This window comes from Micromonospora sp. NPDC049171 (assembly GCF_040648275.1).
Classification (GTDB): Bacteria; Actinomycetota; Actinomycetes; order Mycobacteriales; family Micromonosporaceae; genus Micromonospora.
The window spans coordinates 403,700-519,042 of sequence record NZ_JBEZDJ010000001.1 but is presented as its reverse complement, the minus strand read 5'-3'; the positions used below and the strand labels follow the sequence as shown (position 1 = coordinate 519,042).

General features: G+C 70.7%; 101 protein-coding genes and 2 pseudogenes (2 of these 103 running past the window's edge). 46 read left to right on the top strand and 57 right to left on the bottom strand.

The annotated features are described in order from the left end of the window. The 3 genes from AB0B14_RS02055 to sthA form a co-directional block, all read left to right on the top strand. Positions 1–123, top strand: the 3' portion of a protein-coding gene (locus tag AB0B14_RS02055) for a response regulator transcription factor (protein WP_357063846.1). Its footprint begins 516 nt before the window's first position; the window shows 123 of its 639 coding nt (coding positions 517–639); its start codon lies beyond the left edge, outside the window; it ends in the stop codon at positions 121–123. A gap of 88 nt (positions 124–211) precedes the next feature. Next, entirely contained in the window at positions 212–1,234 is a 1,023-nt protein-coding gene (locus AB0B14_RS02050; protein WP_357520686.1) for a cellulose binding domain-containing protein, read from the top strand. Positions 1,235–1,287: 53 nt separating this feature from the next. Further along, a complete protein-coding gene (sthA, locus tag AB0B14_RS02045; protein WP_357520684.1) occupies positions 1,288–2,691 on the top strand; it encodes a Si-specific NAD(P)(+) transhydrogenase in 1,404 nt (467 codons plus the stop codon). On the opposite strand, the gene AB0B14_RS02040 is transcribed toward sthA, so the two are convergent. Further along, the gene (locus AB0B14_RS02040; protein ID WP_357520682.1) at positions 2,688–3,077 is read right to left on the bottom strand and encodes a MerR family transcriptional regulator; all 390 of its coding nucleotides are present in this window, start codon (positions 3,075–3,077) and stop codon (positions 2,688–2,690) included. The two genes, sthA and AB0B14_RS02040, sit on opposite strands and share 4 nt — an antisense overlap. 43 nt (positions 3,078–3,120) lie before the next feature. Between AB0B14_RS02040 and AB0B14_RS02035 the strand changes: the two genes are divergently transcribed. Both AB0B14_RS02035 and AB0B14_RS02030 read left to right on the top strand, forming a co-directional pair. Next, complete coding sequence (locus AB0B14_RS02035) at positions 3,121–3,816, top strand: methyltransferase domain-containing protein (RefSeq protein WP_357063856.1); 696 nt, start codon at positions 3,121–3,123, stop codon at positions 3,814–3,816. 100 nt (positions 3,817–3,916) lie between these two features. Further along, positions 3,917–4,360: a hypothetical protein gene (locus AB0B14_RS02030; RefSeq protein ID WP_357063859.1), complete on the top strand. Its 444-nt coding sequence runs from the start codon at positions 3,917–3,919 to the stop codon at positions 4,358–4,360. 144 nt (positions 4,361–4,504) lie between these two features. Here the strand turns inward: AB0B14_RS02030 and AB0B14_RS02025 are convergent, their stop codons facing one another. Together AB0B14_RS02025 and AB0B14_RS02020 are read right to left on the bottom strand one after the other, a co-directional pair. Then, on the bottom strand, positions 4,505–5,827 hold the full coding sequence (locus AB0B14_RS02025) for an endo-1,4-beta-xylanase (protein WP_357064495.1): 1,323 nt from the start codon (positions 5,825–5,827) through the stop codon (positions 4,505–4,507). A 109-nt stretch (positions 5,828–5,936) separates the two neighbouring features. After that, complete coding sequence (locus tag AB0B14_RS02020) at positions 5,937–7,298, bottom strand: PHB depolymerase family esterase (protein ID WP_357520680.1); 1,362 nt, start codon at positions 7,296–7,298, stop codon at positions 5,937–5,939. 317 nt (positions 7,299–7,615) lie between these two features. Here AB0B14_RS02020 and manD point away from each other — a divergent pair, with 317 nt between their 5' ends. After that, positions 7,616–8,824: a D-mannonate dehydratase ManD gene (manD, locus tag AB0B14_RS02015; protein WP_357063864.1), complete on the top strand. Its 1,209-nt coding sequence runs from the start codon at positions 7,616–7,618 to the stop codon at positions 8,822–8,824. 40 nt (positions 8,825–8,864) lie between these two features. On the opposite strand, the gene AB0B14_RS02010 is transcribed toward manD, so the two are convergent. The 7 genes from AB0B14_RS02010 to AB0B14_RS01980 all read right to left on the bottom strand — a co-directional run bounded on the left by AB0B14_RS02010 (position 8,865) and on the right by AB0B14_RS01980 (position 17,991). After that, complete coding sequence (locus AB0B14_RS02010) at positions 8,865–11,003, bottom strand: alpha-glucuronidase (protein WP_357063866.1); 2,139 nt, start codon at positions 11,001–11,003, stop codon at positions 8,865–8,867. Continuing rightward, positions 11,000–11,221 carry a hypothetical protein gene (locus tag AB0B14_RS02005; protein WP_357063868.1) on the bottom strand — a complete coding sequence of 74 codons (222 nt, stop codon included), beginning with the start codon at positions 11,219–11,221 and terminating at the stop codon, positions 11,000–11,002. The genes AB0B14_RS02010 and AB0B14_RS02005 overlap by 4 nt, the downstream gene beginning before the upstream one ends. After that, positions 11,218–11,904, bottom strand: a complete 687-nt coding sequence (locus tag AB0B14_RS02000; RefSeq protein ID WP_357063871.1) for a DUF624 domain-containing protein — start codon at positions 11,902–11,904, stop codon at positions 11,218–11,220. Before AB0B14_RS02000 ends, AB0B14_RS02005 begins: the two co-directional genes overlap by 4 nt. Positions 11,905–12,019: 115 nt before the next feature. Beyond that, positions 12,020–13,657: an extracellular solute-binding protein gene (locus tag AB0B14_RS01995; RefSeq protein ID WP_357520678.1), complete on the bottom strand. Its 1,638-nt coding sequence runs from the start codon at positions 13,655–13,657 to the stop codon at positions 12,020–12,022. Between the two features lie 53 nt (positions 13,658–13,710). Continuing rightward, entirely contained in the window at positions 13,711–14,574 is an 864-nt protein-coding gene (locus AB0B14_RS01990; protein ID WP_357063876.1) for a carbohydrate ABC transporter permease, read from the bottom strand. Between the two features lie 41 nt (positions 14,575–14,615). Further along, a complete protein-coding gene (locus AB0B14_RS01985; protein WP_357063878.1) occupies positions 14,616–15,605 on the bottom strand; it encodes an ABC transporter permease subunit in 990 nt (329 codons plus the stop codon). A gap of 10 nt (positions 15,606–15,615) precedes the next feature. Continuing rightward, entirely contained in the window at positions 15,616–17,991 is a 2,376-nt protein-coding gene (locus tag AB0B14_RS01980) for a glycoside hydrolase family 3 N-terminal domain-containing protein (protein ID WP_357520675.1), read from the bottom strand. Positions 17,992–18,309: 318 nt separating this feature from the next. On the opposite strand from AB0B14_RS01980, the gene AB0B14_RS01975 reads away from it, so the two are divergent. The 5 genes from AB0B14_RS01975 (at position 18,310) to AB0B14_RS01955 (ending at position 23,625) form a co-directional block, all read left to right on the top strand. Then, entirely contained in the window at positions 18,310–19,365 is a 1,056-nt protein-coding gene (locus AB0B14_RS01975; protein WP_357063883.1) for a substrate-binding domain-containing protein, read from the top strand. Positions 19,366–19,386: 21 nt separating this feature from the next. Further along, positions 19,387–20,394, top strand: coding sequence for an acetylxylan esterase (locus AB0B14_RS01970; RefSeq protein ID WP_357063885.1), 1,008 nt, complete (start codon positions 19,387–19,389; stop codon positions 20,392–20,394). A 391-nt stretch (positions 20,395–20,785) separates the two neighbouring features. Then, entirely contained in the window at positions 20,786–21,841 is a 1,056-nt protein-coding gene (locus tag AB0B14_RS01965; protein WP_357520886.1) for a cellulose binding domain-containing protein, read from the top strand. A 171-nt stretch (positions 21,842–22,012) separates the two neighbouring features. Next, positions 22,013–22,399: a YciI family protein gene (locus tag AB0B14_RS01960; protein WP_357063888.1), complete on the top strand. Its 387-nt coding sequence runs from the start codon at positions 22,013–22,015 to the stop codon at positions 22,397–22,399. Continuing rightward, positions 22,399–23,625, top strand: coding sequence for a sigma-70 family RNA polymerase sigma factor (locus AB0B14_RS01955; protein ID WP_357520673.1), 1,227 nt, complete (start codon positions 22,399–22,401; stop codon positions 23,623–23,625). Before AB0B14_RS01960 ends, AB0B14_RS01955 begins: the two co-directional genes overlap by 1 nt. Positions 23,626–23,710: 85 nt before the next feature. Here the strand turns inward: AB0B14_RS01955 and AB0B14_RS01950 are convergent, their stop codons facing one another. From AB0B14_RS01950 to AB0B14_RS01900, 11 genes are all read right to left on the bottom strand, one after another. Next, positions 23,711–25,138 (bottom strand): endo-1,4-beta-xylanase, encoded by a 1,428-nt coding sequence (locus AB0B14_RS01950; RefSeq protein ID WP_357520671.1) that lies wholly within the window; start codon positions 25,136–25,138, stop codon positions 23,711–23,713. Between the two features lie 356 nt (positions 25,139–25,494). Beyond that, complete coding sequence (locus AB0B14_RS01945; RefSeq protein ID WP_357063897.1) at positions 25,495–25,956, bottom strand: MaoC family dehydratase; 462 nt, start codon at positions 25,954–25,956, stop codon at positions 25,495–25,497. A 17-nt stretch (positions 25,957–25,973) separates the two neighbouring features. Next, positions 25,974–27,122, bottom strand: coding sequence for an acyl-CoA dehydrogenase family protein (locus AB0B14_RS01940; protein WP_357063900.1), 1,149 nt, complete (start codon positions 27,120–27,122; stop codon positions 25,974–25,976). 10 nt (positions 27,123–27,132) lie between these two features. After that, on the bottom strand, positions 27,133–29,958 hold the full coding sequence (locus AB0B14_RS01935; RefSeq protein WP_357520669.1) for an AAA family ATPase: 2,826 nt from the start codon (positions 29,956–29,958) through the stop codon (positions 27,133–27,135). A gap of 64 nt (positions 29,959–30,022) precedes the next feature. Continuing rightward, complete coding sequence (locus AB0B14_RS01930) at positions 30,023–30,634, bottom strand: TetR/AcrR family transcriptional regulator (protein WP_357063905.1); 612 nt, start codon at positions 30,632–30,634, stop codon at positions 30,023–30,025. 305 nt (positions 30,635–30,939) lie between these two features. Then, positions 30,940–32,226 carry an ABC transporter substrate-binding protein gene (locus AB0B14_RS01925; RefSeq protein ID WP_357063907.1) on the bottom strand — a complete coding sequence of 429 codons (1,287 nt, stop codon included), beginning with the start codon at positions 32,224–32,226 and terminating at the stop codon, positions 30,940–30,942. A gap of 84 nt (positions 32,227–32,310) precedes the next feature. After that, positions 32,311–33,408, bottom strand: a complete 1,098-nt coding sequence (locus AB0B14_RS01920) for a branched-chain amino acid ABC transporter permease (RefSeq protein WP_357063909.1) — start codon at positions 33,406–33,408, stop codon at positions 32,311–32,313. Next, on the bottom strand, positions 33,405–34,283 hold the full coding sequence (locus tag AB0B14_RS01915) for a branched-chain amino acid ABC transporter permease (RefSeq protein ID WP_357063912.1): 879 nt from the start codon (positions 34,281–34,283) through the stop codon (positions 33,405–33,407). Before AB0B14_RS01915 ends, AB0B14_RS01920 begins: the two co-directional genes overlap by 4 nt. Positions 34,284–34,313: 30 nt before the next feature. Then, positions 34,314–35,036, bottom strand: coding sequence for an ABC transporter ATP-binding protein (locus AB0B14_RS01910; protein WP_357063915.1), 723 nt, complete (start codon positions 35,034–35,036; stop codon positions 34,314–34,316). Beyond that, positions 35,033–35,821, bottom strand: coding sequence for an ATP-binding cassette domain-containing protein (locus tag AB0B14_RS01905; RefSeq protein ID WP_357063918.1), 789 nt, complete (start codon positions 35,819–35,821; stop codon positions 35,033–35,035). The genes AB0B14_RS01910 and AB0B14_RS01905 overlap by 4 nt, the downstream gene beginning before the upstream one ends. A 136-nt stretch (positions 35,822–35,957) precedes the next feature. Next, positions 35,958–36,848 carry an alpha/beta hydrolase gene (locus tag AB0B14_RS01900; RefSeq protein ID WP_357063920.1) on the bottom strand — a complete coding sequence of 297 codons (891 nt, stop codon included), beginning with the start codon at positions 36,846–36,848 and terminating at the stop codon, positions 35,958–35,960. A 183-nt stretch (positions 36,849–37,031) separates the two neighbouring features. Here AB0B14_RS01900 and AB0B14_RS01895 point away from each other — a divergent pair, with 183 nt between their 5' ends. Further along, positions 37,032–39,293: a catalase gene (locus AB0B14_RS01895; protein WP_357520667.1), complete on the top strand. Its 2,262-nt coding sequence runs from the start codon at positions 37,032–37,034 to the stop codon at positions 39,291–39,293. A gap of 84 nt (positions 39,294–39,377) precedes the next feature. On the opposite strand, the gene AB0B14_RS01890 is transcribed toward AB0B14_RS01895, so the two are convergent. After that, the gene (locus AB0B14_RS01890; RefSeq protein WP_357063926.1) at positions 39,378–39,620 is read right to left on the bottom strand and encodes a ricin-type beta-trefoil lectin domain protein; all 243 of its coding nucleotides are present in this window, start codon (positions 39,618–39,620) and stop codon (positions 39,378–39,380) included. A 388-nt stretch (positions 39,621–40,008) separates the two neighbouring features. On the opposite strand from AB0B14_RS01890, the gene AB0B14_RS01885 reads away from it, so the two are divergent. Both AB0B14_RS01885 and AB0B14_RS01880 read left to right on the top strand, forming a co-directional pair. Beyond that, entirely contained in the window at positions 40,009–40,401 is a 393-nt protein-coding gene (locus AB0B14_RS01885) for a hypothetical protein (protein WP_357063929.1), read from the top strand. 177 nt (positions 40,402–40,578) lie between these two features. After that, positions 40,579–40,680: pseudogene (locus tag AB0B14_RS01880) on the top strand (IS5/IS1182 family transposase); the annotation flags it as partial. Between the two features lie 119 nt (positions 40,681–40,799). On the opposite strand, the gene AB0B14_RS01875 reads toward AB0B14_RS01880, so the two are convergent. Next, positions 40,800–41,201: a hypothetical protein gene (locus AB0B14_RS01875; RefSeq protein ID WP_357063932.1), complete on the bottom strand. Its 402-nt coding sequence runs from the start codon at positions 41,199–41,201 to the stop codon at positions 40,800–40,802. Between the two features lie 56 nt (positions 41,202–41,257). Beyond that, positions 41,258–42,130, bottom strand: coding sequence for an LLM class F420-dependent oxidoreductase (locus AB0B14_RS01870; protein WP_357520665.1), 873 nt, complete (start codon positions 42,128–42,130; stop codon positions 41,258–41,260). A 50-nt stretch (positions 42,131–42,180) separates the two neighbouring features. On the opposite strand from AB0B14_RS01870, the gene AB0B14_RS01865 reads away from it, so the two are divergent. Together AB0B14_RS01865 and AB0B14_RS01860 are read left to right on the top strand one after the other, a co-directional pair. Beyond that, entirely contained in the window at positions 42,181–42,501 is a 321-nt protein-coding gene (locus tag AB0B14_RS01865) for a transposase (protein WP_357520663.1), read from the top strand. Then, positions 42,465–42,869 carry a transposase gene (locus tag AB0B14_RS01860; protein ID WP_357520661.1) on the top strand — a complete coding sequence of 135 codons (405 nt, stop codon included), beginning with the start codon at positions 42,465–42,467 and terminating at the stop codon, positions 42,867–42,869. The genes AB0B14_RS01865 and AB0B14_RS01860 overlap by 37 nt, the downstream gene beginning before the upstream one ends. Before the next feature lie 93 nt (positions 42,870–42,962). Here AB0B14_RS01860 and AB0B14_RS01855 read toward each other — a convergent pair whose 3' ends face one another. From AB0B14_RS01855 to AB0B14_RS01845, 3 genes are read right to left on the bottom strand one after another with little or no spacing between them, the layout of a single operon-like run. Continuing rightward, the gene (locus AB0B14_RS01855; protein ID WP_357520659.1) at positions 42,963–43,466 is read right to left on the bottom strand and encodes a hypothetical protein; all 504 of its coding nucleotides are present in this window, start codon (positions 43,464–43,466) and stop codon (positions 42,963–42,965) included. Further along, positions 43,463–44,047, bottom strand: a complete 585-nt coding sequence (locus AB0B14_RS01850) for a sigma-70 family RNA polymerase sigma factor (RefSeq protein ID WP_357063944.1) — start codon at positions 44,045–44,047, stop codon at positions 43,463–43,465. The genes AB0B14_RS01855 and AB0B14_RS01850 overlap by 4 nt, the downstream gene beginning before the upstream one ends. An 11-nt stretch (positions 44,048–44,058) precedes the next feature. Beyond that, complete coding sequence (locus tag AB0B14_RS01845) at positions 44,059–45,201, bottom strand: S8 family serine peptidase (protein WP_357063948.1); 1,143 nt, start codon at positions 45,199–45,201, stop codon at positions 44,059–44,061. Here AB0B14_RS01845 and AB0B14_RS01840 point away from each other — a divergent pair. The 6 genes from AB0B14_RS01840 (at position 45,172) to AB0B14_RS01815 (ending at position 53,693) form a co-directional block, all read left to right on the top strand. Then, positions 45,172–48,087: a CHAT domain-containing protein gene (locus AB0B14_RS01840; protein ID WP_357520657.1), complete on the top strand. Its 2,916-nt coding sequence runs from the start codon at positions 45,172–45,174 to the stop codon at positions 48,085–48,087. The genes AB0B14_RS01845 and AB0B14_RS01840 overlap by 30 nt on opposite strands. A gap of 271 nt (positions 48,088–48,358) precedes the next feature. Beyond that, positions 48,359–49,435, top strand: a complete 1,077-nt coding sequence (locus AB0B14_RS01835) for a hypothetical protein (protein WP_357520656.1) — start codon at positions 48,359–48,361, stop codon at positions 49,433–49,435. Between the two features lie 319 nt (positions 49,436–49,754). Next, positions 49,755–50,363, top strand: coding sequence for a transposase family protein (locus tag AB0B14_RS01830; protein ID WP_357520884.1), 609 nt, complete (start codon positions 49,755–49,757; stop codon positions 50,361–50,363). Beyond that, on the top strand, positions 50,360–51,508 hold the full coding sequence (locus AB0B14_RS01825) for an acyltransferase (protein WP_357520654.1): 1,149 nt from the start codon (positions 50,360–50,362) through the stop codon (positions 51,506–51,508). The genes AB0B14_RS01830 and AB0B14_RS01825 overlap by 4 nt, the downstream gene beginning before the upstream one ends. After that, positions 51,505–52,647 (top strand): alanine racemase, encoded by a 1,143-nt coding sequence (gene alr, locus AB0B14_RS01820; RefSeq protein ID WP_357520652.1) that lies wholly within the window; start codon positions 51,505–51,507, stop codon positions 52,645–52,647. Before AB0B14_RS01825 ends, alr begins: the two co-directional genes overlap by 4 nt. Continuing rightward, positions 52,644–53,693 (top strand): D-alanine--D-alanine ligase family protein, encoded by a 1,050-nt coding sequence (locus tag AB0B14_RS01815; RefSeq protein WP_357063962.1) that lies wholly within the window; start codon positions 52,644–52,646, stop codon positions 53,691–53,693. Before alr ends, AB0B14_RS01815 begins: the two co-directional genes overlap by 4 nt. Here the strand turns inward: AB0B14_RS01815 and AB0B14_RS01810 are convergent. The 4 genes from AB0B14_RS01810 to AB0B14_RS01795 are packed head-to-tail and all read right to left on the bottom strand — an operon-like array spanning position 53,686 to position 57,326. Then, positions 53,686–54,177, bottom strand: a complete 492-nt coding sequence (locus AB0B14_RS01810) for a hypothetical protein (RefSeq protein ID WP_357520650.1) — start codon at positions 54,175–54,177, stop codon at positions 53,686–53,688. The two genes, AB0B14_RS01815 and AB0B14_RS01810, sit on opposite strands and share 8 nt — an antisense overlap. Continuing rightward, complete coding sequence (locus tag AB0B14_RS01805) at positions 54,174–55,625, bottom strand: HAMP domain-containing sensor histidine kinase (RefSeq protein WP_357520648.1); 1,452 nt, start codon at positions 55,623–55,625, stop codon at positions 54,174–54,176. Before AB0B14_RS01805 ends, AB0B14_RS01810 begins: the two co-directional genes overlap by 4 nt. Next, entirely contained in the window at positions 55,622–56,317 is a 696-nt protein-coding gene (locus AB0B14_RS01800) for a response regulator transcription factor (protein ID WP_357063969.1), read from the bottom strand. Before AB0B14_RS01800 ends, AB0B14_RS01805 begins: the two co-directional genes overlap by 4 nt. 16 nt (positions 56,318–56,333) lie before the next feature. Continuing rightward, positions 56,334–57,326, bottom strand: a complete 993-nt coding sequence (locus AB0B14_RS01795; RefSeq protein WP_357520646.1) for a phosphatase PAP2 family protein — start codon at positions 57,324–57,326, stop codon at positions 56,334–56,336. Between the two features lie 251 nt (positions 57,327–57,577). Here AB0B14_RS01795 and AB0B14_RS01790 point away from each other — a divergent pair, with 251 nt between their 5' ends. After that, positions 57,578–58,084: a winged helix-turn-helix domain-containing protein gene (locus tag AB0B14_RS01790; protein ID WP_357063973.1), complete on the top strand. Its 507-nt coding sequence runs from the start codon at positions 57,578–57,580 to the stop codon at positions 58,082–58,084. A 71-nt stretch (positions 58,085–58,155) separates the two neighbouring features. On the opposite strand, the gene AB0B14_RS01785 is transcribed toward AB0B14_RS01790, so the two are convergent. Beyond that, positions 58,156–62,523 (bottom strand): S8 family serine peptidase, encoded by a 4,368-nt coding sequence (locus AB0B14_RS01785; protein WP_357520644.1) that lies wholly within the window; start codon positions 62,521–62,523, stop codon positions 58,156–58,158. A 283-nt stretch (positions 62,524–62,806) separates the two neighbouring features. Between AB0B14_RS01785 and AB0B14_RS01780 the strand changes: the two genes are divergently transcribed. The 3 genes from AB0B14_RS01780 to AB0B14_RS01770 all read left to right on the top strand — a co-directional run bounded on the left by AB0B14_RS01780 (position 62,807) and on the right by AB0B14_RS01770 (position 66,939). Continuing rightward, a complete protein-coding gene (locus tag AB0B14_RS01780) occupies positions 62,807–63,421 on the top strand; it encodes a winged helix-turn-helix domain-containing protein (RefSeq protein ID WP_357520642.1) in 615 nt (204 codons plus the stop codon). A 126-nt stretch (positions 63,422–63,547) separates the two neighbouring features. After that, positions 63,548–66,367, top strand: coding sequence for a BTAD domain-containing putative transcriptional regulator (locus tag AB0B14_RS01775; RefSeq protein WP_357520641.1), 2,820 nt, complete (start codon positions 63,548–63,550; stop codon positions 66,365–66,367). Positions 66,368–66,432: 65 nt separating this feature from the next. After that, positions 66,433–66,939: a VOC family protein gene (locus AB0B14_RS01770; protein WP_357520639.1), complete on the top strand. Its 507-nt coding sequence runs from the start codon at positions 66,433–66,435 to the stop codon at positions 66,937–66,939. 119 nt (positions 66,940–67,058) lie between these two features. On the opposite strand, the gene AB0B14_RS01765 is transcribed toward AB0B14_RS01770, so the two are convergent. From AB0B14_RS01765 to AB0B14_RS01730, 8 genes are all read right to left on the bottom strand, one after another. Beyond that, positions 67,059–68,327, bottom strand: a complete 1,269-nt coding sequence (locus AB0B14_RS01765) for an OFA family MFS transporter (RefSeq protein WP_357520637.1) — start codon at positions 68,325–68,327, stop codon at positions 67,059–67,061. Positions 68,328–68,377: 50 nt separating this feature from the next. Continuing rightward, positions 68,378–69,454, bottom strand: coding sequence for an NrfD/PsrC family molybdoenzyme membrane anchor subunit (gene nrfD, locus AB0B14_RS01760; RefSeq protein ID WP_357063989.1), 1,077 nt, complete (start codon positions 69,452–69,454; stop codon positions 68,378–68,380). Further along, positions 69,451–70,500, bottom strand: a complete 1,050-nt coding sequence (locus AB0B14_RS01755; protein WP_357063992.1) for a 4Fe-4S dicluster domain-containing protein — start codon at positions 70,498–70,500, stop codon at positions 69,451–69,453. The genes nrfD and AB0B14_RS01755 overlap by 4 nt, the downstream gene beginning before the upstream one ends. A 3-nt stretch (positions 70,501–70,503) precedes the next feature. Next, a complete protein-coding gene (gene fdh / locus AB0B14_RS01750) occupies positions 70,504–73,779 on the bottom strand; it encodes a formate dehydrogenase (RefSeq protein WP_357520635.1) in 3,276 nt (1,091 codons plus the stop codon). Positions 73,780–73,921: 142 nt separating this feature from the next. After that, positions 73,922–74,719, bottom strand: coding sequence for a PrsW family intramembrane metalloprotease (locus tag AB0B14_RS01745; RefSeq protein ID WP_357063999.1), 798 nt, complete (start codon positions 74,717–74,719; stop codon positions 73,922–73,924). A 50-nt stretch (positions 74,720–74,769) separates the two neighbouring features. Then, positions 74,770–75,480 carry a hypothetical protein gene (locus AB0B14_RS01740; RefSeq protein WP_357520633.1) on the bottom strand — a complete coding sequence of 237 codons (711 nt, stop codon included), beginning with the start codon at positions 75,478–75,480 and terminating at the stop codon, positions 74,770–74,772. Continuing rightward, on the bottom strand, positions 75,477–76,388 hold the full coding sequence (locus AB0B14_RS01735) for an ATP-binding cassette domain-containing protein (RefSeq protein ID WP_357064005.1): 912 nt from the start codon (positions 76,386–76,388) through the stop codon (positions 75,477–75,479). The genes AB0B14_RS01740 and AB0B14_RS01735 overlap by 4 nt, the downstream gene beginning before the upstream one ends. Next, the gene (locus tag AB0B14_RS01730) at positions 76,385–77,245 is read right to left on the bottom strand and encodes a hypothetical protein (protein ID WP_357064008.1); all 861 of its coding nucleotides are present in this window, start codon (positions 77,243–77,245) and stop codon (positions 76,385–76,387) included. Before AB0B14_RS01730 ends, AB0B14_RS01735 begins: the two co-directional genes overlap by 4 nt. Before the next feature lie 144 nt (positions 77,246–77,389). Here AB0B14_RS01730 and AB0B14_RS01725 point away from each other — a divergent pair, with 144 nt between their 5' ends. Then, on the top strand, positions 77,390–78,574 hold the full coding sequence (locus tag AB0B14_RS01725; RefSeq protein ID WP_357520631.1) for a histidine kinase: 1,185 nt from the start codon (positions 77,390–77,392) through the stop codon (positions 78,572–78,574). Then, positions 78,558–79,217 (top strand): response regulator transcription factor, encoded by a 660-nt coding sequence (locus tag AB0B14_RS01720; protein WP_357064014.1) that lies wholly within the window; start codon positions 78,558–78,560, stop codon positions 79,215–79,217. The genes AB0B14_RS01725 and AB0B14_RS01720 overlap by 17 nt, the downstream gene beginning before the upstream one ends. A gap of 39 nt (positions 79,218–79,256) precedes the next feature. On the opposite strand, the gene AB0B14_RS01715 is transcribed toward AB0B14_RS01720, so the two are convergent. From AB0B14_RS01715 to AB0B14_RS01695, 5 genes and pseudogenes are all read right to left on the bottom strand, one after another. Continuing rightward, positions 79,257–79,781: a hypothetical protein gene (locus AB0B14_RS01715; protein WP_357064017.1), complete on the bottom strand. Its 525-nt coding sequence runs from the start codon at positions 79,779–79,781 to the stop codon at positions 79,257–79,259. Between the two features lie 369 nt (positions 79,782–80,150). Next, on the bottom strand, positions 80,151–80,966 hold the full coding sequence (locus tag AB0B14_RS01710) for an FkbM family methyltransferase (RefSeq protein ID WP_357520629.1): 816 nt from the start codon (positions 80,964–80,966) through the stop codon (positions 80,151–80,153). A 36-nt stretch (positions 80,967–81,002) separates the two neighbouring features. Next, positions 81,003–82,658 (bottom strand): sulfatase, encoded by a 1,656-nt coding sequence (locus AB0B14_RS01705; RefSeq protein ID WP_357520627.1) that lies wholly within the window; start codon positions 82,656–82,658, stop codon positions 81,003–81,005. 187 nt (positions 82,659–82,845) lie between these two features. Beyond that, positions 82,846–83,554: pseudogene (locus AB0B14_RS01700) on the bottom strand (CDP-alcohol phosphatidyltransferase family protein); the annotation flags it as partial. 159 nt (positions 83,555–83,713) lie between these two features. Beyond that, positions 83,714–84,532 (bottom strand): helix-turn-helix transcriptional regulator, encoded by an 819-nt coding sequence (locus AB0B14_RS01695; RefSeq protein WP_357520625.1) that lies wholly within the window; start codon positions 84,530–84,532, stop codon positions 83,714–83,716. 121 nt (positions 84,533–84,653) lie between these two features. On the opposite strand from AB0B14_RS01695, the gene AB0B14_RS01690 reads away from it, so the two are divergent. Beyond that, positions 84,654–84,998 carry a DUF1330 domain-containing protein gene (locus AB0B14_RS01690; protein ID WP_357064027.1) on the top strand — a complete coding sequence of 115 codons (345 nt, stop codon included), beginning with the start codon at positions 84,654–84,656 and terminating at the stop codon, positions 84,996–84,998. 95 nt (positions 84,999–85,093) lie between these two features. On the opposite strand, the gene AB0B14_RS01685 is transcribed toward AB0B14_RS01690, so the two are convergent. Further along, positions 85,094–86,269 carry a beta-propeller fold lactonase family protein gene (locus tag AB0B14_RS01685; protein ID WP_357520624.1) on the bottom strand — a complete coding sequence of 392 codons (1,176 nt, stop codon included), beginning with the start codon at positions 86,267–86,269 and terminating at the stop codon, positions 85,094–85,096. Positions 86,270–86,477: 208 nt separating this feature from the next. Between AB0B14_RS01685 and AB0B14_RS01680 the strand changes: the two genes are divergently transcribed. The 5 genes from AB0B14_RS01680 (at position 86,478) to AB0B14_RS01660 (ending at position 90,291) form a co-directional block, all read left to right on the top strand. After that, positions 86,478–86,873, top strand: a complete 396-nt coding sequence (locus AB0B14_RS01680; protein WP_357520622.1) for a hypothetical protein — start codon at positions 86,478–86,480, stop codon at positions 86,871–86,873. 175 nt (positions 86,874–87,048) lie between these two features. Continuing rightward, on the top strand, positions 87,049–87,975 hold the full coding sequence (locus AB0B14_RS01675; RefSeq protein WP_357064036.1) for a hypothetical protein: 927 nt from the start codon (positions 87,049–87,051) through the stop codon (positions 87,973–87,975). After that, positions 87,972–88,424: an ABA4-like family protein gene (locus AB0B14_RS01670; RefSeq protein ID WP_357520620.1), complete on the top strand. Its 453-nt coding sequence runs from the start codon at positions 87,972–87,974 to the stop codon at positions 88,422–88,424. Before AB0B14_RS01675 ends, AB0B14_RS01670 begins: the two co-directional genes overlap by 4 nt. A gap of 5 nt (positions 88,425–88,429) precedes the next feature. Further along, a complete protein-coding gene (locus AB0B14_RS01665) occupies positions 88,430–89,668 on the top strand; it encodes a histidine kinase (RefSeq protein WP_357520618.1) in 1,239 nt (412 codons plus the stop codon). Continuing rightward, positions 89,665–90,291 carry a response regulator transcription factor gene (locus tag AB0B14_RS01660; RefSeq protein WP_357064046.1) on the top strand — a complete coding sequence of 209 codons (627 nt, stop codon included), beginning with the start codon at positions 89,665–89,667 and terminating at the stop codon, positions 90,289–90,291. The genes AB0B14_RS01665 and AB0B14_RS01660 overlap by 4 nt, the downstream gene beginning before the upstream one ends. Here the strand turns inward: AB0B14_RS01660 and AB0B14_RS01655 are convergent. From AB0B14_RS01655 to AB0B14_RS01640, 4 genes are all read right to left on the bottom strand, one after another. Beyond that, a complete protein-coding gene (locus AB0B14_RS01655; RefSeq protein WP_357520616.1) occupies positions 90,288–92,078 on the bottom strand; it encodes a gamma-glutamyltransferase family protein in 1,791 nt (596 codons plus the stop codon). The genes AB0B14_RS01660 and AB0B14_RS01655 overlap by 4 nt on opposite strands. Positions 92,079–92,131: 53 nt before the next feature. Then, the gene (locus AB0B14_RS01650) at positions 92,132–93,343 is read right to left on the bottom strand and encodes an MFS transporter (RefSeq protein WP_357064052.1); all 1,212 of its coding nucleotides are present in this window, start codon (positions 93,341–93,343) and stop codon (positions 92,132–92,134) included. Between the two features lie 213 nt (positions 93,344–93,556). Continuing rightward, entirely contained in the window at positions 93,557–95,137 is a 1,581-nt protein-coding gene (locus tag AB0B14_RS01645; protein ID WP_357520614.1) for an alkaline phosphatase D family protein, read from the bottom strand. Positions 95,138–95,297: 160 nt separating this feature from the next. Then, complete coding sequence (locus AB0B14_RS01640; RefSeq protein WP_357520612.1) at positions 95,298–95,981, bottom strand: CHAP domain-containing protein; 684 nt, start codon at positions 95,979–95,981, stop codon at positions 95,298–95,300. Positions 95,982–96,349: 368 nt separating this feature from the next. Here AB0B14_RS01640 and AB0B14_RS01635 point away from each other — a divergent pair, with 368 nt between their 5' ends. Next, positions 96,350–97,330 (top strand): RICIN domain-containing protein, encoded by a 981-nt coding sequence (locus AB0B14_RS01635; RefSeq protein WP_357520610.1) that lies wholly within the window; start codon positions 96,350–96,352, stop codon positions 97,328–97,330. Between the two features lie 90 nt (positions 97,331–97,420). Here AB0B14_RS01635 and nhaA read toward each other — a convergent pair whose 3' ends face one another. Continuing rightward, on the bottom strand, positions 97,421–99,355 hold the full coding sequence (gene nhaA / locus AB0B14_RS01630) for a Na+/H+ antiporter NhaA (protein ID WP_357520608.1): 1,935 nt from the start codon (positions 99,353–99,355) through the stop codon (positions 97,421–97,423). 240 nt (positions 99,356–99,595) lie between these two features. On the opposite strand from nhaA, the gene AB0B14_RS01625 reads away from it, so the two are divergent. Genes AB0B14_RS01625 through AB0B14_RS01605 form a run of 5 tightly spaced genes read left to right on the top strand, consistent with a single transcriptional unit; the run spans position 99,596 to position 102,103 of the window. Then, on the top strand, positions 99,596–99,994 hold the full coding sequence (locus tag AB0B14_RS01625; protein WP_357520606.1) for a YbaB/EbfC family DNA-binding protein: 399 nt from the start codon (positions 99,596–99,598) through the stop codon (positions 99,992–99,994). Continuing rightward, the gene (locus AB0B14_RS01620) at positions 99,981–100,301 is read left to right on the top strand and encodes a type VII secretion target (RefSeq protein WP_357520604.1); all 321 of its coding nucleotides are present in this window, start codon (positions 99,981–99,983) and stop codon (positions 100,299–100,301) included. The genes AB0B14_RS01625 and AB0B14_RS01620 overlap by 14 nt, the downstream gene beginning before the upstream one ends. Beyond that, positions 100,298–101,491 (top strand): WXG100 family type VII secretion target, encoded by a 1,194-nt coding sequence (locus tag AB0B14_RS01615; protein ID WP_357520602.1) that lies wholly within the window; start codon positions 100,298–100,300, stop codon positions 101,489–101,491. Before AB0B14_RS01620 ends, AB0B14_RS01615 begins: the two co-directional genes overlap by 4 nt. Continuing rightward, positions 101,491–101,835, top strand: coding sequence for a hypothetical protein (locus AB0B14_RS01610; RefSeq protein WP_357064075.1), 345 nt, complete (start codon positions 101,491–101,493; stop codon positions 101,833–101,835). The genes AB0B14_RS01615 and AB0B14_RS01610 overlap by 1 nt, the downstream gene beginning before the upstream one ends. 37 nt (positions 101,836–101,872) lie before the next feature. Then, positions 101,873–102,103 carry a hypothetical protein gene (locus tag AB0B14_RS01605; RefSeq protein ID WP_357520600.1) on the top strand — a complete coding sequence of 77 codons (231 nt, stop codon included), beginning with the start codon at positions 101,873–101,875 and terminating at the stop codon, positions 102,101–102,103. Positions 102,104–102,117: 14 nt separating this feature from the next. On the opposite strand, the gene AB0B14_RS01600 is transcribed toward AB0B14_RS01605, so the two are convergent. The 3 genes from AB0B14_RS01600 to AB0B14_RS01590 all read right to left on the bottom strand — a co-directional run bounded on the left by AB0B14_RS01600 (position 102,118) and on the right by AB0B14_RS01590 (position 108,731). After that, on the bottom strand, positions 102,118–108,138 hold the full coding sequence (locus AB0B14_RS01600) for a DUF4011 domain-containing protein (RefSeq protein WP_357520598.1): 6,021 nt from the start codon (positions 108,136–108,138) through the stop codon (positions 102,118–102,120). Between the two features lie 84 nt (positions 108,139–108,222). Continuing rightward, positions 108,223–108,474: a hypothetical protein gene (locus AB0B14_RS01595; RefSeq protein ID WP_357520596.1), complete on the bottom strand. Its 252-nt coding sequence runs from the start codon at positions 108,472–108,474 to the stop codon at positions 108,223–108,225. Then, positions 108,471–108,731: a DivIVA domain-containing protein gene (locus AB0B14_RS01590; protein ID WP_357520594.1), complete on the bottom strand. Its 261-nt coding sequence runs from the start codon at positions 108,729–108,731 to the stop codon at positions 108,471–108,473. Before AB0B14_RS01590 ends, AB0B14_RS01595 begins: the two co-directional genes overlap by 4 nt. Positions 108,732–108,999: 268 nt before the next feature. Here AB0B14_RS01590 and AB0B14_RS01585 point away from each other — a divergent pair, with 268 nt between their 5' ends. Together AB0B14_RS01585 and AB0B14_RS01580 are read left to right on the top strand one after the other, a co-directional pair. Beyond that, positions 109,000–109,887, top strand: coding sequence for a helix-turn-helix transcriptional regulator (locus AB0B14_RS01585; RefSeq protein WP_357520592.1), 888 nt, complete (start codon positions 109,000–109,002; stop codon positions 109,885–109,887). After that, a complete protein-coding gene (locus AB0B14_RS01580; protein ID WP_357520590.1) occupies positions 109,880–110,116 on the top strand; it encodes a DUF397 domain-containing protein in 237 nt (78 codons plus the stop codon). Before AB0B14_RS01585 ends, AB0B14_RS01580 begins: the two co-directional genes overlap by 8 nt. Before the next feature lie 554 nt (positions 110,117–110,670). On the opposite strand, the gene AB0B14_RS01575 is transcribed toward AB0B14_RS01580, so the two are convergent. Next, complete coding sequence (locus tag AB0B14_RS01575) at positions 110,671–110,877, bottom strand: hypothetical protein (RefSeq protein ID WP_357520588.1); 207 nt, start codon at positions 110,875–110,877, stop codon at positions 110,671–110,673. Between the two features lie 134 nt (positions 110,878–111,011). Continuing rightward, the gene (locus tag AB0B14_RS01570) at positions 111,012–111,359 is read right to left on the bottom strand and encodes a hypothetical protein (RefSeq protein ID WP_357064096.1); all 348 of its coding nucleotides are present in this window, start codon (positions 111,357–111,359) and stop codon (positions 111,012–111,014) included. Positions 111,360–111,560: 201 nt separating this feature from the next. Between AB0B14_RS01570 and AB0B14_RS01565 the strand changes: the two genes are divergently transcribed. From AB0B14_RS01565 to AB0B14_RS01550, 4 genes are all read left to right on the top strand, one after another. Then, a complete protein-coding gene (locus AB0B14_RS01565) occupies positions 111,561–112,397 on the top strand; it encodes an aldo/keto reductase (protein WP_357520586.1) in 837 nt (278 codons plus the stop codon). A gap of 214 nt (positions 112,398–112,611) precedes the next feature. Beyond that, positions 112,612–113,280 (top strand): response regulator transcription factor, encoded by a 669-nt coding sequence (locus AB0B14_RS01560; protein ID WP_357520584.1) that lies wholly within the window; start codon positions 112,612–112,614, stop codon positions 113,278–113,280. A gap of 3 nt (positions 113,281–113,283) precedes the next feature. Beyond that, positions 113,284–114,471: a HAMP domain-containing sensor histidine kinase gene (locus AB0B14_RS01555; protein ID WP_357520582.1), complete on the top strand. Its 1,188-nt coding sequence runs from the start codon at positions 113,284–113,286 to the stop codon at positions 114,469–114,471. Between the two features lie 76 nt (positions 114,472–114,547). After that, positions 114,548–115,054, top strand: a complete 507-nt coding sequence (locus AB0B14_RS01550) for a DUF2231 domain-containing protein (RefSeq protein ID WP_357520581.1) — start codon at positions 114,548–114,550, stop codon at positions 115,052–115,054. Positions 115,055–115,125: 71 nt separating this feature from the next. Here the strand turns inward: AB0B14_RS01550 and AB0B14_RS01545 are convergent, their stop codons facing one another. Continuing rightward, positions 115,126–115,343: the end of a phosphocholine-specific phospholipase C gene (locus tag AB0B14_RS01545; RefSeq protein ID WP_357520579.1), read on the bottom strand. Its footprint extends 1,852 nt past the window's final position; the window shows 218 of its 2,070 coding nt (coding positions 1,853–2,070); its start codon lies off the right edge, out of view — the gene reads right to left on this strand; it ends in the stop codon at positions 115,126–115,128.

Sequence of the window (115,343 nt, the reverse complement as noted above, 5' to 3'; positions counted from 1 at the left end):
GCGGGGCTCTTCATCGCCGTCGGCACGGTCAAGACCCACCTGGCGAGCGTGCAGATGAAGCTCAAGGCCCGCAACCGGGTGGAGATCGCCGCGTGGGCGTGGGAACGCCGCCTGGTCGGCTGAGGGGACAGCGACGCGACCGCGACTGGCCTACCATCGTCATCAGTCGATGACTGGTCCGCTGCGGTCACCCGAAAGCGAGGCGATCATCTTGCGCGATCATCCGTGGCGCGGCGTCCGGTCCAGGGCCGCCGCACTGGCTGCCTGCGCGCTCACGGCGGCCCTGGTGGCGACGGGCGCGACCCCGGCGTACGCCGCCGCCGACACCGAACCCCCCACCACCCCCGGCCCGATCACCGTCGCCGCCATCGACACCACCTCGGTCGAGCTGACCTGGGCCGCCTCGACCGACAACGTGGGCGTGGTCCGCTACCCGGTCTCCGCGCAGTTCGAGGACAACGGCGCGATCTACTCGACCGACACCAACAGCATCCGGGTCACCGGCCTGCGGCCGTCACGCACGTACACCTTCTTCGTGGCGGCGCTGGACGCGGCCGGCAACCGCTCCCTGTCCAGCTCGACCCTGCGGTTGACCATGCCGCCGGGCGACGACCAACCGCCGGGCGCGCCGGGTCAACCGGTGGCGTACAACGTGGCCGCCACGCAGGTCTCGCTGCGCTGGGCGCACTCGGTGGAGAACGTGGTGCTCGACCGGTACCAGGTGTTCCGGGTCGGCGCTGGCGGCGCTCTCACCTTCGTCCGCGACGTGTCGCAGTACCCGCCCGTCAACAGCACCCAGATCAGCGGGTTGACGCCGAACACCACGTACACCTTCGTGGTGCAGGCCCGCGACGAGGTCGGAAACCTGTCCCCGCTGTCCGCACCGGTCACCGTCACCACCCTGCCGCCACCGCCGAGCTGCGCGGTCCGGTCCGTGGTGCGACAGTGGTCGGACGGCTTCGTGGCGCACCTCGCCGTGCAGAACACCGGCACCACAGCGATCAACGGGTGGACCATGACGTGGCGGTTCTGGGCCGGCCAGCAGGTCCAGGGCATCTGGGGCGCGAAGGTCATCGACCGTCTCAACAACAGCTACCTGCGGGTGGGCAACACCGGTCGCAACGCGGTGATCCCGCCGGGCGGCACGGTGTCGCTGGGGCTCGTCGCCACCGGCACGCAACTGCCGGAGGAGATCACGCTGAACGGTGGCCTCTGCGTGGTGGCAGACGAATAACGCTCGGCTCCGGGGTCTGGCGCCAGTCGCGACAACTTGCGACGCTAGCGGTTGTGTATGACTACGACCTGTTGGTGCTGGGCTCCGGACCCAGCGGTCAGAAGGCCGCGATCGCTGCCGCCAAGCTCGGCAGGCGCGTCGGCATCGTCGACCGCCGCGACATGATCGGTGGGGTGTGCATCAACACCGGCACGGTCCCCTCCAAGACGCTGCGCGAGGCCGTCCTCTATCTCACCGGGCTGAGCCAGCGAGACCTCTACGGCAGCAACTACCGGGTCAAGGAAGAGATCACGGTCAGCGACCTGGCGGCCCGGACCCAGCACGTGATCAGCCGGCAGACCGACGTCATCCGCAACCAGCTGGCCCGCAACCGGGTTGTGATGATCACCGGCACCGGCCGCTTCGCGGATGCGCACTCGATCTGGGTCGACGGCGGCTCCGGCCGCGAGTCGAAGGTGACCTTCGACAAGATCGTCATCGCGGCGGGCACCCGCCCGGCCCGCCCGGACAGCGTCGACTTCGACGACCGGACGATCGTGGACTCCGACGGCGTCATCAACCTCCAGGCCGTCCCCCGCAGCATGGTCGTGGTCGGCGCCGGCGTGATCGGCATGGAGTACGCCTCCATGTTCGCCGCGCTGGGCACCAAGGTGACGGTGGTGGAACGCCGCGAGCGGATGTTGGATTTCTGCGACGACGAGGTCGTCGAGTCGCTGAAATACCACCTGCGCGACCTGTCGGTGGCGTTCCGCTTCGGTGAGGAGGTCGCCGCCGTGGAGAAGCACCAGACCGCCGCGCTGTGCATCCTCAAGAGCGGTAAGAAGATCGTCGCGGACACGGTCATGTACTCGGCCGGCCGGCAGGGCCAGACCGACGACCTGGCACTGGAGGCCGCCGGGTTGGAGGCGGACCGACGCGGCCGGATCAAGGTGGACGCCAACTACCGCACCTCGGTGGACCACATCTACGCGGTCGGCGACGTGATCGGTTTTCCCGCGCTCGCGTCCACCTCGATGGAGCAGGGTCGACTGGCGGCCCAGCACGCCTGCGGCGAACCGATCCGGGAGATGCACGGCCTTCAGCCGATCGGCATCTACACCATCCCGGAGATCAGCTTCGTCGGGCAGACCGAGGCGCAGCTCACCGACACCTCGACTCCGTTCGAGGTCGGCGTCGCGCGTTATCGCGAGCTGGCTCGCGGCCAGATCGTCGGTGACTCGTACGGCATGCTCAAGCTGCTCGTCTCTCCCGACGACGGCCGGCTGCTCGGGGTGCACGTGTTCGGCACCGCCGCCACCGAGATCGTCCACATCGGGCAGGCGGTGATGGGCTGCGGCGGCACGATCGACTACCTCATCGACGCGGTGTTCAACTACCCGACGCTGGCCGAGGCGTACAAGGTCGCCGCCCTGGACGCCTCCAACAAGATCCGCAACATCACCCGCATCGACGGCTAGTCACCGCCGACCTCCACCAGCTCCGCCAACTGGCCGCGGTAGTTCGGGCAGGTCGCGATGTCCTCGTGTGAGCAGTTCAGCCCGGCCTCCAACAGATCGAGCGCCGACCGCAGGGCCGCCATCCTGGCCCGCAGCGCGCCGTGGTTGCGGCGCAGCACGTCCTTGCGCACGGCGGGGTCCCCTGCGGCGAGGAACGCCCGGATGTCCGGCAGCGACAGGCCGGCCTGCTTCGCGCGCAGGATCGAGGCCACCCGGAACAGGTCGTCGCGGGTGTAGCGGCGATGACCGCCGGTGACCCGGGCGGGGCAGAGCAGGCCCACCGACTCCCAGTGCCGCAGTACGTGCGTCGGCAGGCCAAAGTGGTCGGCCACTGCACCGATCGTCATCGTGCTTGACTTCATGTCGACATTAAGTCCGAGCATGGCGGGCATGTCCAGTCTGCTAGCTGTCCTCGATGTCATGGAAAGCAAGCCCGCCGCCGTCGAACTGCGCGCCCGTTCCTACGAGTTGCTCGGCGACCTCACTGGCCGAACCGTCGTCGACGTTGGCTGTGGCAGTGGCCGCGCCGTCGCCGAGCTGGCCGAGCGCGGAGCCCACGCGCTCGGTGTCGACCTCGATGCCGAGATGATCGGCGTGGCCCGCAAGCGCTGGCCGGCCGGCGAGTTCCGTGTCGGTGACGCCACCGACCTGCCGCTGGAGACCGGATCGGTCACCTACTACCGGGCGGACAAGGTGTTGCACGTGCTCGACGACCCGGCGCGAGCCGTGGCCGAGGCCCGGCGGGTGCTCGCGCCGGGTGGCCGAGCCGTGCTGCTCGGCCAGGACTGGGACCTGATCGCCATCGACTCGGACGACTCGGGAACCACCCGTCGGCTGGTCCACGAGAAAGCGGACTCGCTGCCGTCGCCGCGCGTTGCCCGTAGGTATCGCAACCTGCTGCTCGACGCCGGGTTCACCGACCCGATCGTCGAGGTGCACACCACGGTGCTCACCGACGACACCGCGCTCGACCTGTTGAAACGGATCACCGACGAGGAGACCTGGCTCGCCGAGCAGACCGAGCGCGCACACGCGGACCGGATCCTCGTCGTCGTGCCGATCTTCCTCGTCGCCGCCCAGGCTTGACACCGAAGCGGGACCGAACTCGATGATCTGCTCCTCCAGTGATGTCGGTGCTGCCCGCTACCATGCCGGCACTGTTGACAGCTGGAGGAAAGAGGCACTGGTGGGCGCATCCGGATGGAGCTACTTCGTGGCGTACCAGCCTGACCTGGACGCGGCGTTGGACGCCCTGCGGGAGACTGTCTTCGCCGAGGGACGGTACTGGTGGGCCCGGGGCGAGACCCCCAACTCGGCGAGCGACTACCCCGACCGGCCCGCCACGATGGAAGAGTTGTTCAACGACGAATGGGTGCAGGAATCGGGCACCCATTCCATTCTCGACGTCTACCGGGTCCTGGCCGAGGGCGAAAGGCCCGACTTCGGCACTGTCGAGCCGGTGAGCCCCGCCGAGGCGCTACGCGAGGCCGGCACCGAACGGCTCACCCGCGCGCACCTGGACGCGATCACGGGGCTGGCCGCAGAGCGTTGGTTCGGCCGTTGCGCCGTCCTGCACGACGGGCAGGGCAAGCCGGAGGAGATCTACTTCTGGGGCTTCTCCGGCGACTAACCCACCACCCCATCCCCACCCCCGGTGATCAAGAGGTTTGCGTCATGCCACGCCGCACAGGCTGACGCAGATCTCCCGATCACCACGGGCTGGGGGTGGGCCGGTGCGGGGGTGGGTAGGCCTCCGCACCGGCCTCCGGTTCCTCTAGCTGGCCGCGCAGGTGGGGCTGAGGCTGCCGGCGGTGCCGTTGCCCTGGAAACCGAACTCGGTGGACTGCCCGGCGCCGACCTGGCCGTTGTAGGACACGTTCGTCCAGTTCGTCGTGCCGGTGTTACCGCTGGGGTTGGCGCTCCAGGAGTTGGTGACAGTCGCGCCGGACGGCAGGGTGATCGTCACGGTCCACCCGTTGAGAGCCGACGAGCCGGCCGTCACCCGTACGCTCGCCACGAAGCCACCGGTCCACTGGTTCACCGACGCCGTCGCGGTGCAGCCACCCTCCCCCGGAGGCGGGGTGGTGGGCGGCGGGGTCGTCGGCGGAGGGGTGGTCGGCGGGATGCTTGTGGGCGGGGCCGTCGTGGGCGGCGGGGTGCCGTTGTTGAGTGCGGCGAGCACCGCGTCGTACGCCGGCTTCTTGGAACTGTTGCTGTTGAACAGCAGCGGCGTCTGCGAGGCCCGCCAGGAGTCGCTGTCGCGGATGCCCCACACGGTGATGCCGTTGCACCGGGCCACGGCCAGGCAGTCCTCGACGACCCTGCGGTAGGTGTCCGCCGACGCTCCCTGGATGTCCAGCTCGGTGATCTGCACGTCCACACCCAACGCCGCGAAGCTCGACAACGTGGTGCGGTAGTTGCTCGCGTACGGCGATTCGTTGTTGAAGTGCGACTGGAAACCGACGCAGTCGATCGGCACCCCGCGGGCCTTGAAGTCCCGCACCATGTTGTAGACACCCTGCGTCTTGGCCCAGGTCCAGTTGTCGGTGTTGTAGTCGTTGTAGCAGAGCTTCGCACCCGGGTCGGCGGCGCGGGCGGCACGGAACGCCGCCTCGATCCAGTCGTTGCCGGTGCGCTGCAGGTTCGAGTCACGACGGCCACCCGAGTTGCCGTCGGCGAACGCCTCGTTCACCACGTCCCAGGAATAGATCTGCCCCCGGAAGTGGGTCGCCACCTGCGTGATGTGGTTGAGCATCGCGGTGCGCAGCGCGGTGCCCTCCATGCCCTGCATCCACCCCGGCTGCTGGCCGTGCCAGGCCAGGGTGTGCCCGCGTACCTGCATCCCGCGACTGCGCGCGTGGTTGACGATCTGCTCGGACGAGGCGTAGCTGAACCGGCCCTGCTGCGGCTCGGTGGCGTCGATCTTCATCTCGTTCTCGGGCGTCACCATGTTGAACTCACGGTTCAGGATCGTGGTGTACGCGCTGTCGGCGAGCTTGTACGCGGCCACCGCCGTACCGAAGTAGCGACCCTGCTCGGCGGCGGACGCGCCGAGCGTGGTCCCGGCGGAGGCGGGTGCCGTCACGAACAGCGCCATGCCGGCGGCGAGCGCGGCCGCGCCGGTCAGCGCGATCACGGCTCTCGATGCCGCCTTCCATCTGGTGTTTCTCATCGTGCGACTCCTTCTGTGGTGGTGGAAGGGGAGATCAGGACACCGCACACTCGGCACCGTTCAGGGCGAACGACGAGGGTTTGCCGGTGCCGCCCTCGTGGGTGGCCTGGAAGCCGATCTCGACCGACGCGTTCGGGGCGATGGTGGCGTTGTAGGAGGCGTTGCTGGCGGTCACCGCGCCGCTGGCCGGTGCGTACTGCGCGTTCCAGCCGTTGGTGATGCGTTGCCCGGTGGGCAGCGTGAAGGTCAACGCCCACCCGTTCACGGCGGCCGTCCCGGTGTTGGTGATGATCACGCTCGCGGTGAGCCCGTTGCTCCAGGCGTTGACCGTGTAGCCGACCCGGCAGGCGCCCGCACTCGGCGGCGGCGTGGTCGGGGGCGGCGTGGTCGGGGGCGGCGTGGTCGGGGGCGGGGTGGTGGGTGGTGGCGTCGTCGGGGGTGGCGTGGTCGGCGGTGGCGTCGTGGGCGGCGGGGTGGTGGTGCCGTCCAGGCCGAAGAAGCGGATGACCTGCGCGGCGTCGACCGGCAGGTTGTGCGTGACACCCTGCATGCTGATCGCCTCGACCGGCGCCGTCGGGCCGCTGCTGCCGTACCGGGTGCGGGTGTAACCGGACTGCGGCGAGTCGGTGTACGTGGGGGTCTGGCTCAACCCGTGCACGTTGGTCCACTGCTTGACCTGCTCACCGAAGTTCGGGTAGCGCAGCGTGTCGTCGTTGGTGCCGTGCCAGATCTGCATGCGGGGCCGCTGGCCGGTGTAGCCGGGGTACGCCCCACGGACCAGGTCCCCCCACTGCTGCGGGGTCTTGATGAGCTGCCCGTTCGCGCACTGGCTGTTCCACTCGGAGCTGCCTCCGGTGGCGAAGCAGCCGAACGGCACCCCGGCGAACGAGGCGCCCGCCGCGAACACGTCCGGGTAGTCACCCAGCATGACGTTTGTCATCATCGCGCCGGACGAGGTGCCGGTGGCGAAGATCCGCGCCGGGTCGGCGGCGTAGCGCTGCCGCACGTAGTCGACCATCGACATGAGCCCGACCGGGTCGCTGCCCCCGCCGCGGCGCAGGGCCTGCGGTGAGGCCACGTCCCAGCACTTGCTGCTGCGGGTCACCGACGGGTAGATCACGATGAACCCGTACCGGTCCGCGAGGGACGCGTACTGGGTGCCGGAGTGGAATGCCGGGCCCGACCCGGTGCAGTAGTGCAGGGCGAGCAGGACCGCCGGTCGGGTGGCCACCCGGTCCGGGACGTACAGGTGCATCTGGAGGTTTGTGGGGTTGGTGCCGAAGCCGGTCACCTGGGTCAGCGTCGCCGCCGACGCCGGGGTGGCGAACGTCAGCGCGGCGGCGGCCAGCGTCAGGGCCGCCATGGCGGCGCCGAGCAGCCTTGTCTTGAGTGTCATCGATCGCGATCCCTCGGGAGATAGGCGCGTGGAAGAGGACTGAAGTCGAGGACTGCCCTTCGCCCGACCCTGACCCGGCTCGCGTGACGAAGCCAGCTTCGATCGAGATATCTCGATTGTCAATACTTCCGGAAACCTTTCGCGGCAACGGATTCCGGGCTCACCTGCACTGCCGGCGACCACCACCGGCCCGACCACCGGCGGCCGGTCGCGGGCTATTATCGGGATGTTCTCGAAACGTGCCGGACATCCAATTCCCTCGCGCGACCCCCCTACGAGCGTCCGGCGGACGACGCCGTGGGCACGAAGGAGGAGCAGTGAAGATCGTTGATGTCAGGGTCATCCTGACGTGTCCCGGCCGCAATTTCGTCACCCTCAAGATCGTCACCGACGAGGGGGTGACAGGTGTCGGAGACGCCACCCTCAACGGCCGGGAGCTGGCCGTCGCGTCCTACCTGCGCGACCACGTGGCGCCCCTGCTGATCGGCCGGGACCCGGCCCGCATCGAGGACACCTGGCAGTACCTGTACCAGGGGGCGTACTGGCGGCGCGGCCCGGTCACGATGAGCGCCATCGCCGCCGTGGACACGGCCCTGTGGGACATCAAGGGCAAGGTCGCCGGCCTGCCGGTCTACCAACTGCTCGGTGGTCGGTCCCGCGAGGGCGTCACCGTGTACGGCCACGCCAACGGCGAGACCGTCGAGGAGGTGCTGGTGGAGGTCGCCCGCTACGTCGACCTCGGCTACCGGGCGGTCCGGGTGCAGTGTGGAGTGCCGGGCCTGCCCAAGACGTACGGAGTCAGCACCGACAAGTTCTTCTACGAGCCGGCCGACGCCGCCTTGCCCAGCGAGGCGACCTGGTCGACGCCACGGTATCTGGCGCACGTGCCGAAGGTGTTCGCCCAGGTACGCGACGAGTTCGGCCCGACCCTGCGGCTGCTGCACGACGTGCACCACCGGCTCACCCCGATCGAGGCGGCCCGGCTCGGCCGCAGCCTGGAGCCCTACGCGCTGACCTGGATGGAAGATCCGGTCCCCGCCGACCTCCAGGAGGGCTTCCGGCTGATCCGGCAGCACACCACCACCCCGATCGCCGTCGGTGAGGTGTTCAACAGCATCTTCGACGCCGCCCAGCTCATCCGGGAGCAGCTCATCGACTACATCCGGGCCACCGTGGTGCACGCCGGCGGGATCACCCACCTGCGCCGCATCTTCGACCTCGCGGCGCTGCACCACGTCCGCAGTGGATCACACGGTGCCACCGACCTGTCCCCCGTCTGCATGGCCGCCGCGCTCCAGCTCGACATCTCCATTCCCAACTTCGGCCTTCAGGAATACATGCGGCACACCGAGCAGACCGACGAGGTGTTCCCGCACGGCTACCACTTCGCCGACGGCTACCTGCACCCCGCCGAGACGCCCGGCCTCGGGGTGGACATCGACGAGGAGGCAGCGGCCCGCTACCCGTACTCGCCGGCGTACCTGCCGGTGAACCGGCTGGAGGACGGCACGGTGCACCCCTGGTGACCGAGTGGCGCACCCGGCCGGCCCGCTCGGGCCGGCCGGGTCAGTAGATGCACCGCCCGCGCTCGTCCGGCACCCCGGACTTGCGGTAGAAGTAGGTGTTGACCTGGTCGCGCCACTCGGTGGCGGAGCGCACCTGCTCGTCGAGACGTTCGGCCACCCGCTCGTACACCGCCGGGTCGATCATCCCCTTCAGGGTCTGCCACCGCCGGCGCATCGCCGTCACCTCCTCGACACCCGCGAAGTGCGTGTCGTAGATGTGCTGGATGACCGTCGACCCGCTGTGCAGGACGTGCTGGTACGGCACATGGTGAAAGAAGAGCAGCAACTCGTCGGGGCAGGTCTCGGGCGACTCGTACACTTCGGCCCAGTACGGCGGGTACTGCCCGGCGAAGCCGGTGCCCGACACGCGGCTGCGGTCCACGCCGACGCCGTCGCGGTCGGCGAAGTGGTAGGTGCCCCACCGCGAGTACTCGTACCCGTCGACGCCGGGGCCGTAGTGGCCGTCGGGGTTGACCATGAAGCCGACGCCCAGCGGGGCGGTGTACCGCTCGTAGGTGCGCCACGAGTCGTCCATGATCTCGTGCAGTGTCCGCCGCACCAGCTCCGGTTCGGCGGTGGCCGACGGCGGGAAGGTCAGCGTCATCCACTCGTCGAGGACCGTCGTCGGGTCCGCTCGGGGATCCCAGGCGAGCCGGCCGAACGCGTACAGGTTGGCCTGCGCCAACGGATGCCCGGTCCAGAAGAGGTCGTCGCCCACGTTGGCGACGGCGACCAGCCCACCGCCCGCCGCCGACTCTCCCGTGACCACGTCGGCGATCGTCCGGCCACCCGGCCCCCAGGGCGCGAAGCTCAGCACCTCACTCCACCACGGGCCGAGGTGGCAGACGTGCCGCTGTTGACCCGTGTACTCCTGGGTGACCTGCAACTCCACCGCCAACCGGGTCGCCGGCATCGCCGCGAGCACCGGTGACACCGGCTCGCGGGTCTGGAAGTCCACCGGACCGTGCTTCACCTGCACGACGACGTTGGTGCGGAACCGCCCGTCGAGCGGGGCGAAGTGGTCGTACGCGGCGCGGGCCCGGTCGGTGGACCGGTCCCGCCAGTCCTGGTGGTGGTTGTAGACGAACGCCCGCCAGTGCACCACTCCCCCGTGCGGGGCGAGGGCCTCGGCGAGCAGGTTCGCCCCGTCGGCGTGGTCGCGCCCGTAGGTGAACGGGCCGGGTTGCCCCTCCGAGTCGGCCTTGACCAGATAGCCGCCGAAGTCGGGGATGCGCTCGTACACCCGCCTGGTGGTCGCGGCCCACCAGGCTCGCACCGTCTCGTCGAGGGGGTCGGCGGTCGGCAGGCCACCCAGGACCACGGGTGCGGCGAAGCTGACCGACAGGTGCACCCGGATGCCGTACGGGCGCAGCACGTCCGCGATCTCGGCCACGTCGCCGATCCGGTCGGTGAGCAGCAGCGCCTCGGTACGGGCCACGTTGACGTTGTTCACCGAGATGGCGTTGACGCCGCTGGCGGCCAACAGTCGCCCGTACTCCCGGATCCGGGCCAGGTCGCCGCGCGGACAGCCGTCCTGCCAGAAGATCGAGCCGCCGGCGTATCCCCGTTCGACCTGGCCCATCACCGGGTGCACGGCCACGTTGTCCCAGTGGTTGAGCATCCGGCGGCGCAGCGCGGGCCGGTGCCGCTCCGGCGGACGGGCCGGGTCGAAGGCCCCCGCGCAGAGCCGGACCACGTGGAAGAGCCCGTACAGCAACCCGGCCGGCGCGTCGGCCAGCACCACGGTGACCTGGTCGGCGCGGGCCAGCAGGAACCCCTCGTCGCCGAGCGTCCCGCCGTCGCCGAGCTCGACGAGCGCCGCCTCGGCCGCCGACCGCGCCGCCTGCACCGCCGGGCTGGGCAACTCGCTCGCGCCCCGCAGGACGAGCACCAGGTCGACGTCGACGTCCCAGGAGGGGGAATGCCAGACCCGCCCGCCGTAGCGCGCACAGGCCCGCGACACCTCGTCGAGGACGGTGTCGACGAGCAACCCGTCACCGTGGACGAGAACGCGCCGTGCACCGAGGGCCCGGAACGCCTCCGGTGGCAGCCAGGCCGCGTGCACGCGCGGCTCGTCGCCCTCCAGCGGCTCGTCGACGAACATCAGTTGCTCCAACTCCACCGACTCTTCGGCGTTCACCGATCCTCCTTCAGCACGACGACGCCGTACGACGGCGGTCGTTGCGAAGCACCGGCCACGTCGTAGCGGGACAGCGCCCGGTCGAAGACGCCGATGGCGACCAGGTCGATCCGGACGGTGTCGAAGAGAGGATAGCCCCACTTCAATGGATCTTCAGGCGGCCGTTGCGGGTTGTGGTCGCCCCGGGCGGGCATCTCGGCGGTGACGGGCAGGCTCATCGGGTGAACTCCTGCCGGGTCAGCCGCACCATCGGGTCGCTGACGCGCAGGAGCGCCAGGACCGCGACCGAACCGAACATCGCCAGCACCGCCTCGGAGAGGACCGCGGTGATCCCGGCCGCCGCGGCCAGCAGCAGCGCGGTGCCGACGGTGACCCCGGGGGTACGCACGAGGAAGTGCACGGCCAGCCGAAGGACGTCGCGGGTGCGGAAGTCGAACAGCGAGGTGATCACCAGGGCGTTCGCCGCGCAGAGCGTCACACCCACTCCGAGCAGGACCAGCGGCGCCGCCCACCAACCGGGCAGGCCGACCGCACCCCGGTAGGCGAGGTTCACGGCGAGCACGGTCAGCCACAGCAGCGTCGGCACCCAGACGCGCAGCGCGCCGGACAGGTTGGCCCGGTACCCGCGCCAGAACACGCTGGCGGGCCGCAGGTCGGTCAGGTCGGTGCGCTGGTGGTGCAGGGCGTACAGGGCAGCGGAGAGCGCCGGCCCGAGCGGCACCAGGAGGAGGGCGGCCAGCGGCAGGTTGCTGGGGTCGCGGCCCAGCAGCAGCAGCGGGAGCAGGCCGGGCAGGGTGGTGAGCAGGAGCAGCAACTCGACGACGAGCAGGATGTAGACACGCGAGGTGATCCGCGACAGCGGTCCGTCGCCGAACTGTCGCCAGGTGCGCGCAGCGCTCACCGCTGTCCCCTCCGATCGCGACGGCCGGGGCCGACGCGGCGCCGCCCCGGGCTGGTGGTCGTCGGGGAGTCCGGTCGGGGGCCCCGCTGGACCGCCCGCCCGGACTCCCCGCTGATCAGCCGTTGTCCTTCTGGAACCGCTCGTACGCCTTGTTGACCACGTCGATGTACTGCTCGGAGTTCTTGGCCTTCAGCTCGGCCACGTAGGCGTCCCACTCGCTGAGGGGCCGCTGGCCGAGGGCGAACTTGAGCGTGTTCTGGGTGACGAAGTCCTTCAGCGGGGTCTCCCAGAGCGACACCTGCTCGCGTTCCTCGTCGGTGAACGGGCGCGGCGGGGGGACCTCCCGCGGCTTGCGGGCGTCCATCACCTTCTGGAACTCCAACTCCTCCGGGGAGAAGAACCCACGGACCAGGTCGGGGCCGCCGCCGTAGGCGAAGACGCCGTTCTGGAAGCCGAAGTCCTTCTGCAGGTGCTTGGTCGCCTTCGGGTTGAGCCCCAGGAAACTGACGTCAGGGACGAGCGTGCGCTTGCCGGACGCGTCCTTGGTGAAGGTGGTGCCCTCGACGCCCCAGCGGGCGAACTCCAAACCTGCGTCCGAATACCACAACCAGTCGATGAACTGCATCATGGCCACGAAGTTCTTGCTCTCTCGGGCCTTCGAGGAGATCATGATGCCGTTCTCCAGCCGGGGGAACGGGTTGACCTCGCCGGCCGGGCCGATCGGCAGCGGGATCTTGGCCATCTTCGCGTTCGGCAGGGTCTTGGCCAGGTCGGGCCGGTGGTTGTTGACAAGCGTCTGCGCGTTGCCGGTGACCACGAAGGACTTGCCGTTGGCGAGCTTCTGGCGGGCCTGGTCGTCGGTCTGGGTGAAGCTCTCCGGGTCGAGCAGGCCCTCGGCGACGAGTTTGTGCAGGAACGTGACCATCTGCTTGTACTGCTCGGACGAGCCGGTGTAGGTGAACTTCTTCTCCGCCGGGTTCCAGGTGGCGTGCTGGAAGTCCCAGCCCGCGTAGGTGCCGTGGGCCGAGCCGAGGAGGTTCAGCAGGGCGCCGGTCGGGTTGGGCTTGCTGAAGAGGTCGGAGTACGGGTAGACGTTCGGGTACTTCGCCTTCATGGCCTTGAGCACGGTGTACAGGTCGTCCCAGGTCTTCGGGACGGCGAGGTTGAGCTCCTGCATGATGTCGGTGCGCACCAGCACCGTGTAGTCCTGCGTGGGCTTCTCGTGCAGGCCGGGCAGCAGGTAGAACTTACCGTCGGCCTGCCGCAGGTTGTCGATCTCCGGCTTGAGGTTCCACTTGGCGATCTTGTCCTTGAGGTTGGGCATCAGATCCAGGTAGTCGCTCACCGGGAGGATCGCCCCGGAGGCCACGAACGCGTCCTCCTGCGGGTGGTACGTCTTGGGGATGATCAGCGGGGCGTCCCCGGCGCCGATCAACAGGCTGCGCTTCTGCTCGTAGTCGCTCAGCGGCACGGCCACCGGCTCGATCTTGACGTTGGTCCGCTTGGTCAGCTCCGACCAGAACGCCCAGTCCTCCTTGAGCGGATAGAAGGTGTGGTTGTTGTAGAGGGTGGAGAAGGAGAGCGCCTCGGTGGCCTTGAACTGGTCGCCGACGCCGTAGGTGGCCATCGCCCCGACCTTGTTCTCCGAGAGGTCCGTCGACTCGCCGGGGTCCTCGGAACAGGCGGTGCTGAGAGTGAGCGCGAGCAGACCCGCGGTGGCTATCGCCACCCGGCGCCACGTCTTGTGGAGCATGGCTCGTCCTTTCGGTGGTGGGGATTCGAAGGTGGGACGGTGCAGCGCCGGCGTCACCCCTTGACCGCGCCGAGCATCACGCCGCGGACGAAGTACCGCTGGACGAAGGGGTAGACCGCCAGGATCGGCAGGGTGGTGAGCACGATCGTCACGGCCTCGAGGGTGGCCGCGGCCTGGACCTTGTCGGCGTCGGCGGCGGCGGACTCGGCGCTGGTGGCGCCCGCGATGAGGTTGCGCAGATAGACCGTGACCGGCAGCAGGTCCTGCCGGTCGATGTAGAGGAACGCGGTGAACCACGAGTTCCAGAAGGACACCGCGTAGAAGAGCACCATCGTCGCGATGATCGCCTTCGAGAGCGGCAGCACGATCCGCAGCAGGATGCCGTACGTGTTCAGCCCGTCGACGGCGGCGGCCTCCTCGAGCTCGCTCGGCAGGCTCTCGAAGAACGCCTTCATGACCAGCAGGTTGAACACGCTGATGGCGTTGGGGACCACCACGGCCCAGATGGTGTTCTTCATCCCCAGGCTGGTGACCAGCACGTAGTTGGGGATCAGGCCGCCGGAGAAGAACATGGTGAACAGCGCGATGCCGACCAGGACACCGCGCCCCTTGAGCTGCGGTTTCGACAGCACGTACGCGTAACAGGTGGTCAGCACGATCGAGATGAGCGTGGCGACCACCGTGTACACCACCGTGTTGCGGTAGTTCGTCCAGAACAACCCGTCGGACATCAACAGCTTGTACGCGGTCAGGTCGAACCCGCGCGGGACGATGCTCACCTTCCCCGTGATGATGTACGCCTCTTCGCTGAGCGAGCGGGCCACGATGTTGAGGAACGGGAACAGCGTCACGACCACGACGCCGATCAGGACGACCGTGTTGACGATCCGGAAGATCCGGTAGCCCCGGCTGTCCACCGGACCCCGCGTCTTCGGGGCGTCGCTTTTCGTACCGAGGATCACCACAGGCTGGTCCCCACCGTGCGCCGCGAGATGAGGTTCGCCGTCAGGACCAGGATCAACCCGATCACCGCCTCGAAGAGGCCGATGGCGGCGGCGTAGCTGAAGTTGCTGGACTGGAAGCCCATCCGGAACAGATAGGTGGAGACCACGTCCGCGGTCGGGTACGTCAGCGGGTTGTAGAGCAGCAGGATCTTCTCGAACCCGACCGCCAGGAAGTTGCCGATGTTGAGGATCAGCAGCGTCATCATCGTCGGCCGGATCCCCGGCAACGTCACGTGCCAGGTCTGCCGCCACCGGCTGGCGCCGTCGATCCGGGCCGCCTCGTACAGGTCCTCGTCGACAGTGGTGAGCGCGGCGAGGTAGAGGATCGTCCCCCAGCCGACGGTCTGCCAGACCTCGGACGAGACGTAGATGGTGCGGAACCACTCCGATTTCTGCAGGAATGCCACCGGCTCCCCGCCGAACAGGCCGACGAGCTGGTTGGCCGCGCCACCGACCGAGGTCAGTTGCATGACCATCGCCGCCACGATCACGATCGACAGGAAGTGCGGCAGGTAGGACACCGACTGGACGAACCGCTTGAACCGGCGGGCGCGCACCTCGTTGAGCATCAGCGCCAGCACGATCGGCAGCGGGAAGCAGAACAGCAGGGTCAGCGTCCCGAGCACGAGCGTGTTGGTGAAGACCTCCCAGAACGTCGGGTCGGTGAGGAACATCCGGAAGTACCGCAGGCCGACCCAGTACTCACCGAAGATGTTGCCGCCGGGCTTGAAGCGGCGGAACGCGATGATGTTGCCGAGCATCGGCAGATAGCGGAAGACCAGGAAGAACAGCAGCGGCAGGACGGCCAACGAGTAAAGCTGCCAGTCCCGGCGCAGGGCCTGCCGCCAGCTCCGCCGCCGGCGCGGTGCTCTCGGGGCGGGGCCGGAGGCCTCCGTCGGAGACTGGGGCGGTGCCGGCGGCGGTGGCCGTAGGGTCGATGTCATCCTCGGTCTCCTAGGCGGGATGCGGGACGGCCACGAGGGGCTCCACCCGCACCGACGTGAGCAGGTCCCGCTGGTGGCCGACCTGGCGCTCGACGCCGGTCAGCCGCAGTGGCAGGGTCGCCACCGCGTCGCCGCTCGACCGGCCGAACCGCAGCTCCACCTCGCCGGGCTCGACGACCCGCCGGCCGGACAGCCCGCTGAACGAGGCCAGGTCGGCCGGTACGCCGAACGTCACGTGCGCCGCCTCGCCGGGCTCCAGCGGCAGTCGGGTGTAGCCGACCAGCCGGACCACCGGGCGGGTGGTCTGCGCGACCGGGTCGTGCAGGTAGAGCTGCACCACCTCGGTGCCGGCCCGGTCACCGGTGTTGGTGATGGTGATCCGCACCCGCACCTCGCCGTCGACCGGCCACGCCGCCGGCTCGTCCCGCGTCTCGCCCGCCGGGTCGACCACGGCGGCGTCGGACCACTCGAAGGTGGTGTAGCTCAGCCCGTGACCGAACGGGTACGCCGGGGTCGGGTCGACCGAGGAGACCTTGGTGCGGCGCCCGAGCGGCGGCGACAGGTAGGTGCCCGGCAACCCGCCGGCATGTCGGGGAACGCTGACCGGCAACCGCCCGGACGGGTTCACGGCACCGGTGAGCACCTCGGCGAGCGCCTGCCCGCCGAGCTGCCCGAGGAAGAACGCCTGCACCACTGCCGCCGCGCTGTCGAACTCCGGGCCGAGCGCGTAGGGGCGGCCGGTCATCAGCACCAGGACGACCGGGGTGCCGGTGGCGAGGACGGCCCGGACGAGATCGGCCTGCACACCGGGCAGCCGCAGGTCGACGGCGTCGCAGCCCTCACCGGAGGTGCCCCGGCCGAACATGCCCGCGCGGTCACCGACGGCGAGCACGCACAGGTCGGCGGCGGCCGCCGCGGCGACCGCGGCCGGGATGCCGGAGGTGTCCTCGCCGGTGATGGTGCAGCCCGGCTCGTGGGTGAGCAGCGGGACGCGTCGGGCCAGCTCGTCGCGCAGCGAGGGGATCTCCAGGCCGAGCCCGTGCTCGCTGTGGTGGATGCCCACGTGGTTGGGGAACGAGTAGCAGCCGAGCATGGCCATCGGGTCGTCGGCGACCGGGCCGACCAGGGCGACCCGGCTGCCGGCGGGCAGCGGGAGGACGCCGCCGTTGCGCAGCAGGACGACGGACTCCCGGGCCAGGCGCACGGCCACGTCCTGGCTGACCTCGTCGTCGAACCGCAGGGCCGCCACGTCGTCGGGCAGCTCCTGCCAGTCCGCGTCGAGCAGGCCGATCTCGATCTTCTGGATCAGCACCCGCCGCAGTGCCCGGTCGATCAGCGCCTCGTCGACGTCGCCGCGGCGGACGGCCTCGACCAGCGGGGTGCCGAAGGTGTCCACGGTGGGCAGCTCGACGTCGATCCCGGCGCGCAGGGCGAGCCGGGCCGCGTCGGCGGCGTCGCCGGCGACACCGTGCAGGGTCTGCAGGAATCGGACGGCGAAGTAGTCGGCGACCACGATGCCGGTGAAGCCCCACTCGTCGCGCAGCAGGCCGGTCAGCAGTGCCTCGTCGGCGGCGACGGGCAGGCCGTCGATCTCGGCGTAGGAGTTCATCACCGACCGGGCGCCGCCGAGGCGCAGGGCCATCTCGAACGGCGGCAGGATCACGTCGGTCAGCTCCCGACGACCCATCGGCACCGGCGCGTGGTTGCGCCCGCCCCGGGAGGCGGAGTAGCCGGCGAAGTGCTTGAGGGTGGCGACGACACCGGCGCCCTCCAGCCCCCGCACGTACGCGGCGCCGGTGGTCCCCACCAGGTAGGGGTCCTCACCGATCGTCTCCTCGGTGCGGCCCCAGCGGTAGTCGCGGGTGACGTCGAGCACCGGCGCGAGCCCCTGGTGCACACCCGCGGCGCGCATGGAGCGCCCGATCCGGTCGGCCATCACCTCGACCAGCTCCGGATCGAAGGACGCGCCCCAGCTCAGCGGGGTCGGGTAGACGGTGGCCCGCCAGGCCGCGAACCCGGTGAGGCACTCCTCGTGCACCTGCGCCGGAATGCCGAACCGGCTGGCGGCGACGATCTGCGCCTGGGAGGCGGCGAGCGACCGGGCACCGAGCACCGGGTCGACGGGCGCGGTGCCGAACGGTCGGGTGAGCTGGCCCAACCCGTACTGGATGACGGTGCTCCACGGCGGGAGTTCACTGATCATGTCGGACTGGTGTGGGGCGACACCCTCGCCGGAGGCGTCCGCGCCGACCCAGACTCCGATGAGTTGCGCGATCTTCTCTTCGAGTGTCATCAACGGCAGGAGCGCCTCGGCCCGTTCGGTCGGCGACAGCTGGGGATCGCGCCACGGCGCGCCGTCGTTGTCCACGGGCAACTGACTTCTCATGCCATGACCCCTTAGCTCCGGCCACATCCCCGTGCCCTGGTGGAACCAGTTCGGTGGCGGACGTTTACCCGATCCGAAACTTTCCGGAAGCCTGCGCGACCTTTTCGGCAACCTAAGTGCCCCATCGATGGGTGTCAAGAGTCCCAACTGGACTCCGGCGGTCGCTCGACGCACACGGTGACTCCACCATCGGCACTCTGTCGCGAACCGGGGGCAGAATGGTCCGCGAAACGGACGGGTCGACTGCCGCAACGGCTGGCGCGATCGGCCAATCGTGTTAGGGTCTCCCGAAATTTTCGGATGTCGTATGGGGCCGCGATGACAGAGCACCGCCCGCTCGACCCACCCGCCTCCACCACCATCGCGACAATCGCCCACGATGTCGGCGTCTCGGTCGCCACGGTCTCCAAGGTCCTCAACGGACGTGGCGATGTCGCCCCGGGCACCAGAGCACGGGTGGAGGCGAGCCTCGATCGCCACCAGTACCAGCGCCGTGTCCGGCGACCCTCGACCAGCGGGGGGCGGATCCATCTCGTGTTCCACGAGTTCGACACCGGGTGGGCCATGGAGATCCTGCGCGGCGTGGAGGCGGTGACCACCGCGGCCGGCGTCGGGATGTCGGTCGCCCAGCTCGACGGCGCGCACCGCCCCCCGGCCCGATGGCTGGACACGATTCTCGCCGACCGCCCGTTGGGCGTGGTGTTCGTCCTCTCCCACCTGGCCGAGGCCCAACAACAACACCTGCGGCGTCAGGGCATTCCGTTCGTCGTCGTCGACACCGACAGCGCGACCTCGGCCTCCGTACCCACCGTCGGTTCGAACAACTGGAACGGTGGACTGCTCGCCGCCCGGCACCTCCTCGAGTTGGGGCACCGACGGATCGCCATCATCTCCGGGCCGCCCGACGTGCTCTGCAGTCGTGCCCGCGCCGCCGGCTTCCAGTCGGCCCACGACGAGGCCGGGCTCACCGTCGACCGCGAGCTGATCCGCTACGGCAGCTTCTCCGCGGGCGCCGGGCACGCCCACGGGCTGGAACTGCTCCGCCGGCCGGTTCGCCCCACGGCGATCTTCGCCGGTTCCGACATCCAGGCCATGGGGGTGCTCCGGGCCGCCCGCCAGTGCGGCCTGCGGGTGCCCGAGGACCTGTCGGTGATCGGGTACGACAACCTCCCGGTCTCCACCTGGACCGACCCGGCCCTCACCACGATCAACCAGCCGTTGCGGGACATGGCGGGCATCGCCACCCAGATGTTGCTCGACCTGACCAGGGGCAACGAGCCGGCGACCAGCCGGATCGACCTGGTGACCGAGTTGGTCGTCCGGGAGAGCACCGCACCCCCCGCCAGCACCGCACCCCCCGCCAGCCCGCACTGACCCGAGCCCCTGCGAGGACCCGTGCCCCACTCCGCCGCCCTGCTCGACGACCTCCAGCGGTACGCGCCCGAGATCGTGGAACCCGACGACTTCGACGAGTTCTGGCGCGACACCCTCACCGAGGCGGCCAGCCGACCGGTGCTCGTCGACGTCCGTCCCGAGCCGACCGACCTGCGCCTGCTCGACTCCTGGGACGTCACGTTCGCGGGCTTCGGCGGCGACCCGGTCCGGGCCTGGTACACCCGCCCCGCCGGGGTGGCGGGGCCACTGCCCGCCGTCGTCGAGTACGCCGGCTACGGCCGTGGTCGCGGCCTGCCCCACGAGCGGCTGACCTGGCCCACGGCCGGGTACGCCCACCTGCTGATGGACAACCGGGGCCAGGCGGGCCAGTACGGCGCCGGGGACACCCCCGACCCGCACGGCGCACCCGGCGGGCCCTGGCCGGTTACCTGGGGGATCCTCGACCCCCGCGACTACCACTACCGGCGTCTGATCACCGACGCGGTCCGGGCGGTCGAGGCCGTCCGCGCCCTGCCGGGGGTCGACGGCGCCCGGGTCGCCGTGGTCGGCAACAGCCAGGGCGGCGGCGTGGCCCTGGCGGTGGCCGGCCTGGTCGGCGACCTTCGCGCGGTGTTGAGCACCGCCCCGTTCCTGTGCGACATGCGGCGGGCCGTCCAGTTCAGCGAACCCGCGCCGTACGGCGAGATCGCCCGGTACCTGGCCGTGCACCGGGAGGCGGAGGACGCGGTCTGGCGCACCCTGTCCTACGTCGACGGCGTCAGCTTCGCCCGGCGGGCGACCGCGCCGGCACACTTCGGGATCGGGCTGCGGGACACCGTGTGCCCACCGAGCACCGGCTTCGCCGCCTACAACCAGTACGGGGCGGCGGCCCGGCTCCCGGTGCCGCCCGCGCGCGAGATGCACGTCTACCCGTTCAACGGTCACGAGGGCGGCGAGGCCGTGCACGTCCGGCGTCAGCTGCGCTGGCTCGACTCGACGCTGCACCCGGCTGTCCCCTCCCGCGGGTAGGCGCGCCGTCCGGGGCAGGATGCATAGCCGGACGCCGATCTATTGCCGATGTTAGCGATAACACGTTAGGGTGCGTCAGGCGAGGTGCAGGGCACACTTCCGCCACGGATCATCGGTCTGTCGGCTCCGACCCTCGATGACCCGTGCCAGCCGCAGCGCCACGACCACCAGTGTCGACGTCCGGGTTCCTGGTCGTTGCGCGCAGCCCGCCTACCGCGTCCTGGCGGCGGCCGTCTCCTGGTGGTCGCCGTTGTCGCGCGCCCTCACCACCAGAGGAAGTCCCATGAGCAGTGCACCGCTCGGCCACCCCGTCCCTCCGACACCCACCGCGACGACGCCGAGGCCCCGGCGAGCCCGCCGGTGGTGGGCGGCGCTGGCCGCTGCCGCGGCCATGGCCGCGGCCGTACCCATCGCGACCACGCCGGCGAGCGCCGAGTCCAACGGCGGCGTACGCGTGATGCCCCTCGGTGACTCGATCACCGACGGGTTCAACGTCGCGGGCGGCTACCGGATCGAGCTCTGGCAGCGGTTCATCGCCGGCGGCTATCGGATCGACTTCGTCGGCTCCCAGTTCAACGGCCCGGCCAGCCTCGGCGACCACGACCACCAGGGCCACTCCGGATGGACCATCGCCCAGATCGACGCCAACGTGGTCAACTGGTTGCGGGCCACGAATCCCCGGACCGTGCTGCTGCACATCGGCACCAACGACATGTACGGCGACACCTCCGGCGCACCGGGCCGACTGGCCACCCTTGTCGACCGGATCACCAACACCGTCCCGAACGCGGACGTGTTCGTCGCGACGATCATCCCGAAGTCGGGCGCGGACAACCAGGTCCGGGGATACAACGCGGCGATCCCCGGGATCGTGCAGACCAGGGCCGCCGCCGGCAAACGCGTCCACCTGGTCGACATGTACCGCGCCCTGACCCTCAGCGACCTGGCCGACGGGGTGCATCCCAACGCCACCGGCTATCGGAAGATGGCCGTGGCCTGGTACGACGCCCTGCGGACGGTGCCCGGCAGCATCGGCGGCGACCCGCCACCGACCACTCCCCCACCGACCACGCCGCCGCCCACCACGCCCCCGCCCACCACGCCGCCTCCGACCACACCGCCGCCGACCGGCGGGTGCCGCGTCACGTACACGGTCAACGCCTGGGGCAACGGGCTCACCGCGGCGGTCTCGGTGGCCAACACGGGCAGCACGCCGGTCAACGGTTGGGCACTGGCGTTCACGCTGCCGGGCGGGCAGACCATCACCGGCGGCTGGAACGCCGACTACTCCCCGTCGAGCGGGGCGGTGACCGCCCGTAACGTCTCCTACAACTCGACGATCGCGCCGAGCACCTCGGTCGACATCGGCTTCCAGGCCACCCACACCGGGAACGCCGGCCGACCGTCCGCGTTCACCCTCAACGGCACCGCCTGCGCCCTCGCCTGACGGTTCTGGCGCGGTGCCGGGCCGCACGGGCCCGGCACCGCGCCCCTCGTCCAGAGCACAGGCCCGCGTCACGGCGGAGGATTATTGACCGGCCGTGTCGATCCGCGCGCCGCTCGTTCGACATGGGGGTGTGCGGGCCCGGAGGCGGCCCCGCCGGACGAGGAGAACACGATGTCGAAGTACATGCTGATCATGCGGGGCACCGACGAGACGAACGCGGCCATGATGGCCACCATCGACGAGGCGATGGCCGCGACCGGCCGGTTCATCGAGGAGATGATGGGGGCCGGTGTGCTCGTCGCGGCCGAAGGGCTGGACGACCCGGGCCGGGGCGTCGTGGTCGACTTCAGCGGCGAGGCCCCGGTGGTCACCGACGGGCCGTACGGCGAGACCCGGGAACTGTTCGGTGGCTACTTCCTGCTCGATGTCGCCACGAAACAGGAGGCCGTCGAGTGGGCCACCCGATTCCCGGCGGTCCGCGGGTCCAAGATCGAGGTCCGGCGGGTGGCCGAGGCCGACGAGGTTCCGCCGGGCAGCGAGAGCAACGGCCAGATCTGATGGGTACGGCCGACGTCGAGGCCGTCTGGCGGGTCGAGTCGGCCCGGATCGTCGCCGCGCTGACCCGGTTCACCGGCGATTTCGAGCTGGCCGAGGACGCGGCCCAGGAGGCGGTGGCCGAGGCGCTGGTGTCGTGGCCGCGTGCTTCTCCGGCCAACCCGGCCGGCTGGCTGATGGCCACCGCCCGGCGGCGGGCGATCGACGCGATTCGCCGCCGGGTCGCCCTGCACGACCGGTACGCCCTGCTGGCGGCCGACCCGGCGGTCCACTCGGTGCTCGACAGGGACGTCGATCTCGACCGGATCGACGACGACGTCCTGGCGCTGATGTTCGTCAGCTGCCACCCGGTGCTCTCCCCGCAGGGCCGGGTGGCGCTGACCCTGCGCGTGGTCGGCGGCCTGTCCAGCGAGGAGGTCGCCCGCGCGTTCCTGGTCCCGGTGCCGACCGTGCAGGCCCGCATCACCCGGGCCAAGAAGACGATCGCGGCGGCCGGGGTGCCGTTCGAGCTGCCGCCGGCCGGCGAGCGCCGGGATCGTCTGGCCGGTGTGCTCAGCGTCCTCTATGTGATCTTCGCCGAAGGGTCGACGGCCACCTCGGGCGACCGACTGTTGCGCCCCGACGTGGCGTACGAGGCGGTCCGGCTGACCCGCACGCTCGCCGCGTTGCAGCCGGACGAACCGGAGGTGCACGGCCTTCTCGCGTTGTGTGAGCTGACGGCCGCACGCTTCCCGGCCCGGACCGGCCCGGACGGTGCGCCGGTCCTGCTCGCGGATCAGGACCGCCGGTTGTGGGACTCCTCGGCGATCCGCCGTGGGCTGACCGCGCTGTCCAGGGCATCGGCTCGCGGCCTCGGCCCGTACGGCCTACAGGCCGCGATCGCCGCCACCCACGCGTCGGCCCCGTCGGTCACGGAGACCGACTGGGACCGGATCGTGGTGCTCTACGAGGCACTCGGCCGGGCCACGCCCTCACCGGTGGTCGAGCTCAACCGGGCCGTCGCCGTGGCCATGGCCTCGGGTCCAGCGCGGGCGCTGGCCATCGTGGACGAGCTGATCGCCGCGAACCGGCTCCCCGGCTCGCATCTGGTCCCGACCGTACGCGGTGAGCTACTGACCCGCCTCGGCCGGCGAACGGAGGCGCGCACCGAACTGGAGCTGGCCGCCCGGCTCTGCGCCAACCAGCGCGAACGCGCGGTGCTCCTGGGCAAGGCGGCGGCACTGAGCTGACGTCGCCAGCCGTGGGCCCGACCTGGTCAGGGAGGAGGGGGCGGCGACGGGATCCCGTCGCCGCCCCGTCAGCGTGCGGTGGTGCTCAGGAGGCGGTGCAGGAGAGCACCTGTGGGCGTGTCCAGTTGCCGTTGGCCATGGTGGTGAAGCCGAAGACGTTGCCGCTGCCGTTCGACCGCATCGTCATGACGTTTCCGCTGCTGTCCCAGCTGGGGCTGCCGTTCCAGGTGGCGGACACCTTCTGTGGCGGGGTGACGGCCACCACGACGCTCCAGTTGCTCGCCCCGCTGACTGTCACCTGACTGTTGAACCGGTCGCCCCACCGGGTGCTGTCCTGCAGGGTCGCGGTGCAGTCGCCGCCTGGCGGAGGCGTGGTCGGCGGCGCCGTGGTCGGCGGCGCCGAGGTGGGCGGCGTGGAGGTGGGCGGGACGGAGGTCGGCGGGACGCTTGTCGGCGGCGCCGTCGTCGGGACCGGGGTGCCGTTGTTCAGCGCGGCGAGCACGGCGTCGTACGCGGCCTTCTTGGAACCGTTGCTGTTGAACAGCAGCGGCGTCTGCGAGGCCAGCCACGAGTCGCTGTCGCGGATGCCCCAGACCGTGATGCCGTTGCAGCGGGGCACGGCCATGCAGTCCTCCACCACGCTGCGGTAGGTGTTCGCCGGAGCGCCCTGGATGTCCAGCTCGGTGATCTGCACGTCCACGCCCAGCGCCGCGAAGCTGGACAACGTGGTGCGGTAGTTGCTCACGTACGGCGAGTTGTTGTTGAAGTGCGACTGGAAACCGACGCAGTCGATCGGCACGCCACGGGCCTTGAAGTCCCGCACCATGTTGTAGACACCCTGGGTCTTCGCGTGCGTCCAGTTGTCGGTGTTGTAGTCGTTGTAGCAGAGCTTCGCGGTCGGATCGGCGGCGTCGGCCGCCCGGAACGCCGCCTCGATCCAGTCATTGCCGGTGCGCTGCAGGTTCGAGTCGCGGCGACCCCCGGAGCTGCCGTCGGCGAACGCCTCGTTCACCACGTCCCACGCCACGACCTGACCCCGGAAGTGCGTGGCCACCTGCGTCACGTGGTTGAGCATCGCCTGCCGCAACGCACTGCCACTCATGCTCTCCATCCAGCCCGGCTGCTGCGAGTGCCAGGCAAGGGTGTGGCCCCGCACGCTCATGCCGCGGCTGCGCGCGTGGTTGACGATCTGCTCCGCCGCCCCGTAGCTGAACCGGCCCTGCTGCGGCTCGGTGGCGTTCATCTTCATCTCGTTCTCGGCCGTGACCATGTTGAACTCACGGTTCAGGATCGTGGTGTACGCGTTGTCGCTCAACCGGCTCGCGGCCACCGCGGTGCCAAAGTAGCGACCCTTCTCGGCGGCGGACGCGCCCAGGGTGGTTCCGGCGCTCGCCGTGCTCGGCAGGAACGCGGCACCTGTCGCGGCGAGCAGAGCCGCGGCGGCGAGGACGATCGCCGTACGCGCTCGTGGGCCCGCCGGTGGGCGGGTGTCCCCGTGGCACCTCTCGGTCATGTCTCTTCCTTCCGGTGGACCCGGACGGGGTGTCTGACGCGGCACCCCGGTGGGTGGTGGGGGTATCGGGTCGAGACCACGCACGAAAGGGGTGCCCGGGAAGAGGCACATGCCCTCGATCATCGACTCCGATGGATGTGGAGTATGTCAGCGCCGCTGATCGACGAGCAACAATTTCCGGAAGTTTTACGAGACCCCAGGGGTGCCGTTCAGCAGCCGAAGACGCAGCCGTCCAGGTGGGCGGCCATTCGGCAGGTGCACGGTGTCGGGAGCCAACGAGCGCGGCGGAGCCGCGGGGCTGGAAGGACCGCAAATTCCGGAACTTCTCCGCAAGGCGGAGCCGGGCTGGACCGCCGTCAACTCGTCGCGAGGTAGAGCCGGCTGACGGTCTCGGCCACACAGACGGGCTTGCCGCCGCCGTCGCTCTGCACGGTGACCGTCGCGACCACCTGCACGCCGCCGGTCACCGGGGACACCTCGGCGATGGTGGCCGTGGCCCGGACCGCGGCGCCGACCGACACCGGGGCGGGGAAGCGCACCCGGTTCAGCCCGTAGTTGACCCCCATCGCCACGCCCTGCACCCGGTAGAGCCGGCCGGCCAGCGCCGGCAGCAGCGACAACGTCAGGTACCCGTGCGCGATGGTCCCGCCGTACGGCCCCGACGCGGCCCGGACCGGATCGACGTGGATCCACTGGTGGTCGTCGGTGGCGTCGGCGAAGAGGTCGACGCGGCTCTGCTCGATCCGTTCCCACGGACCGGGCCCGAGGGTCTCGCCGACGGCGGCGGTCAACTCGTCGAACGAGGTGAAGACTCGCACGGCAGGTCTCCTTGACACTAGAAGGCGTTGACGCCGGTGAGCGCGCGTCCGATGAGGAGTTGCTGGATCTGGCTGGTGCCCTCGTAGAGGGTGGCGACCCGCGCGTCCCGCAGGTACTTACCGACCGGATACTCGTCGATGTAGCCGTACCCGCCGAAGACCTGGACCGCGTTGTTGGCCGCGCGGACGGCGGCCTCGCTGGCGAAGAGCTTGGCCATCGACGCCTCGGTGGCGTACGGCTGGTCCCGGTCGATCAGGTCGGCCACCTGCCACACCAGCAGCCGGGCGGCGGCGGTGTCCACGGCGATGGCGGCGAGCAGTTGCTGGACGAGTTGGTGCCCCGCGATGGGTTTGCCGAACTGGGTCCGCTGCCCGGCGTAACCGACCGCCGCGTCCAGGCAGCCCTGGGCGATGCCGACACACCCGGCGGCCACCGACATCCGGCCCTTGGCGAGGGTGGCCAGGGCCAGCCGGAACCCGCCGCCCTCGGCGCCGAGGCGGGCCGCGTCGGGCACGCGTACCTCGTCGAGGCGCAACTCGCCGGTGGCCTGGCCGCGCAGGCCCAGCTTGCCGTGGATCTCCCGGCGGGCCAGCCCCGGGCTGTCGGTGGGCACCAGGAACGCGGTGACGCCCCGGTGTCCCGGACCGCCGGTGCGGGCGAAGACCAGCGCGACATCGGCGGTGGTGCCGTTGGTGATGAACGTCTTCGTGCCGGTGAGCAGCCAGTCGGTGCCGTCGCGGACCGCGCGGGTCCGCAGCGCGGCCGCGTCCGAGCCGCTGTCCGGCTCGGTCAGCGCGAAACAGCCGAGAGCGGTGCCGGCGCAGAGCCGGGGCAGCCACTCGGCCCGCTGCTCGGCCGTGCCGTGGGCGGCGATCGACTTCGCGACCAGGCCGAGGGAGACCGAGACGATGCCGCGCACCGCCGAGTCGCCCCGGCCGAGCTCCTCCAGGACCAGGCAGTACGCCAGGTGGTCGCCGCCGGAGCCGCCGTCGGCCTCGGCGATGGTCAGCCCCAGGAAGCCCAGGTCGCCGAGCAGGCCGACGATGGCCGGGTCGACCGACTCGCGTCGGTCCCAGGCGGCGGCGTGCGGCACCAGCTCGCGGTCGGCGAACTCGGCGGCCAGCTGGCGGACCGCGGCCTGCTCGGCGGAGAGGGTGAGGTCCATGACCATCAAACTAGCGGTGATAGTTTAAGTCGTCCAGACCGGCCCCCGGGTCACCTGTCGGAGCCAGCCCGGCGTGCCGCTCGCTCGCGAAGGCGCGGACCAGCTCGGTCCGCGAGCGGATGCCGAGACGGTGGAACACGTTGCGCAGGTGGTGGTCGACAGTACGGATCGAGAGGAACATCCGGACGGCGATCTCCCGGTTGGTGGCGCCCTCCGCGACCAGCTCCGCGATCCGCAGTTGCTGGCCGGTCAGCAACCGTGCCGCCGGCAGGTCCGGCGGACCGACCGACTCCCCCGCTGCCCGCAGCTCGGTGGTGGCCCGCTCGGCCCAGCACGCCACCCCGAGCAGGCTGAACATCTCCCGGGCCTGGTGCAGGTGCGTACGCGCGTCGCGCGGGCGTCGGCTGCGCCGCAGCTCCTGACCGAAGAGCAGCTCGGTACGGGCCAGCTCGAACGTGCCGGCCTCCATCGGGTGCAGCCGCAGCGCCGCCTGGAAGTTCCGTTCCGCCTCGGCACTGCCCCGAGGTGCGAGAAGCGCGTGACACCGGGCGGACAGGGCCCGGCGCAACGGGCTCGCCGTGCTGCTGGCCCACCTGTCGAACACGGCGAGCGCGGCCTCGGCCGCCGGTCGGTGTGCCAGGTGCGCCGCCGCCTCCACCAGGTAGGGCGTCGCCATCACCTGCACGAGAACCTGGCCTCGGCCCGTCCCGAGCCGAGCCAACGACGCCAGCCGGTCCGCGGCCTCGGCGTGCCGACCCTCGATGAGGTCGAGCACCGCCAGCGCCCACCCGGCGAGCGCGTGCGGACGGCTGCCCGGCGTCGGCGACTCGCCGATCTCCCGGATCTGCCGCAGGCTGGTGTCGCGATCGGCCCGGATCGCGGCGAGCACGGCGAGCAGGCCCAGATGGACGTTCGCGTAGTTGACCTGACCCGTGGCACGGGCGACCCGTAACCCGTCGCGGGAGGTCTCCGCCGCCGCCTCGTGCCGGCCCTGCCAGTACTCGGCGATCGCCCGCAACTCCAGTGCCCGGGGCAGCATGGACACCTCGCCCCGGTCCCGGGCCAGCGCGACGGCACGCTCGGCGAGCCGGTGCGCCGCGCCGTCCACGGCCACCACGAGGCCGGCCGCCGCGGCGCAGGTGAGCGCGGTGGGGGTCACCGCCGACCCGCTCAGCCGGCCCCCCAGCACGACGGCGCGGCGCAGCGTGGGACCGGCGCGCTCATGGTCGCCGCGCAGGGTCGCCGCCACCCCGGCGACCAGACTGCCCATCAGCTCCATCGCCGGCGGGTCGGTCGGCCGCCGCACGGCCAGCGCCCGCCGGCCGACCTCGGCGTACCGGTACTGGTCGCCGGCGAAGCAGACGGCCTCGCCGGCTCGGACCAACCCGGACAACGCCAGGGCCCGATCACTGTCGGCCACCGCTTCGGCAGCGTTCAGCAGCCTCGCCGATGCGTCCGACGCCGCACCGCAGCGCAGCTCCACCTCACCGCGCAGCAGGTCGGCGCGGCCCCGCACGACCGGGTCCGTGGACACGGTGCGCAGGCGGTCGAGCAGCAGCCGGACCACCTCGGGTTGCCCGCCGACCCAGGCGTAGTCGGCGGCGCTCAGCAGCCGGGCGGCCGTCTGGGCCGGATGATCGCTGAGTTCGGCAGCCCGGCGCAGCGCCGCCGAGGCCACGGGCCAGCCGCCGGCTCCACCCGAGGCCGCCTCCTCCAACTCCGCGGCCAGGGCCGGATCGGCACCCGCCGTGGCGGCGGCGAGGTGCATCGCCCGGCGCAGCCGCTGCCCGTCCGCGACAAGCACCCCGGCGAGAAGACGGTGTGCGGCCCGGCGCTCGGCGAGTGGCGCGCTGGCCGCGATCAGCGTGCGCACCAGCGGCTGGGGGAAGGTGACGCCCTGCGGCTCGACGCGGACCAGGCCGGCGACCTCCGCCGGGGCGAGCGCCTCGACCTCGGTGCCGGCGGCTGCGGCGGCGCGGATGAGCGTGCCCGGCGTACCGTCGGCGTCGAGCGCGGCGAGCAGCAGCATCCGCCGGGTGTCCGGCGACAACCGGTCCAGGCGGGCCCGGTACGCGCGGCCCAACGCGCCGTCCGCCGGTGGCTCGGCGGGCAGTGCCTCCTCGCCGCGCCACTGGGCGGGGCTGAGCACCTCGGCGAGGTCCACCAGGGCCTGCGGATTGCCGCCTCCGACCGTCGCCAGCGCGGTCACGACCGACGCGGCGGGCCGCTCGGGTAGCCGGTCGGTGAGGACGGCGACGCTGGCGCCCTGGTCGAGCGGCCGGAGGCGGTGTGCCGGGATCCCGTCGACAGTGACCGCGACGTCCGCGGTGAGCAGGACGACGACCGGTAGGTTGCGCAGCCGGCGCGCCACGACGGCCAGCACCTGCGCGGTCAGGGGGTCACCGCGGTCGACGTCGTCCATGGTGACGAGCAGCGGGCGGTCCCGTGCCACGTCGGCGAGCAGGCCGAGCACGGCCATCGACAGGGCGAGCCGACGGTGGGCCGGGCTACCGTTTCCGCCCAGCGCCCGCCGCAGCAGGTCGCGCTGTTGCGTGGGCAGGGCCGCGGCGTGGTGCGACACCGGGTCGAGCAGTCGTTGCAGACCCGCGTACGGCAGCGCGGCCTCCTCGGCCAGGCCGCTCGCGGCGAGCACGGTGCAGCCCGTGGCGTGGCGGTGGGCGTGGGTCAGCAGCGCGGTGCGGCCCGAGCCCGATTCGCCGTGCAGCAGCAGGGCACCCCCACCGTTGGTCACGCCGTCGAGCAGGCACCGGACGGCGCGGCATTCGTCGTCCCGGCCACGCAGCACGGTTAGTTGCACTCTCGATGCAGCAACCATGCATGAAGTGTCACCTATTGGTAACCGAATGGAAAGAGTTGGCGATATCGGGCCGAGCCGGGAATCAGTCGACCGCGACCTCGACCAGCAGGGCGCCCACCGTCCGGGTCATCACGGCACGGGCCTGGTCCACGCCCAGCCCGAGGCCGTAGCGCAGCATCGACCAGGCCTGCCACGTGCTCGCCGCCACCAGGGCGTGCAGCAGCTGCTCCCGCCCCGACCCGGCCGCGGCCAGCTCGACGGCGAAGAGCTCCTCGACCTCGTCGCGGACCCGCTCGATGTGCTTGAGACGGTTGCGGTGCAGCTGCTCGGAGACCGGCTCGCGCATCTGGGCGGCCCGCGCCGACGCCGCGATGAGCTGGAGCAACCGGGCCCGCTGCCGGCAGTACGCGTCGACCCGCTTGGCCAGCGGCAGCCCGGGTGAGATACGCCGATGGGCGGCGTCCTGCTGCCGGAGCACCTCCGCGCCGCTGGCCTCGAAGAGCGTCTCCATGTCCTTGAAGTTGGTCCAGAGCGTTCGCAGCGAGATGCCGGCCCGCTCGGCGATGCGTTCTCCGGTCGGGCGCAGGTCACCCTCGTTGATGAGCGCGAGGTGCGCCTCGACGATGGCCGCGCGGGTGCGCTCGGCCCGGGCCGTGCGTCCGTCGACCCGGCCCACGACGTCGACCCCGTCCATCCGCCCCCGCCCCTTCGCTCCCGTGGCGTCCCCCGACGCACCGCCGAGTCTAGACAGAGGGTGATCAGCGGCCCCGGACCGACCACCGGCGCGGTCATCCATAATCTGCACTCACGATGCAGATAGTAGGAGCACGAATCGGCCTCGGTCAACGTCGTACAGGGGTCCGGCCGGGCGTGGTCACACGTGACCACGCCCGGCCGGACGCCACCAGCCCAGGTTCGCGCCGATCTTGCACTTTCTGTCGCCGTTCTGCCCCGTAGAGCAAGTGCAAGATCGCGGAGGGGAGGAAGGGTTGGGGACGCTCAGGAGGCGGTTGGTAGTCCGTTTGCCGGGGGCGCGGGCGGGGTGGCGGTGTACTCGTTGACCGGGCCGTCCGCCTCGTCGGTCTCGTACGCCGGCCCGAAGTAGGTCTGCACTCCCCCGGTCACCCGGTTCAGCCGCTGCCCGCCGTACCCGGAGTGGTCCTTGGCGGAGAAGCGCAGCGGCACCAGCCCGGGGCCCTGGAAGCCGCCCTTCTGCACCGCCTCCAGCACCTTCTCCCGGGTGAGGCCCTTGCCGGCGGCGAGCAACGTCTGCACGAAGAGGTAGCCGACCGACATGCCGTAGACGGTGTTGCCGTCGAACGGCGCGTCCCCGTTGTGCTCCTTGTTGACCTTCGTGAAGAGCTGGATCCACGGGTTCGCGGTGTCGTGCTGCATCGGCAGGTAGTTGGTGCCGACCATGCCCTCCAGCAACGGGGCGGCCTTGTCGAGCTGCTTGGCCAGCGTCGGGTGGTCGGCGCCGACGTTGGAGACCAGCCACTGCGGCTTGAAGCCCAGCCGCGCGGCGGTGCCGACGGACAGCGCGGTGAAGCCGGGCACGGTGGCGAGCACGACGACCTGGCAACCGGCCGCCTTGAACGCGCCGATCTGCGGCGCCACGTTGGTGTTGCTGGTGACGTAGGTCTGCTTGACCGCCACCGCCCCGGCACCGAGCACCTTCTCCACACCGGCCAGGCTGTCCCGGCCGAAGTCGTCGTCCTGACCGAGGAAGCAGACCTTCTGGCCGGCCAGGTTCGTCTTGGCGTAGTTGGCCAGGATCTTGCCCTCGACCGTGTAGTCCGGGTTGAACCCGAACGTGCCCGGATACTTGTCCGGCTGGTCCCAGCTGCGGCTGCCGGAGGCGACGAACAGGTCTGGCACCCGGTTGCTCTTCAGGAAGTCGAGCACCCCGCTGTGCGTCGGCGTGCCCAGACCGTTGAGGACGGCGAAGACCTTGTCCTGCAGGACGAGCTGGCGGACCACCTGCTGGGTGTTCGCCGGGTTGTAGCCGTCGTCCATGATCTTGTAGGTGATCTTCCGACCGTGCACACCGCCGTTGGCGTTGACGTAGTCGAAGTACGCCTTCGTCGCCGGGGCGATCTTCGAGTAGCCGGCCGCGGCCGGCCCGGTAAGCGGCATGTGGGTGCCGACGACGATCTCGGTGTCGGTGACGCCCGGCACCGACGCGCCGCCGGAACCGGAGCCGTCGTCACCGCTGCAGCCAGCGGCGGCGGCCAACAGGGCGATGGTGCTGGCGATCGCGAGACCACGTTGTGCCAAACGGTGCATGGAGAACACCGACCTTTCTCGGTCCGGTTCGGGGGAACGGTGTGGGTGGTGGTACTCCCGGCCGAGGGCCGGGCGCGCAGCAGCTCAGGAACGCCGGGCCCGCAGGCGCCGACCAAGACGGGACAACAGCCCCTGGATGCCACCGGGTGCGGCGATCATGACGACGATCAGGGTGAGGCCGAAGATCGCCAGCGGCAGGTTTCCCTCCAGCCGCTGCGCCACCGCGGGCGAGAGCGTGAGCAACTCGGTCGCGGAGTGGGTGAGGTCGGGCAGGGCGACCAGCAGGACGGCCCCCCACAGCGCCCCGGTGAGCCGGCCGAGACCGCCGATCACCACGGCCATCAGCAGGAACAGCGACAGGGTCAGCGAGAACGCCCCGGGTGAGACGCTCTGCGCGAGCACCGCCAGCAACGCCCCGCCGAGCCCGGCGGTGGCGGCACTGACCACGAACGCGAGAACCTGGGTGCGGGCCACGTGGATGCCGGCCAGACGGGCCGCCACCTCGTCGTCGCGGACCGCCCGGAAGGTGCGCCCGTACCGGCTGCGGATCAGGTTCGCCAGCAGCAGCATCGCGAGCAGGGTGGCCGCGCCGGTGAGCCAGAGCTGCCACCGCTCGTAGGGGAAGTACGGGCCGAGCGACAGCGGCGGCGGCTCCACCGGCACCGACAGCCCCTGCTCGCCGTTGAACACGCCGTCGAAGGTGACAGCCAGCGCCGGCACGACGACGGCCACGGCCAGGGTCACCCCGGCCAGGTAGGGGCCGCGCAACCGGGCCGCCGCCACACCGACCACCGCGCCGACCGCGACCGTGCCGACGATCGCCGCGCCCAACGAGAGCGGCAGCAGCCAGCCACCGGTCATCCCCCGGTCGGCGAACGCGTTCTGGCACAACGCCACGGTGTACGCCCCGGTGGCCATCAACGCGCCGTGCCCGAGGGACAGTTGACCGTTGAGCCCGGTGAGGACGGTCAGCCCGGCGGTCGCGCAGAGGTAGGCGGCCACGGTGGCGAGCTGGAAGTTGCGGAACGGCTCGACGGCGTAGCTGACCGCCACCAGCAGCAGCCCGGCGGCGAGCACCACCGCGAGGTGGCGCAGCAGGGTCGAACCGCGTCGCCGGTCGACGGGTCGGCCCGCGTCGACGAGCTGCTGTTTCGGCGGCAGGGCCGCCCTCGTGGCGCTCACACCCGCCTCGCCGCGACCGGGGCGAACAGCCCACCGGGCCGGACCAGCAGCACCGCCAGCAGCAGGACCAGCACCGCGAGCGGCGTGAGGTCACTGCCGGCGTAACCGCTCACGTAGGAGAGCAGCAGACCCACCACCAGGCCACCGACCACCGCCCCCGGTGGACTGTCCAACCCGCCCACCACCGCCGCGGTGAACGCCGACACGAACACCAGGTCCATCGCGTGCGGGTGCAGGCCCAACTCGGTCGGCAGGACCAGCATGGCGGCCAGCGCGCCCACCCCGGACGCGAGCGCCCACCCGAGGGTCAACATGCCACCGACGTTGACCCCGAGCAGCCGGGACACCTCGGGAGCGAAGGCCGCCGCGCGCATCCGCAACCCCACCGGGGTACGCGCGAACATCCAGGCCAGGCCGCTGACCACCACCCCGATCGTGGCGAAGACGAACAGGTCGTACGGCGACAGCACGGCCACCCCGCCCACGGTGAGCGCGGACCTGTCGAACGGCGCCTCGGCCGGGCGGAACTCGTTGCCGTACAGCATGCCCAGCACGGCCTGGATCAGCAGCACCAGACCGAGCGCGACGATCACCGGGTTGAGCGGCGAGGCGTGGTCGACGTGGCGCATCACGACCCGGTCCACAAGCGCGCCGAGCAGCAGGCCGGCGACGATCGCGACCACGAAGCCCAGCCAGTAGGAGCCGGTCGCGGTCGAGACGGTGTAGGCGACGTACGCGGCGGCGACGGCCATCGCCCCCTGGGCGAAGTTGACGACCCGCGCCGCCCGCCAGATGAGCACCAGGGCCAGCGCGAACGCGGCGTACACCGCGCCCCGGGACAGGCCGTCGACGGTGAGGAAGACGAAGCGGTCCAACAGTCCTCCCTCCGGGGGACGAGGTGGTGGTCAGAAACCGAGGTACGCGTGGCGCAGGTCGACGTCGTCGCGCAGCTCCGCCGCGGGCGCGGCGATCACCACCCGACCGAGGGACATCACGACGCCCTGGTCGGCGACGGCGAGTGCGCTGCGCACGTTCTGCTCGACCAGCAGGACGGTCAGGCCGGTGCGGTCGCGTAGCTGACGGAGCAGGGCCATGGTCCGGGCGACCACCCGCGGCGCCAGGCCCAGCGACGGCTCGTCGAGCAACAGCAGTCGTGGTCGGCCGACCAGCGCCCGGCCGAGTGCGAGCATCTGCCGCTCACCGCCGGAGAGCTGGTGGCCGAGGTGCCGCCGGCGACGGGCCAGCGGCTCGAAGAGCTGGTAGACCTCGTCGAGGGCCCGACCGGCGTCGGCCCGGTCGCGCCGCCACAACCCGCCGAGCCGCAGGTTCTCGTCGACGGTCAACTCGCTGATCACGCCCCGCCCCTCCGGCACGTGCGCCATGCCACGCCGGACGAGCTGCTCCACCGGCGTACCCCGCAGGTCCTCCCCGGCGAGGAGCACCTGGCCGGCGGCCGGGCGGATCATCCCGGAGAGCGCGCGCAGCAGGGTGGTCTTGCCGGCGCCGTTGGCGCCGACGACCGCGGCGATCGTGCCGGCCGGGACGGTGAGGTCGATGGCCCGCAACACGGGCGCGGCACCGTAACCGGCGACCAACCCCCGCACGACGAGCAGATCGGTGCCGCTCATGGGGACACCTCTTCCTCGACGGCGGCTCCGAGGTAGGCGTCGGTGACCGCCGGGTCGTCGCGGATCTCGTCCGGGGTGCCGGCGGCGATCACCCGGCCGAAGTCGAGCACCACCAACTCGTCGCAGACCGCCATCACCAGGTCCATGTGGTGCTCGACGAGCAGCACCGCGCAGGGGTTGTCGTCGCGCCGGGGCAGGTGCCGGATCAGCTCGGCCAGTTCGGCGATGTCGTCGGCGCCGAGACCACCGGCGGGCTCGTCGAGCAGCAGCAGCCGGGGCCGGGCGGCGAGCGCGCGGGCCAGGGCGACCCGCTGGCGTACGGCGAAGGGCAGCGTGGTGGGTGCGGCCTCGGCGTGGTCGGCGATCCCCAGGTCGTCGAGGAGGTCCAGGGCGTCACGGCGCAGCCGGCGCTCGTCGCGGTCGCTGGCCGGCAGCCCGAGCAGGGCCGGGAAGAAACCTGCACGGGCGGTGTGGGTGGCGCCGGTCAGCACGTTCTCCAGCACGGTCAGACCGGCGAAGAGCCCGGTGCCCTGCAGGGTCCGGGCGATGCCCAGCCGGGTCAGCTGGTGCGGCCGGGGCCGCAGCGGTCGGCCGTCGAGGGTGAGCGAACCCGTCTCCGGAGCGACGAACCCGCAGATCACGTTGAACAGCGTGGTCTTGCCGGCGCCGTTGGGCCCGATCACGCCCACCACCCGGTTGGGCGGCACCCGCAGTGAGACGTCGTCGAGGGCGGTGAGGCCGCCGAAACGGACGCCGATGTGGTGCAGTTCGAGGCCGCGCTCCATCACCCATCCCTCTGTCGTGGCGGGTGTTTATTTACACTCGCAGTGTACGTTTCTCGGGTTTGGCGTCAAGACCTTCGATGCTGGTAAGTGCACGTGGACGGGGCGGCCGCCAGTGGCGACCGCCCCGAGACCGCCGTCAGGCGCTGGGACAGGTGTTGCGGTACTCCTCGATCTGCGAACCGCTCGGGCCCGGACAGAGGAACTGCTCGTAGCGGGTGTCGTCGTCGACGAACCGCTTCAACCAGGCCACCATCTGCCGGGCGGTGGGCGTGTTCGTCGTCTGCGGGAAGAAGTGGCTCGCCCCGTTCAGCTCCAGGTACGCCTTCTCGGCGGAGGCCGGGATGCTGTTGTAGAACGGCACCGAGTGCGACGCGACAGGCGCGACGGTGTCGCTCTCGCCACCGATGATCAGCGTGGGCACCCGCAGCTCGGACCAGCTCTTGTCCAGGTTCCACGGCGCGAGCGGCACCGCGGCCTGCAACGACGGCCGCGACGAGGCCGCCTCCAGGGTGCCACCGCCACCCATCGAGTGCCCGGCCACCGCGAGTCGACTGCTGTCGATCCGGGTGCGGACCGAGCTGCGCTGGGTGAGGTAGTCCAGCGCGGCGAGCAACTGCCGGCCCCGGCTGTCCGGCTGGTCCAGCCGGGTGTTGGTCTCGATGCCGATCACCACGAAACCGTGCGAGGCGATCCGGGGCCCCAGCCAGCTGATGCTGGACCAGGCGGCGGTGTAGCCGGGCGAGATGGCGATGGCGCCGAAGGTGCCCTCGCTGGTGCTTGTCGGGTAGTAGATGACGCCGCCGCCGAAGCCGGTGACGCTCAGTGACGACACGCTCTGCGACGCCGTGGCGAACGGGCCGCGGCTGGCCTCCAGGATCGCGGTGGTCGGGGCGGGGCCCCGCTCGTACGGGCCCGCGGCCTGCGCGGCGCCGGTCGGGCCGGAGAGGACGCCGCCGGCGACCAGGACGGCGGCCACCGCGAGACGGGCTACCACGGAACGGGGACGGGTGGTGGTTGGTGAGGACACGTCGGGCACTCCCTAGGGTCGAGGGATATCGACGTAAGTCAGTTTTTTCCTCTCCACCGATCCGCGCATCGGCGAAATCACCAGTCCCGCCGCAGGTTGCCGACACCTGTCGCGTTTCGACGCCCTGACCAGGGGTAGCAGGGCACTCGCCTGCCCGTACAGCTCCATCGAGAGGTCCGTTCAGTGGAAAAGAGCAAGCCCGCCGAGGCGGTCAAGAACGCCGTGAAGACGGCCTCGGACAAGATCGCCGACGCCCTGACCCCAGATGTCCCCGGCGCACCGGGTAGCGCGCCGCCGAGCGTCGAGGAGCCGACGACGCCACACGACCCGCTGCCACCCAAGCCGGAACAGGGCGCTCCGCAGACGCGGACGCCGACCGGAGCCGAGACCGGCGCACCGAGCACCGCGAACGGTCAGCAGGGCGCCTACCTCACGACCGCGAACGGCGCCCGGCTGCGCGACACGGACCACTCACTCAAGGCCGGCCCACGGGGGCCGGTGCTGCTCCAGGACCACCACCTGCGCGAGAAGATCACGCACTTCGACCACGAACGCATCCCGGAGCGCGTGGTGCACGCGCGGGGTGCCGGCGCACACGGCGTGTTCACCGCGTACGGCACCGCCGAGGCGGTCACCCGGGCCGGCTTCCTCAAGAAGGGGCGCGAGACCGACGTCTTCGTGCGGTTCTCCACCGTGCTCGGTTCGCGGGGCTCGGCCGACACGGTCCGGGACACCCGGGGCTTCGCGACGAAGTTCTACACCGACGAGGGCACCTTCGACCTGGTCGGCAACAACATGCCGGTCTTCTTCATCCAGGACGCGATCAAGTTTCCCGACATCATCCACGCCGGCAAACCGCACCCCGACCGGGAGATCCCCCAGGCGCAGAGCGCGCACGACACCTTCTGGGACTTCGTGTCGCTGCACACCGAGGCACAGCACCACACCATCTGGAACATGTCCGACCGGGGCATCCCGCGCTCGTACCGGACGATGGAGGGTTTCGGTGTGCACACCTTCCGCCTCGTCAACGAGGCCGGGGAGACGGTGCTGGCGAAGTTCCACTGGAAGCCCAAGCTGGGTGTGCACTCCCTGACCTGGGAGGAGGCGCAGCTGCTCGGCGGCCTCGACCCGGACTTCCACCGGCGGGACCTCTACGACGCCATCGAGGCCGGCGCGTACCCCGAGTGGGAGCTGGGCATCCAGGTCTTCCCGGACACCCCGGAGGAGACCTTCGCCGGCATCGACCTGCTGGACCCGACGAAGATCGTGCCGGAGGAGCTGGCCGAGGTTCAGCCGATCGGCCGGCTGGTGCTCAACCGGACGCCGACGAACTTCTTCGCCGAGACCGAGCAGGTCGCCTTCCACCTGGGCCACCTGCCGCCGGGCATCGACGTGACGAACGACCCGCTGTTGCAGGGCCGACTCTTCTCGTACGTCGACACGCAGCTCACCCGACTGGGCGGGCCCAACTTCACGCAGATCCCGATCAACCGCCCGCACGCGGCCGTCAACGACATGCTGCGCGACGGCTTCCACCAGCATGCCGTGCACGCGGGCGTGGCGCCGTACCGGCCGAACTCGCTCGACGGCGGCAACCCGTTCCCGGCCGGGGACGCCGAGCACGCCTTCGTCGACGTGCCGGTCACGGTGGCCGAGGCGCCGAAGGTACGCGCCAACCCGGCCTCGTTCGACGACCACTACAGCCAGGTGCGCCTGTTCTGGCTGAGCATGTCGCCGGTCGAGAAGGAGCACATCATCCGGGCGTACACCTTCGAGCTGAGCAAGTGCTACCACCAGGCGATCAAGGAACGCCAGCTCCAGAGCCTCGCCAACATCGACCCGGTGCTCTGCGAGCAGGTCGCCACCGGTCTGGGCCTGCCCGCCCCGCAGCCGACGGTACCGCTCGCCGACGTCACGCCCAGCCCGGCGCTGTCGCAGGTCGGCCGGGAGTGGCCGAGTGACGGTCGTACCGTCGGCATCGTCGTCGACCCCGACGGCGACCTGGACGGCGTCGACGAGGTCCGGCAGGCCGTGTTCGCGGCGGGAATGGTGCCGCTGCTGATCGCCCCGCACGGTGGCGTGGTGGGCGGTATGCCGGTGCAGCGCACCTTCGCCACCGGCCGGTCCGTCGAGTTCGACGCGGTCCTGCTCGCCGGAGCGCCGGCGCCCGCGCCGGACGCCATCGGTGCCCGCGACGACAAGGCGGGTAAGCCGGGGCGGGCCACCGTCGATCCTCGCGTGCTGCTTCTCGTCGAGGAGTGCTGGCGGCACGCCAAGGCGATCGGCGCCTGGGGCGCCGGCGTCACCGTGCTGGAGCAGGCCGGCGTGGCCGGCACCCCCGGCATCGTGGCGGCGGGTTCCGGTCCGGAGGCTCTGGCGGCGGTGCAGCAGTTGATGGCCGCGCACCGGGTGTGGGAGCGGTTCCCGGCCTCGGTCGCCTGACCCGTCACCGAGTCGCCTGACCGATCACCGGCGAGGGCTGTCCTCCGCAGTACGGGAGGACAGCCCTCGTCCGTGCTCAGGCTGTCATCTCCGGGTCCACCGCAGGTGGTCCGTGCCGGCGTCACAGCTCCGCTGCTCGATCAGCGCCCCGCTCGCGGTGCTCTGGCCGACCGCACCCAGGCACATCCCGCTGTGGGCGTTGACCAGGTGCTGGTCCTCGTCGAGGGTGAACCGCTGGGCCGGTGTCGTGTTGCAGGTGGTGAGCTGGAGCCGGACCGGATCCGGTGAGTCCGGCGCCGCGATGTCCAGGCACCTGTTGCTCGTCACCCCGACGAGCCGGTGGCCCGACCGGGCCGCAGGTGCGCTCGGCGTCGGCGACACGCTGAGGTCGGGCCTGGCCGACGGGGTGGCGTCGCCCGGCGCCGACCCCGGCCGGAAGCCCGCGGTGACCTCCCCGAAACGCCTCCACCCCGGCCGCCCAGGTGGCCTCGGGCGTCAACTCGACTTGCTGGCCGTGCCGGACGACCCGCCAGTCGCGTGGCGCCGACACGGCGAACCCGGTGCCGTCCCGGTAGAGAGACCACGAGATCGGCGGGAGGGTACGCCGGCTTCCGATTGACCCGCCGGACTACGTCGCTTCAGGTGCTTGACGTGTCAATTTTCCGCCGGTAGTTTAAATTTGCATCTACAAGAATCTATCTAAAGCAGGTGATCCGTGCTGTTGAAATCCATCGCCATCGCCATCGCCGCGTCCGTCGCGGGCGTGCTGGCCGCCGCCCCCACCGCCTCGGCGGCAGCACCCGGAGTGTCGATACAAAGCTGGGGGTCCGGGAACTGCCCGCAGGGCATGCTCTGCATCTGGCCCAACTGGAACCACCCGCCGCAGGGTCCCGTGGAGACGCCGTCTCTGACGACCAACAGCGAGTGGACCGGCAGCATCCAGGGATTCAACTTCTACAACGGCACAGGCCGCGACGCCGTAATATCCGGGTTCGCTTTCGGCTCCTCGACTCCCTTCAAAAACTGTGCTCCTGCCGGCGGGACCGGGGGCGACCTGTATATACCGGTCAACGTGACGAAGGTGACCTGGCAGCTGACCCCCTGCTGATCCTCCACTGGGCCTTTCCGACCAAGGACTTGGAGTAGCTGGCTCGATCGGCGGGCCGGACGCGCCCGGATCCGTTGCGGTGCAACGAGAAGACGCAGAACCTCGGCATGAAGGTGGTCCTTCCCGGAATCACCGTCATCGAGGTTCTGCGTCCCTACGAGCGACACATATGCCGCCATCCTGCCCGTACGCGAGGCGACCGTGTCGTTTCTGTCCGGCCTCCTGCACGCCGAATGGCAACGGCTCGGCACGGACTCCAGGTTCAGGGCTTTACCGTGCTCGCCGCCCAAGCGCCCGGCCTGCACTCGGTGTTGCTGGCCGCGAAGGCGAGGCCGACACCATCACGGTGGCGTTCAAGAAGCCACGCAACCATGCCTGCACCGACGTACAGCAGCAGTTCAACAAGGCCACAACGCGGTCCGCGCCATTGGCGAACGCGGGAACTCCCTGCTCAAGACGACCTTTGAAGCGCTGCGCAACGTCAGGTGCTCGACCCGGCGGATGCCCTGGTTCTCCGCCCGGAGCAGTGCGAGGAAGGCGGCCCGTCCTCCGTCCTCGTCCGCTGGATCCAGCGACTGCGGCTGGTCGGACCACAGCAACCGCAGATGCTTGTCCGGGCACGCCTCTTGAAGGTGCGCGATCACCGTCTCGCAGAGCGCTGGTCCAGCCAGGCCGTCGTACTCGCCCGCCGCGAGACGGCGCCGGATCGCGGCGTCGATGTCCACGACCTTCGCAGGAAAGACGTACCCTGCCTCGATCCGATCCAGGGCCTGTCCGATGATCTGTTCGTTGGTGAGCACGGCGGGCCACGCTAGACCGCGGACAGCCTACGACCACCGAATTTCGCGCAGCGGGATCAGCCGATGTCGGCCAGCCGCGGCAGCACCTCGTCGCCGAGCCGCTGGGCGAACTCGACCGGGTGCCGATCCGGCGTCACCTGCACCTCGGTCACCCCGAGCGCCGCGTAGTCGGTGACCTCGGCGAGGAACGCGTCGGTGTCGTCCAGCGGTGACCGGGCGGCGACCACCGTCTTCTCGATGGTGTCGTAGTCGCGGCCCTCGGCGGCGCAGTGCCCGCGCAGCACGTCCAGCTTGCGCGCCACGTCGTCGGTGCCGGCACGGCCGAACAGGTTGCAGGCGTCGGCGTAGCGCGCCACCAGCAGCAGGGTCTTCTTCTCACCCCCGCCACCGATCATGATGGGTGGGTGTGGGCGGCTCAACGGCTGCGGCGAGTTGATGGTCTCGGCGAGCTGGTAGTGCTGCCCGTCGAACGGGCCGTCGTCGGCACTCCACATCTGCAGGCAGATGCGCAGCGTCTCCTCCAGCCGCTCGAACCGCTCGGCCACCGGCACCACCGGCACGCCCAGCCCGAGCTGCTCGCGCTCGTACCAGGAGGCGCCGATGCCGAGGCGGGCCCGGCCGCCGGAGAGCACGTCGAGGGTCGTCACGGTCTTGGCCAGCAGCCCCGGGTACCGGTACATCACACCGGTGACCAGCACACCCAGCGTCATCCGCTGGGTGTTCGCCGCGACGTAGCCCAGCGTGGTGTACGCCTCCAGCATCGGCTCCTCGGCCGCGAACACCACGTCCATCTGGAAGAAGTGGTCCATCACCGTGAACGACGCGACGCCGGCCTGCTCGGCGGTGGTCGCCGCCTGCGCCAGGGTCGGTGCGATCGCGGCCGGGTCGGCCGGGGTCGAGTAGTTCCAGTAGTGCAGCCCAAGCTTCATGTGGCACCTCCGCAACGAGCCTAGTACGGCAGCGGGACACGCCAGCCGCGATGAGTGGCGTGCGCCGGTTCGTGGTGGCGGGTCTGGACACGGTAGCGGCACGCCGCCGGCGGCGGGGACTACGGATCGCCGCGCTGGACGAGACCGGTCAGCAGAAGGCGGGCACCGCGACGTGCGGGGTGAAACGGCAGTACATGGGCTGTGCCGGCCGGCTCGCCAACGGCATCAACACCGTGCACCTGGCATATGTACGCGAACGGGTCGGGCACGCCGTGGACCTTCTCGGCGAGGTGCGCCGCCTCGATCGGCGCACCTCGCCGATGCAACAGCAACGTTGTCCGCCGCCGTCGCGGCGTCCGGCACCACCCTGACCGATCTGCACGGCATCGGCGACGTCACCGCCGCGAAGATCCTCGCCCGCTCCGGAGTCGTCAACAGGTTCCGATCGGAGTCCGCGTTCGCCTCGTACTGCGGCGTCGCGCCGATAGAAGTGTCATCCGGTGACGTCCAACGGCACCGCCTATCGCGTGCCGGCAACCGGCAACTGAACTACGCGCTGCATGTCATGGCCATGGCCCAGATCAAACGAGCGACTCCAGGCAGGGACTACTACCAGCGCAAACGAGCCGCAGGCAAAACCCACAAGGAAGCCATGCGCTGCCTGAAACGGCGCCTGGCCGACGTCGTCTATCGCACCATGATCAAAGACACGGAGACCTCTCTGCTGCCGGCGGGTTGACAAGAGAGGTGCCGTCAGCGAGACAGCCCCAAACCTGCTGGGAAGATCCCCACGCCGACCGCGATGATCGTCGAGGTGGGGAGGTCAGGTCAGTCAGCGCGGATAACGCAGGACAAGCCAGCTCGTCACCATGGTTCCTTCGGCGAGTATCGCCCGCAGCCGCACCGGCCCTGGCACAGGCAGTGGCAACTCAAACCCGCCCAACTCGGCGAGTGGGGAGTGGCCGAAGACGCCTTGGGGGGTCTCGCCGACCACCTCGAGGAGAGGCTCGTCGGGGGCAGCCGGGTCGGTGCCGTCGATGGTGTAAACCTGTCCGACCAAGCCGGATTCGGTGACTTCGATGTCGATCGCGAGTCGGTCGGTGCGGAACGCCAGGAGGCGCGCGGAACCGACCGCCCGGATCGGACCGGCTGGCTCGGGATCGCAGGCTGAGTCGAACACCAGCTCCGCGAGGATGGCCTGGCCGTGGGTGCGGCCGATGTCGAATGCGGAAAACGCCTGCTGCCGGAGCAGTTCTGATGACAGCCCGCCGGGAGACAGGGCCGTATGCAGATCGGTGACCAACCAGCGGTCGTCATCCCACCGCCGCCCGTTCACCTCGTCACCGTCCGCCCACGCTCGAGTTGCGCGGCCACCGTCGGGCTCGCGCGGAGCTTGTCAAGGCACCGGCGTTGGGTGGGCCCGATGCTGCCGATACGCATGCCGGTCCTTGTCACGATGTCGCGGTAGCTCATCGGCGGCTCGCCGAGCAGCATGCTCAACAGCTCACGGCATCGGTCCGGCAGTTGGGCGAAGCCGGTACGCAGCGCGGCGTACTGCTCCTCGCGCAGCGCAGCCTCCATCGGGTCCAAGGGCTCGGTCTCCCGGCTCATCAGCTCGTCTTCGCTGCCGACGAGGTGCGCGTGCTGGCCCGCGGTGCGTTGCACGCGCAGGCACTCCCGCCGGGTGGTGGTGTCGATCCACTTCGGCAGCGCTGCCGGGTGACGCAGATGCTCCAGCCACTCCACCACGCGCAGCCACACTGTCTGGTTGACCTCGGCGGCGTCCGGGCCGGTCAGCCCGCACTCCTCGATGGTCGCGACGATCATGGGCATCAGGTGGGTCACCAGCTCCTCCCATGCCCGCCGGTCCCCGCCGGCGGCCGCCCGGACGGTGGCGTCCAGATCGACGTGCGTCACCTGTTTACCGCTCACGGCACTACGGCGCCGTATCCGGCGTACGGCTTGGGTCCGGCGCACAGCGAGGCGGCGGCGGCCTGCGGGCTGATGCCGAGGTTGGTGACCAGCTTGGCCATCCGACCGATGGCGTACGGAACCGCGAACGAGGTTCCGTACCAGGTTGCGAAACCGTCGAAGGACAATGGTCTCTGGTCGGGCGGGGCGAGCAGACCGGTGACGTATGGTCCTTGATGTCCGCCGATGGCACACAGGTCGACCCAGGGTCCGAAGTTGCTGTATTCGGTCGGCACCTGGCCGAGCAGGGCGTCCGTGCGCAGCGCCGCGACCGCGACGACACCCGGTAGCGCCGCCGGCCAGGTGGGCCGGGCCGATCCGGCATTGCCCGCCGCGGCCACCACCACCGGCGCCGCGCTCGGCGTGGGGGCGAGGCTGGCGATCGCGTTGGCCAGCGGCAACGAGGGCACGTTGCCCATGGTGTAGCAGCCCAGCGAGAGGTTGACATACGACACGGTCGGGTTCAGCGACGCCAGGGCTGCCGCGACCGAGGCCTCGTCGCCGATCCCGTGGGGTGTGAGCGCGACGGCCGGATCGAACATGATCGACGGAGCCGTCCGGCGCAGGACTCCGGCGATGAAGGTCCCGTGGCCTGCCTGCAACGCCAGCGTGGAGTTCCCCTGGTAAAGCTCATCGATGTCGGCCGGTGCGGCAGCGTAGCTGCCGGCGAACCAGAGCGGGTGCCTCTTGGTCGCGTCGGCCCAGATCCCGGTGTCGCAGATGCCTACGAGCTGGCCGGAGCCCGTAGAGCCCGTCGCCGGTGCGACGGACACCGCGAGCGACGCGGGCGCATCGCCCGGGTTGCCCATGATGTTGGGGTACCCGACAACGACGTGGTGCGGCTGCACCACCGGGACGGACGCGGCCCAGTTCGCCCGATTGCGCAGGTCATCCACGATCGCCTTGATGTCGACATCCACCATGAACATGACCCGGGCGACACCTGCGAACGGGGCGCCGGTCGCGACGACGTACCCGAGGTTGGTCAGGCGCGCCATGACGCGGCCAAGGTCGGCGGGAGCGACCAGGAGCTGCCGGGGCCGATACCAGAACTCCTGGCCGGGCGTCAGGTGGGCGCGGATGTTCGGGTCGGCGGCCACGACAGACTGGAATGCCTGCTCGTACCATCCGGGAGCGGCGATCGCCCGCCCGGGGCGCAGCAGTGCTCCCAGTGCGGCGGCCCCTCCCGCCGCAAACACGGTCCGCCGACGCAGCCCTCCAGGCTCGATACGCATGGCGCGACTCCCATCCTTGTGGATGCCGATGCATCGTTGCCAAGGCTAGGATGTCTATTCGCGATGGTCATCCACAAAGCCGACCGTATCAAGGCGGGCTCAGCCGCCTCGTCGGCTGCCGGCCGGCAGGAGCTGGCCGACCTCGCCGCGCGTGCGCTGGCGTTACGGCAGCACCAGCCGCGCGAGGCGATCGTCCTGGCTGAAGAGGTCCTTGTCGGCTGCGGGCGTACTGGCTTCGCTCAGGAGCGATCCGTCGCCGAGCGGGCCCTCGGCCTGGCTCACAAGGAGATGAACGACCTCGTGGCGGCAGAGCGGCACCTACGTCGTGCGGTGGCCGCGGGTCGCCGCAGCGGGTCGTCGCAGATCTTGGCCATGGCCCAGATGAGCCTCGGCTATGTGCTCGCAGCCGCGGGGAGAACCGCCGCCGCGTACCACGCCGTCAGTGCCGCGCTGCCGCAGCTCGGCGGCGCCGAGGCCGGGCAGGCGCTGATGCAGCGCGGCGTCGTGCAACATTTCCGCGGCCGGTACGCAGAGGCGGCCGTCGACTACGGCGCAGCCATCGATGTCGCCCGAAGGGAAGGCGATCGGCTGGTGGAGGCCCGGGCCCGCAACAATCGGGCGGTGCTGCCGATCGGCGATCACGTCCTGTCGGGTGAAGCAGATCTGGAACGGGCCGCCGAACTCTTCGGCGAACTCGGCCTGGATCTTGCTGCAGCCGATTGCCGTTGGAACGTCGGGCATCTCGCGGCTCGCTGCGGCGACCTGGCCCGGGCGCTGGAGATCTTCGCCGACACCGAACGCCAGTACCGCCGCCTCGACGTGCCGCGCCCCGGCCTGCTGCTCGACCGGTTCGAGCTGCTCGCCGCCGTACCGCTGATCGGGGAGGCGGCGGCGATGGCGGAGTTCGCCGTGGCGGAACTGCACCGCCGAGGGCTTGACTCCGATCTCGCCGAGGCGTTGCTGGCCAGGGCGCGTGCTGAACTGCTCGCCGGTGACCCGCAGCGGGCCGCAGGCTCCGCGGCGGCGGCATACCGGAGGTTCCGGCGACAGCATCGCCCAGTGTGGTACGCATTCGCCCGCCACATCGAGCTGCGTGCCCGGTTCGCACAGGGTACAAGGACCCCGGCCCAGCTGCGCGCCCTGAGCGACAGCGCCGCCACGCTGGCCTCGGCCGGCCTGACCGGTCTCGCTCTGACGGCCTGGCACGAGGCGGCGACGGTCGCCTTCGCGGTGAACCGGCCAAGCCAGGCCCGAGCACTGCTGGCGCTGGCGGCCAGACACAGGCGCGGCGGACTGGCGGCAGAACGGGCCCAGGGCTGGCACGCCCAGGCGCGACTGCACCGTCTGGACGGCGACGACCGAGCCGCCATGTCCACGCTTCAACGCGGACTGTCCGTTCTCGACGAATATCGCGTGACCCTGGGCACGTCCGAGCTCCGGGCGCGCAGCAGCGCTCACGGGCAGGAGCTGGCCCGGGAAGGTCTGGAACTCGCCATCGCCACCGGAGCACCCGCACGGGTCCTGGCCTGGGCGGAACGGTGGCGCGCGAGCACCCTGCGGATCCAGCCCGTGAGTCCGTCGACCGACCCGGAGCTGACCGCGGCACTGGCCCGCCTGCGGGTCGCGGCCCGCGACGCCGAGGACGCCGCGCTGGCCGGCGGCTCGCAGCTCGCGGCGATGCTGCGCCAGCAGTCCGCACTCGAGGCCAACGTACGCGACCTGGCCCGACGGAGCCAGGGCGCCGGCACCAGAGACGGGACGCCGGTCTGCGTGCCTGACATCGCGGCGATCACCGCTCAGCTCGGTCCGGCCGTTCTCGTCGAGCTGCTTAGCCACGGCGACCGGATCTGGGCGGTCCTGGTGCGTGACGGGCGGGCCAGCCTGCACGATCTCTGCGCGCTGCCTGCCGTGCTCAAGCACCAGGGGCGCATCCGGTTCGCCCTGCGGCGACTGGTCACGCTGGGCGCCTCGGCCGGGGCGTCGGCGGCACTCGAGCACTCCGCCGGCCTGGTCGACGCAGACCTGTTCGGCCCGATCCGGCGCAGGCTCGGCGACCTGCCATTGGTCATCGTGCCCGGCCAGGCGTTGTACGCGCTGCCATGGGCAGCACTGCCGTCCTGCGTGGGGCGTCCGGTCACGATCGCACCATCGGCCGCGACCTGGCTCGCCGCCACCCAACGGTCCGCACCCGGCGGGCGGCCGGTCCTGGTCGCCGGTCCGCGCCTGCCGGATGCGCTCAGTGAGGTCGCGGCACTCGCGGCGCTGTGGCCCGAGGCGACTGCGCTGGTAGGGGAGCAGGCTACGGTGGACACCGTCACCGCAGCCCTGTCCGGTGCGCGCCTGGCTCACATCGCGACGCACGGAACGTTCCGTGCCGACAACCCGCTCTTCTCGACCCTGGAGCTCGCCGACGGCCCGCTGTTCGCGTACGAACTGGAGCGGTTGAGCACGGCTCCGGGATGCGTGATCGCCTCCGCCTGCGAGAGCGGACGGGCCGAAGCCACCCTTGGTGATGAACTCATGGGCTTCGTCTCGGCACTGCTGGCGAGCGGCACCCGCACGCTCGTCGCGGCGCTGCTGCCGGTGCCCGCGGACCGCACCGTGGCACTGATGACCGAGCTGCACCGTCGACTGCGGGCGGGCACACCTGCCGCGCCCGCCCTCGCCGAGGCACAGCAGGTGTTGCGCGCCACCGGCGACCCGGTGGACCTCGCCACGGCTGCCGCTTTCGTGTGCCTTGGCGCCGGATAAGCACCCGTGCGCGCTAATTGAACGGCAGGCCTACGGGCCGATGATGAGCCCAGAAACCGGTTTGTATCAAACAGCGACGAGTCGCCTCTGAATGGTGCGGACCTCAGCAGATACCTCGCTGCGGTGTGGGATCGTCCACAACAGTTACTGACCGATTCCCATTGAAAAACGTAGGTGCCGCGCTCATTGTGAAGCAAATCGCCGGATCGGAATCGGGGGCTCCACTCGAATTCAGGTCCGGCAACTCGACCCCGACAAGGGAGTGGTCCACATGCAACCCAGGAATATCGGGCGGCGCCTAAGGTACCTCATCCTGGCCTTGGCCTTGGCCCTGCCGCTGCTGACCGTCGGCCAGCCGGCGCAGGCGGCTCCGCACGCCGACGGTGACAGCATCCGTCAGGTGGGTACGGCCGTCAGCGTCGAGGCGTGGGCGGCCGGCAGGCAGCGGTACGGCGCGCAGGTGACTGCCGACGCGGCGATCGAGGCGTACTGGACGCCCGAGCGGATGCGCAATGCCAGGCCCGTCGAGGAGTCTCCCTCCTACAAGGCCGCGGCACGGCGTCTTGCCCAGAGTGGAGGGACCTCGTCTGCCGCGCCGACCAGCCGGTCCAGGCCGGTGGATGTGCCTCCGGTGGCGGGCCTGATGGGTACCCCGGGCATGTCCACGCAGGCCATCAACCCGAACCTCGGCTCCAACCACCCGACCGCCCGGTCCAACGGCAAGGTCTTCTTCAACATGGACGGCGGATCGTGGGTCTGCTCCGGCGCGGTCATCAACTCGGTTGGCTTCAACACCGTGTGGACGGCTGGCCACTGCATCCACGGCGGCCCCGGCAGCAGTCTCGCCACCAACTGGTCGTTCGTCCCGGCGTACGACGATGACCTGGCCAACCCTCGGCCGCACGGCACCTGGACGGCCCGCGAGCTGTGGACCTGGAGCAGTTGGATCGACAACTCCAACTGGGAGGCCGACATGGCCGTGGCCATCATGAACACCCGCAACGGCGTCCACATCGTGAACCAGTTCGGGGGCCACGGCTTCCGTACGCACCAGGGCTTCACGGTCGGCATCAACAACTTCGGCTACCCGAGCGGCGCGCCGTTCGACGGCGGCAACCTGTTGAGGTGCAGCGGCAACTCGACCCAGTCCGGGGCGCGGATCCGCATCAACTGCGACCTGACCGCAGGCGCCAGCGGCGGCCCGTGGTTGATCAACTGGGATGGGAACTGGGGCTACCTCAACGGGGTCAACAGCACGCTCAACTCGTACGCGGCACCGACCTTGTGGTGGTCACCCTATTTCGACGACACCGCGTCGGAGTTGTACGACTTCACCGCCACTCACTGACCGATGTCCGGTGACGGATGTCTCGTCCCGGTAATGCGCCCTTGACCTGAGCGGGCCGGCTCCAATGGCAAGTGATCGAGCGACTGGTCGCCATTGGAGCCGGCCCGCGGCGTGTCGGACGAGCTACTCGCAAAGCGAGGTGCGGTCGTTCTCTGTGGCGGGGAATCGGACCGCACCGGTGATCATGGAGTTCTCTACGCTTCACGACGCCCCGAGGATCTCACCCGCCGACGCCATCAAGCCCGATCACCGCACCGTCCGTGGTCGCCGGCTACCCCGACGCGTCACCACCCACCGTCACCGAGGGTGAGAGTCAGGACTGCTACGCGTCTTGTCGCGCGTACCGGATCCCCGCGACCCTCGCGGGGTGCGGTACCCGCTGACAGGTCTCCTCACGGTCGCGGTGTGCGCGGTCCTGGCTGGCGCATCGTCGTTCGCCGCGATCACCGACTGGCTCCACGATCTGGACGACCAAGCCCGCGACCAACTCGGCTTCGGCGACCAGATCGCGGACAGGCCGGTATTCCGGACTAAAGGGCAGCTGGCCATCGACATCTGCACCGACGCCTACGCTGACGGCGTCGTCTTCGATTTCGCCGGCGGCGACGAGGTCTACGGCAACTGCACCCAGCTACGCGAGTTCTTTGATGACCGGCAGCAGGCCTACGTGCTGCGCGTCGCCTCGAACTTCATGCTCACGCTGAACCCGGAAACCCGCATGACCTGCGCGAAGGCCATCGCCCTGCTCGCCACCGACGAACGCCGGTGGCAGGTCCGCTCCGCCGGGGCCGGCTCGAAGGGACAACGCTGGTACGCGTGGGCATGCTGCCGTACTAGGGACGTGTCGAGGGCTGGCCGCGTCCATTACCAGATCATGACAATTCGTGGATCACGCGCGGATATCCGGCTGGCAGCTTCTGCTGAGTGATCCAACAGTTGTCTCCCACCGAGTCCCGGCCCGTCGACACGCGGCCCGAAACGACGCGCGTCCGGTTTCGCCACCGGTACTGGACCCGGACGGTCCCCGCCGACCGGCAGTCACACCGGGCGCAGTGGGCCGACGCGGCGAAGGGCGTCTGCATCATCCTCGTCGTGCTGTGGCACGTCGTCGTGAAGGACTACCTGCAGATCGACTGGCACGTCGGTGTGCCGGTGCCCGGCCTGTGGGGAACGCTGGGTGAGCAGTTCCTGCCGCTGCGGATGCCGTTGTTCTTCACCATCTCCGGCGTCTTCGCGGCGAACGCCGTGCAGCGGCCCTGGCGGGTCGTCGCCCGCGGCCGGATCGCCGGCTTCCTCTACCTGTACGCCGTCTGGCTGCTGATCCACACCGCGATCCTCGCCGCCGTTCCGCAGTTGCCGACCGACCGCGCCACCACCGCCGGCGGCCTGCTGGAGCAGCTCACCATCACACCGTCGAACCTCTGGTACCTGTACGCGCTCGCGCTGTACTTCACCATCGCCAAGGCGACCCGTCGGGTGCCCCGGGCGCTGGTCCTGGTACCCGCCGCGGCGCTGTCCGCGATCGCCGCCGCCGGCCTGCTCGCCACACCGGGCAACCGTGCCGGCCTCTACCAGAACCTGGTCTTCTTCCTCGCCGGCCTGTACCTGCGGCCGCGGATCGAGCGCTGGACGGCCACCGCCAGCCCACGCCGCCTCGTGGTGACCTCGGGCGCCTACGTGCTCGCGCTCGCCGCGATGGCGGCGGCCGGCGCCCAGCAGTGGTTCGGTGTGTGGACGCTGGTCTCGGTCGTGGCAGTGATCTTCGGCATAACCGCCGCTGCCCGGCTGGCCCGCTGGTCGGCACTCAGCGAACCGCTGGCTAGGCTCGGCCGCATCACGCTGCCGATCTACGTCATCCACATGCCGGTCCTGGCCCTGCTGCACCGGCCGTTGCTCGTAGGCGTTTCCGGGCTGGATCGGTCCGCTCAGGGCCTGATCGTGCTCGGTTATCCGATTCTGCTCACCGGCTCGGTGATCGGGCTGAGCCTGGCCGTGCATCGCGGGCTGCTGGCGGTTCGCGCCGGCTGGCTGTTCGCGCTCCCCGGCCCACGCCGGGCGGGGGCGTCCCGATGAGCGCCCTGGCCGAGGCGATGGTCGACCTCGGGGCGATCGCCGACAACGTGCGGGCCATCGCGTCGGTCACCGACACCGACCTGATGGCCGTGGTGAAGGCGGACGGGTTCGGCCACGGCGCGGTGCAGGTGGCCCGTGCCGCCCTGGGCGCCGGCGCCCGCTGGCTGGGGGTGACCTCGGCGGCCGAGGCGCTGGCCCTCCGCGACGCGGGGGTGACCGCACCCACGTTGAGCTGGCTGCACCGGCCGGACGACGACTTCAGCGGGTTGGTCACCGCCGGCGTCGACGTCGGCGTGTCGACGACCACGCACCTGCACTCCGTCGTCGACGCGGCCCACCTGCTCGGCGTACCGGCGATGGTGCAGGTGAAGGCGGACACCGGTCTGTCCCGCAACGGGGCGGCCGGGGACGACTGGCCGGAGTTGGTCGGTTGGGCCCGCAAGTACGAGCGGGAGGGCGCGATCCGGGTACGCGGGGTGTGGTCCCACCTCATCGACGCGGACCTGCCGGGCGCCCCCGAGCTGCACCGGCAGGTGGCGGCCTTCGAGGAGGCGTTGCGGGTCGCGCGCACCGCCGGCCTCGACCCGGACCTGGTTCACCTGGCCAACTCGGCGGCCGCGCTGGCCGCACCCCGGACACGCTTCGACCTCTGCCGGATCGGGATCGCGCTGTACGGGGTGGACCCGTTCGGGGCGCGCGGTCCGGGCGAATTCGGGCTGCGGGCCGCGATGACGTTGCGCACGAGTGTGGTCAACGTCAAGCGGGTGCCCGCCGGTACGAGCGTCTCCTACGGCCCCGAACACGTCACCGCCGCGCCGACCACGCTGGCGCTGCTGCCGCTCGGCTACGCCGACGGGCTGCCCCGTGCCACCGGCGGCCGCGCCGAGGTGTGGCTCGGCGGTCGGCGGTGCCCGATCGTCGGGCGCGTCGCCATGGACCAGTGCGTGGTCGACGCCGGGGACCTTCCGGTGGCGATCGGCGACCCGGTCGTGGTGTTCGGCCCGGCCGAGGGTGACCAGAGCCCACCGACCGTCGTCGAGTGGGCCCGCTGGGCCGGCACCAACCCGCACGAGATCCTGACCGGGATCGGGCCCCGGGTGGCCCGCGACCACCTCCACGAAAGGGCACGGACTTCATGACGACTCGACTGGCAGTGCTGTTTGGCGGACAGAGCGGCGAACACGAGGTGTCCCGCCGCTCGGCGGCGAGCATCCTCGCCAACCTGGACCGGGAGCGGTACCAGGTCACCGAGGTGCTCATCGACCGCGACGGCGGGTGGCACGTCGGCGGTCGCCCGACGACGCTGCCCCAGGCGCTGCGTGTCCTGCGCGCCCAGGACGTGGTCTTTCCGGCCCTGCACGGCCCGTACGGCGAGGACGGCACCGTGGCATCGCTGCTGGAATGGCTCGGCGTGCCGTACGTGGGCAACGGTGTCTTCGCCAGCGCCGCCGGCATGGACAAGGGTGTCACCAAGCGGCTTCTCGCCGCGGAGGGCCTGCGGGTCAGCCCGGGGGTGACCCTGCGTCCCGGCGAGGAGTTGTCGCCCACCGACCGGCAACGGTTGGACCTGCCGATCTTCGTCAAGCCGGCTCGGGCCGGGTCCAGCCTGGGCGTGGTCAAGGTGGACGACTGGGCGGGGGTGCCCGCCGCGCTGGAGCAGGCCCGTCAGGTCGATCCGAAGGTGCTCGTCGAACAGGGGGCGCGCGGGCGGGAGATCGACGTGGCCGTTCTGCAGCACCCGGACGGGCGGGTGCAGGCCGGCCCGCCGCTGGAGATCCGGGTGACCGGTGCCGGCTTCTTCGACTACGACGCGAAGTACGACGGCGGGGCCGCCTTCCAGATCCCCGCCCCGCTCGACGCGGCGACCACCGAGGTGCTCCAGGACCGGGCGATCCGCGCCTTCCGCGCCCTCGACTGCCGTGGGCTGCTCCGGGTCGACTTCTTCCTGCCCGCCGAGGGGTCACCCGAGCCCATCGTGAACGAGGTCAACACGTTCCCCGGTTTCACCGCCGCGTCGCAGTTCCCGCAGATCTGGGAGAAGGCCGGTCTCGGGTTCGCCGAGCTGATCGACATCCTGATCGCCGGCGCGCTCGTCGACCAGGACGGGGTACGCCACGGCGGGCTGCCCCGGCCGGCACCGACGGCCGACCTGGCGGGCAGTGGTGGTCGGCGCTCGGTCAGCTGAGCGGACACGGCCGGGGCGGCCGGGCACCGTCGGACCCGACGATGGTGACCGGGGCGGAATTCTCCGCCAGGCCGAACTGGGTCGCGGCGTCGGCCGTCGTACAGATGATCTGGTCGGCCGCTGTCGACGACAACGACCGCGCCGCGATCGTCGTCCGCACCCGGAGGCCGGCGGAGCGGTCGGCCTCCGACGTCACCGTGACCGGGTCGAACCCGGCCGGCACCGCACTGGTGAGACCCTGCGCGCGTTCGTTCTCCTGGGGGCCGGCCGCGAGCAGGGCGAGCGCGTCGGCGGGTGCGGCGTCCGCCGTCGCCGGGCGCAGGACCAGCACGAGTTCGCCCTGCGCGAGCAGGTAGAGCCCGGTGCCCTGGGACGGGCCGCTGACCGCCTGTCGCCCCGTGATGACCTCGCTGGGTCGTACCCCGCAGCCGGTCGCGAGCAGGGTGAGCAGGAGGCCACCGGCGAGGAGGGCACGTCTGGTCACCGGGCACCTCCGGCGGCCGCCGTGTCGCGCGGCAGTCGGAGCGTGAACACCGCGCCGCCACCGGGAGCGTTGTCGGCGACGAGACTCCCCCGCCGGTCGCCGTGGCGGTGCAGGCGTGCGTTCTCCCAGGAGATGGCGAGGCCGAGGCCACTGCCCTCGGAGCGGGTGCGGGCGGTGTCGGCCTTGTAGAAGCGGTCGAAGACGTGCGGCAGCACCTGCGGGTCCAGTCCAGGCCCCTGGTCGGCCACCTCGATGGTGACCCAGTCCGGGTCGGCGCGCAGGCGTACGGACACCGGCTCGGCACCGTGCCGGAAGGCGTTGCCGACCAGGTTGGCGACGATGACGTCGAGCCGACGCGGATCGAGGCGGGCCACGACTCCGGGCGGCAGGTCCGCCCGCACCCGGTCGAGCCACCCCCGGATCCGCAGGCTCGCGGTCACCGCCGCGGCCACGTCCACGTCGTCCAGGGCGAGCCGCGCGGTGCCGGAGTCGAACCTGCTGACCTCGATGAGGTCGTTGACCAGTTGGGTGAGGTTCTGCGTCTCCCTGCTGACCAGCCGGGCGGCTCGGCCCGCGTCCCCGGGCAGGTGCTCCGCCTCCTCGTCGAGGACGTCGGTGACCGCCGTCATCGCCGCCAACGGCGTCCGGAGTTCGTGCGAGACGTCGGCGACGAAGCGGCGGGCGTCGGACTCCATCCGCCGCAGCTCACCGACCTGCCGCTCCAGCGTCCCGGCGGTGTCGTTGAAGGTCCGCGCCACATCGGCCAGCTCGTCGGTGCCCCGGACCGTCAGCCGGGTGCTCAGGTCGCCCTCACCGAGGCGGCGGGCTGCCCGGCCCAGGTCGCGGACGGGTCGCAGCACCCCCCGGGCGGCCAGCAGAGCCAGCAGGACGGCGAGGACCAGGGACAGCCCGCCGGTCAGCCAGGCCAGGTTGGCGAGCCGGTCGATGCTCTGCTGCTCAGGCGCGAGGGTGCGTACCGAGTAGACCTCCAGCCCGGACGGTCGGGACGTGCCGTCGAGTCGCGCGAACCTCAGCTGGGTGCCGACGAGCAGCCACGGCTGCTCGTCGCGTGAGATACGTTGCCAGGCGATCCGGCCCTCGCCGACGTCCTGGCGCAGCTCGGGGGTGAGCAGGTCGGGGCCCTCGGAGCCCTGCGCCCGCAGGTCCCGGTAGATGACCACCGCGTAGCCCTCCCGGTCGGAGAGGCGCTGGGCCAGCAGAGTGAGGTCATCCTGCGTCGGCGGGAGCTGGGCGATCGGGTAGACCTTGGTGAGTTGCTCGGTCAGCGCCATCACGGCGGCGTCCTGCGCCTGTTGCAGGATGACGGTTCGGGCCTGGATGTAGCTGCCGCTGGCCACGGCGGCCGTGGTGGTCACGCCCAGCAACGCGAACGTCAGCAGCAGCCGGACCCGCAGGCCCAGGAACCGGGCGCCGGCCCAGCGGGTCACAGCGGGCCGAACCGGTATCCGAAACCGCGCACGGTCTGGATGAAGACCGGCGCCGCCGAGTCGGCCTCGATCTTGGCGCGCAGCCGCTGGACGCACGCGTCCACGAGTCGCGAGTCGCCGAGATAACCGTGCTCCCACACCGCCTCCAGCAGTTGCTGGCGGCTGAGCACCTGGCCCGGCGTGTGCGAGAGCTCCAGCAGCAGGCGCAGCTCCGTCGGTGCCAGGCTGACCGGTGTCCCGTCCTTGCTGACCACCAGCGCGGCCCGGTCGATGGCCAGCGGGCCGTGCTGTTCCGGGCCGGCCCGCTCACCACCGGTGCGCCGCGACTCGCCGGCGGTGCGTCGGAGCACCGCGCGGATGCGCGCCTCGAGCACCCGGGCCTGCACGGGCTTGACCACGTAGTCGTCGGCGCCGGCCTCCAGGCCCGCCACCACGTCCATGTCGTCGTTGCGGGCGGTGAGCATGATGATCGGCAGGTCGCCGAGCTGCCGAATCCGGCGGCAGACCTCGAACCCGTCCATCCCGGGCAGCATGAGGTCGAGGACCACCACGTCGGACGGGGTCGTGCGCAGCCGCTCCAACCCCTGCTCACCCGTCTCCACCGCGTGCACGGTGTGCCCCTGTCGGGTGAGCGCCAGTTGCAGCCCGTCGCGCACGGTCTGGTGGTCTTCGATCAGCAGCACCTGCGACATGTCGTCAAGTATCCCATCATGAGATCTTTTGTGGTCCGGTCGATGACCGTGGCCACGTGCGGCGACCAGCGGGAAGCGGACCAGCGAAATCCGTCGACCGCACCAGGAACACCACCGAACCCACCAGGAACATCGTCGACGCGCCGGCCACCACGATGGCGACGAGCGCCCCGCGCCGCACCGACGTGGCCAGCTCGGGCACGACCACCACCAGCGCCCAGGCCAGCACGGCCAGGCCGACCGCCGCCCCGGCCAGGCCGCGCCACCGGCTGCCGCCGTCCGGTCGGCCGTCCGGTCGGCCGTCCGCGTCCCGGTCGCCCCGGGCCGCCAGCGCCGCCGCGGCCAGGCAGAACACCGTCACGCCCAGCAGTACGCCACCGAGCGCGTCACTGAACCGGTGCCAGCCCGCGATCATCGTGGCTGAGGCGATCACCGAGACACCCGCCGCGCCCGGCACCGCCAGCCACCGCCGGGCCCACCCGGGCAGGACCAGCATGAACGCCAGCAGCAGCGCCGTCGCCGCCGCGACGTGGCCGCTGGGGAAACTGTTGTGGGTGGTCGAACTCTCGATCTCAAGATCCGGGCGGGGCAGCGCGGACTTCACGGCGCCAGCCAGCACCACCGCGCACAGGACCAGGCCCACGCCGACGACGCCCGCCACCAGCCGCCGGCGGAGCACACCCACCAGCAGCACCGCGCCGAGCAGGGCGGCGAGGAGTGTCGGGCTGCCGAACGCGGCCAGTACGGTTCTGGCCGGACCCACCAGAGCGGTCCGCTGCTCGTACCCGCCGCCCCGCTCGGCGCGCGGCAGGAGCGCGCCGTCCCACCACTGGCCGGGGTACGTCCGCACGAAGACGACGGCGGTGAGCGTCAGGGCGAGCAGGCCGCACAGCGATGCCGCGAGCAGCCGGAGGCTCAGCGGCACGGCCGCGCGGGCGTGTGGCAGCGGTCGCGCCGGGTGCGGGCCGGGCGTCGACCGCCCGACGGGGTACGACGATCCGATGGACATGGCGCCCATGCTCGCCCCGCCAGGTCCGTACCACGTACACGGATTGTCTTGGTTCTGTCACAACCGACTTCGGACTGCCGCACGCCGCCGGACCTGCGCTGCGACGTGGTCAAATTCATTTGCTTGCATGCGACGATGTTTTACCTGGCCGAGACGAGTCGCCACTAGGGTCAGGACGCCGATCGATGTTGTCCTCGACGGTGCGAGAAATCCATCCGGAGTGAATTGGGGAACCGGAAGGGGTGGGGGGAATGCAGGGAATTCCAGTTGCCAGCCTGGTCATCGGCATCGCGTCGTCACCGGCCGAACGCCGACAGCTGGCCCGACTGCTCGGCGGAAGCGACGCCTTCCTGATCGTCTCGACAGTCGACCAGGCGCGGGAGTTTCTCGGGCTGGTCGACACGCCTCCCGGGGCGGCTCCCCCGGCCACCGCCAGCCGCGCCGAGGTCGCACCGAGCCCACAGCCGCCGCCACCGGACCTGGCCGTCGACTCCGACCGCCGGGTGCTGCGGTGGCGCGACCAGGAGATCGACCTGACCCGTCTGGAACACGACGTCCTGCTCTGCCTGGTGCACGCGCCCGGCCAGATCTGGACCTACGAGCGCCTGCACCTGGAGGTCTGGGGCAACCGGCACCTCGGCCGCAACTCCGACATGCACTCGGTGGTCCGCCGGGTGCGCGGCAAGCTGGCCCGGTTGAACGCCGCGGCGACGATCCACTCGGTCCGCGGGGTCGGCTTCCGGCTCGTCCCGGTCTGAGCCGGCGGACACGGTCCGGCCCGCCTGGTCGGTGACCAGGCGGGCCGGACGTCCTCGCTACCGCTGAGGTGTCAGCACTTGATCGGCGCCAACGCGAAGTTCTCCACGGTGGGAGTGGTGGAGTTGATCTTCGTCTGACGGGTCTGCGGCTTCCAGCCGTCCTTGGCGACGATCAACGTGAGCGGGTTGTTGCGGCGGTCCACCCAGTAGGCGTACTTGCCCTGCGCGTCGGTGGCGAAGGTCAACGACGACGCCCACGAGTCGACCTGGACGACCGCGCCGCTGAGCGGCGAGGTCGCACCCTGGCAACTGGTGCCGGTGACCGTACCCATGAGCTTGCCCCACGTCTTCGGAGGGTTCACGGTCATGGTCACCGCGACCGGCGCGACCGTGTACGGCGTGTTCTCCGCGATCGCGACAGCGCCGGAGTAGGTGCCCGGCTGGTCCACGTTCGCCGTCATCGTGACGGTGACCGTGACCTTCGCACCCGGCGCCAGGGTGGCCGCCGTCTTGTCGATGCTCAGCCAGCTGACGTCGGCGGCCGACTCGGCGCAGCCCTCGAAGCCCGGCAGCACCTCGCTGTCCGGAGCGGCGTTGAAGTTGCCGGACGAGCCACCGATCTTGTAGAAGCCGCACGCCGCCCCGCCGCGGTAACGCGGCGTGTTGGCGTTCGGCAGGTTGGACCAGGAGGCGGTGGCCGGGTCGAAGGCGAAGCCCGCGTTGCTGATGGCCCCACCCTGGGCGCCACCGACGACGAGAAGCTTGCCGTTGGCGACGGCGTACGAGCTGGCCCAGCTGTCGGCCGGCGCGTCGGCGACGGCCGTCCAGGTGTTGGCACCCGGGTCGTAGGCGTAGCTGGACTTCTGCGCGGCTGCCCCGTCGTTGCCGCCGGTGCAGTAGACGGTGCCGTCGATTCCGCCACAGGAGGCGAAGGCCACCGACTTCGGGTAGTTGGCCAGCGTCGCCCAGGTGTCGCTGGCCGGGTCGTACCGGACGACACTGTTCGACATCGGCGTGCAGCCGGCGGTGGTGCAGCCGCCGATGGCGTACAGCTTGCCGTCGACTACGGCCTGACCGGCCGCCGACCGCGGCGCCGGGTTGTCGGCCAGCTCGGTCCAGGTGTTGGCCCCCGGGTCGTACGACCAGGTGGCGGAGTCCGGACCGGCGTCACCCCAGCCACCGCTGACGATGATCTTGCCCTCCACGACGCCCGCCGTCACGGCGTTGCGGGCACCGGGAAGGTCGGCGATCGCCCCCCAGGTCTGGGCGACCGGGTCGTAGGCGTAGTTCTTCGCGGTGGAGGCGTTGCCGTCACCCCCGCCGAGCGAGTAGACCTTGCCGTCCAGGGTCACCACCCGGTTGTCCATGATGTTGGACGGGAAGTCGGCGATGTCGGTCCACGGCGCGGCCTGCGGGCCATCCGCGGCCGCGGCCGCCTTGGCCTCCTTGCCGGACGCCTTCGCGGCGAAGGACGTCGCGGCGGTGAGCCGCTGCGCCGGCGCGCCGGCGCCACCGAGCACCTGCTGCCTGGTGACAGTGGATCCGTCCGCCCGGAGGAGCTCGAATCCGTTGTCCCGCTCACTGAACTTGACCTCGACCGGCGCGCCGCCGGTGTTGGTCACCGTGAACGTCTTGCTGGCCTTGCCGCTGGGCATCTGGAGCGTGGCGCTCAGCTGCGTCGGCGTCACCGCCAACCGGCCGGCCGCGAGCTGGAAGTTCGCGACTGTCGCCCAGTCGGCCTCGACGTCGACCTGCTTGGTCTGGCTGACGTAGTTGCCGGCGGTCGCGGTGAACGGGTGCGTGCCGGTCAAGGTCGAGTAGATCCAGTAGAACCCGTCGGCCAACTCCGGGTCGTCCGGGGTCGCCACGGTGACGGCCTTCTCGGCGGGCCGGTCCTTGCTGGTGACTGTCGCGCCGTTGACGTAGCTGTTGTCGTTCTTGTCGCGGACGTTGCCGACGACCAGACCGCCGTCGACCGGCACGCAGGTGATCTGGCTGCCGATCAGGACGTTGTCGACCTCCCACCACCACTCGTACGAGGCGTCGTAGTAGTGGAACCGGACCTGCACCTGCGCCTGGCCGGCGGCCTGCGGGATCGGGATCTCGGTCACCTTCGGGCCCCGGACGTCGGTCTGCTGGCGGAGCACGTTGGTCCAGGTGGCGCCACCGTCGATGCTCAGATCGACGTCTGCGGTGTCGTCGTTGAGCTGGTTGAAGTCCTGGTTGAACCGGATGACCGGGGCGGTGACGTCGGCCAGGTCGACCACCGGGCTGACCAGGGAGGTGTCCTGGCTGCTGCCCGCGCCGTAGTCGTCGCTGTCGATCATCGCGAAGTTGCCGCTGCCGCCGGTCAGGTTGCCCCGGGCGCCGTCGTCGGTGAACTTCCAGACCTGACCGCTGCCCGCGTTGTCCACGACCGTCCAGCCGGCCGGCGTGGTGGTGCCGTCGAAGGTCTCGTACTCACCGTCGGAGCCGGTCGTGTAGCCGGGCGCGGTGGTGCAGGTGGTGGTGTCCACCGGCACGGCGACGTTGGCGGTGGCGTTGCCCGAGCCGACCACGACCTGCTTGGTGACGGTCTGGTAACCGGGGTACTGCACCTCGTACTTCAGGGTGTACGTCTGCCCGGCCGGCAGCTTGAGGCTGTAGCGGCCGTTCGACGGAGTGGTGTAGTCGTAGACGCCGGACACGCCCGTCACAGTCACCTTCGCGTACAACGGCCAGCCGTGGCCGGAGCCGTCGGTGACCGCTCCGGTGATGTTCACGCTCGGCACCGGCGCCAACGCGACGTCGAGCGTCGTGGTCGCGGCCTTGGTGACCGTCGCCGGCTTGGTGGTGCTGGCGTAACCGAACGCCGCCACGGCGACCTGGTAGTCACCGGTGGGGAGCTGCGTCGAGTATTTCCCGTCGGCACCGGTGGTCACCGCACGGTCGGTCGGGCCGGTGAGCGTCAGGGTCGCCCCGGCGATCGGCGCGCCGGTGGCCGCGTCGGTGACCGTGCCGGCCAGGGTGCCGATATCGCCGGTCGGGGCGGCGTCGAGCAACGCGAGGGCATCCAGCCGGCCTTCGCCGTAGACGTTGTTGTCGGCGGCGGTGCCACCGCACTGGCTGTCGGCCTTGTCGATCGCGGCACCGTTGAGCAGCGCACGTGTCGCGTCGACGTCACCGACGAGCGACGGGGCCGCCGAGTAGAGCAGCGCGATCGCGCCCGCGAGGTGCGGTGCGGCCATCGACGTGCCACTGGCGCTGCCGTAGGCGTTGCCGGGAATGCTGGACCGGACGTTCACGCCGGGGGCCGAGATGTTGGGCTTGATCTCGCCGTTCTGCCCGGCGCCCCGGGCGGAGAAGCCGGCGATGTTGTTGTTGACGTCGTATGCGCCGGCCGAGTAGTTGCTGGCGAGGCTGCCCGGCGAGCCGCTGGTCTGGCAGGCCGGTCCGCTGTTGCCGTTGGAGAAGACGCCGAAGATCCCGGACGCGGTCCAGGCGTCCGTCACGTCCTCCATGAACGGCTCGTTGGACGGGTTCCGGGTGCCCCACGAGTTGTTGATGACGTTCGGTCGCTTGCTCGCGTCCGGGTTCTGGCCGTTGAGGTCCAGCGGTTCGAGCATCCACTGACCGGACTCGACAAGGGCCGCGTCGGTGGGGCAGCAACCGTTCGCCGAGATCCACTTGGCCCCGGGGGCGACACCGATCTGGTTCGCACCGTCGGAGCCGGCCATCGTGCCCATCGTGTGCGTACCGTGGCCGTCGTCGTCGCAGGGCGCGGTCGCGCAGGCGCCGGTGGATTCGGCGGCGTTGAACCAGTTGTAGTTGTGGTCGAACGTCCCGTCGCCGTTGTTGCCCCGGTAGGAGTTCACCAGCGCCGGGTGGTCGAACTGCACCCCACTGTCGATGCTCGCGACGGTAATGCCCTCGCCCTTGACGCCGTACCCGGACCAGACGTCGTCGGCGTTGATGTTGGCGACGCCCCACTCCAGGGCGTTCACGGTCTTCTCGTCGGTGCCCTTGATCGTCTCAGGCAGCTTGTAGGCAACCGGTGGGTAGAGGCCCTCGACCTCCGCGTGACCGGCGAACTTCTGCGCCATCGCCAGCGAGCCGCTGCTCACCTTGATCGCGTTGGTGGCCCAGAAGGTCTGGTACTTCGCGCCGGAGCTGTCGAGGTCGGCCCGGATCTTGCCCTGGCTCGCCGCGGCGGTCTGCCGCAGCGCGTCCGCGACAGCCGTGCCGCGCTTGGACCAGTCCTTGATGGCGCTGGCCTTGCTCAGGTCCGCCCGGTCCTTGAACCGGATCCAGAAGTCCCCTTCACTCTTGGCCTGTAGTTGCTTGGCGAGCTCCGGTCGGATCTTGTCCCCTGCCGCCGTCGTGCCCGGCGCGGCCTGTGCGCCGGAACCGATGGTGGCCAAGCAGGTCGCGGCGAGGATCGTCGCCGCCCCGGCGCTCACCAGTGATCTGGCTGCGCGCCGCCATTGTGGACGTCTGAACATCGGTGCTGCCTCCCTCAGAACGACCCAGGGTGTCAATGGGCCATGGTGAGGGTGCGGGAGAATCATCTCGGCGGACCGAGCGATCGAACCCTCCATGCCTCCCCATGCACCGCGCGGGTCACGCTGGTTGCCCGACTGGACACTATGATCGAGAAGATCGGACGATCAAGAACTTGCCGTGAGCAACTTGTCGCTAAGAGCTTCCCTGCTGGCGGCGCGCTTGCCCATCATTGTCAGGAGCATGACGAGAGCTGGGCAGGGATGCCCTTCGATCCCGGGCGGTGCGGTGGCCGAGGACGACGAGGCGACGTGGAACAGTGGCGATTCGGCCGACGAGCCGTTCCCGCTGCTGATCGCGGTGACCTCGTCGCCGGCCGAGCGGATCCGGCTCGCCGAACGCCTCGCCGGCATCGCACCGCTGCTGCTGGTGGCCGACCTCGACGAGCTACGCCGACTGATCGCCGTGCCGCGGCAGCCGGGCACCACGTCGTCCGTGCCGCGGCAACCGGGCACCGCGTCGTCCGCGCCGACGCCCGCCACGACCAGCTCCGCCCTGGTGATCGACTCGACCCGATCCGTCGCCCGCTACCGCGATCGCGAGGTCGACCTCACCCGGCTGGAGCACGACCTGCTCATCTGCCTGACCACCGAGCCGGTGCGGGTCTGGAGCTACGCCGACCTGCACCGGTCGGTCTGGCGCGACGAGGGGCGAGAACGCAGGGCGGACGTGCAGTCCCTGGTGAAGCGGCTGCGGCGCAAGCTGCACGAGCTCGACACCGGGGCCAGCATCGAAGCGGTCCGAGGCGTCGGGCTGCGGTTGACCGATCGTCGGCATCCACGCGTCGAAAGAGCCTGACGCCTGCCTGATGTGGGCAGGAGCCGCGGCCATCTCGACGGGCCTGCGTGTCAACGGGCGCCACCCGCCCCCGCGTCAGTCAGATGGAGCACCAGACGAGAAGCATCGAGCCGAGGAGAGTCCGCTGTGGCCGTCGAGTTTGGTCTGCTCGGTGAGATCCAGGCCCACCTCGACGGCCGAGCACTGCCGCTCGGCGCCCTGCGCCAGCGAGCCGTGCTCGCCGCCCTGCTCACCGACGCCAACCAGCTCGTCTCCGTCGAGAGCCTCGTCGTGCGGGTGTGGGGGGAAGAGCCCCCCGACGGCGTACGGGACACGCTCTACAGCTACCTGTCCCGGCTACGTCAGGCGCTGACGGCCGCCCCCGGGGCGGAGATCGCCCGCCGGTCCGGCGGATACGTGCTCGCCGTGGACGAGCAGTCGGTGGACCTGCACCGCTTCCACTGCCTCGTCGACCAGGCCCGGTCGACAGGCGACCAGGATCGGGCGCTGACGCTGTTCGCGCGGGCGCTCGGTCTGTGGCGGGGCGAGGCGTTCGCCCGACTGGACAGCCCCTGGTTCAACGGCGTACGGGACGGGCTGGACCGGCAACGGCTGGAGGCCGAGTCGGACCACGCGGATCTGATGTTGCTGCTGGGCCGGCACCACGAGTTGCTGGCCGACCTGCCGGCGCGGGCCGCCGCGCGCCCGCTCGACGAGCGCATCGCCGGTCAGTTCATGCTCAGCCTTTACCGACGCGGCCGGCCGGCCGAGGCGCTGGAGCACTACGAGCGGATCCGGCTGCGGCTGGCCGACGAGCTGGGCGCGGACCCCAGTCCCCCGCTGCGGCACCTGCACCAGCGGATCCTGGCCGCCGACCCCACCCTGGCCGCGCCGGAGCAGGCGCACCGCCAGGCACCGTCGGTGGTCCCCCGTCAACTGCCGGCGCCACCGGGCCTGTTCACCGCCCGAGCCGAGGAGCTGGCGTACCTCACCGCGGCCGCCGCCGCGGGCGAACGGTCCGAGACGACAGTGGTGATCTCGGCGATCGGCGGATCGGGCGGGATCGGCAAGACGTCGCTGGCGCTGCGCTGGGCGCACACGCACATCGCCCGGTTCACCGACGGCCAGCTCTACGCGGACCTGCGCGGTTTCGGTCCGGGGTTCGGCCCGGTCTCGCCGAGCACCGTGATCCGCGGCTTCCTGGAAGCCCTCGGCGTCGCACCGAACGCGATACCCGTTGACCCGGACACGCAGGCCGCCCTGTACCGCAGCCTCGTGGCGGGACGACGGATGCTGATCGTGCTGGACAACGCCCGGGACGCCAACCAGGTCGTACCGCTGCTGCCCGGCAGCCCGACGTGCACGGTGCTGGTCACCAGCCGGCGCGAGCTCGCCGCCCTGACCGCCACCCACCGGGCCCGCCCGATCGCCCTCGACGTGCTGTCGCCGGACGAGAGCCGCGAACTGCTGATCGGGCACCTCGGCCCCGAGCGGGTCGGCGCGGAGGCCCCGGCCATCTCGACGCTCGTCGACCAGTGCGCCGGGTTGCCGCTCGCGCTGGGCATCGTCGCCGCCCGCGCCGCCGCCCGCCCTCAGCTGCCGCTGGCCACCCTGGCCCGCGAGCTGCAGGATGCCTCCGCCCGCCTCGACGCCCTCGACGCCGGTGAGCTGAACGTGAATCTGCGGGCGGTGTTCTCCTCGTCCTGCGCCGCGCTGCCACGCGAGGCGGCGACGGTGTTCGCCCTCCTCGGCCTGGTGCCGACCGACGACATCAGCCTCGCCGCCGTGGCGAGCCTGGTCGGCGGGCCGGCGAGCCGGGCCAGGGAGCTGCTGCGGCAGTTGGAGGCCACCTACCTGGTGCACCAGCACGTGCCGGGCCGCTTCCGGATGCACGACCTCGTCCGACTGCACGCCGCCGAGCAGGCCACCGAGACACTGGAGGCCGCGACGTGCGACGGGGCGCTGCGTCGTCTGGTCGACTTCTACCTGCACACCGCCTGCGCCGCCGACCGCCTGTTGGACCCGTGGCGACCGCCGATCACGATCGGCCGTCCGGCGCCGGGCTGCACCCCGGAGCGGCTGTGCGACGTGCCCGACTCGATGGCCTGGTTCGACCGGGAACATCCGCACCTGCTCAGCGTCCTGAAGGTCAGCGTGCGCCACGGGTGGCACCGGCAGGTGTGGCAGGTGGCCCGCGCGCTGGCGACCTTCCACGCGCGGCGAGGTCGCCTGCGCGACCAGCTGACGGTCTGGCAGGCCGGGGTCGCGGCCGCCGACGCCGAGGGTGACCCGGCCGTCCAGGCCATGGCCCACCGGTTCCTCGGGCAGGCCATCCACTGGCTGGGCGACATCGGGGCGACCGTCGCACGCTTCCAGGTCGCCATGGCGTACGCCGAGCAGGCGGGCGACCTCGCCGAGGGCGGCCGCATCGACTTCGCACTGGGCGTCACCTGGTCGGTGGAGGGTGACCACCACCTGTCGTTGACCCACAACCGGCTCGCTCTCGAAACGTTCCGGTCCCTGGGTGATCCGGTGGAGGAGGCGCGGAGCCTGAACGGTGTCGGCTGGGCCCTGGCCCACCTCGGGCGGTACGACGAGGCCCGCACCGCCTGCGAGGAGGCCGTCGAGTTGTACCGTCGGCACCGGCATCCGGACGCCGCGGCGGACGCCCTGCACAGCCTCGGCTACATCGACCACCAGACGAAGCGCCACGCCGAGTCGCTGGCCCACTACCAGCAGGCCCGCCAGGTGTACGCCGACGTGGGCAGCACGAGGGGCGAGGTCGACTGCCTGACCAGTCTGGGCGAGCTGTACACGAGCATGGACAAGCGGGCCGAGGCACAACAGGCGTGGCAGGAGGCGGTGGATCTGCTGCACGTGCAACGTCGCACCGAGGAGGCCGCGCTGCTCCGGGCGCGGATGTCGGTCCTTCCGGCGCCGGTCCGGCCGCATGAACCGGTCTCCTGAGGGGTACGACACGAAGATCAGCAACGGCAACGGCGACGAAGAACGCTGGTAAGGAGCGAGTCACCATGGCAGTCCCGAACCCCTCGTCGGTGTCCATCGGCCTCAGGTCGGCCGCGCACGTCGGGATCGCGGTGCGTGACCTCGACCGCTCGGTCGCGTTCTACCAGGCGCTCCTCGGTGCGGACCCGGTCGTCCGGGACGAGAGCATGCACGGTGCCGGGTTCGCGCAGTCGCAGGGACTGCCGACGACGAAGCTGCGGTACGCCACGTTCAACCTCGACAACCTCGGCATCGACCTGATCCAGTTCCAGGAGCCGGTCGGTGACGTCGCCCAGGTCGCGGCCAACCGGCCCGGCTCGATGCACCTGTGCTTCCAGGTCGACGACGTGCGCGCGGTGTTCGACCGGATGAGCGAGGCCGGGTTCGAGTTCCTCGGGCAGCCGTACACCTTCGCGGCGGGCGAGGTGAACCCGCCGGCCGCCGTCGGCACCGAGGTCGCGTACTTCAACGACCCCGACGGCACGAACCTGGAGATCATCGCCCCCAAGGGAGGCTTCGCCCGCAACAGCTGACCCCGGCCCCAGACCCCCAGCGGGGTCGATCATGGAGTTGTGGTGCCTGACTTGGCGGACACCGAGGAGTTTGTCCCCCACCACAACTCCATGATCGACGAGGTCGGGCGGGCGCCGCGTCAGCGCGACCGGGACGGTTCTGGGTCGGAGGGCATCCGGGTGATCGGCGGCAGGACCAGGGCGATCAGGGCGACGATCGCGATGACCGTGAACGGCAGGGTGTAGCTCTTGCCGCTCGCCTCGTAGAGCAGCGACGTGACAAGCGGGCCGACCACCCCTCCGATGCTCCAGGCCACGATCATCGCGCCGTAGATGGCACCGCCGTTGGGGGTGCCGAAGTAGTCGGCCGCGGTGGCGGGCATCGTCCCGAAACCGCCGCCGTACGCCAGGTAGACGAGTGCGGCCAGGACCGCGAAGAGCGCCAGCGACGCGGCGTGCGGCAGGATGAAGAAGCAGATCGCCTGGAGCAGGAGCATCCCGAGGAACGCCGGCATCCGCCCGGTGCGGTCGGACAACCACGCCCAGGCCACCCGCCCGGCCCCGTTGAACAGACCGAGCACGCCGACCAGGGTGGCGGCGGCCGCCGCACTGGCCCCGGTGATCACCTGGGCGGCGTCGGACGCCTGCGAGATCAGCGCGATGCCACAGGTGACGTTGAGCGCGAGGATGCCGGTGAGCAGGTACCACTGCCGGGTGCGCAGGGCCTCGCGCAGGGTGTAGACCCGGGTACCGGCGAGGGCTCGACCAGCGGTCTTCGGCGTGAACCCGGGCACCTGGTAGCCCGCCGGCGGGTTACGGAAGAACGACGCCCCGAGCAGGATCGCGATCAGGTACGCGACGCCCAGTGGGAAGAACACGTGGGTGGGGTCGTCGGTGCCGTTGAGCAGCCCCTTCGCCACCGGTGCGACGATCACCGCGCCGAAGCCGAACCCGGCGACCGCGATGCCGGTGATCAGGCCACGCCGGTCCGGGAACCACTTGGCGAGCATCGCGATGGGGGTGATGTAGGCGGCCCCCAAACCGATGCCGCCCAGCACGCCGTAGGTGAGCACCAGCAACCACAGGTCGTCCTCCGACGACGTGAGCGAGGCGAGCATGTTGCCGACCGCGTAGAGCACCCCACCGCCGAGCGCGACAGGTCGCGGGCCGCGCCGGTCCTGGATGCGTCCGCCGATCAGGCTGCCGATGAAGATCGTGCCGATCGCCACCTCGAACGGCAGCACGGCCTCCCACTTGGCCCAGCCGAACTCGTCCTGTAGCGGCTTGTTGAACACGCTCCACGCGTACACCGCGCCGAGCGCGAGTTGGACGAGCACCCCGGCGACAACGAGACCCCAGCGGCCCCGCGTCGGCGCGGATCTTCCCTTGTCGGTTGCGGTGTGTGCCATGAGCTGAGTCCCCCGTCTGCTGGCTCATTGGCTGGCGCCTGCTGGTCGAGTTACGTCCCCTTCTCGGCCGGCGACCGGCCCTCCCTGCGGTCGCGTCGCTCCCGTTGCGGCACGACCGTGTACTTCGGGTCGCGCGCCGACGCCATGCCCGCCTCGAAGACGCCGAAGCGGGTGGCGACCGACGACGCGACAAGTGCGGCGCCGGAGAGCGCGGACAGGACCCGGCTCCGCCGGCTGAACAACGCGGCGACGGTGCCCACGCCCAGCAGCACGTCTCCCGCCCGGACCAGACGGCCGCTGCGACCCTGCCGGTAGGGCTCACCGACCAGGCCCATCCGCTCCATCCGGCGACCGCCGAGATACTTGATGGTCGCCGCCACGACGGCGAGTCGTCGCAGCGGAGCGGTCTGGGCCGTGGGTACCGCGATAAGTCCGACCCCGGTGGCGGCGGCGAGCGCGCTGCCACCGAAGACGAACGGCATGAAGGGGTACGCCTCGTGCCAGGCAGGCACGGCGGTGTCGGACAGCAGCACGCCGGTGTACGTGGCGAGCGCCGGGGCGGTGACCGCCGAGGCCAGTCCGGCGACGTCGCCGACGGTCGGCGCCAGCCGGCGGGCGAGTCCGAGAAGACCATGCTCGGGGAGCCGGGGTGCCAGCTCGGCGATCGCGGCCACACCGGCGGCCGGGCCGAACGCGGTGAGGATCCAGGTGCCGACGGACATCGGCGAGGTCAGCTTGGCGACCCGGAGCATGTGGTGGAACCGCTCCGGCCGGCCGAGGTCGTGCACCAGCAGATACGCGCTGGCGGTGACGCCGCCGAGGGCCGTCCACCGCCCCACCCGACGCAGGGCGGGCCGCCCGGTCAGTTGGGCGCCCGCGCCGATCAGCGCGCCGCCGGCGGCCAGGCCCCCGGTGAACAGGTAACCGGCGATGTCGTGCTTCCACACCGGCGGTTTGAGGATCGGTCGGCCGTAGTAGGAGGCGAAGTCGGCCACCGGCACGGTCAGTTGCTCACCGTCGTGACCGCGCCCCCGGCCGCGCTGGCGCTGCCCGACGGCCTGGTCGAGACGGTCCTGGAACTCGCGGAACCGGGCGCCGGCCGGCTCGTTCGGGGGCGTGTCGGTCATGGCCGACCACCGGCGAAGGCGAACACGGTGGCGGCTGCCATGGTGAGGGCGGCGAGGCCGGCGCGTTTCCACATGGCCGGCAGGTCGCGGGTCGTCACCACCGGGTCGGGTGGCAGCCCGTACACCTCGGGCTCGTCCAACAGCAGGAAGAACGCCCCGTCACCGCCCACGCCATCATGCGGATCATGCCCGTACAACCGGGCCTCGGGGACCCCCCGATTGTGCAGCGTCTCGACCCGGGCGGCGGCCCGCTCCCGCAGCTCGTCGAGGGGCCCGTACTGGATCGACTCGGTCGGACACGCCTGCGCACACGCCGGCGTCATCCCCGCACCCAACCGGTCGTAGCACAACGTGCACTTCCACGCCCGACCGTCATCCTTACGCTGGTCGATCACCCCGTACGGACACGCCGAAATGCAGTAACCGCACCCGTTGCAGATGTCCTCCTGCACCACCACCGTGCCGAACTCCGTGCGGAACAACGAACCCGTCGGACACACATCCAGACACGCCGCATGCGTGCAGTGCTTACAGACGTCCGACATCATCAACCACCGGAAGTCGGTGCGCTCCTCGACGCCCGTGCCCCGACCCGGCGGCTGCGCACCCGGCATCCCCAGGAACTCCGGTGCGGTGCCGGCCGACATGCGGGCCGCCGCCGCGGGCGAGCCGGTGGGCAGACCCGGGTTCGTTCCGGTGTCGACGCTTGTCAGCGCACCGAGCGTCGCCGTCGCCGGGCTGACCGCCGGCCCGTCCGGGGTGTGCGCGAACGCCGGGGTCGCCAGGCCGGCCCGGCGGGGCTGCTCGACGAACGCGACGTGCCGCCACGAGTTCGCGGTCAACGCGCCGGTGTTGTCGTAGGACATGCCGAGCAGGTCCAGGCCGCTCTCCGGGACGAGGTTCCACTCCTTGCAGGCGACCTCGCAGGCCTTGCAGCCGATGCACACGCTGGTGTCGGTGAAGAACCCCATCCGCGGCGGCGCGTCCTCGTAACCGGCGTCTGGCGCCGGATCCAGTGGCCCGTACAGGGCGTTGGCGTGGGGCATGGGTCAGACCTCCTGGTCCGGGCCGCCGTCGGCGGAGTCGGTCGTGACCTGCGGCGGGTAGTGCGGGCTGAGATCCCCGGACCGCCGGCGGTAGTCGATGACGAGTTCCTGCAGCTTCAGCCCTCGGGGGCGGCGCCCCGGCCGGATGTCGCAGGTGCCGACCTTGCTCTCCTGGATCAGGACGTTCGGGTCCAGGCTGATGCCGAACAGGTCGTTGGCCGAGTCGCCGGTCACCAGACCCTCGAAACCGAAGTGGTACGGCAACCACACCTGGTGGATGATCCGACCGTCCACCCGCAGCGGCGTGAGCCGGTCGGTCACCAGCACCTTCGCCTCGATGGCCGCACGGGCGGTCACCAGGTGCGCCCAGCCCAGGTGGGTGAGCCCGCGTTCGACCGCCAACTCCGGCGACACCTCGACGAACATCTCCGGTTGCAGTTCGGCAAGCGTCCGCACGGTCCGGCTCATCCCGCCGGCGGTGTGGTGCTCGGTGAGCCGGCTGACCGTGAACACGTACGGGAAGACCTGACTGTGTGGTTCTGGTGGGCTCGGGTTGAGCGTGTTGATCGGGTGCGTGTAGACCTTGCGGGTCGGGTTGGCCTGCTGCCGGTAGAGCGGGTTGCGCACCGGCGACTCCACCGGCTCGTAGTGCGTCGGCAGCGGCCCGTCGAGCACGCCGGTCGGCGCGTACAGCCAGCCCTTCCCGTCGCCCTGGAGGATGAACGGGTCGTCGCCCGCGATGCCCGCCACGCCCGACGCGTCGCGCTCCGGCCGGTACGACGGCGGTTTGGTCTTCTCGAAGTCCGGCACGTCGTAGCCGGTCCACTCGGACTTCTCCGCGTCCCACCACACGTAGCGCTTGCGCTCACTCCACGGGTTGCCGTCCGGGTCGGCGGAGGCACGGTTGTAGAGGATCCGCCGGTTCGCCGGCCACGCCCACCCCCACTCCGGGGCCACCAGGGACTGTTCGGCGCCGGGTTTGCGGCGGGCGGCCTGGTTCACGCCGTCGGCGTACACCCCGGTGTAGATCCAGCAACCGCCGGCAGTCGAGCCGTCGGCCTTCATCTCGGTGAACGACGACAGCGGCCGGCCGGTCGCCACGTCGTACCCGTTGATCTCGTAGAGCACCGCCTCGGCGCTCGGCTCCGCGTGCGGACCGTGCGTGGGGTAGTGCCAGTTGAGGTCGAGCAGGGCGCGGTCGCGTGGCCGGGTCGACGACGCCAGCCGTTCCCGGACGATCCGCCCGAGATGGTAGAAGAACCACAGCTCGGAGCGGGCGTCGCCCGGCGGCTCAACGGCCTTCTCCCGCCACTGCAACAGCCGCTGCGTCTGGGTGAACGTGCCCTCCTTCTCCACGTGCGAGGCGGCCGGCAGGAAGAACACCTCCGTGCGGCACTCCCCCGTCACGATCTCGCCGGTCTCGATCTCCGGTGCGTTCTTCCAGAACGTGGCGCTCTCGATCTCGAACAGGTCCCGGACCACCAGCCAGTCCAGGTTGGCCATACCGAGCCGCTGCGCGCGGCCGTGCGCCGAGCCGACCGCCGGGTTCTGACCCAGCAGGAAGTACCCCTTGATCTTCCCGTCGATCATGTCGAGCACCTGCTGGTACGTGCCGTGATCACCGGTCATTCGCGGCAGGTAGCCGTAGCAGAAGTCATTCTCGGCGGTGGCGGCGTCACCCCAGTACGCCTTGAGCAGGTTGACCCCGTAGGTGCGGGCGTTGCCCCAGAAGCCCTTCTGCCCCGGGTGCGCGATGCTGTCCACCCACTTGGCCAGGGTCGGGTGGTTGGCGTGGTGCGGCATCGGCAGGTAGCCGGGCAGCAGGTTGAACAACGTCGGGATGTCGGTGGAGCCCTGGATGCTGGCGTGTCCCCGCAGGGCCATCACCCCGCCACCCGGGCGGCCCACGTTACCCAGCAGCAGTTGGATGATCGCGCCGGTGCGGATGTACTGCACACCCACGCTGTGCTGCGTCCACCCGACGGAGTAGACGAGCATGCCGGTGCGGTCCCGGCCGGAGTTCTCCGTCCACGCCCGGGCCAGTTCGAGGAACTTGTCCTGCGGGATGCCGCAGACCCGTTCCACCATCTCCGGCGTGTAGCGGGAGTAGTGCCGCTTGAGGATCTGGTAGACGCAGCGCGGGTCCTGCAACGTCTCGTCGCGTTCGGTCTGCCCGCCGACCGGTGCGCCGTGCGACTCGTTCTCCAGCCCGGCCGCGGTCTCCCGCTGCGTCTCGCTGTCGCGGGTCGTCTGGTTCTGCGAGTGGCCCTGGTACCGCCAACTGGCCTGGTCGTAGGTGGCGTTGTCGTCGTTGAAGCCGGAGAACAGGCCGTGCAGGTCCTCGGTGTCGGCGTACTCCTCGGTCACGATCGTCGCCGCGTTGGTGTAGGCCACGACGTACTCCCGGAAGTCCAGCTCGTTGTCCAGGATGTAGCGGATCACCCCGCCGAGCAGCGCGATGTCGGTGCCGGCCCGGATCGGCAGGTACGAGTCGGCAAGCGCGCTGGTGCGGGTGAAGCGGGGGTCGACGTGGAAGACCTTCGCGCCCTTGCGCTTGGCCTCCATCACCCACTGGAAGCCCACCGGGTGCGCCTCAGCCATGTTCGAGCCCTGGATGACGATCACGTCGGAGTTCGACAGATCCTGCTGGAACTGGGTGGCACCGCCACGACCGAAGCTGGTCCCCAGACCGGGGACGGTGGCGGAGTGTCAAATACGGGCCTGGTTCTCGATCTGGAGCGCCCCCATCGCGGTGAACAACTTCTTGATGAGGTAGTTCTCCTCGTTGTCCAGCGTCGCCCCACCCAGACTGGAAAAGCCAAGCGTCCGGTTCAGCGGTCGACCCTCGGCGTCGACGTCCTCCCAGGTCTCGTCCCGGGCGGCCAGGACCCGATCGGCGATCATGTGCATCGCCGTGTCGAGGTCGAGGTCCTCCCACTCGGTGCCGTACGGCCGCCGGTAGCGGACCGTGGTCTGCCGCAGCGGGCTGGTCACCAGGCTCCTGCTGGCCGAGCCCTTCGGGCAGAGCCGACCCCGCGAGATCGGGCTGTCCGGATCGCCCTCGATCTGGCTGACCTGGCCGTCCTTCACGAACACCCGCTGCCCACAACCGACGGCGCAGTACGGGCAGACGGACCGGGCCATCGAGTCGGCGGTGTCGGTGCGGGCGGTGAGCGCCCGGGACCCGTCGGACTCGGCCGCCGTACCCCGCCCGAGCGGGTCGGTGCCGGTGAGCTGGCGGTAGACCGGCCAGCCCTCGATCCAGGTCCGCACCCCCATCGCCGCACCTTCCCGACCAATCCCGCCAAATATGAACACTCTGACGTTAGATGAGGTGCCGGCCCGGTCGCAGCGGGATCACGAAGTCATGCCTCCCCCGGCCCTTCGTACGGGCCGGGGAAGGCATGGAGGACGGCGCAGGTCAGCTCGGTTGCAGCCGGCCCACGTGCTGGTCGCCGAAGGTCCGGTAGCGGCGCAGCTCCCAGAGCAGCCAGCCGATGCTGATGATCGCCAGCACGACGAAGACCAGGGAGCCGGAGAACGTGTCCCAGAGGGTGTGCAGGACGACGACACCCAGGAACGTGCCGAGGAACCCGAACAGCCGACCGACGCTCGGGCTCGCCAGCAACGCCCACAGCGCACCGGCGGTCAGCCCGGTCCAGGCGGTGTGACCGGCGGGCGCCGTCAGACCCCGGATGAAGAGCGTCTGCTCCACCGCGCCGATGTTGCCCTGCGAACTCAACAGCGCGCTGAAGGCGTAACCCATCGTCTCCAGTGCGGCGAAACCCATGCCGGCGGCGATGCCGATGATCAGCCCGTCGGAGGGCACCCGACGACGATGCTGGGCCACCACCGTGAACAGCAGCACCACCGGGACGATCAGCTTCGCCGACTCCTCGATCAGCGCCACGAACAGCATGGGCAGGGTGCCGAGGCCGCGCAGGGTGTCGTACTCCAGTGTGCCGGCGACCACCGTGCCGATCACCCCGCCGAAGAACGCCGACGTCACCAGCACCGACGCCGGCACCTGCCACCGCCCGGTGCGGGCCTGCGCGAACGTCAGGAACGTCAGCGGCACCAGCGTCGCCCCGAGCAGGATCAGCGCCGGAACGAAGTTCGGATTCTTGGTGCTGACCAGGGTACGCAGCACCGCCATGTAGAGGATCAGCCCGACGACGAGCACCCCGACCCACGCCCACCGGCGCCAATGATCACGCATACCGCGCAGTCTGGCGGATCCCGGTTACGAACACTAGCTCCGCGCTCGGTTCAGGTCAGGTCGCGACGCCAAGCGACGAGCAGGGCGACGCCCACGGCGCTCCCGGCGTACAGGAACAGGACTCCGAACGCCACCGGCAACGCCACCGTGCCGCCCAGCTGGGCGACTGTCGTGATGAGGCCGATGGGCAGGTAGTCACCGATCCCGAAGGCAAAACCGAGGAGCATCTCGACGAACTGCCACCCGATGATGGCCCCCACGGCGACGGCCGGATGGGGCATCAGTACCCCGATGGCGGCGCCGAGCGCGCCGAGCACGGCGATCGCCGCCGTGACGGCCAGGATACGAAGAACAGCATCGCCGGGCCCGTCGAGCACGACTTCTCGTCCGATCGCGATGGGTGTGACCACCGCTGTCGCCAGCAGCGCGGACAGCAGCCCGAGGACGGCGCCGACGCAGGCGAACGCCGACACCTTGGCGCCGAGCACGGGGAACCGCCGCGGCACCGCCAGGTAGTCGAGGCCCACCGTCCGGCGGACGAACTCACTGCCGACCACGGCCGCGGCCAGGGCGGCCACGACCACGCCCACCACGACGAGCGAGACGTCCATGAAGTCGACGACGCTCGTGTTGTCCTCGACCGGGTCCAGTGCGGCATCCAGCAGGCTGACGAAGGCCACGACCGGGAGGACGAGAAGCACCGCCCAGGTCGACCGCACGGTACGCAGTTTCATCAGCTCGGCGCGGGTCAGTGCGATCATCGGATCGATTCCTTTCCGCTGGTGAGGCGGAAGTACGCCTCTTCCAGTGAGGGTTCGTCAACGAGAAGACGGTCCACCCCGATGCCGTGGTCGAAGGCGACTCGGCCGACGGCGCGGCTGTCGTTTCCGGCGACGGTGAGGGTGACTCCGGTGCGTTCGAGGACCTGGTGGCCCCGTTCGGCCAGCAGGACGGCGAGACGGTCCGGCTCGGGGACACTGATCTGCACCGTCGGATCGCCGGCGAGCTTTCTGAGCCCGGCGAGCGTCTCCTGGGCGATGAGCTGGCCGTGCCCGACCACGACCGCCTTGTCGACCATCAGCGCGAGCTCGGCCAGCCCGTGGCTGGACACCAGCACGGCACGCCCCTCGGCGGCGAGGCCGCGGAGGAACTCGCGCAGCCAGCGGACACCCTCGGGGTCCAGCCCGTTGGCGGGCTCGTCGATGATCAGGATCGCGGGGTCGCCGAGCAGTGCCGCGGCCAGGGCGAGCCGCTGGCGCATACCGAGCGAGTAGCCGCCCACCCGGCGACCGGCGGCACGTTCCAGCCCGACGTTGTCGATGACCTCCTGGACCCGCCGCTTGGGGAGCCTCGCCTGGCGGGCCAGGATCCGTAGGTGGTTGCGACCGGTGCGGCCCGGGTGCACGGCGCTGGCCTCCAACACGGTGCCGACGGTGCCCAACGGGTCGGCCAACTCCCGGTAGGGGCGTCCGGCGACGTGCGCCCGGCCGCTGTCCGGCCGGATGTGCCCGACGAGCGAGCGCATGGTGGTGGTCTTGCCCGCACCGTTGGGGCCGATGAAGCCGACCACGCTGCCGTACTCGGCGGTGAAGCTCAGGCCGTCGACGGCTCTGAGCTTGCCGAACCTCTTCGTCAGCGCCGCTACCTCGATGGCGTACGCACTGGTCATGGCTTTTCTTCTCCTTTCGAAACGGGCGGGCGTTCGTCCCTGCGACGACCCCATCGGGTACGCCCACCGGGCTTGAAGACGGAGAGGATCGTCGCGGTCCACAGCAGGGTGGCGAACAGCCCCATGGCGCCGATCAGCAGCATCCCGGTGGTGCCGGTCTCGATCAGGCCGGGTGCGCTCCGGGCCTCCAGCTCCTCGATCCAGGGGCCCTCGAAGCCCGCGAGGAACGGGAGGGCGAGCGCGATGACCAGCTTGGCCAACACCCACCTGTGCCGGAGCAGACCCCAGGGGGTGCCGAGCGAAACCACGACACCGGTGACGATCGCCAGAAAGGCGCTCGGAATCGCCAGGAAGATGTCGAACCTGCTCAGCATCAGGTAGGCCCCGTGCTGCAACTCGTGGCTGTCGGCCGTCGCCCCGGTGACCGCCAGCAACAGCATCCCCATCGAGATGCCCAGCCAGCCGACCCCGATGCCGACGTGCAGCGTCAGCCAGACCTTGCGCGCCATCCGCCCCAACCGGGGGAAACGCGGCTTCAGGCCGACCACGACCGCCGAGGACAGCGCCATGCCGAGCCACGGCATGTCGTGGGCGAGCAGGAACAGAAACTGCGCCGGTACGAAGAGCAGGTGGAAGACGATCAGCACCGGCCGGATGCGGGCGGCGGGCACGGGGTGCCCGAGCGCGAGCCAGCCGCCGATCGACAGCACCGCGGCAAGCGCGTAGCCGTACGTCCCGGCGGTCGTGAAGAACGGGTGCGGCGGGTCGGGGCGCAGCGCGATCAGGGCACCCGCGGCGACGGCGAAGACACCGAAGACGAGCTGCGTTGTTCGCGGATTGAGACGTGGACTGGCCATGCGCCAACCCTCGCCGGGGCGGGTAGCCCGGGGCGTCGGCGGATCCGATACAACGAATCAGTCTATCGGCGATGATCAACGGGGGTGTCGTACAACTTTCGACCGACGCCTGCGCCTGCCGGTCGGCCCTACGCTGGCACCATCATGACGTCGCGTCTCCTGGCCCAGGTGGTGCGCTGGTTCCGCCGCCGCCCGGTGATCGACGCGGTGGCGGCGGTCGCCATGGCACTGTGCGTGGCGACTGGGGAGTTCGGGGTGGACTTCTTCGGCCCCACCCTCGCCGGCTTCGGCCCCCGTATTCCCCCGCTCTGGCTCGGCATCCCCCTCGGCCTCGCGGTCGGGCTGCTGACCTGGCGGCGGCGACGGGCCCCGGCCGTCCTGCTGGCCGGGTCGCTGGCGGCAAGCGTTCTCGTGTCGGCCCAGCTGACGGTCATGCTCGCGCTCTACACGCTGGCCGAGCGCAGCACGGCGTGGCCGAAGGTCACCGTCAGCCTCCTGGTCTCGGTGGTCCTGGTCGGCACGCCGATCTGGTGGTACGCCGGCGCCGACGGAGCGATCCCGGTCACCGTCGCGGTGTGCGTTGCCCCGGCGCTCCTCGGCCTCTACGTCGGCACCCGGCGCGAGCTGGTCGAACGGATGCGGGAGCGGGCCGAGCGGCTCGAACGCGAACAGCACCAGCGGGTGGCCCAGGCCCGCAGCGACGAACGGGCCCACATCGCCCGCGACATGCACGACGTCGTCGCCCACCGGGTGGCGCTGATCGTGCTGCAGGCCACCGCCCTGGAGTCGGCCAGGGGCGGGGACGCGGTGAGCCGAGGGCGGCAGATCGCAGCGATCGGGCGTGAGGCACTCGCCGAACTGCGCGCCCTGGTCGGAATCCTGCGCGGCGATGACGACGTGCCGCTCGCCCCGCAGCCCGGCCTGGCGGAGTTGGACGCGCTGGTCGAGGATTCCCGTCGGCTCGGCGTCCCGGTCACCCTGGACGTGGAGAACGACACCGGGGTACGCCTACCGCTGCTCGTCGAGCACGCGGTCTACCGCATCGTGCAGGAGTCCCTGACCAACGTGCACAAGCACGCGCCGGGCGCCCGGACCCGGATACGCGTCCGGCAGACGCGGCAGTCGCTTCGGGTAACAATCAGCAACGGTCGCGGACGGCCCGCCACGGCCCCGCCGCTGCCGGCCGGCGGCCACGGGCTCCTCGGCCTCGCCGAACGCGTCCACCTGATCGGCGGGGAGCTCACCTCTGGCCCGACCGAGGACGGGGGATTCCGCCTGGTCGTCGAGGTACCGATCGCACCCGGGAAGGACAATGACGGCACCGACTAGGACGTTGATCGTCGACGACGAGTGGCTGGTGCGCTCGACGCTGCGCACCATCCTCGATGCGGCCCCGGACATCACGGTGGTCGGAGAGGCGTCCGACGGCGCCGAGGCGGTCGACCTCGCGCGGACGCTCCGACCCGATGTCGTCCTCATGGACATCCGCATGCCACGGATCGACGGGCTGACGGCGACCGAGCGGATCGCCCGGCTGGACCGTCCGCCACACGTCGTCGTGCTCACCACCTTCGACCTCGACGAGTACGTGCACACGGCGCTGCGGTACGGCGCCGTCGGCTTCCTGCTGAAGGACGCCCCCGCCGAGGACATGCTCAACGCGGTGCGAAGCGCGGCGCGCGGCGACGCGATGATCTCCCCGCGGGTCACCCGCAGACTGCTTCGGCAGTTCTCCGGTCCGACCTCCGATCGGCGCAGCAACGCCGAACAGCGCCTCGCGGTGCTCACCGAGAGGGAACGGGAAGTCCTGGTCGCCGTCGGCGGCGGCCTGTCCAACACCGCGATCGCGGCCTCGCTCTACCTGAGCGAGGCGACGGTGAAGACCCACATCAGCCGGATCCTGGCCAAGCTGGGCCTGACCAACCGGGTCCAGGCGGCGATCCTCGCCCACCAGGCCGGAGTGCTCGACTGAGGTCCTGACAACGTCGCGCGGGCGCCGGTCGTCCGCTGGTCAGTGCCTTGTCCCGGGTCTGGCGCGCTCGGCGAGCCAGTTCGGCGGCAAGGGGATGGTGTGGAACCACTCGCGCGAAATCTGGCCGTAAAATGGCGCCTTGAGCACCGGCGTTCCCCCACCGAACCGGGCGGCGGCCGCGGAGGCTCGCCGGACGTTCAACCACCAGCCGCCCATCCCCCGGGAGTGAACGATCCGGTTGCCTTGGACGATACCCACGTTACGGTTCGTAGCGGGGATGTTGCTCGTCGTCCACACTCGACCGTGGAAGTAGACGATGGCGTCGATATTGGACCAGGGTTCACGCTTCGCCGGCCGACCAAAGTCATCCGGGCCCAGGTAGACACCCTGCTCGTCAATCGCGAAGAGCACCTCCCGCCGCATCGCGCTCAGCACGCGACGACGTCCGCTGGCGAGGAAGATGACCTCGAACAGCACCCCGAGGATGAAGAACAGATAGCGGACGGACAGGTCCTGTAGGCCGATCACGATGGCCGTGACCGGTAACAGGCTGTACAGCGCCAACGTCAGCCCGGTCCGGAGCCGGCTCCGCCGGACCACGTACGCCGAAGCCGGATCCATTCTCATGGCTACAAGATAGCGAGTGCCGCCACGACACCAGCAGGCGCCGAGCATCGAGTGCGGTCCACGGAGGGTGTGCGATCCGGTGCGCCGAAGGGTGCCGCTGCTCCGGGTGCCCGGGGTGCCCACACATCCTTTGCTCTGCACCCGCCGACGCACCAGTTACGGACCGTGCGTGGTGCACCGGCGGGTGCAGAGCAAAGGATAAGGATGCGGTACGAGGGGGTCAGCCCAGCACCTGCTGCCGTCGCTGACCGGGCAACTCGCCGCTGGCGCGGTAGTCCCCCCGTCGGATCCCGCCGGGTTGGATGCTCAGACGGCGGCGGTGCTCGCCACGGCTCCCGGCTGGTGCCGACCGGTCACGCAGTACACGTCGCCGGAATTCGCCCGGTGCGGCAGGTCGCGCAGGTGTGCCGCCATGTCACTGGCGGGCAGCCACCGCTCGAAAGTCATCGACTTGTCGTCGCCCAGCGCGACGTCGAAGCCGTCGAAACCGAGCGTGGTCAGCCGATCGAGACACCGACCGGCAACCGGGCGCGCGATGGTGGTGAACTCGAAGGAGAGCGCCGGCAGCGACCGGCTCAGGCCGGCCAGCACCTCGTCCTCGAAGCCCTCCACGTCGATCTTGGCGAAGGTCGGCACGCCGTACTCGTCGATCAGCGCGTCGACGGTGACCACCGGCACCTCGATGTCGGCATCCCACACCTCGCCCTCCCACCCGCCGGCACCCTTCGCCGCCCGCACGAAGCCGGGCGAGGCGGTCGACACGGTGGGGTTCGTGGAGTTGACGTGCAACCGGGTGCGCCCGGTGCGCGCGCCACACGCCGCTTCGACGAGAGTGACCTGGTCGTCGTCGGCGTAGATCGCCCGCAGGGCGCGCAGACACAGCGGCTGCGGCTCCACGGCGACGACCCGGGCTCCGAGGCGACGGAAACTGCCGATGTGGTCGCCCACATGGGAGCCGATGTCGAAGACGAGATCCCCACTCGTGACGAACCGGGCGTAGAAGGCGTCCATCCGCGCGTCGCGGTCGGGGTCGCCGTAGTAGACGTCCAGCGACCGGTGCAGCGGGGACATCACCGGATCGGTCCGGAGCGCGGCGATCCTGGTGTCGGTGGTAGCCGTCATCTGTGTGGGTCCAGTCCGTGAGAGAGGTGGCCGGTGTTACGGTCCGAAGGCGGTCAGGAAGCGGTCGCGGAAGGCGTCCATCCGCCAGACCGGTGCCTGCGGCCCGGGCTTCAGCCCGTCCTGCCAGCCCCACCCGGAGATCCGGTCCAGGACGGCCCGGTCCCGCGTGATGATCGAGATCGGGACGTCGCGGCTGGCGTTCTCGCCGGTGACGACCGCGGCGGGCTGGTGGTCACCGAGCACGATGAACACGAGATCGTCGTCGCCGTAGGTCTGCACGTAGGAGATGAGCGAGCCCATCGTGTACTCGATGGAATGCCGGTAGTCCGCCCGGATCTGGGTGGTGCTTCGTCGCCGCTCGTCCGACGCCCCACCGGCGGCACGGAAGACCGATCCGTCGCCCACCGTGGCCCAGTCGACGAACGGCGGGACGGGCGTCCAGGGCGCGTGACTCGACACCAGCGCCAACTCCGTCATCACCGGGGTGCCGTCGTGCCTGGCCTGCTCCAGCCGCCGCCAGCTGGCCAGGGTGTACTGGTCGGGCGGGGTGCCGAAGCTGAACTTCGGGCCACGGTACGCGAGCGTCTTGGCGTTGTAGAACCGGTCGTAGCCGAAGAAGGAGCCCTCTGGCCACGCCCGGGTGACGGCGGGCATGACACCCACGGTCTGCCAGTTCGCCCGCCGGAAGGCGCCGTTGAGGGTCATCCGGTCACTCGCCAGCAGGGTGCGGTGCCGCTGGTCGTTGTCGATCCAGAGGCCGGAGAGCAGGGTGTCGTGCGCGAGCCAACTGCCACCACCGAACGTCGGCGAGGTGAGGAAGCCGCTCTGCGCGGCGAACCCCGCCGCGGCCAGCCGGCTGGTGCCGCCGTCGAGGACCGCACCGACCTGCGGCGCGAACTCCGGGTCCTCGACGGCGTCCCGGCCGTAGCTCTCCACGAAGGCGACGACCACGTTCTTGCCGCGCAGCGCGGTCAACAACTGGTCACCCGGTGTGTCGCCGAACCGGTCGTCCTCGATCAGGGCGCCGAACGTCTCCCGGTCGTCGAGGCGCAGACGCACCTGGAAGCCGTGGCCGTTGGCCAGGGTGGTCGCGGACGTGTCGGCGACCGGAAGACCCGACACCCGCACGTTGAACGCGGCGCAGGCCACCCAGAGGACCACCAGCGCGGCCACGAGCCGCGTCGTCGCGGTGCGGTGCCGGATCGCCAGCCGCCGCAGTCGTCGCACCGACAACGTGACCAGGATGGGCAGGCCCACGACCACCACCGCCAGGGCACTCGCGGCGCCGATGGCGGCGGGCCGACCGTAGGACTCGCTGAGGAAGGCGAACCCCTCGTCGAGCAACGCCCAGTCGAGCACCGGGTCGAACGCCCGGCTGAGCGAGGCGGAGAACCCCAGGTCGAGCAGCTTCAGCAGGCCGAGCAGGCCGAGGGCCACGCCGGCGAGGGTGGCCACCAGCCGGCTCCACCGCGACGGCAGGGCGAGCAGGAGGGCCACGACCAGCAGCGCCTCCAGGGGGATCCGCACGAACGCCGCCGGGGTGAGGCGGCCGAAGTCGTACGGCATGGTGAGGACGAACAACACGAGTAGTGCGGCCAGCACGGCCGTCAGCCGGGCGACGATGGCGCGCCTCGCGCGGCCCGCGCCTGCGGTGCCGTCGTCGGCGGTACCACCCGGTGGTCCGTCCCTCATCGCCTCTCGCCTCTGGCTCGGCAGCTCACGTACTCGCGTCAAGAGCGACAACCCGGGCATCCTTCCATGGTCACTAAGGCGTGCGGCGGACCGGCGGCTCAGACACGGGCGACCCCGCCGCGGGCCACGGCGCCCGTCGGGCGGTGGCTGGTCAGGTGGACCATCGTGGCCGGTACGGCCGGGGTGCCGTGGAGCGGGGTGTGGCGGCGGTGCCGGGTCTGCCACAGCCACGTGACATCGCGGCCGAACGACTCGATCAGCAGCGCCAGTGACGCCATCAGCACAAGGGTCGTCAGCGGCCCGGGTAGCGCGTCTCCCATGGCCACCATCAGCACCACGCCCTGGATCGCCGCGACGACCTTGCGCCAGTAGCGCGGCGGCAGGGAACCGCGCATCCAGCCCAGCACCCAGCTCGCGGCGACGAAGACGTAGCGCATCGCGCCGATCGCGAGCACCCAGCCACCCACCGCCGGGGCGACGTGCAGGCAGAGCACCAGCACCAGGAAGGAGTCGATCTCCATGTCGAAGCGCGCGCCCAGCTCACTGGTGGTCCCGGTGCGTCGGGCCGTGTACCCGTCCACCGCGTCGAGGGCCAACGCCACGGCGGTCAGGGTGACCATGACCGCGATCGGCGCCGGCCGGGTGAGCGCGTCCGCGGCCAGGGCCGTCACGCCGCCGACGAGGATCGCCCGACTCAGGGTCACCCGGTCGGCCGGGCTCAGGCCCCGCGCACCCGACCGGGACAGCCCCCGGCCGAGCAGGACGCACAGGCCAACGCCGTACGCCAGGCCGGCCAGCCACCCCGCGGTGCCGAGACCGACGGTCCCGGCGAGCACCGCCAGCACCGCGATCTGCACGAGCAGTCCGAGGACCGGACCGGTTCGAACCGTTGACATCGTGCCTCCGCGACTCTGGTGGGTGCCCTCACCGGGAACACGGAAAATATGACCGATAGGTTCATTCTGAAACGCTGGCGGCACGGCTGGCACGGTGGACGCGGGAGGAGTTGCCTCGGCCGAGGTGTGCCGACAGGGCGCCCCGATTGGGCGCCGAGGTCATCGCGTGCCGGCTCCGGGCGTGCCGAGGGCGTGCAGCGCGGCGGCGGTCACCGGATCGGCGGGGAAGAATGCCTCGACGGCCAGCCCGGCGACTGTGACGTCCAGCGGGGTGCCGAAGAGGGTGGTGGTGCTGATGAAGGACAGCTCTCGCTCGCCGTGGCGGTACCGCAGTGGGATGACGACACGCGACCGGTCGTCGCTGGTGGGCGCCACGACGTCGTCGCCACTGGGATAGCCGCGAAGTTCTTCGAGCAGGTCGGACAGGACCGGGTCGGTGGTCGTCGCGGCCTGCTGACGCAGGCGTGCGAGCAGGTGGGCCCGCCAGTCGGGCAGGTTGATGATTCGCGACGCCATGCCGTCGGGGTGCAGGCTGAGCCGCAGCACGTTGATCGGTGGGGTCAGCAGGTGAGGTTCCGCGCCGGCGGTGAACAGGGCGACGGCGGGGTTGGCCTCGACGAGCTGCCAGTGCTGGTCGACGAGTACCGCGGGGTACGGGCTGTGCCCGTCGAGCATCTGCCGTACGGCGGCCCGTAGCGGGGCGAGTTCCGGGTCGCTCAGCTCCTGACTGGGATAGGCGGGGGCGTATCCGCCGGCGAGCAGCACCGTGTTGCGCTCCGCCAGTGGCATGTCGAGCTGCTCCGCCAGCCGCAGGATCAGGTCCGGGCTCGGCCGGGACCGTCCGGTTTCCACGAAGCTCAGATGCCGGGCCGACACCCCGGCCCCGATCGACAGGTCGAGCTGACTCAACCCACGGGCTCGACGCCAGTCGCGCAGCAGCTCCCCCACCGCCCGGCCCGGCCTGGTCCTGGTCGTCACTCCCTGACCCTAGTGACCACAACGGGGTACGCCCTATTACCTGCGACGTAATCGACAGCGAGCGCCGGCACTCGCGATCATTTCCGGCAAGGCCACGACCCGTCCGCAACTAAGGAGAACCATGACCGCGTACGCGCTCGCTCATCTGCGCCGGGCACCGGTCCATGCCGAGGTGCTGGAATACCTAGAGCTCATCGATGCCACTCTGGTGCCCTTCGGTGGCCGGTTCATCGTCCACGGTGGGCCGGTCGAGGCGCTGGAAGGTAGTTGGTCGGGCGACCTGGTCATCGTCGAGTTCCCCGATTCGGCCAGTGCCCGATCCTGGTACCACTCGCCCGCGTACCAGGAGATCAAACCCCTGCGGACGAGGCACCTCGCGGGCGAGTTGATCATCGTCGAGGGAGTCGACGCCGACCACAGCTCAGCGGAGTTGGCTGCCGCGCTCCGACGGGCCGACGGTTCCTAGCGTCGGGATCAGGGCATCGGCAGGGCGCGGCCCTCGGGGGCGGGCAGGGAACTGGTCCCGGTCGGCGAGCGACCGGGACCAGCGGGTGACGCCTGTCAGGAGGCGGCGATGCCCTCCATGCCGATACCGTTCTCGAACTTCGGCAGGCCCTCCACGGTGGTGACGAGCCTCAGCGAGCCGTCCTTGTTCACCTCGTAGCCCTGCACGTTGCCGGCGGTGGCGTTCTGCACGTACAGGAAGCCGTCTTCGGCGGTCATGTCGATCGACCCGCCGTTGGTGTCGGCGGCGACGTTCTTGACGATCTCGAGCTTGCCGTCGTCGTTGACCCGGTAGGAGCTGATGGTGGAGCTGCCGGCGTTGGCGACGAAGAAGTAGTCGCCGACGCGTTGGATCCAGCACGGCGCCAGCTGACCGTTGGGCACCGACTCGCCGACCTGGTCGAGCGTGCCGTCGTCCTCCAGCTCGAACCGGCTGACCGCGTTGGCGCCCGACTCGGTGACCAGCAGCGAGTCCTCGCTGTCGAAGGTGAAGCCGAACGGGGTGTTCCCCGCGTCGCTGATGACGGGGTTCGAGGCCAGCTCGCCGTGGCGACCGATCTCGTAGCTGAACATGACGTTGGCGCCCTTTGTCGACACCAGGACGAACTCGCTGTCCGGGTCGATCTTGACCTGCGCCGGGGCGGTGCCGAACGCGGGCGGGTTGCCGTTGTGCAGCCCGAGCGACCGGTTGGCGTCCTCGATCCGCGACAGGTGGCCCTTGCGCACCTCGAAGCCCTGTACCGAGCCTTCGCCACCGGCGTTGAGGACGTAGACGAGATCGCCACGGGCCGCGATGCTGACCGGCAGCAGGCCCCCGGACCAGATGACCTGGAGCTTGTGCAGCTTGGTGCCCTCGACACCGAAGACGGTCACGGTGTTGCTGCCGGCGTTGACGGCGAAGAGCAACCCCTTGTGGTAGATCAGGGAGCCCTGCGAGGCGAGCGCGTCGAGCGGCGCGCCGATGGTGAAGCCGCCCAGCCCGCCCGTCTCGTACTCACCCGCCTTGGTGAGACGGCCGTCCTCGTCGCGGTCGTACACCTTGATGGTGTTGCCCTCGGCCTTGTTGGTCTGGACGAAGACCGCGCCCTCGTCGTCGCCGTGGTGGTTGTCACCCCCCTTGCGGTCGTCGTGGTAACCGGGGCCGCCACCGTCGGCGAGAGCCGTTCCGGGGACCGAACCGACGCTGGTCAGACCCGCCAGGAGGGCTGCCGCGAGCGCAACGCTGCGCTTCATCACTGACTCCTTTACGCCCACGAAGGGAGGAATACGAGTTTTCCTCTGCTTCGAAAGCTATCGGAGGATGTAGTCGTGATGGGTACTCTTACCCTAAAGCGGTAATTTTGTACCGTTGTGTCGAATGAGCAGACGTACGCGCCCGGATGGCATATCGCAAAGCGGACGGTGATGGCGCGCAAGGGCCACCGGATGGGATGCTGCACCGGTGATTCGCCGACACGCCGTCCGGCTCGGGCTGGCGATCGCGCTACTCGCCGGCTGCTCCGAGGCGGCGTACCCGCTGCCGGACCGAAACTCGGCTGACGTTCAGGCTGAGGAGGAACGGCTCGTGACGCTCCTGCCCAGCGAGTTGCTGGGCGGACCAGGCACCTGCAAGGTCCGACTGCTCGGGCGCGACGGCTCTTCCTCGTTTGCGTGGGCACACTGCGATGCAGCCCCGGGGGCCGAGGGCGGCTGGAGCCTCTCCGTGCCGGTGCGAGTGGACGGCGATCGCGTAACGCAGCCCGGCGACGGAAGCGAATACTCCGCGAGTGTGCGCCGCATGTTCCCCGAGCGGCTGGCAAGAGTTGTTCTCGACGATCACGGCAAGCTGCGGCCCTGACGGTCTCGGATGGCGACGGCATCGCTGCCGTTTCGCGGATCTGGGGCGCGGCGCGGGGAGGTCCGAGGCCGGTTTTCGCCTCCTACCCAGGGAGGAGGCCCGCTCCGACCGCCGGCCGCAACCGGGGCTCGCGGTCGGACGCTTTCGAACCGACCGGCCACGAGCATCTACAGGCATGACTACCGTGCTGCGTCGGGCGACGCACTGGAACCGCCCACTGATGGTCCTGGTCTCCGTGATGGCGGTGCTCACCGTCATCGCCGCGGTTGGCGTCTTCGCCGACTCGCGCGTCCTCACCGGGGCGCCGATCTGGCTCAAGCCGTTCAAGTTCGGGGTGTCCTTCGTGCTGTACGGCGCGACGCTCGCCTGGATGCTCTCCCTGCTGCCCCGCCGCAGCCGGGCCGTCGAGAGGGCGGTCGTTATCATCGTCGCGGTGGCGGTCGTCGAGAACGCGTGGATCGTCGGTCAGATGCTCCGCGGGGAGACCAGCCACTACAACATCTCCACCCCCCTGAACATCGTGTTGACCGCGTCGACGGGCCTGGCGATCATGTTCCTGTTCTTCGCGCACCTCGTCATCGGGATCGTGGTCCTGATTCAGCGGATCCCCGACCGGGTCGCCGCGACCGCCGTCGGGTGGGGCCTCGGCCTGTCCCTGCTGGGCATGCTCGCGGCGGTGCCGATGGTGCTGCCGACGCAGGACCCGGGGATCGAGGGGATCAGCGGGGCGCACAGCGTCGGTGTGCCCGACGGCGGGCCGGGTTTGCCGATCGTCGGCTGGAGCACCACGGGTGGTGACCTGCGGATCGGGCACTTCGTGGGGTTGCACGCCCTCCAGGCGCTGCCGATCCTGGCGATCCTGCTGACCCGGTTCGCCACCCGGCTGGACGCCCGTACCCGCGTCCGCCTGCTGGTCGTCGCGGGCAGCGCGTACGGCGTACTCATCGTGTTGTTGACCTGGCAGGCGCTGCGCGGACAGCCGCTGCTGCGCCCGGACGCCGGCACGCTGGCCGCGGTCGCGGCCCTGGTGGTCGCGACGGCGGCCGCCAGCGGGCTGGTGCTGGCCCGCCGACGCCGCCCGGAACTGGCGTTGGCCGCGTGACCGAGACGCTCTTCTCTCTGACGTTCACGGTGGCCGCGCCGTTCTGGGCGCTGATGATCCTGCTGCCGCGCTGGACGTGGACCGTCCGGATCATCTCCTCGCCGCTGATCGTGCTGCCGGTCGTGGTGATCTACGCCCTGCTGGTGATCCCGGCGTTCGGCGACGTGCTGACGGCCGTGCGGTCACCGACCGTGGACGGGGTGCGTGACCTGCTCGGCACCTCCACCGGAGCGGCGGCGGGCTGGGCGCACATGATCGCGTTCGATCTGTTCGTCGGGCGCTGGGCCTGGTTGGACAGCAGGGAACGGGGGGTGCCGGCGCTGGTGATGGCCCCGGTGCTGCTGCTGACCATCCTGCTCGGACCGCTGGGCCTGGCCGCGTACCTCGCGGTCCGGCCCCGGTGGCGGCGACCGTCGGCTGCCGCCACCGGCGCGCAGCACCTAGGCTGACCACCGTGGGATGGCCGGGGCGACTGTTCGACATGCGGGACACGCTCGTGCGGATGGTGCTGCTCGACCTCAGCGGGATCTGCTACCTGATCTTCGTCCCCCACTCCACCAGGACACCGAACGGGACACAGTGGACCCTCGCGGTGCTCGCGTTCGTGGTGGCGCTCGCGACACACCGTTGGCCGGTGGTCAGCCTGCTGACCCAGGCCGCCCTGCTGGTGGTCGCGATCGGCCTGGTCGACGACTTCACGATCAACCAGGTCGGTGCCAGTTGGGCGCTGCTCGAGGTCACCATGCGGGCACACCGCCCCCGGGTCATCTGGCTGTCCGCCGCGTTGCTGGTCGTGGTCGACCTGATCGACTCGATCGGCGCCCCGGCCAACCAGGTCGCCTCCGGGGTCGTCGGGCTGGCCCTGGAGGTCGGCGTGCCGGTGCTGCTCGGCCTGGTCATCCGCACCAACCGGGAGTTGAGTCGGCAGGCCGTCGAGCGGGCCGTGGCCGAGCAGCGCCAGCACCAGTCGGAGCACCGCGCGGCGCGCGCCGACGAACGCGCCGCCATCGCCCGCGAGCTGCACGACGTCGTCGCGCACCACGTGGCGTCGATGGTCCTGCGGGTCGGCGTGGCCCGGCACGTGCTCACCGACCTGGACCCCCGGGTGGGCGAGGTGTTCGACGACGTGCACGGCACCGGCACCGCGGCGCTGGCGGAGCTGCGCCGGCTGGTCGCGGTGCTGCGCGACCCCGACGGGGTACGCGGTGACGCGGCGCTGACCGCGATCGAACCCTCGGCGCTGCCGGCGGCGATCGGCGCGTCCGTCGACCGGGCCCGCCAGGCCGGTGTCACAGTGGAGGCCGACCTCGATCCGGCGATCGGTTCGCTCGACGCGGTCCGCGGCATGGCGGTGCTGCGACTGACCCAGGAGGCGCTGACCAACGTGGCCAAACACGCGGGGACGTCCGCGTTCGCCCACCTCGTGGTCACCGTCCGCGACGATGCCGTGCACTGGGAGGTCGCCGACAACGGACACGGTGGGGTGCCGGTGGGCGCGCCGACCGGTGGCGGGCACGGCATCACCGGGATGCGCGAGCGCGTCGAGGTTCTCGGCGGTCGACTGGAGGCCGGCCCGACACCGACGGGGTGGCGGGTGCGCACCGTGCTCCCGGCCCCCGCCGAGCCGCCCGCCCGCCCGGTGCCCCGCGACCGCACGGCCCCCGCCGGTTCGCCCGCGCCGGAGCCGGCGTGATCCGGGTGCTGCTGGTCGACGACCAGCACCTCATCCGAGCCGGGCTGCGCATGCTCTGCGACGCCCAACCTGACATCGAGGTCGTCGGCGAGGCCGACAACGGCCGCGAGGCGATCCCGCTGGCCGGGCGGCTCCTGCCCGACGTCGTCGTCATGGACCTGCGCATGCCCGGAGTCGACGGGATCACCGCGACCAGCCGGATCCTCGCCGACCGCCCCACCACCCGCATCCTGGTGCTGACCACGTTCGGCGACGACGACCACCTCTACCCCGCCCTGACCGCCGGCGCCTGCGGGTTCCTCCTCAAGGACGCGCCGCCGACCGAGCTGCTCGACGGCATCCGCCGGGCCGCCGTCGGTGACAGCCCGTTCAGCCCGGAGGTGCTGCGGCGTCTCGTCCAGCGCGCGGTGCACGCCCGACCCGAGACACCACGGCTGGTGCAGGGTCTGACCGCCCGCGAACGCGACGTCCTGGACCTGGTCGCCGAGGGCCTGTCCAACACCGAGATCGGCGACCGGCTGCACATCGGTGTCACCACGGTGAAGACCCACATCACCAGCCTGATGACCAAGACCGACAGCCCCAACCGGGTACGCCTCGCCCTGTTCGCGCGCGGCGTCTAACGGCCGCACGCGTAGCCCTGCATCCCCCGGGGGTTGGCACCGGCGGCCAGCACGCCCGTCGACGGGTCACGGGTCACCGCGCACAGCCGGCCCAGGCTCCATCCGTCGGTGACCCGCACCTCGTGCCCGTACGCCCGCAGGGCCGCCCGCACGCCCTCGTCGAGCCGGTCCTCCACCACCAGGACGCCGGGCTCCATCTCGCGTGGATAGAACGACCCCGGCAGGCTGAGCGTGTGCCAGGCCGGCGCGTCGATCGCCTCCTGCAGCGGCTGACCGGCGACGAGATGCCGCAGCAGGAACGGCAGCTGCCACTGGTCCTGCTGGTCACCGCCGGGTGTCCCGCAGGCCAGCACCGGCTCCCCGTCGCGGTGCACCATCGTCGGGCTCAGCGTCGTACGCGGCCGACGGCCCGGCGCCAACGACGAGGCGAGCCCCTCCTGAAGCCAGCACATCTGCAACCTGCTGCCCAGCGGGAAGCCGAGGTCGGCAATGGTCGGCGAACTCTGCAACCAGCCACCACTGGGCGTCGCGGAGATCATGTTGCCCCAGCGGTCGACCACGTCCACGTGGCAGGTGTCGCCGCGGGTCACCCCGTCCGCGCGTACGGTCGGCTCCCCCGTCGTCGGGTCCGTCGCGTGCGTACGTCGCGCGGCGTCGGGTCGGGCCTGGGCCGGCAGGCGGGGCCGCAGTCCGTCGGGGCGCCCCGGCCGCACCTGCGCCGACGCGCGATCGCCGATCAGGGCCGCCCGCTGGCGCGCGTACTCCCGGGAGAGCAGCGCTTCGCCCGGCACGTCGTGGCCGTCGCCGTACCAGGCCTCCCGGTCGGCGAAGGCGAGCTTGAGCGCCTCGACCTGGGCGTGCACTCCGGCCGCGGTGCCCGGGTCGTAGGCGCCGGGATCGTCGAGCGCGTCCAGGGTCGCCAACGACTCCAGCAGCACCGGGCCCTGGCCCCAGAAGCCGGTCTTCGCCACCGAGTAGCCGTGCCAGTCGAGGGTGGCGGGCGCCTCCCAGGTCGCCGAGTACGCCGCCAGGTCGTCGCCGGTGACCAGCCCGGCGTGTGGCCGTCCGCTGGAGTCCTGGAACGGCTGCCGGCTGAACGTGTCGATCGCCTCGGCCACGAACCCCGTACTCCAGGCGCGGCGCGCGGCCTCGATCTGCGCCTCCCGGTCGGCACCGGCCGCCTGGCCCGCCTTGACCAGCCGGCGCAGGGTGTCCGCGTACGCCGGGTTGGTGACCAGCTCCCCCGGCGCCGGTGGCCGGCCGCCGCGCAGCCAGAGTGCGGCGGAGGTCGGCCAGTGGTCCTCGAACAGCGACCGGACGGCCGCCACGGTGGCACCGACCTGACCCACCACGGGATGGCCGGCGCCGGCGTAGCCGATGGCCGGCTCCAGCACCTCGGCGAGGGTGCGTGTGCCGTGCTCGCGCAGCAGCAGGAGCCAGGCGTCCACGGCACCGGGTACGGCGGCCGCGAGCGGCCCGGCACCCGGGATGAGATCCATCCCGAGGGACCGGAAGTGCGCGATGGTGGCGCCGGCCGGTGCGGGCCCCTGCCCGCACAGCACCGTCGGCCTGGGGTCCGCCGCGGTGGCCACGATGGCCGGCACCTCGCCGCCCGGCCCGTTGAGGTGCGGCTCGACGACGTGCAGGACGAACCCGGCGGTGACCGCCGCGTCGAAGGCGTTGCCTCCGCGTTCCAGGATGCCCATGGCCGACTGGCTGGCGAGCCAGTGCGTGGAGGAGACCATGCCGAAGGTGCCCCGCAACGTGGGTCGGGTGGTGAACGTCATGAGGACACCTCACTCGCAGCCGCGGTGCGAACGCAAGACCTGCCGGCCGGTGCTCAGTGCGCGGGCCGGGCCCGGCCGCCTCGGACGAGACTGAGCAGGACGACCAGGGCGAGCACCGCCACCACCGCGCCGAAGATCTCGCCGGCGGGACGCAGACCGATGCCCTGGATCAGCAGACCGACCCCGACGGCGGGCACGCCGAGCATGGCGAACAGGATGGCGAAGAAGGTGGACACCGCCTCGGCCCGATGCTGCGGTTCGGTCTTCGTCGTGATCGTCGCGATGCCGTCGCCGACCGCCACCCCGGACGCCACCCCGATGATCGCCGAGCTGACGAGCAGCGTCGCCAGCAGGGCCATCCACATGCTGACCGCGAGCAGACCAGACCCCACGATCAGACCGACGCAGGCGCTGGCCAGCGCGGCGCGCGAGGACAGCACACGGGTCAACAGCTGACCGAACGCGGCACCGGCGAACGCCACGAAGACCACGAGCGCGGCCAGGGTGTGCGAGGTCTCGTGCAGGACCATGCCGAGGAACAGCCCGGTCACCGACGTGAGTACGCCGAGCGCGGCGAAGCCGGCCCCAGCGGTGATCGCCGAGCGGACGAAGGCGCCACGGATGTTCGCCGGGATGCGCAACCGTTGCACCCGCAGCGTCACCGGCGAGCGCTCCCGCACCGTCTCCGGTACGCCGCGCAGGGCGATGATCGCGGCCACCGCCAGGACCAGCACGATCAGCCAGGGCAGCCGGAGCGGGTCGGGTGCCACGTCCGACACGATCCCGGACAGCAGGGTGCCGGTGGCGAGGCCGCCCAGGTTCGCGAAGATCGACACGGTGGCGGCCCGCTTCGGATGCCGTGGGCTGATCAACTCTGCCAACGCCGCGGTCGCCGCACCGATGATCAGCGCGGCGGAGAAGCCGGCGAGGATCCGACCCACGATGATCATCGCCAGGTCCACGGCAGCCAGGAAGACGGCGTCCGCGGCGACAGAGAGCAGCAGCGCGACGAGGATGACCGGGCGGCGGCCGATCTGGTCGGAGAGCCGACCGAAAACCAGCAACCCGACGACCACGCCCAGCGCGTACAGCGCGTAGACCACTGTCACGGTCAACGACGAGAAGCCGAACTCCAGCTCGTAGAGCGGATAGAGCGGGGTCGGCACGGTGGTGCCCACGAGCGTGATCCAGAAGGCGAACGCGACACGCACCGCGCCGGACGCGGACCGCGCCACTGCGCCGTCGGCGCGGCTGGCCTCGGACATGAGCAGTCCCCCCGGGCTCGGACCCCTGCGTGCGGGCCGCCGAGTCCCGCACTCTCCCCGCCGCGGCTCCGGTCCCCGCGTCCAGCATGGGTCGTGATCGTGGCGCAGGTGCGGTAACGGCCCGAAACGCCCGCATCGGGTGGCACCCGCCCGGCGGTTGGTCGCCGGCACCGGAGACCCGGCCCGGTGGCCAACCGCCAGGCGGTCGTCCCGCTACGCCGACACGTGCGCCACCCCGGGCCGGCCGCTCTGCACGTAGACGCTGGCCCGCGTCGCGACCGGGGCGCCGGGCACGTCGACGTACGGCACGACGCGGTAGTCGGTGCGCATCTCGCGACGGCCGAGGTGCACCACCTGGTATCCACGCTGGGAGTTGTGGAACTTCATGTGCGGGTTCTCGGCCAGCCAGGTCACCCCGAGCGCGTCCGTGTCCGTGCCGTTGCCGCCCGAGCTGATCGAGGTGCCGAGGAACTCGGTGCCGATCGTGCGGGAGGCCGGGTCGGCGAAGTTCAGCTTGAGGTCGGCGGCAACGCTGCGGTGCGCGTCGCCGGTGACGACGAGGAAGTTCTCGACGTTGCGCTTCGCCAGACCGTCGAAGAGCCGCTGCCGGGCCGCCGCGTACCCGTCCCAGGTGTCCATACCGAACGTCTCGGTCGGGCCGTCGGTGTGGTCGGCCTCCATCGCGAAGACCTGGTTGCCGAGGACGTTCCAGCGTGCGCGCGACGCGCCGAGGCCGGCCAACAGCCAGGCCTCCTGCTTGGCGCCGAGGATCTGCCGGTTCGGGTCCCAGCGCAGCGACTGGTCGGTGAGCTGCTGGTCGCGGAAGCGCCGGGTGTCGAGCACGTCGAGCTGGAGCAGGTCACCGAACGTCAGGCGGCGGTAGACCTGCATTTCCGGACCCTTGGGCATGGACGAGCGGCGCAGCGGCAGATTCTCGTAGTACGCCTGGTAGGCGGCGGCCCGGCGCAGCCGGAACACCGCCGGGTCCTGGTCCGGCTCGGTGTCCGGCTGCGAGTGGTCACCGGACCAGTTGTTCTCCACGTCGTGGTCGTCCGGGGCGACCACCCAGGGTGCGGCCCGGTGCGCCGCCTGGAGTGCCGGGTCGAGTTTGTACTGCGAGTAGCGGATCCGGTAGTCGGTCAGGGCGAACGTCTCCGCCGCCGGGGTGTGCGGGCGACCGATCGTGCCGGCGCCGGCTCCCTCGTAGATGTAGTCACCGAGGTGGACCACCAGGTCCAGGTCCTCCCGGGCCAGGTGCTCGTACGCGGTGAAGAAACCGTCCGTGTACGCCTGGCAGCTCGCGAACGCGAACGTCATCGACTGCAGGCCGGCCCCCGGCCGCGGGGCCGTACGCGTGCGCCCGACCGGGCTGACCTGGCCCGCGACGCGGAACCGGTACCAGTACCCGCGGTCCGGCCGCAGGCCGTGCACCTCTGCGTGCACCGAGTGCGCCCAGTCGCCGGTGGCACGCTCCACGCCGTGGCGCACCACCCGGCGGAACCGCTCGTCCTCGGCCACCTCCCACCGCACCTGCACGGCGCGGTCGGGCATGCCGCCGAGCCCGTCGAGGGCGAGCGGGTCCGGTGCCAGACGGGTCCAGAGCACGACGCCGTCGGGCGACGGGTCGCCGGACGCGACACCGAGGGTGAACGCGTAGCCGGGCAGGCTGACGTGGTCGCTCGACGCGCCGCTGCTCGCCGAGGCGGGCTCGGCCGCGAGGAGCGTCGCGCCGGCGGCGACACCTCCGAGGGCGAGGAAGTGACGACGCGGCAGCGTCCGGGGTGAGTGCGACATGGAGGGATACCTTCCGGAAGGCAGACGGTGTTGCCGTGCTTTCCTGATCCCAACTGTCCGACATGACGCCCGCCGGAACAACCCGTGAACAGGGCCGGGGCAATCCGCCGGGAGCCTGCCGGGGGCGAGCCGGACGGCCCGCCCCCGGCTGACCTGCTGCCTACTTCGCCTTCGGCGAGGCGTAGCCGACAATGCTGGTGTTCGACGGGTACCACTTCACGTGGGTGACGCCATCGGATTGGTTCCCACCGACAACGTAGAAGTAGCCCTTTTCCACCGTGTCTGGGTAGTACGAGGTGACGATGGCAACGTGATCCGTCTCGCCGCCGTCATAGTTGATAACCACAGCGTCGCCCTTGCGGGGGATATAGCCGCTACCCCTGGAGTGCCAGGTGCCATTGTTGTTGCCATAGGTGATGAAACTTGATGAGTGCGGCGTGATCCCCGAGTATTCGGCCGTGCCCCAGTAGAAGGCGTACTTCGCGAAGTCCGCGCACCAGGCCCGGGAACGCCAGCTCACCGGCATTGATTGCTTGACACCATCGCTGTACATGGTGCCCGAGGTGGTCTTGGCGGGGCTGCAGGCGGCCGAAGCGTGGCTGGTCCTGCGGTCGTTGTCCGCGTCGGTCCAGAACCCGGTGTAGTAGTTGCAGTTCGCGTTGCCGGCCTCCGATCGGCGGACCGAAACCGTTGAGCTGGTGGAGGTGTACTGCTCCCAGGCGATGTTGCCCACGTCGATGCCGAGCTGGGTGTCACCGGCGGCGTAAGCCGTGCCCGTGCCAATGAACGTGGCGGACGCCGCCGCGACTGCGGCAACCAGTGCCGCACGAATTGCTTTTCTCACGGATGTCTCCTGTATGAAGTGTCCAATGGATGATGGTGGCCGGTTCAGAACCGGTAGCCGCATGCGCGGTGGGTGTGGGCATCGCTGGTGCGGACCTTGAGGCAGACGCCGGTCCCGTGGGAGCCGCACCCCTCCCCCGTCAGGACCGTCCAAAGTCTTCGCCGCGTCGCTTTCATCAGTGCCCTTTCCGGAAGGTTGTCTGTGCGATCAAGGCTTACCTGGACGATCACGTCCGGCAATGGGTCGCTCCAGTCCCGGACAGGCGGAGCACTGTCCGGGCAGGCCAGGAGCTTGTCCGGCCTGCCCGTCCGGACGGTGCCGCTAACGCAGATTGATCTCGGTGGTCACCTCGGGCAGTATGGAGACCCATGGATGCGGGAAGTGTTCGGCCGGACGCAGTTCGTGACAAGGCCGAGTTCGTGCAGCTCCTGCGGCTGATGAAAGATCAGTCGGGGTACACGTTCCGGCAGCTCGAGCACCGGGCGGCAAGCCACGGCGAGGTTCTGGCCCGCAGCACCGTAGCGGACATGTTGGGTCGGCCGGGCCTGCCTCGCGCGGAATTGCTGGCCGCCTTTGTTCGTGCGTGCACGGGGGACGACAACCAGGTTGCCGCCTGGTTGGCCACCCTCAATCGGTTGGCCAACGAAGCCGACGCGGCGAACGGGAATGAGCCACCGCCCGGGCAATCGGCTCAGGTCACCGATCAGCATGCTCCCGAGCGGGCCCGCGCCGTCCTCTGGCGTACTTTGGTCAGGGCCGCCGCAGGTGTGACCGTGGCGGCGCTGCTCGCAGTGGGCGGTTGGCTGTTGGTCCGCGACACCGGAGAGTCGCCGCGTGCCCGGGAAGCTGGCCCGGCGCCCAAGAGCCGGCTGGCGCTGCCCGCCGGTGGCAGTGTCGTCCGCATCCACCCCGCGCGGACACCGGCGCTCTGCCTGACCGAGGGGCGGGAGCACACCGGACGCTACGACGGGGCCGTCGCGGTGCAACGATCGTGCGAGGACGCCGAGCCGCCCAGGACGCTACTCGTGCCGGTCGACGGAGACCGCTTCCAGATCAAGTGGAGCCACCCACAGCACGGAGTGGGTTGCCTGACAGTGCTGGCCAGCGGCTCCGCGGCGGGCATGCTCGAACCCCGGAATGACTGCGCAGCCGGTGGGCCAACGCAATTGTTCCGGGTCGAGTCGGTCGCCGCTCCGCTGGAGGGTTACCGGCTCCGGCCCGTGCACAGCGAGCTCTGTCTCGGCATTCGTGGCGGCGAGACGGTCAGTGGTGCCGAACTCGTGCAGGAGCCGTGCACAGGCGAGGGCGATCAGACGTTCCGCGTTGACGTCGTGGCGTCCGCTTCCTGAACCGGCGGGTGGGATATACGCCGGGCTCGCCGGTGGTGGCCGATCATCGTGTTCTGACCCGGAGACGACAACGACCCCGCGGCCGTGCGGTCAGGTCGCCGGGCCGCTCTCCCGACGCCCGGGATCCCGAGGGTGGTATTCGGGACGGAGCTTCGCACTGGCGAACGCCCCCTTCACCGCCGCCGAGAGCGCCGCCATGTCGTACGCGCCGTGGTGCCGCCGGCCGTTGATGAAGAACGTCGGGGTGCCGGTGACACCGCTGAGGTCGGCGGAGTCCACGTCCTCGGCGACCCGGTCGACGCCCATCCGCTTCACCATGTGCTCCCGGAACTCATCGAGGTCCAGGCCCAACTGTTCGGCGTAGCCGAGCACCTCGGTGGGGTCGAGGGCGTCCTGGTGTGCGAGCAGCAGGTCGTGCATCTCCCAGAACGCGCCCTGCGCCCCCGCCGCCTCGGCGGCCTCCGCGGCGAGTTGGGCATGGGAGTGGACGTCGGTGAGCGGCAGGTGCCGCCAGACGTACCGGACGTTGGCGAAGTCGGCGAGCAGTTCCCGGACCACCGGCTCGGCCTGACCGCAGTAGGGACACTCGAAGTCGCCGTACTCCACGACCGTCACCGGTGCCTCGACCGGCCCGCGCATGTGGTCGCGCCGCTCGTCGACCGGCAGCATCAGGTCGACGATCCCCTCGGTGACGCCCAGCAGCGCCCGGCTACGCCGTGCCGGCGACATCCGCCCGGCCGAGCGGAACACCAGCCAGGTGACGAGGGACGCGCCGAGGGTCGCGACGAGGATGCCGAGTTTCGCCTCGTCCAGGGCGGGGCCGCTGAGGGCGTGGGTGGCGATCAGGAGGGCGACGGTGAACCCGATGCCGGAGACTGTGCCGACCCCCGCGACGGCGAGCCAGCCCACCGGCGGCCGGAACCGGTTGCCGGTCAGCCGCGCCACCAGCCACGAGGTGGCCACGATCCCGGCCGGCTTGCCGACGACGTACGCGACCACGACGCCGAGCGTGACCGGCGAGGTCACGGCCCGGGCCAGCAGCTCACCGTCGACGACGATTCCGGCGTTCGCCAGTGCGAAGAGCGGCACGACCACGTAACTCGCCCACGGATGGTAGAGAGTTTGCAGCCGATCGTTCGGCGACACCGCCGAGGTGAGCCCGGCCCGCGCCATCCGGGCGAGCTGCGGGGTGGGCTGTTCCCGGAAGAGACGGAACTGGTCGCTCGCCCGCTGCAGGTCGTCGCGACCGGGGACGTAGGCGTAGGTCAGCAATCCCATCACCAGACCCACCGCGACCGGGTCGACACCGGATTTCGAGACGGCGACCCAGGCCGCCACCCCCAGCAGCGCGTAGACCGGCCCGAGTCGCACACCGCAGCCCCGCACCAGCAGAACGAGGGCGAAGATTCCCACCGCGACCAGCAGCGCCATCGGCGACGGATGCTTCGGGTAGGCGATCGCCAACACCGCGATCGCCAGCAGGTCGTCGACGACGGAGACGGTCAGCAGGAAACCCCGCAGCCGATCGGAGAAACGCGGCCCGAAGACGGCCAGCGCACCGAGCGCGAGCGCCGTGTCCGTGGCCATCACCACACCCCAACCCGCGGCGGTGCCACGTCCGGCGTTGATCGCGAGATAGATCGCGATCGGCAGGAGCATGCCGCCGAAGCCGGCCAGCATCGGCAACGCCAGGCGACGGCGCTCCCGCAGCTCGCCAATGTCGAACTCGCGGCGCAACTCCAACCCGGCCACCAGGAAGAAGAAGGTCATCAGGCCGCTGTTGACCCAGGTCCGCAGGTCGTGCGACACCGGCCAGTCGCCAAGCTGGACCGAGAACGACGTGCCCCAGACCGACTCGTACGACCGGACGTGCAGGTTGGCCCACGCGAGAGCCACCACCGCGGCGACCAGCACCACCCGGGCACCGCCGGTCTCGGTACGCAGGAACGCGCGCAGCGGAGCGTTGAACCTCCCCTCCCAGGCGGTCCGGCTGCTCCACCCCCGCAGTGGTCTGCTGCTCGTCACGGGGACAATCCTTGTCGAGCTGATCGGCACGCGGTTCGGATTCGCGTACGCCGTGCCTGTTGCGTCGATCTCGCACTTTCTGTCGCCGAGACGCGGGACTCTGCGTCACGTGTCGCGGCAGTTAAGTGCAAGATCGCGCGGCGGGCGGCCCGTCCTCGTCGACCACCCTGAGGGGCACGCACGCAGCGCCACCGGTTGGTAGCGTGCCGGTGATGTCGCCGGTTCCTGGGGAGGGTCGACATGTGGGTGGACGACGCCGCGCTCGACACGGCCGAAGGCCGACTTGACGAGTGGGAATCATCGCTCGCCGCGCGGGCGGAACGAGCCAGGACCCTGTCGGCGACGATGCGGGAGCTGACCGGCACCGCCCGCAACGCCGATCGCACTGTCCACGTCACCGTCGACTCGGCCGGCCTGCTCATCGACCTGCGGCTCGACGAGCTCAGCCGGCAACAACCCGCGGCGCGCACCGCTCGGCAGATCCTGGAGACCACCACCGCCGCGCGCGCCGACCTGCTCCGACAGGTCAGCGACGCAGCCACGGAGTCACTGGGCGACGACGCGAGCACCCGGGCGATCATCAACTCGTACCGCAGCCGGCTTCTCCACGACCAGGGATCAGACGATGCCCGCCGGTGACGGCATCGAGGTCGACCCGGACGACCTCACCGCCCACGCCGCACGTCTCGATCGCTGTGCCAGCAGCCTCGACACCGCCCAGCAGGCCGGCCAGCACGTCCGGTTGGGCACCGACGCCTACGGGCAGCTCTGCGCGATGATGCCGGTGCTGCTCGACGGCCTGCAGCGAACCCTGGTCGACGGCATCGGCGCCGCCGCCGGGTCCGTGCGGGACACCGCCGGGAGGCTGCGGACCAGCGCGGACCGCTACCGACACTCGGACGCCCACGCCAGGCAACTGCTCGACGGGGTGCGGCAGCAGCGGTGACGTCCAATCCACTCGTCGCCGCCGCTGCGGACACCCCACCCAGCGCCTGGGCGGGGGTGTGGATCTGCGAGGACATCGAACTCATCGCGCAGGGCGTCCGCAACGGCAGCTGGGTAGACGGCAGCCTCGGCGTCGTGAGCGCGAGCCTGGACGCCCTCGCCTTCGTCTCCGACCCGGTCGGCGCCCTGCTCCAGTACGGGATTGCCTGGCTCATCGAACACGTCAAGCCCCTCAGCGAGGCACTGGACTGGCTCGCCGGCGACCCCGCGCAGATCACCGCACACGCCCAGACCTGGCGCAACGTCGCCGCCTCCCTCCGCGACGAAGCCGCCGAACTGGCCCGCGCCGTCCGCACCGACGTCGCCGGCTGGGGCGGAAGTGCCGGCCCCGCCTACCGGGGCTGGGCCGCCGAACAACAGCAGGCCATCACCGGCCTCGCCCAGGGCGCCGACACCATGGCCGCGATCACCGAAGGCGCCGCCGGCCTGGTGGCTGCCGTCCGGCTCCTGGTCCGCGACGCCATCGCCACCTGCGTGTCCCGCCTCATCGTGTACGCGGGCGAACTCGTCATCACCGGTGGACTGGCCGCGCCGCTGGTGGTGGAGCAGGTGACGACGTTGGTCGCGTCGTGGGGGGCGCGGATCGCGCGGCTGCTGCGCGGGCTGCTGGCCAGCCTGCGGCGGCTCATTCCGGAGATGCGCCGGCTCGGCGACCTCATCGAGAAACTCAAGCAGGCGTTGGGGCGACTCCAGCAAGGTGAGTCGCCGCCGAGCCGGCACGCGCCAGAACCTGAGCCACCTCGCGAGACCCCAGGCCATACGGTTACGGAGCAGCAACGAGTCCACGATCTCGGCATGGATCCGGCCACCGGGAGATTTCGTCCGGGCGAGGCGGAGACGGCGGCCCGGTTGGAGCAGGAAGTGGGCGTGCGGCTGCAGCGCGCTCCGGCGGACTCCTCTGCCGACTGGGTCGATGACGCCGGGCGGACCTACGATGCGGTGGGCAACTTTCCGGCCCAGTTCTTTGACCGCCAGTGGCCGCAACTGCAGTATCAGATTGAGCGACATCTAGACAAAGCAGACCTGGTGCCGGTGGACGTCGTGCAGTTCAACCCGGAACAGGTAGCCCGTATCGAGCAGTTCATTACGGACCGGAACCTCGGTCCACGAGTATTCATCGTAGGGAAATAATGGCTGGCCTCATTGTGCTGAAACCCGGTGTCGACTGGACCGCGACCGGAGGACTGTTCGACTGGACGCTCGAGTTCGTGATCTCCCGCCTCTCGGACCGGCAGACCGCCAACCATCTGCAGGAGATCGTCGACAACAATCTCGGCTCATTGTGGATCGACGAGTTACCCGCTGCAGCGCAGCAGGAGATCGTCAGCCACCTGCGCAACGGACTCGTGACGGCTGGCGAGCGACAACTGCCGGAAACCGAGCACAAGATCGCCGTCATCCAGCATCTTCAGGAGCTGGTCAACGCGACCTACTCAGCCGGTTTCCCGGAATCGAGTGACCCCGGCAGTCAATGATGTCGCGTTGGTGGGGCAACCATCGGAGGATGCGGACATGGGAATGATGGTGACCGCGCGACGTGTCGAGGCGGCTGCGGACGAAATCCGATACGAGTTCGGTTTGGACGGCAAGTTCGACCGGATCCTGACAATCGATCCACGCACCCTCGGCACCCAGATCGATGATGGCGATGTCGATTCCGCCGCCGGTGCTATCACGGCAAAGATCGTGAAGGCTTGGCGGTCCAGCGGCGAGTTCCCGACAAGGATGCTGTTCGCAAGCTGACGTCAGCCGGGCCGTCAGGCGCTGGTGAGGCGGCCGTCCTGGTCGACGCGGAGGCGACCGCTGGTCACGGCGACCCGCAGCCCGTACCGGAGTAGCTTGTTGATCTTTTCGGTGCGGCGGCGGTAGCCGAGCCGCTCCAGGCCGGCGCGCAGCAGCCGCTCCTCGTCCATGCCCGGTACGCCCTCCAGCGCGTGCACGAGAGCGTTGGCCACCTCCTCCGGTGGCACCTCCTCGAACGCGCGGTCGTTGCTCGCCTGAGTGACCCGGTACGCGCGGTACGTCTGCGGATCGACGCCCTCGGGCCAGGCGTACCGGCTCACGGTCGGGTGCGTGTGCAGTCGCCGGGGGTCGACGAGCGCGAGTACGGCGATACGTCTGTCCTCCCGGGTCCGGTGGAAGCCGAACCGCGCGAGGGCGAGGCGTGCGAGCCGGTGCTGCTCGATGGGCCCCTCTGCCTCGATGATCTCGCGGAGTGCGGTCCGCATCAGCTCACGTACCCGTTGGTCGGTGGCCAGGAGGTCAAGGTCGGCCTGGTCTCCGAGCGAGGTTGGCAGGTACGCGACGAATGGGGTTGCGGTGCTGGTGTCGGCGGCGCCCGGCGTGACCTGCACCGCGGCGAGCGCGGTGACGGGTGGCGCCGACACGCCCGGGAGGGGCTCCTCGTCCGCCGCGAGACGCGGTTGCGGCAACTCGGCGGCCGGTGTCGAGGGTTGCTGCTCCACGTCCGTGACGGCGCGCGGCCGCGGCAGCTCGATGCCCTGCGCGACCGCCGACGAGCCGAGGTCCGGCTGGTCGGTCGCGAGGGCGTCGGCCTGGGTGAGCGCTTCGTCGACCCGGACGAGCAGCGCCGACCGGTCGCGGATCCACGCCGGCAACCAGAACCGCACAACCTGCGGCCACCCCATGATCGAGCGGAGGAGCGCGGGCGCCGAGTCCCGGTCGGCCACCGTGGGGCGGGCACTCCAGTCCGGGCCGTCGAGCATGACGGCCACCTGCCAGCGTGGTGCGCCTGGTCGGCGTACGGCGATGTCGACTGTGAAGTCGGAGAGGCCGTGCGAGGTGCGGACCTCGTGGCCGCGCTCGCGCAGCGCCGCCGCCACCTCCTCGCGGATCCGACTGCGCCGCTGGGTGCGGTCGGTGGTGAGGTCGCCCAGGCGGTCCGCGCCGGCGGCGGCCATCTCGCAGTACGCCCGCAGGTGCTGGGTGCCCAGCGCGGACGTGCGGCTCAGGTCGATGTCGGACGGGTCGAAGGACGAGTAGAGGACGACCTGACGGCGGGCACGGGTGATGGCCACGTTGAGCCGCCGCTCGCCGCCGGCCTGGCTGAGCGGCCCGAAGTTCAGCGGAAGCTGGCCGGTCTCCGGGTTGGTGGAGAAGGCCAGCGAGAACAGGACGACGTCGCGCTCGTCGCCCTGCACGTTCTCCAGGTTCTTCACGAAGATCGGCTCCGGCACCGCGTCGGAGAGGTGCTCGCGGATGATCGGATCGGTGCTCTCCTCCAGCAGGTTGAGGATGAGGTCCCGCTGCTGGATGTTGAAGGTGACCACGCCGACGGACTGGGTGGCGGTCGCCGGGTCGTGCAACCGCCGGGTGATGTCCGCGAGGATCGCCCGCGCCTCGACCTCGTTGGTCCGGGACCCACCCCGGTCGTACTGGCCGTCGACCCGCCGCCAGGTGACCCCGGCGGAGCTGGCGGCGCCGGGCGACGGGAGGCTGGACAGCTTGTTGTCGTAGTAGTAGCGGTTGGAGAAAGCGATCAGTGACTCGTCGTGGCTGCGGTAGTGCCAGGACAGCCACCGTTGCGGCAACCCCGACTCGACGGTCTCGCTGAGAATGCTCTCCAGGTCCTCCAGCACCGGGCCGTCGCCCTCGTCGACCTCGTCGACGGCGTGGCTGGCCTGCATGATGCTGCTCGGCGGCATCTGCCGGGAGTCGCCGACCACCACCACGGCGCTGCCCCTGCCCATCGCGCCGATCGCCTCGGCCACCCGGATCTGCGACGCCTCGTCGAAGATGACCAGGTCGAAGCGCTGGCTCCCCGGTGCCAGGAAGTTCGCCGCGGACGCGGGGCTGACCAGCACACACGGGGTCAACGCCAGCACCGCGTCCGGGTACTGCTCGAACAGCTCCCGGAAGGACCGCCCGCCCCGCTTGCGGCGCAGCTCCGCCGCGAAGTCCGCGAAGCGGCCCCGCCGGTCGGTCGGGCTGAAGGGGCGGCGGCGCACCAGCACCGACGGCAACTGTGTCGGCAGCGCGGCCCGCAGCTCGCCGGCCGCCGCCTCGAACTGGCTGATCTCGTCGTCGTGCAGCTCCGGGTCGAAGTACTGCAGGCCGCCGGCCCGTACCCGTTCGGCGAGGGACGCCGTCGCGACTGACCGCCGGTAGACCTCCTCGGCGAGGTGCGCGGGCACCTCGACGCGCAGCAGCTGGTCCCGAAAGTCGGTGAGACCGGCGGAGGTGAGCACGTCGGCGTGCGCTAGGACCGTCGCCCAGCGACGCAGCGGGAACAACTCCTCGCTCCGCAACTCGTGCAGCCAGGTCGCACCGTCGCGCTGCCAGGCGTCGGTCCAGTGCGAACCGGCGGCCCACAGGGTCAGCTCGGCCGCACCGGAGCGCAGCACCCCGCGCCAGGCCCGCCACCGCGAGGCGAACCGGTCGAGCAACCCCGCGTCGACGTCGGTGAACCGGCCGTGGAACAGCTCCCAGGCCCGCGGGTGCCGGGCCAGGAGCGTCCGGCCGACGTGGGTCGCCTCGACCGCCTCGGTCAACCGCTCCGGTGCGTGGGGGTCGGTGGGCTGCCACCGCGACAGCAGCAGTCCGCCGACAGCGACAACCTGCTGGTGGAGGGCCGCCGCCTGGGCCTGGGCGGCCACCAGCCGACCGGTGGTCACCTCCACCCGCTCGGCGTCGAGGGTCGCACCGGCAACCAGGTGTACGGCCAGCCGGTCCACGATGGCCTGCCACCGCTTGCGTTTGCCGAACAGCCTCCTGGCCACCTCCTGCGCCTCGGCGTGCCAGCCGGCCAACTCCGCACGGGCGAACACGTCCGGCCGGAAGGTGGCCAACTCATCGGCGAAGCCCTGCCGGAACGCCGCCAGGTCCGACTGGAGCCGGGCCACCGCCTCATCCCACCGCCGGTCGCTGGCGCGCAGGGTGGTCTGCCGGTCCGGCAGCAGTCCGCGTACGGCGAGCCAGGCGCCCGCCTGCAGCTCGCTCACCGTCTCCGGGGCGGGCAGCGTCCGCAGCAACTCCACCAGGTGCGGGTGGGCGGCGAGGTCGGCGCGGAGGCGTTCGAGCTCGGCGGCGATCTCGGTGACCGCGGCGCCGTGCAACCCGTCGAGGGTACGGCAGCCGCTGAGCGCCCACGGGTGCGCGGCCCGGAGTCGGGCCGACCGTGCGGCCGCCGGGAACTCCCGCAGGGTCGTCTCCACCTGCGCGCGTGCCGGGGCGGGTGCGTGCAGGTGAGCCACCGGGATCGGGGCGACGGGGCCGTCGGAGTACGCCAGGGTCTGCTCGTAGGACGACCAGAGTGACATCCCGGCGGGGTTGGTGGTGTGCACCTGGGCCGGGTACTCGGTCAGCGGGGCGAGCCGCGTCCGGTAGGCCGTCTCGACGGCCGTCCACATGCCGTCGCCGCCGTGGTCGTGCTGGTCGAGCGCGTCGCGCAGCTGCTGGCGGATCGCGTTGAGGGACTGCTTACGCCCGTGCAGGTCGAGCGCGAACGGCCCGAGGCCGACCTGCTTGAGGCGGCGCTTCACCACCTCCAGGGCGGCCTGCTTCTCGGCGACGAACAGCACCGACCGGCCCGCGCCGACCGCCCGGGCGATCATGTTGGTGATGGTCTGGGACTTGCCGGTGCCCGGCGGGCCCTCCAGGACGAAGGAGTGGCCCCGTTCGGCGCGCACGATGGCCTGCATCTGCGACCCGTCGGCGGGAATGGGCAGGTGCAGGTCGGCCTCGTCGACAGCGATCTCGACGTCGTGCTCCGGGCGGGCGGGGTCGTCGAACGTGGCGCCGGAGGACTCCACCAGGTGCCGGACGACCGGGTTCTCCATGAAGCGGGGCCAGTGGTCGGTGAGGTCCCGCCACATCTGGAAGGTGGAGAACTGCAACAGTCGAAGGCTGGCGGTCTCGTCGATGCGGTAGTTGAGCCGGTTGTCGAGCAGCCCGGTGTTGATCGCCGCGAGGGTCTTGGCGATGTCGATGCCGTGCTCGTCGAGGACCGGCCACTCCAGCTCCGGGATGCGGACGTTGTGCTTGACCCGCAACCACTCGACCAGGCACTGGTTCGGGCTGGCGACCTCGGTGCCGTCGATCACCAACGCGTACGGGCGACGACCGGTGCCGCCCTCGATTCGCACCGGCAGGAGGAACAGCGGCGCGTACGCCTCTCCCCCGGTCGCCTTCGTGTGCACCAGGGTGCCGATGGTCAGGTAGAGGTAGTTGCTGCCGGTCTCCTGCTCCATCGTGCGCGCCTCGCGCTGCAGCGCGCGCATCGCGGTCTTGTAGCGGGCGTCGGTGACCGCGCCGTAGACCCGCCGGTCGGTACGCAATTCCCGGGTCAGGATCTCGGCGTCGAGGTCCTGCGCCCGACGTGTCCCGGCCAGCTCGTGCACGTGACTGATGTCGTCCTGCGGGATGACCTGCACCTGACGGCCATCGTGGATCAGGTCGTCGAGCAGGGCCAGCGCACCCGCCGGCACGTGCAGGTCCAGCCCACGGCCCCGCTTGGGCAGGTTGAGCAGCGGGTTACGCAGGCTCAGGTCCAGCAGCGACTTCTTCCACTGCTGGACGCGCGCCGGCGACCCGTCGGACCGCTGCGGCACCTCCTCGCCCTCGTCGGCGAGCTGACGCAGCTTCGCGGCGGCAACGCCGGGCGGCAGGTCGAGGGACGCTGTCGTCTCTGGCGTCGCCTCGGCGCCTGTCTTTGGCGTCGCCTCGGCGCCTGTCTTTGGCGTCGCCTCGGCGTCAACCGCGGCGGGCGCGATCAGTTCGTCGGACGACGGCAGCGGGCGGATCCCCGAGCGGTGGGCCAGGTGCACGTCGACGACGCCCTGCATGCGTTCGCCGTCGCCGCGGAAGTGGGCGAGCCCGACGCGTACCGCCTCGGTAAAGGTCGCCGACTGCGCGCCCGGCCCGATGCGGGTCAGCTCGACCGGCACGGCCCGGCCGGAGTCCACCATCGAGATCAGCAGGTTGGTCTCGGTCACCGCGGCCGAGCCCAGCCGTTCCTCCTCCAGCAGGAAGCCACCGAAGGCATGGCCCGCGCTGATGAAGATGAGCGGGTGCAGCCCCGCCGCCTCAAGACACGCGGCGTACGTGACGGACAGGTCGAGGCAGTTGCCGAGCCGCCCGTCCAGGACGGCCGCGGTGGTGCGCACCTTCTGGCCGGTGTTCTCGAAGGACGCCGGCAGGGTCTGGTAGGTGATCTCCAGTTGGCGCAGCGCCTCGTAGACGGCGCCGGCGATCAGCGCCGCCCGCTCCGAACCCTCCTGGTAGCCCTGCAACGAGCCGGAGCCGGTCCTCGCGAGCAGGAGCTGGGCGGCTGCCCGCAGGACCGCCTCCACCGCCCGGGTGTTCGGCTGCACGAAGGCCGCCAGGCTGTCGTACAGGGCAGGGCTGTTGAACCACTCGTTGTGCGCCAACACCCGCGACGGGGCAACCAGCCGCAGTGCCTGCTCCCGCGCCTGCACCCGGAGGGTGTAGTCGACCGGGAACGCCTCGTCGGTGCGGTACAGCAGCACCCGGTCGGGGGTGAAGTCGCGGAAGTCGTCCCAGCTCGTGCTCGCCCCGGGCCGCAACGGCACGGCCAGCGTCCGTGCCCACGGCTCGGTCAGCGCGCCGTCCGGGCCGCGCAGTTCCAGCGTCACCGTGACATCGGCCAGCGACACCGGGCCTCGGTTGACGAGCGTGAGGTGACGGACCAGCGGCACCCGGTTGTGCACCAGGGCCGCGTTGATCGCCGGCTGCACGAGCAACCCGACGTCGAACTGGTCGTCGGCGGCGGTGAACTGCGCGAAGACGCTGTCGGACATGGCGTTTCTCCAGGTGGGGAGACCGTGGAGAGCCAGCCTAGCGGTCGACCAACCTGTGTAGAGCGCCCAGGCACTCCGCCTCCCTCATCGGCGCAAGCGGCGGGTGCAGTCGCCGTCGTGGCCGTCGCGCAGGAGGCAGCGCCGACCGCCAGGCAGCCGTAGGTCGCAGAAGACCCGGTGGCGGAGGAACTGCTGATCCTCCTCGGAGACGGTGGTCTCCCCCGGATCCGCCATCGGCAGCACCAGCATCCACCGACCGATGACCCGGGCCAGGCGTTGCGCGGCGGGCAGGTCGGTGGCGACAACGGGCAGGTGGATGACGTACCGCTGGCTCATCGGGCCGGGCCCCGCTCGTTGCGGGCGTCGGCCTGATCGGCCTGCCCGCGACGCAGGCCGGCCTTGATCCGGGCGGTCTCGCGGCGGCTCTCGGCGAGAGCGGCGTAGACGGCGGCCATGTCGACGGCGACCCGGTCGAGGAAGGCGTACACGTCGTCGGGGTTCAGACCGCGACGCCCGAGCCCGGTCGGCGCGAAGCGGCGCTCGCGCACCTGCCACGGCAACAGACCGGTGTACGCGGTGGAGCGGTGGGTCATGCCACTGGTCGGTGACTCTGGTCGCTGGTTTCTGGGGTTCATGCCTGCCTTCCGGATGCGGAGGGGCGAGGGGTGTTCGGGAAGCACGGCGGCCGCTCGGGGGACCGGCCGGCCGCCGTGCTGTGATCAGCCTGCGACAGTCCGCAGTGGGAACGCAACGTTCTAAAGCGCAATTTCCCTGTTGTGCATTGACTTTCTTTGCTGAAACCCGTAGGAGTTGCAGGAGTAGGTCACGCAGCGTTGCGTCATGGAACCAGGGAGTGTACGGATGCCCGACGACATCGGATCGACAGTGCCGCGCCGGCAACTCGGCCGGCTGCTGCGACAGTTCCGCAACGAGGCCGGGGTGACGCTCGACGCCGCCGCCGAAGCCCTGGAGTACAGCCGGCAGAAGATCTGGCGCCTCGAATGCGGCCAGGGATCGGTCCGGGTGCTCGACGTCAAGGCCATGTGCGAGCTGTACGGAGTGTCGCCCGAGATGGCCGAGGCGATGCGCGGGCTGGCCGTGGAGACGAAGTCGAAGGGCTGGTGGCACGCGTACGGGGACGCGGTGCCGAACTGGTTCGAGCTGTACGTGGGGCTGGAGTCCGCCGCGGCTCGACTGCGGGAGTACGGCGAGACACTGATTCCCGGGTTGCTGCAGACACGCTCCTACGCCCTCGGACTCTTTCAGCCTGGGAGTCGGCTAAGCCCCGAGGAGCGTGAGCAAGCAGTAGAGGTGCGGCTACAACGACAGGCGTTGCTTAGGCGTCGACTGCCAAAGCCCCCACGCTTGGACGCAGTGCTCTCCGAGGCGGCACTCCGTCGAGTGGTCGGCAGCCACGGCGTAATGTCCGACCAGCTCAAACATCTACTCGAAGTCTCCGAGCAGCCGAACGTCTCAGTGCAGGTGGTGCCGCTGGCTGCCGGGCCGCACCCTGGAGCGGTCGCTGGCTCGTTTGTGATCCTCGACTTCCCGACGACCAACGGGGGTCGGACCGCTCCGGAGCCCTCGGTGGTTTACAGCGAGTCGCTGACCGGGGCGCTGTACCTGGATAAGCCGGATGAGCTGATGGCCTACGAGGACACCTGGAGAGGACTGGCGGCCCTCTCGCTCGACGCGGCAGAATCAAGAGACATGATCAAGAGGATCATCGGGGAGATGCGGCATGACTGACCTGACCGGCGCCGTCTGGCGCAAGAGCACCCGCAGCGGCGACAACGGCGGCAACTGCGTCGAGGTTGCCGACAACCTCCCCGGCATCATCGCCGTGCGCGATTCAAAGCACGCCGCAGGACCGCAGCTCACCTTCACCGTGCAGGCGTGGGCCGACTTCGTCGGGGCCACCAAATGCGGGGAAGGCGTTAGTTCGGACTCAGCGGGCATCGCCGGCGCACAGGGGTAAGGATCAAGACGGCGAGTTGGCCGCTGTCCATCAATCCGACTGCGACTCACGATCCGCTTGGATCCAGCTCCACACTGATGCATGGCCTGCTCGGACGGCACGCCACATGAAAACCGGTAGCGGCCAGACGTCACCTCAATCGGACGTGCATGCGCCCGACGGCTTTCCCCCCTCGTTGCAGCCGCTGTTGGCGAGGATCGCCGACCGTCCAGCCACCCGCCAGCATCAGGAGGTTCGCGACATCCAAGCGCACCGACACTTCGGTAGCCGGCGGCTCACCCTTGCCTTCTGGCATCGAGCGGAGGGCCCGCTCCAACACATCGGCAGCGGCACGAAGCACTCGTCTTCGGCGAGCTCCCCTGCTTGCGCCCGCGACTCCGCCAACGTGTGCTGCGATAGCTGCGGCGGCACCGAGGCGGTGTGCGCTGGCACGCTGCATCTCACACCGTCAGCTCGGAGGGCTGCGAGCCCTTGATTGTCGCCGTCGTCGAGGAACGGCGCCAAGAGCTGACGGACCTCGCCTGCCGACGCTGGCCTTTCCGCTGGGTCCTTGGCTAGCAGGCAATACAGGAGGTGCGCCAGGTCGTCGGGCATCTCGGAGAGAATGCAGCCCAAGGCGTATAGATCAGCAGCAGGCCCAACAGGACCCCCTGGGCCTGCTCGGGCGCGATGTAAGCGGGAGTGCCGAGCGTTCGGCCGGTCGCGGTGAGGCGTGACGCTTCGGCCGGGCCAAGCAGCGCCGCCACACCGAAATCGAGCACCTTGACCACCCCCGCGGGGGGGGTAATCATGACCCCAGTCCCGGCGTCGCCTGCTTGACCGGCGGGTTGATCCGGGCAATTCCGGGTCGGTGCTTTCCCGGTGGCCGTCCGCGATCGACCACCGGGAACGCTGGTCAACCGGCTCGGTAGGAGAGGTAGTAGCCCTCGTACGGCCAGCTGTGGAAGTTGTTGAGCTCGGACGCAGCGCCGGTGCAGTCGGAGGTCCGGTAGCCAGAGACGGAACCGAAGCCATTCCAGCCGATCGCCCAGATCGCCTCGGCCGGGACCGGGCGGCAGATACCGTCGGGCGTGGCCTGCCTGCCCACGATGATCTGCGTGTAGGCCTGATAGAAGACGAGGCCGGTGTCGGGAACCTTGAGCGTCTCGGCAGCGGCTGCGGGCGACGCCGGTATCGTCACGGCCAGTGTGGTGATCAAGGCGGCGGCGAGACCCGCAGCGATTCGGCTGGTAAATCTGCGCATGAGCTTCCCTTCCTAGCGGTGTTCGGGGACGGGACCGGAGCTCGTTCAGCCCAGGGATAGATAAACTTGCATCGATTATGTTCCCCGTGTCAACCAACCCGCCGCTGACCGCTGTCGCTGAGCGGCCCGAACGCAGAGCTGGCTGCGAGCTGGTCACCTGCTACCCGGGTCGCGGGGGCGTTCGGAGGTAGGGTCCCAATCATGACGATTCCCCACCTGACGGCAGCTGACGGGACCGCCCTGCCGGCGATCGGGCTCGGCACGTATCAACTGAACGGCTCGGCGGGTGTCGACGCGATCGGTCAGGCGATCCGGGCGGGCTACCGGTTGATCGACTCGGCGGTCAACTACGAGAACGAGGGCGCGGTCGGTCGGGCCGCTCGTGCGGCGGGTGAGGTGCGGGACGAGCTGGTCGTCACGTCGAAATTGCCGGGGCGGCACCACCGTTACGACGAGGCGTTGACCACGATCGAGGAGAGTGTGTTCCGCACCGGCCTCGACCGGGTCGACCTGTACCTGATCCACTGGCCGAACCCGAAGACCGACCTGTACGTGCAGGCGTGGCGGGCGCTGATCGAGGCCCGTGAGCGTGGCCTGGTGCGGCACATCGGGCTCTCCAACTTCCTGCCCGAGCACATCGAGCGACTGGTGGCCGAGACCGGGGTGGCCCCGGTGGTCAACCAGATCGAGGTGCACCCGTACTTTCCGCAGCAGGAGGCGCTCGACTACCACCGGGAACACGGGATCCTGGTGCAGGGTTGGAGCCCGCTCGGCCACGGCAACGACCTGCAAAAGCACCCCGTCGTCGTGGAGATCGCGACCGCGCACGGCGTCAGCCCGGCGCAGACGATCCTCGCCTGGCACGTGACCCGTCAGGTGATTCCGCTGCCCAAGGCCGCCTCGCCGCAGCGGCAGGTCGAGAACCTGGACGTCTTCGGCATCACGCTGACCGAGGCGCAGGTCGAGGCCATCACCGCGCTGGGACGCTCGGACGGGCGTCTCGCGGACCAGGACCCGGCGGTGTACGAGGAGTTCTGACGAACCCGACGCGGTGATAGCCGTTGGGCTGGGAGAGCATGGGGCGCACCGGAGAGTACGGCCGGCCGAGGAGCCGCGAGACGATGCTGGCGTACCTCGGACGGGTGCCGTAGTCGGCCGGCACCGAAAGCTGGCAGCAAGCTCACCGACACCGAGGTCGAGGCCATCACCGCACTGGCCGACCGTGCATCACTGGCAGGGCAATACTGGTCGGGTGGAAAGTATCCCGCCCCGCCTGCTGCTGGTCGAGGACGACCGCGCGCTGACCGCGCTGCTCGCCGACCTGCTCGCCGAGGAGGGGTACAACGTCGACCTGGCCCGCGACGGGCAGAGCGCTCTGCACCACGCACTGGCCCGCGACTACCAGCTCATGGTCATCGACCGAGGGCTGCCGGTGCTGGACGGCCTGCAACTGGTCAGCCGGTTGCGGGAGCGCGGGGTGACCTGTCCCGTGCTGCTCCTCACCGCTCGGGGGTCCCTCGACGACCGGGTGGAAGGGCTCGACGCGGGCGCGGAGGACTACCTCGTCAAACCCTTCGAGGTCCCCGAGCTGCTCGCGAGGCTCCGGGCGCTGCGTCGCCGCCACCAGGACGCGGCGAGCCGACTGCCGCTGGGGCCACGACGCTGGTTGGACGTCGGTAACCGGCGGGTGCTCGACGACGGCGAGGAGATTCCGTTGTCCGCCCGCGAGTTCGCTGTCCTGCGCGCCCTCGCCGGTCGGCCGACGAAGGTATTCACCCGGGCGGAGTTGCTGAGCAGCACTTTCGACCACGCCGACGCCCCGGGCAGCGTCGACGCCTGCGTCCATCACCTGCGCCGCAAGCTGGGCCGCGGTGCCATTAGCACGGTGCACGGTCTCGGCTACCGAATCGGTACGGGCTGACGGGTGGACGAGGCCCAACTGAACCACGCCCGACGGCGCAGTGTGGCGCAAACCGCCGCAGCGATCGGCGTCATCCTGTTACTGGTCGGCGCGTTGATGTTCGTCCTCTCCAGCCGTCAGGAGTCCCGTGCGCTGGATGCGGAGCTGGGTCAGGTGCTCAGCATGGCCGAGGACGTGGACGATCCGCCGCCCGGTCAGGTCCTGGCCCGCCGAGCAAGCGGAACCGACGCGGTCGAGGTGACCAGGAGTGCAGCACCGGAGGTGGTCGGCGTCCTGAAGGACGCGCTACGGCGGCAGCCGACGCGGTACGACACCAACGCGGGGGACGACCATCCGGTCCGGGTGCAGGTCGACCACCGGGTGGACGGCAGCCGCTGGGCGGTCGCCGCCGACCTCGCGCCGCTGCGCCAGCGCCAGGAACAACTCGGCATCGCGCTGCTGGTGGCCGAACTGGCCGGCCTGGCCGGGGCGCTGGTAGCCGCGGCGCTGCTCGCCCGGCGGGCCGTAGCGCCCCTGGCCACCGCACTGACCCTGCAACGTCGCTTCGTCGCCGACGCGTCGCATGAGCTGCGCACACCGCTCACCGTGCTGCACACCCGCGCACAACTGCTCGTGCGCCGAGCCCGGACCCGGCCGGCGGAACAGCTCACCGATCAGCTCGAACAGTTGGTGGCCGACACGCGGGCGCTGGGCGAGGTCGTCGAAGATCTGCTGGTCGCCGCCACCGAGCACCAGCCGCCACCGGACACGGTGGTTGACCTGGCCGAGGTGGCCCGTGGGGTGGTGGCGAGCATGTCGGTGTACGCGCGGGAGCGCGAGGTCGAGCTGCGTCTCGAGGTCACCGGGGCGGCTGTGGTCCGGGGTGCTCGCACCGCCCTGCGCCGGGCGTTGACGGCCCTGGTGGACAACGCCGTCGGGCACGTGGCCGTTGGCGGCCACATCACCGTGACCGTGCGACACCGCGACGGCCGGATCGCCGCCGACGTCACCGACGACGGGGTGGGCCTCGATCCGGCCGAGGCGGACCGCCTCCTCGGCCGTTTCGCACACGGCACGGACGGGACGGGCCGACGTTTCGGATTGGGCCTGGCGCTGGTGCAGCAGGTCGCGCAGGCCCACGGGGGATCACTCGAGGTCGACGGGGCCCCGGGTCACGGCGCCACATTCACGCTGCTGCTACCCGCTTACTGAACCGATCGCGCAAGAATTTTCCAAGAATCGCGAAATATGGTAACTGGCAGTGATATCCGAGCGCCGAGGAGATCTCATGCCCGACACCGTCAACGGACTTCCTCTGCACCCACTGGTGGTGCACGCCGTGGTGGTTCTGCTGCCGCTGGCCGCGATCGGCGTCGCCGCGCTGGCCATCCGGCCATCCTGGCGGGGGCGCTACGGCGGGCTCGTCGTACTGATCACCGCGCTGGCCACGGTCGCGGTGCCGATCGCCTCTTCCACCGGTGAGGGCCTGGAGCATCGGGTCGGGGACCCCGGCGTGCACGCCCAGCTCGGGGACACGCTGGTCTGGTTCGCGCTGCCGCTGTTGGTCGCCGCCCTCGCGCTGTTCTGGCTGCACCGCCGGGCGGCCCACCCGGCCGGGGAGACGACCGGATCCCGCCGTGCCCCTGCATCGGTCGCGGTAGTGATCGCGGTGCTTGCCGTGGTCGTGGCGGCCGCGAACCTGGTCCAGGTCTACCGGGTGGGCGACTCCGGGGCCAAGGCGGTCTGGGGCAATGCCGCGGCAGCGTCCGCTGCGGGCCGCGGCGATAGAGCATGACTCCCGAGCTGTCCGACAGCGGGGCGTAGGTGCGTCGCCCGGGCCGGCAGCGGCCCGGGCGACGATGTCCCTTACACGAGCCCGCCGAGGGCCGGGTCGCTGATGCTGTCCTTGCCGTTCTCGACATGACCCGCGCAGCGGTACGCGAAGTCGGCGTCGCCCGCGACGTCGACCGTCAGGTCGTACCAGCCGTGGGTGCGGGTGAGCGTCCACGTCGCGCGCTCGGTCTCGCCGGGGCGCAGCGACAGCTTCACCGGGCGGGAGTGGTACCCGTCCCGGACGGTCACCT

What these genes read in the sequence shown, in the direction of transcription:
- AB0B14_RS01955 (WP_357520673.1), top strand. Translation starts at nt 22,399, where the DNA reads ATGGGTACGGCCGACGTCGAGGCCGTCTGGCGGGTCGAGTCGGCCCGG.
- AB0B14_RS01745 (WP_357063999.1), bottom strand. Translation starts at nt 74,719, where the DNA reads ATGCGTGATCATTGGCGCCGGTGGGCGTGGGTCGGGGTGCTCGTCGTC.
- AB0B14_RS01815 (WP_357063962.1), top strand. Translation starts at nt 52,644, where the DNA reads ATGACGACTCGACTGGCAGTGCTGTTTGGCGGACAGAGCGGCGAACAC.
- AB0B14_RS01965 (WP_357520886.1), top strand. Translation starts at nt 20,786, where the DNA reads ATGGCCGCGGCCGTACCCATCGCGACCACGCCGGCGAGCGCCGAGTCC.
- AB0B14_RS01595 (WP_357520596.1), bottom strand. Translation starts at nt 108,474, where the DNA reads ATGAGCCAGCGGTACGTCATCCACCTGCCCGTTGTCGCCACCGACCTG.
- alr (WP_357520652.1), top strand. Translation starts at nt 51,505, where the DNA reads ATGAGCGCCCTGGCCGAGGCGATGGTCGACCTCGGGGCGATCGCCGAC.
- AB0B14_RS02020 (WP_357520680.1), bottom strand. Translation starts at nt 7,298, where the DNA reads ATGACACTCAAGACAAGGCTGCTCGGCGCCGCCATGGCGGCCCTGACG.
- AB0B14_RS01570 (WP_357064096.1), bottom strand. Translation starts at nt 111,359, where the DNA reads ATGCGCAGATTTACCAGCCGAATCGCTGCGGGTCTCGCCGCCGCCTTG.
- AB0B14_RS01550 (WP_357520581.1), top strand. Translation starts at nt 114,548, where the DNA reads ATGCCCGACACCGTCAACGGACTTCCTCTGCACCCACTGGTGGTGCAC.
- AB0B14_RS01645 (WP_357520614.1), bottom strand. Translation starts at nt 95,137, where the DNA reads ATGTCGCACTCACCCCGGACGCTGCCGCGTCGTCACTTCCTCGCCCTC.
- AB0B14_RS01780 (WP_357520642.1), top strand. Translation starts at nt 62,807, where the DNA reads ATGACGAGAGCTGGGCAGGGATGCCCTTCGATCCCGGGCGGTGCGGTG.
- AB0B14_RS01980 (WP_357520675.1), bottom strand. Translation starts at nt 17,991, where the DNA reads ATGAGAAGTCAGTTGCCCGTGGACAACGACGGCGCGCCGTGGCGCGAT.
- AB0B14_RS01625 (WP_357520606.1), top strand. Translation starts at nt 99,596, where the DNA reads ATGTGGGTGGACGACGCCGCGCTCGACACGGCCGAAGGCCGACTTGAC.
- AB0B14_RS01770 (WP_357520639.1), top strand. Translation starts at nt 66,433, where the DNA reads ATGGCAGTCCCGAACCCCTCGTCGGTGTCCATCGGCCTCAGGTCGGCC.
- AB0B14_RS01635 (WP_357520610.1), top strand. Translation starts at nt 96,350, where the DNA reads ATGGATGCGGGAAGTGTTCGGCCGGACGCAGTTCGTGACAAGGCCGAG.
- AB0B14_RS01650 (WP_357064052.1), bottom strand. Translation starts at nt 93,343, where the DNA reads ATGTCCGAGGCCAGCCGCGCCGACGGCGCAGTGGCGCGGTCCGCGTCC.
- AB0B14_RS02035 (WP_357063856.1), top strand. Translation starts at nt 3,121, where the DNA reads ATGTCCAGTCTGCTAGCTGTCCTCGATGTCATGGAAAGCAAGCCCGCC.
- AB0B14_RS02025 (WP_357064495.1), bottom strand. Translation starts at nt 5,827, where the DNA reads ATGGCGCTGTTCGTGACGGCACCCGCCTCCGCCGGGACCACGCTCGGC.
- AB0B14_RS01795 (WP_357520646.1), bottom strand. Translation starts at nt 57,326, where the DNA reads ATGTCCATCGGATCGTCGTACCCCGTCGGGCGGTCGACGCCCGGCCCG.
- AB0B14_RS01735 (WP_357064005.1), bottom strand. Translation starts at nt 76,388, where the DNA reads ATGACCAGTGCGTACGCCATCGAGGTAGCGGCGCTGACGAAGAGGTTC.
- AB0B14_RS01910 (WP_357063915.1), bottom strand. Translation starts at nt 35,036, where the DNA reads ATGAGCGGCACCGATCTGCTCGTCGTGCGGGGGTTGGTCGCCGGTTAC.
- AB0B14_RS01725 (WP_357520631.1), top strand. Translation starts at nt 77,390, where the DNA reads ATGACGTCGCGTCTCCTGGCCCAGGTGGTGCGCTGGTTCCGCCGCCGC.
- AB0B14_RS01765 (WP_357520637.1), bottom strand. Translation starts at nt 68,327, where the DNA reads ATGGCACACACCGCAACCGACAAGGGAAGATCCGCGCCGACGCGGGGC.
- AB0B14_RS01960 (WP_357063888.1), top strand. Translation starts at nt 22,013, where the DNA reads ATGTCGAAGTACATGCTGATCATGCGGGGCACCGACGAGACGAACGCG.
- AB0B14_RS01740 (WP_357520633.1), bottom strand. Translation starts at nt 75,480, where the DNA reads ATGATCGCACTGACCCGCGCCGAGCTGATGAAACTGCGTACCGTGCGG.
- AB0B14_RS01585 (WP_357520592.1), top strand. Translation starts at nt 109,000, where the DNA reads ATGCCCGACGACATCGGATCGACAGTGCCGCGCCGGCAACTCGGCCGG.
- AB0B14_RS01755 (WP_357063992.1), bottom strand. Translation starts at nt 70,500, where the DNA reads ATGCCCCACGCCAACGCCCTGTACGGGCCACTGGATCCGGCGCCAGAC.
- AB0B14_RS01905 (WP_357063918.1), bottom strand. Translation starts at nt 35,821, where the DNA reads ATGGAGCGCGGCCTCGAACTGCACCACATCGGCGTCCGTTTCGGCGGC.
- AB0B14_RS01940 (WP_357063900.1), bottom strand. Translation starts at nt 27,122, where the DNA reads ATGGACCTCACCCTCTCCGCCGAGCAGGCCGCGGTCCGCCAGCTGGCC.
- AB0B14_RS01865 (WP_357520663.1), top strand. Translation starts at nt 42,181, where the DNA reads ATGAGTGGCGTGCGCCGGTTCGTGGTGGCGGGTCTGGACACGGTAGCG.
- AB0B14_RS01685 (WP_357520624.1), bottom strand. Translation starts at nt 86,269, where the DNA reads ATGAAGCGCAGCGTTGCGCTCGCGGCAGCCCTCCTGGCGGGTCTGACC.
- AB0B14_RS01985 (WP_357063878.1), bottom strand. Translation starts at nt 15,605, where the DNA reads ATGACATCGACCCTACGGCCACCGCCGCCGGCACCGCCCCAGTCTCCG.
- AB0B14_RS01610 (WP_357064075.1), top strand. Translation starts at nt 101,491, where the DNA reads ATGGCTGGCCTCATTGTGCTGAAACCCGGTGTCGACTGGACCGCGACC.
- AB0B14_RS01675 (WP_357064036.1), top strand. Translation starts at nt 87,049, where the DNA reads ATGACTACCGTGCTGCGTCGGGCGACGCACTGGAACCGCCCACTGATG.
- AB0B14_RS01950 (WP_357520671.1), bottom strand. Translation starts at nt 25,138, where the DNA reads ATGACCGAGAGGTGCCACGGGGACACCCGCCCACCGGCGGGCCCACGA.
- AB0B14_RS01690 (WP_357064027.1), top strand. Translation starts at nt 84,654, where the DNA reads ATGACCGCGTACGCGCTCGCTCATCTGCGCCGGGCACCGGTCCATGCC.
- AB0B14_RS02040 (WP_357520682.1), bottom strand. Translation starts at nt 3,077, where the DNA reads ATGACGATCGGTGCAGTGGCCGACCACTTTGGCCTGCCGACGCACGTA.
- AB0B14_RS01935 (WP_357520669.1), bottom strand. Translation starts at nt 29,958, where the DNA reads ATGGTTGCTGCATCGAGAGTGCAACTAACCGTGCTGCGTGGCCGGGAC.
- AB0B14_RS01730 (WP_357064008.1), bottom strand. Translation starts at nt 77,245, where the DNA reads ATGGCCAGTCCACGTCTCAATCCGCGAACAACGCAGCTCGTCTTCGGT.
- AB0B14_RS01925 (WP_357063907.1), bottom strand. Translation starts at nt 32,226, where the DNA reads ATGCACCGTTTGGCACAACGTGGTCTCGCGATCGCCAGCACCATCGCC.
- AB0B14_RS01835 (WP_357520656.1), top strand. Translation starts at nt 48,359, where the DNA reads ATGCAACCCAGGAATATCGGGCGGCGCCTAAGGTACCTCATCCTGGCC.
- AB0B14_RS01930 (WP_357063905.1), bottom strand. Translation starts at nt 30,634, where the DNA reads ATGGACGGGGTCGACGTCGTGGGCCGGGTCGACGGACGCACGGCCCGG.
- AB0B14_RS01790 (WP_357063973.1), top strand. Translation starts at nt 57,578, where the DNA reads ATGCAGGGAATTCCAGTTGCCAGCCTGGTCATCGGCATCGCGTCGTCA.
- AB0B14_RS01800 (WP_357063969.1), bottom strand. Translation starts at nt 56,317, where the DNA reads ATGTCGCAGGTGCTGCTGATCGAAGACCACCAGACCGTGCGCGACGGG.
- AB0B14_RS01565 (WP_357520586.1), top strand. Translation starts at nt 111,561, where the DNA reads ATGACGATTCCCCACCTGACGGCAGCTGACGGGACCGCCCTGCCGGCG.
- AB0B14_RS01720 (WP_357064014.1), top strand. Translation starts at nt 78,558, where the DNA reads ATGACGGCACCGACTAGGACGTTGATCGTCGACGACGAGTGGCTGGTG.
- AB0B14_RS02005 (WP_357063868.1), bottom strand. Translation starts at nt 11,221, where the DNA reads ATGAGCCTGCCCGTCACCGCCGAGATGCCCGCCCGGGGCGACCACAAC.
- AB0B14_RS01870 (WP_357520665.1), bottom strand. Translation starts at nt 42,130, where the DNA reads ATGAAGCTTGGGCTGCACTACTGGAACTACTCGACCCCGGCCGACCCG.
- AB0B14_RS01580 (WP_357520590.1), top strand. Translation starts at nt 109,880, where the DNA reads ATGACTGACCTGACCGGCGCCGTCTGGCGCAAGAGCACCCGCAGCGGC.
- nrfD (WP_357063989.1), bottom strand. Translation starts at nt 69,454, where the DNA reads ATGACCGACACGCCCCCGAACGAGCCGGCCGGCGCCCGGTTCCGCGAG.
- AB0B14_RS01600 (WP_357520598.1), bottom strand. Translation starts at nt 108,138, where the DNA reads ATGTCCGACAGCGTCTTCGCGCAGTTCACCGCCGCCGACGACCAGTTC.
- AB0B14_RS01655 (WP_357520616.1), bottom strand. Translation starts at nt 92,078, where the DNA reads ATGACGTTCACCACCCGACCCACGTTGCGGGGCACCTTCGGCATGGTC.
- AB0B14_RS01710 (WP_357520629.1), bottom strand. Translation starts at nt 80,966, where the DNA reads ATGACGGCTACCACCGACACCAGGATCGCCGCGCTCCGGACCGATCCG.
- AB0B14_RS01605 (WP_357520600.1), top strand. Translation starts at nt 101,873, where the DNA reads ATGGGAATGATGGTGACCGCGCGACGTGTCGAGGCGGCTGCGGACGAA.
- AB0B14_RS01995 (WP_357520678.1), bottom strand. Translation starts at nt 13,657, where the DNA reads ATGCTCCACAAGACGTGGCGCCGGGTGGCGATAGCCACCGCGGGTCTG.
- AB0B14_RS01590 (WP_357520594.1), bottom strand. Translation starts at nt 108,731, where the DNA reads ATGACCCACCGCTCCACCGCGTACACCGGTCTGTTGCCGTGGCAGGTG.
- AB0B14_RS01620 (WP_357520604.1), top strand. Translation starts at nt 99,981, where the DNA reads ATGCCCGCCGGTGACGGCATCGAGGTCGACCCGGACGACCTCACCGCC.
- AB0B14_RS01705 (WP_357520627.1), bottom strand. Translation starts at nt 82,658, where the DNA reads ATGAGGGACGGACCACCGGGTGGTACCGCCGACGACGGCACCGCAGGC.
- AB0B14_RS01975 (WP_357063883.1), top strand. Translation starts at nt 18,310, where the DNA reads ATGACAGAGCACCGCCCGCTCGACCCACCCGCCTCCACCACCATCGCG.